This is a genomic window from Streptomyces sp. NPDC101191 (assembly GCF_044767915.1).
Classification (GTDB): Bacteria; Actinomycetota; Actinomycetes; order Streptomycetales; family Streptomycetaceae; genus Streptomyces.
Genome location: NZ_JBIWOU010000014.1, coordinates 55435 through 164163 on the forward strand (window position 1 = coordinate 55435; position 108729 = coordinate 164163).

At 71.7% G+C, this 108729-nt stretch carries 97 protein-coding genes, 2 tRNA genes and 4 pseudogenes (1 of these 103 only partly in view); 43 read left to right on the forward strand and 60 right to left on the reverse strand.

The genetic code is table 11. From position 1 onward, the window contains the following. From ACIRQF_RS35890 to ACIRQF_RS35900, 3 genes are all read right to left on the reverse strand, one after another. On the reverse strand, window positions 1-672 hold the start of the coding sequence (locus ACIRQF_RS35890; RefSeq protein ID WP_404098906.1) for a hypothetical protein. The gene continues 1395 nt to the left of window position 1, outside the view; 672 of the gene's 2067 nt are visible here — the first part of the coding sequence; its start codon is at window positions 670-672; its stop codon lies off the left edge, out of view. 108 nt (window positions 673-780) lie between these two features. Beyond that, the gene (locus ACIRQF_RS35895) at window positions 781-1689 is read right to left on the reverse strand and encodes an isopenicillin N synthase family dioxygenase (protein ID WP_404098908.1); all 909 of its coding nucleotides are present in this window, start codon (window positions 1687-1689) and stop codon (window positions 781-783) included. Beyond that, on the reverse strand, window positions 1682-2134 hold the full coding sequence (locus tag ACIRQF_RS35900) for a nucleoside deaminase (RefSeq protein ID WP_404098911.1): 453 nt from the start codon (window positions 2132-2134) through the stop codon (window positions 1682-1684). The genes ACIRQF_RS35895 and ACIRQF_RS35900 overlap by 8 nt, the downstream gene beginning before the upstream one ends. Before the next feature lie 130 nt (window positions 2135-2264). On the opposite strand from ACIRQF_RS35900, the gene ACIRQF_RS35905 reads away from it, so the two are divergent. Further along, window positions 2265-3734, forward strand: coding sequence for a hypothetical protein (locus tag ACIRQF_RS35905; protein WP_404098912.1), 1470 nt, complete (start codon window positions 2265-2267; stop codon window positions 3732-3734). A 78-nt stretch (window positions 3735-3812) separates the two neighbouring features. Here ACIRQF_RS35905 and ACIRQF_RS35910 read toward each other — a convergent pair whose 3' ends face one another. Further along, window positions 3813-4205, reverse strand: coding sequence for a PLD nuclease N-terminal domain-containing protein (locus ACIRQF_RS35910; protein ID WP_376636936.1), 393 nt, complete (start codon window positions 4203-4205; stop codon window positions 3813-3815). Window positions 4206-4295: 90 nt separating this feature from the next. Here ACIRQF_RS35910 and ACIRQF_RS35915 point away from each other — a divergent pair, with 90 nt between their 5' ends. From ACIRQF_RS35915 to ACIRQF_RS35925, 3 genes are all read left to right on the forward strand, one after another. After that, window positions 4296-5753, forward strand: a complete 1458-nt coding sequence (locus ACIRQF_RS35915) for a menaquinone biosynthesis decarboxylase (RefSeq protein ID WP_376636935.1) — start codon at window positions 4296-4298, stop codon at window positions 5751-5753. After that, window positions 5750-6652, forward strand: coding sequence for a menaquinone biosynthesis prenyltransferase MqnP (gene mqnP / locus ACIRQF_RS35920; RefSeq protein ID WP_376636934.1), 903 nt, complete (start codon window positions 5750-5752; stop codon window positions 6650-6652). The genes ACIRQF_RS35915 and mqnP overlap by 4 nt, the downstream gene beginning before the upstream one ends. A gap of 87 nt (window positions 6653-6739) precedes the next feature. Further along, window positions 6740-7417 (forward strand): UbiX family flavin prenyltransferase, encoded by a 678-nt coding sequence (locus ACIRQF_RS35925; protein ID WP_376636933.1) that lies wholly within the window; start codon window positions 6740-6742, stop codon window positions 7415-7417. Here the strand turns inward: ACIRQF_RS35925 and ACIRQF_RS35930 are convergent. Continuing rightward, a complete protein-coding gene (locus tag ACIRQF_RS35930) occupies window positions 7414-7548 on the reverse strand; it encodes a hypothetical protein (RefSeq protein ID WP_382482141.1) in 135 nt (44 codons plus the stop codon). The genes ACIRQF_RS35925 and ACIRQF_RS35930 overlap by 4 nt on opposite strands. A gap of 114 nt (window positions 7549-7662) precedes the next feature. On the opposite strand from ACIRQF_RS35930, the gene ACIRQF_RS35935 reads away from it, so the two are divergent. Together ACIRQF_RS35935 and mqnE are read left to right on the forward strand one after the other, a co-directional pair. Further along, the gene (locus tag ACIRQF_RS35935) at window positions 7663-8118 is read left to right on the forward strand and encodes an Lrp/AsnC family transcriptional regulator (protein WP_376636932.1); all 456 of its coding nucleotides are present in this window, start codon (window positions 7663-7665) and stop codon (window positions 8116-8118) included. Between the two features lie 63 nt (window positions 8119-8181). Next, complete coding sequence (gene mqnE, locus ACIRQF_RS35940) at window positions 8182-9345, forward strand: aminofutalosine synthase MqnE (RefSeq protein ID WP_376636931.1); 1164 nt, start codon at window positions 8182-8184, stop codon at window positions 9343-9345. A gap of 32 nt (window positions 9346-9377) precedes the next feature. Here mqnE and ACIRQF_RS35945 read toward each other — a convergent pair whose 3' ends face one another. Continuing rightward, window positions 9378-9911 (reverse strand): GNAT family N-acetyltransferase, encoded by a 534-nt coding sequence (locus tag ACIRQF_RS35945; RefSeq protein WP_404098919.1) that lies wholly within the window; start codon window positions 9909-9911, stop codon window positions 9378-9380. A 118-nt stretch (window positions 9912-10029) separates the two neighbouring features. Between ACIRQF_RS35945 and ACIRQF_RS35950 the strand changes: the two genes are divergently transcribed. After that, complete coding sequence (locus ACIRQF_RS35950) at window positions 10030-10296, forward strand: DUF4229 domain-containing protein (protein WP_382482143.1); 267 nt, start codon at window positions 10030-10032, stop codon at window positions 10294-10296. A 379-nt stretch (window positions 10297-10675) separates the two neighbouring features. After that, window positions 10676-12010, forward strand: a complete 1335-nt coding sequence (locus ACIRQF_RS35955) for a dicarboxylate/amino acid:cation symporter (RefSeq protein WP_389756111.1) — start codon at window positions 10676-10678, stop codon at window positions 12008-12010. Between the two features lie 108 nt (window positions 12011-12118). On the opposite strand, the gene ACIRQF_RS35960 is transcribed toward ACIRQF_RS35955, so the two are convergent. Further along, the gene (locus ACIRQF_RS35960) at window positions 12119-12691 is read right to left on the reverse strand and encodes a dihydrofolate reductase family protein (protein ID WP_382482149.1); all 573 of its coding nucleotides are present in this window, start codon (window positions 12689-12691) and stop codon (window positions 12119-12121) included. A 168-nt stretch (window positions 12692-12859) separates the two neighbouring features. Here ACIRQF_RS35960 and ACIRQF_RS35965 point away from each other — a divergent pair, with 168 nt between their 5' ends. Then, entirely contained in the window at window positions 12860-13438 is a 579-nt protein-coding gene (locus tag ACIRQF_RS35965) for a TetR/AcrR family transcriptional regulator (RefSeq protein WP_376636991.1), read from the forward strand. 53 nt (window positions 13439-13491) lie between these two features. After that, the gene (locus ACIRQF_RS35970) at window positions 13492-15354 is read left to right on the forward strand and encodes an AMP-dependent synthetase/ligase (RefSeq protein ID WP_404098923.1); all 1863 of its coding nucleotides are present in this window, start codon (window positions 13492-13494) and stop codon (window positions 15352-15354) included. An 88-nt stretch (window positions 15355-15442) separates the two neighbouring features. Here ACIRQF_RS35970 and ACIRQF_RS35975 read toward each other — a convergent pair whose 3' ends face one another. The 4 genes from ACIRQF_RS35975 to ACIRQF_RS35990 all read right to left on the reverse strand — a co-directional run bounded on the left by ACIRQF_RS35975 (window position 15443) and on the right by ACIRQF_RS35990 (window position 22355). Further along, window positions 15443-16108: a pyridoxal 5'-phosphate synthase gene (locus ACIRQF_RS35975; protein ID WP_382482154.1), complete on the reverse strand. Its 666-nt coding sequence runs from the start codon at window positions 16106-16108 to the stop codon at window positions 15443-15445. A gap of 62 nt (window positions 16109-16170) precedes the next feature. After that, on the reverse strand, window positions 16171-19536 hold the full coding sequence (locus ACIRQF_RS35980; RefSeq protein ID WP_404098926.1) for a FlgD immunoglobulin-like domain containing protein: 3366 nt from the start codon (window positions 19534-19536) through the stop codon (window positions 16171-16173). Window positions 19537-19682: 146 nt separating this feature from the next. After that, complete coding sequence (locus ACIRQF_RS35985; protein ID WP_404098931.1) at window positions 19683-20936, reverse strand: FAD-dependent monooxygenase; 1254 nt, start codon at window positions 20934-20936, stop codon at window positions 19683-19685. 255 nt (window positions 20937-21191) lie between these two features. Next, entirely contained in the window at window positions 21192-22355 is a 1164-nt protein-coding gene (locus ACIRQF_RS35990; protein ID WP_404098934.1) for a thiolase C-terminal domain-containing protein, read from the reverse strand. Window positions 22356-22461: 106 nt separating this feature from the next. On the opposite strand from ACIRQF_RS35990, the gene ACIRQF_RS35995 reads away from it, so the two are divergent. Both ACIRQF_RS35995 and ACIRQF_RS36000 read left to right on the forward strand, forming a co-directional pair. After that, window positions 22462-23697 carry an acyl-CoA dehydrogenase family protein gene (locus tag ACIRQF_RS35995; protein WP_404098936.1) on the forward strand — a complete coding sequence of 412 codons (1236 nt, stop codon included), beginning with the start codon at window positions 22462-22464 and terminating at the stop codon, window positions 23695-23697. After that, window positions 23698-24162 (forward strand): annotated as a pseudogene (locus ACIRQF_RS36000) (nitroreductase family deazaflavin-dependent oxidoreductase); the annotation flags it as partial. A gap of 287 nt (window positions 24163-24449) precedes the next feature. Here ACIRQF_RS36000 and ACIRQF_RS36005 read toward each other — a convergent pair. Further along, on the reverse strand, window positions 24450-25097 hold the full coding sequence (locus tag ACIRQF_RS36005) for a TetR family transcriptional regulator (RefSeq protein ID WP_376636920.1): 648 nt from the start codon (window positions 25095-25097) through the stop codon (window positions 24450-24452). A gap of 242 nt (window positions 25098-25339) precedes the next feature. Here ACIRQF_RS36005 and ACIRQF_RS36010 point away from each other — a divergent pair, with 242 nt between their 5' ends. Both ACIRQF_RS36010 and ACIRQF_RS36015 read left to right on the forward strand, forming a co-directional pair. After that, window positions 25340-26167 carry a VOC family protein gene (locus ACIRQF_RS36010; protein ID WP_404098938.1) on the forward strand — a complete coding sequence of 276 codons (828 nt, stop codon included), beginning with the start codon at window positions 25340-25342 and terminating at the stop codon, window positions 26165-26167. 110 nt (window positions 26168-26277) lie between these two features. Continuing rightward, window positions 26278-28704 carry a PQQ-binding-like beta-propeller repeat protein gene (locus ACIRQF_RS36015; RefSeq protein WP_382482170.1) on the forward strand — a complete coding sequence of 809 codons (2427 nt, stop codon included), beginning with the start codon at window positions 26278-26280 and terminating at the stop codon, window positions 28702-28704. 52 nt (window positions 28705-28756) lie between these two features. Here the strand turns inward: ACIRQF_RS36015 and ACIRQF_RS36020 are convergent, their stop codons facing one another. Then, on the reverse strand, window positions 28757-29317 hold the full coding sequence (locus tag ACIRQF_RS36020; RefSeq protein ID WP_376636917.1) for a hypothetical protein: 561 nt from the start codon (window positions 29315-29317) through the stop codon (window positions 28757-28759). Window positions 29318-29466: 149 nt separating this feature from the next. On the opposite strand from ACIRQF_RS36020, the gene ACIRQF_RS36025 reads away from it, so the two are divergent. Both ACIRQF_RS36025 and ACIRQF_RS36030 read left to right on the forward strand, forming a co-directional pair. Continuing rightward, on the forward strand, window positions 29467-30039 hold the full coding sequence (locus tag ACIRQF_RS36025) for a hypothetical protein (RefSeq protein WP_404098941.1): 573 nt from the start codon (window positions 29467-29469) through the stop codon (window positions 30037-30039). A gap of 76 nt (window positions 30040-30115) precedes the next feature. Beyond that, on the forward strand, window positions 30116-30622 hold the full coding sequence (locus ACIRQF_RS36030; protein ID WP_376636915.1) for a hypothetical protein: 507 nt from the start codon (window positions 30116-30118) through the stop codon (window positions 30620-30622). Window positions 30623-30643: 21 nt separating this feature from the next. On the opposite strand, the gene ACIRQF_RS36035 is transcribed toward ACIRQF_RS36030, so the two are convergent. From ACIRQF_RS36035 to ACIRQF_RS36045, 3 genes are read right to left on the reverse strand one after another with little or no spacing between them, the layout of a single operon-like run. Continuing rightward, on the reverse strand, window positions 30644-31426 hold the full coding sequence (locus tag ACIRQF_RS36035; protein ID WP_404098944.1) for an enoyl-CoA hydratase/isomerase family protein: 783 nt from the start codon (window positions 31424-31426) through the stop codon (window positions 30644-30646). Next, window positions 31423-31860 (reverse strand): Zn-ribbon domain-containing OB-fold protein, encoded by a 438-nt coding sequence (locus ACIRQF_RS36040; protein ID WP_389756133.1) that lies wholly within the window; start codon window positions 31858-31860, stop codon window positions 31423-31425. The genes ACIRQF_RS36035 and ACIRQF_RS36040 overlap by 4 nt, the downstream gene beginning before the upstream one ends. A gap of 13 nt (window positions 31861-31873) precedes the next feature. Continuing rightward, window positions 31874-33016, reverse strand: a complete 1143-nt coding sequence (locus tag ACIRQF_RS36045) for a lipid-transfer protein (protein WP_404098948.1) — start codon at window positions 33014-33016, stop codon at window positions 31874-31876. Between the two features lie 101 nt (window positions 33017-33117). Here ACIRQF_RS36045 and ACIRQF_RS36050 point away from each other — a divergent pair, with 101 nt between their 5' ends. Continuing rightward, on the forward strand, window positions 33118-34656 hold the full coding sequence (locus ACIRQF_RS36050; protein ID WP_404098950.1) for a FadD3 family acyl-CoA ligase: 1539 nt from the start codon (window positions 33118-33120) through the stop codon (window positions 34654-34656). Between the two features lie 421 nt (window positions 34657-35077). On the opposite strand, the gene ACIRQF_RS36055 is transcribed toward ACIRQF_RS36050, so the two are convergent. Both ACIRQF_RS36055 and ACIRQF_RS36060 read right to left on the reverse strand, forming a co-directional pair. Continuing rightward, window positions 35078-35281: a hypothetical protein gene (locus ACIRQF_RS36055; protein ID WP_376636910.1), complete on the reverse strand. Its 204-nt coding sequence runs from the start codon at window positions 35279-35281 to the stop codon at window positions 35078-35080. A gap of 223 nt (window positions 35282-35504) precedes the next feature. Further along, window positions 35505-38570 carry a BTAD domain-containing putative transcriptional regulator gene (locus ACIRQF_RS36060; protein ID WP_404098953.1) on the reverse strand — a complete coding sequence of 1022 codons (3066 nt, stop codon included), beginning with the start codon at window positions 38568-38570 and terminating at the stop codon, window positions 35505-35507. Between the two features lie 166 nt (window positions 38571-38736). Here ACIRQF_RS36060 and ACIRQF_RS36065 point away from each other — a divergent pair, with 166 nt between their 5' ends. From ACIRQF_RS36065 to ACIRQF_RS36095, 7 genes are all read left to right on the forward strand, one after another. Continuing rightward, window positions 38737-39954 carry an amidohydrolase family protein gene (locus tag ACIRQF_RS36065; protein WP_404099058.1) on the forward strand — a complete coding sequence of 406 codons (1218 nt, stop codon included), beginning with the start codon at window positions 38737-38739 and terminating at the stop codon, window positions 39952-39954. 215 nt (window positions 39955-40169) lie between these two features. After that, window positions 40170-41087 carry an LLM class F420-dependent oxidoreductase gene (locus ACIRQF_RS36070; RefSeq protein WP_404098956.1) on the forward strand — a complete coding sequence of 306 codons (918 nt, stop codon included), beginning with the start codon at window positions 40170-40172 and terminating at the stop codon, window positions 41085-41087. Window positions 41088-41145: 58 nt separating this feature from the next. Then, the gene (locus ACIRQF_RS36075; RefSeq protein WP_404098958.1) at window positions 41146-41907 is read left to right on the forward strand and encodes an SDR family NAD(P)-dependent oxidoreductase; all 762 of its coding nucleotides are present in this window, start codon (window positions 41146-41148) and stop codon (window positions 41905-41907) included. 101 nt (window positions 41908-42008) lie between these two features. After that, a complete protein-coding gene (locus tag ACIRQF_RS36080) occupies window positions 42009-43133 on the forward strand; it encodes an LLM class flavin-dependent oxidoreductase (RefSeq protein ID WP_376636906.1) in 1125 nt (374 codons plus the stop codon). 197 nt (window positions 43134-43330) lie between these two features. After that, window positions 43331-45070 (forward strand): amidohydrolase family protein, encoded by a 1740-nt coding sequence (locus ACIRQF_RS36085; protein ID WP_404098962.1) that lies wholly within the window; start codon window positions 43331-43333, stop codon window positions 45068-45070. Next, window positions 45067-46551, forward strand: coding sequence for an aldehyde dehydrogenase family protein (locus ACIRQF_RS36090; RefSeq protein WP_404098965.1), 1485 nt, complete (start codon window positions 45067-45069; stop codon window positions 46549-46551). Before ACIRQF_RS36085 ends, ACIRQF_RS36090 begins: the two co-directional genes overlap by 4 nt. A 238-nt stretch (window positions 46552-46789) precedes the next feature. Then, a complete protein-coding gene (locus ACIRQF_RS36095; RefSeq protein ID WP_382482199.1) occupies window positions 46790-48355 on the forward strand; it encodes an APC family permease in 1566 nt (521 codons plus the stop codon). Between the two features lie 69 nt (window positions 48356-48424). On the opposite strand, the gene ACIRQF_RS36100 is transcribed toward ACIRQF_RS36095, so the two are convergent. Continuing rightward, window positions 48425-48646 carry a hypothetical protein gene (locus ACIRQF_RS36100; protein WP_376636902.1) on the reverse strand — a complete coding sequence of 74 codons (222 nt, stop codon included), beginning with the start codon at window positions 48644-48646 and terminating at the stop codon, window positions 48425-48427. Between the two features lie 77 nt (window positions 48647-48723). Between ACIRQF_RS36100 and ACIRQF_RS36105 the strand changes: the two genes are divergently transcribed. Both ACIRQF_RS36105 and ACIRQF_RS36110 read left to right on the forward strand, forming a co-directional pair. Next, window positions 48724-49227 (forward strand): GNAT family N-acetyltransferase, encoded by a 504-nt coding sequence (locus ACIRQF_RS36105; RefSeq protein ID WP_404098969.1) that lies wholly within the window; start codon window positions 48724-48726, stop codon window positions 49225-49227. Then, window positions 49209-49322, forward strand: a pseudogene (locus ACIRQF_RS36110) (DNA-binding protein); the annotation flags it as partial. The gene ACIRQF_RS36105 and the pseudogene ACIRQF_RS36110, both read left to right, overlap by 19 nt. Before the next feature lies 1 nt (window position 49323). Here the strand turns inward: ACIRQF_RS36110 and ACIRQF_RS36115 are convergent. After that, complete coding sequence (locus tag ACIRQF_RS36115) at window positions 49324-50082, reverse strand: GNAT family N-acetyltransferase (protein ID WP_404098972.1); 759 nt, start codon at window positions 50080-50082, stop codon at window positions 49324-49326. 37 nt (window positions 50083-50119) lie between these two features. Here ACIRQF_RS36115 and ACIRQF_RS36120 point away from each other — a divergent pair, with 37 nt between their 5' ends. The 4 genes from ACIRQF_RS36120 to ACIRQF_RS36135 all read left to right on the forward strand — a co-directional run bounded on the left by ACIRQF_RS36120 (window position 50120) and on the right by ACIRQF_RS36135 (window position 55935). Beyond that, complete coding sequence (locus ACIRQF_RS36120) at window positions 50120-50740, forward strand: hypothetical protein (RefSeq protein ID WP_382482207.1); 621 nt, start codon at window positions 50120-50122, stop codon at window positions 50738-50740. A gap of 260 nt (window positions 50741-51000) precedes the next feature. After that, on the forward strand, window positions 51001-51831 hold the full coding sequence (locus ACIRQF_RS36125; protein WP_376636898.1) for an LLM class F420-dependent oxidoreductase: 831 nt from the start codon (window positions 51001-51003) through the stop codon (window positions 51829-51831). Window positions 51832-51851: 20 nt separating this feature from the next. Beyond that, entirely contained in the window at window positions 51852-54443 is a 2592-nt protein-coding gene (locus tag ACIRQF_RS36130; RefSeq protein ID WP_404098976.1) for a bifunctional FO biosynthesis protein CofGH, read from the forward strand. Between the two features lie 373 nt (window positions 54444-54816). Then, a complete protein-coding gene (locus ACIRQF_RS36135; RefSeq protein ID WP_376636895.1) occupies window positions 54817-55935 on the forward strand; it encodes an ADP-ribosylglycohydrolase family protein in 1119 nt (372 codons plus the stop codon). Here ACIRQF_RS36135 and ACIRQF_RS36140 read toward each other — a convergent pair. Together ACIRQF_RS36140 and ACIRQF_RS36145 are read right to left on the reverse strand one after the other, a co-directional pair. Beyond that, window positions 55920-57458: a sodium:solute symporter family protein gene (locus ACIRQF_RS36140; protein WP_404098978.1), complete on the reverse strand. Its 1539-nt coding sequence runs from the start codon at window positions 57456-57458 to the stop codon at window positions 55920-55922. The genes ACIRQF_RS36135 and ACIRQF_RS36140 overlap by 16 nt on opposite strands. Window positions 57459-57706: 248 nt before the next feature. After that, the gene (locus ACIRQF_RS36145; RefSeq protein ID WP_376636893.1) at window positions 57707-58501 is read right to left on the reverse strand and encodes an SDR family oxidoreductase; all 795 of its coding nucleotides are present in this window, start codon (window positions 58499-58501) and stop codon (window positions 57707-57709) included. A gap of 88 nt (window positions 58502-58589) precedes the next feature. Here ACIRQF_RS36145 and ACIRQF_RS36150 point away from each other — a divergent pair, with 88 nt between their 5' ends. Further along, window positions 58590-59438 carry a hypothetical protein gene (locus ACIRQF_RS36150; protein ID WP_404098981.1) on the forward strand — a complete coding sequence of 283 codons (849 nt, stop codon included), beginning with the start codon at window positions 58590-58592 and terminating at the stop codon, window positions 59436-59438. Window positions 59439-59526: 88 nt separating this feature from the next. Here the strand turns inward: ACIRQF_RS36150 and ACIRQF_RS36155 are convergent, their stop codons facing one another. From ACIRQF_RS36155 to ACIRQF_RS36165, 3 genes are all read right to left on the reverse strand, one after another. Then, entirely contained in the window at window positions 59527-59727 is a 201-nt protein-coding gene (locus ACIRQF_RS36155) for a DUF397 domain-containing protein (protein WP_376636891.1), read from the reverse strand. Window positions 59728-59955: 228 nt separating this feature from the next. Then, entirely contained in the window at window positions 59956-60825 is an 870-nt protein-coding gene (locus ACIRQF_RS36160; RefSeq protein ID WP_376636890.1) for a helix-turn-helix domain-containing protein, read from the reverse strand. A 209-nt stretch (window positions 60826-61034) separates the two neighbouring features. Next, window positions 61035-61739: a GPP34 family phosphoprotein gene (locus tag ACIRQF_RS36165; RefSeq protein ID WP_376636889.1), complete on the reverse strand. Its 705-nt coding sequence runs from the start codon at window positions 61737-61739 to the stop codon at window positions 61035-61037. A gap of 161 nt (window positions 61740-61900) precedes the next feature. On the opposite strand from ACIRQF_RS36165, the gene ACIRQF_RS36170 reads away from it, so the two are divergent. The 3 genes from ACIRQF_RS36170 to ACIRQF_RS36180 all read left to right on the forward strand — a co-directional run bounded on the left by ACIRQF_RS36170 (window position 61901) and on the right by ACIRQF_RS36180 (window position 67219). Continuing rightward, complete coding sequence (locus ACIRQF_RS36170) at window positions 61901-64501, forward strand: D-alanyl-D-alanine carboxypeptidase (protein WP_404098985.1); 2601 nt, start codon at window positions 61901-61903, stop codon at window positions 64499-64501. A gap of 98 nt (window positions 64502-64599) precedes the next feature. Beyond that, window positions 64600-66447, forward strand: coding sequence for an MFS transporter (locus ACIRQF_RS36175; RefSeq protein WP_382482222.1), 1848 nt, complete (start codon window positions 64600-64602; stop codon window positions 66445-66447). A 316-nt stretch (window positions 66448-66763) separates the two neighbouring features. Next, window positions 66764-67219 (forward strand): hypothetical protein, encoded by a 456-nt coding sequence (locus ACIRQF_RS36180; protein WP_404098988.1) that lies wholly within the window; start codon window positions 66764-66766, stop codon window positions 67217-67219. A gap of 89 nt (window positions 67220-67308) precedes the next feature. Here ACIRQF_RS36180 and ACIRQF_RS36185 read toward each other — a convergent pair. Beyond that, window positions 67309-67408: transfer RNA gene (locus tag ACIRQF_RS36185), tRNA-OTHER, on the reverse strand. Window positions 67409-67523: 115 nt separating this feature from the next. On the opposite strand from ACIRQF_RS36185, the gene ACIRQF_RS36190 reads away from it, so the two are divergent. The 7 genes and pseudogenes from ACIRQF_RS36190 to ACIRQF_RS36220 all read left to right on the forward strand — a co-directional run bounded on the left by ACIRQF_RS36190 (window position 67524) and on the right by ACIRQF_RS36220 (window position 71597). Next, a complete protein-coding gene (locus tag ACIRQF_RS36190; RefSeq protein WP_404098991.1) occupies window positions 67524-68057 on the forward strand; it encodes an SMI1/KNR4 family protein in 534 nt (177 codons plus the stop codon). Between the two features lie 223 nt (window positions 68058-68280). Further along, a complete protein-coding gene (locus tag ACIRQF_RS36195; protein WP_404098994.1) occupies window positions 68281-68661 on the forward strand; it encodes a hypothetical protein in 381 nt (126 codons plus the stop codon). Window positions 68662-68705: 44 nt separating this feature from the next. Further along, window positions 68706-69026 (forward strand): annotated as a pseudogene (locus ACIRQF_RS36200) (winged helix-turn-helix domain-containing protein); the annotation flags it as partial. After that, window positions 69023-69604, forward strand: a complete 582-nt coding sequence (locus ACIRQF_RS36205; protein ID WP_404098997.1) for a transposase — start codon at window positions 69023-69025, stop codon at window positions 69602-69604. The pseudogene ACIRQF_RS36200 and the gene ACIRQF_RS36205, both read left to right, overlap by 4 nt. A 278-nt stretch (window positions 69605-69882) precedes the next feature. Continuing rightward, window positions 69883-70074, forward strand: coding sequence for a hypothetical protein (locus tag ACIRQF_RS36210; protein WP_376636880.1), 192 nt, complete (start codon window positions 69883-69885; stop codon window positions 70072-70074). Between the two features lie 139 nt (window positions 70075-70213). Further along, window positions 70214-70886: pseudogene (locus ACIRQF_RS36215) on the forward strand (tyrosine-type recombinase/integrase); the annotation flags it as partial. 162 nt (window positions 70887-71048) lie between these two features. After that, window positions 71049-71597, forward strand: coding sequence for an SMI1/KNR4 family protein (locus ACIRQF_RS36220; protein ID WP_404099000.1), 549 nt, complete (start codon window positions 71049-71051; stop codon window positions 71595-71597). 716 nt (window positions 71598-72313) lie between these two features. Here ACIRQF_RS36220 and ACIRQF_RS36225 read toward each other — a convergent pair. From ACIRQF_RS36225 to ACIRQF_RS36270, 10 genes are all read right to left on the reverse strand, one after another. Continuing rightward, window positions 72314-72386 (reverse strand) — tRNA-Arg (locus ACIRQF_RS36225). Between the two features lie 106 nt (window positions 72387-72492). Beyond that, window positions 72493-73893 carry an adenosylhomocysteinase gene (ahcY, locus tag ACIRQF_RS36230; RefSeq protein ID WP_404099003.1) on the reverse strand — a complete coding sequence of 467 codons (1401 nt, stop codon included), beginning with the start codon at window positions 73891-73893 and terminating at the stop codon, window positions 72493-72495. Further along, window positions 73880-74797: a methylenetetrahydrofolate reductase [NAD(P)H] gene (gene metF / locus ACIRQF_RS36235; protein WP_382482239.1), complete on the reverse strand. Its 918-nt coding sequence runs from the start codon at window positions 74795-74797 to the stop codon at window positions 73880-73882. Before metF ends, ahcY begins: the two co-directional genes overlap by 14 nt. Then, complete coding sequence (gene metH, locus ACIRQF_RS36240; RefSeq protein WP_404099007.1) at window positions 74794-78267, reverse strand: methionine synthase; 3474 nt, start codon at window positions 78265-78267, stop codon at window positions 74794-74796. The genes metF and metH overlap by 4 nt, the downstream gene beginning before the upstream one ends. After that, complete coding sequence (locus ACIRQF_RS36245) at window positions 78264-79301, reverse strand: carbohydrate kinase family protein (RefSeq protein ID WP_404099010.1); 1038 nt, start codon at window positions 79299-79301, stop codon at window positions 78264-78266. Before ACIRQF_RS36245 ends, metH begins: the two co-directional genes overlap by 4 nt. Window positions 79302-79390: 89 nt before the next feature. Then, on the reverse strand, window positions 79391-80599 hold the full coding sequence (gene metK, locus ACIRQF_RS36250; protein ID WP_376638434.1) for a methionine adenosyltransferase: 1209 nt from the start codon (window positions 80597-80599) through the stop codon (window positions 79391-79393). A 67-nt stretch (window positions 80600-80666) separates the two neighbouring features. Beyond that, on the reverse strand, window positions 80667-80909 hold the full coding sequence (locus ACIRQF_RS36255) for a hypothetical protein (protein ID WP_376638433.1): 243 nt from the start codon (window positions 80907-80909) through the stop codon (window positions 80667-80669). A gap of 58 nt (window positions 80910-80967) precedes the next feature. Next, window positions 80968-81900: an alpha/beta hydrolase gene (locus ACIRQF_RS36260; protein ID WP_404099013.1), complete on the reverse strand. Its 933-nt coding sequence runs from the start codon at window positions 81898-81900 to the stop codon at window positions 80968-80970. 408 nt (window positions 81901-82308) lie between these two features. Then, window positions 82309-82605: an acyl-CoA carboxylase epsilon subunit gene (locus ACIRQF_RS36265; protein WP_376638431.1), complete on the reverse strand. Its 297-nt coding sequence runs from the start codon at window positions 82603-82605 to the stop codon at window positions 82309-82311. A 212-nt stretch (window positions 82606-82817) separates the two neighbouring features. After that, window positions 82818-83915 (reverse strand): NAD(P)/FAD-dependent oxidoreductase, encoded by a 1098-nt coding sequence (locus ACIRQF_RS36270; RefSeq protein ID WP_376638430.1) that lies wholly within the window; start codon window positions 83913-83915, stop codon window positions 82818-82820. 193 nt (window positions 83916-84108) lie between these two features. Between ACIRQF_RS36270 and ACIRQF_RS36275 the strand changes: the two genes are divergently transcribed. Next, the gene (locus ACIRQF_RS36275; RefSeq protein WP_376638437.1) at window positions 84109-84564 is read left to right on the forward strand and encodes a MarR family winged helix-turn-helix transcriptional regulator; all 456 of its coding nucleotides are present in this window, start codon (window positions 84109-84111) and stop codon (window positions 84562-84564) included. Window positions 84565-84638: 74 nt separating this feature from the next. Here ACIRQF_RS36275 and ACIRQF_RS36280 read toward each other — a convergent pair whose 3' ends face one another. The 23 genes from ACIRQF_RS36280 to ACIRQF_RS36390 all read right to left on the reverse strand — a co-directional run bounded on the left by ACIRQF_RS36280 (window position 84639) and on the right by ACIRQF_RS36390 (window position 107311). Beyond that, window positions 84639-85772, reverse strand: a complete 1134-nt coding sequence (locus ACIRQF_RS36280; RefSeq protein WP_404099017.1) for an acyl-CoA dehydrogenase family protein — start codon at window positions 85770-85772, stop codon at window positions 84639-84641. After that, entirely contained in the window at window positions 85769-86401 is a 633-nt protein-coding gene (locus ACIRQF_RS36285; protein ID WP_404099019.1) for an antibiotic biosynthesis monooxygenase, read from the reverse strand. The genes ACIRQF_RS36280 and ACIRQF_RS36285 overlap by 4 nt, the downstream gene beginning before the upstream one ends. A 14-nt stretch (window positions 86402-86415) precedes the next feature. Further along, window positions 86416-86997 (reverse strand): NAD(P)H-dependent oxidoreductase, encoded by a 582-nt coding sequence (locus tag ACIRQF_RS36290; protein ID WP_365350543.1) that lies wholly within the window; start codon window positions 86995-86997, stop codon window positions 86416-86418. 100 nt (window positions 86998-87097) lie between these two features. Continuing rightward, complete coding sequence (locus tag ACIRQF_RS36295; RefSeq protein WP_404099023.1) at window positions 87098-87886, reverse strand: SDR family oxidoreductase; 789 nt, start codon at window positions 87884-87886, stop codon at window positions 87098-87100. A 1-nt stretch (window position 87887) separates the two neighbouring features. Beyond that, window positions 87888-88568: an antibiotic biosynthesis monooxygenase gene (locus ACIRQF_RS36300; RefSeq protein ID WP_382486535.1), complete on the reverse strand. Its 681-nt coding sequence runs from the start codon at window positions 88566-88568 to the stop codon at window positions 87888-87890. A gap of 12 nt (window positions 88569-88580) precedes the next feature. After that, window positions 88581-89351: an SDR family NAD(P)-dependent oxidoreductase gene (locus ACIRQF_RS36305; RefSeq protein WP_376638424.1), complete on the reverse strand. Its 771-nt coding sequence runs from the start codon at window positions 89349-89351 to the stop codon at window positions 88581-88583. A 60-nt stretch (window positions 89352-89411) separates the two neighbouring features. Then, window positions 89412-90353 (reverse strand): LLM class flavin-dependent oxidoreductase, encoded by a 942-nt coding sequence (locus tag ACIRQF_RS36310; RefSeq protein ID WP_376638423.1) that lies wholly within the window; start codon window positions 90351-90353, stop codon window positions 89412-89414. 42 nt (window positions 90354-90395) lie between these two features. Further along, window positions 90396-91070, reverse strand: coding sequence for a hypothetical protein (locus ACIRQF_RS36315; RefSeq protein ID WP_376638422.1), 675 nt, complete (start codon window positions 91068-91070; stop codon window positions 90396-90398). A 31-nt stretch (window positions 91071-91101) separates the two neighbouring features. Further along, window positions 91102-92127, reverse strand: a complete 1026-nt coding sequence (locus ACIRQF_RS36320; RefSeq protein ID WP_404099028.1) for a methyltransferase — start codon at window positions 92125-92127, stop codon at window positions 91102-91104. 66 nt (window positions 92128-92193) lie between these two features. Then, on the reverse strand, window positions 92194-93405 hold the full coding sequence (locus ACIRQF_RS36325; protein ID WP_404099031.1) for an MFS transporter: 1212 nt from the start codon (window positions 93403-93405) through the stop codon (window positions 92194-92196). Further along, the gene (locus ACIRQF_RS36330; RefSeq protein ID WP_376638419.1) at window positions 93402-94169 is read right to left on the reverse strand and encodes an SDR family oxidoreductase; all 768 of its coding nucleotides are present in this window, start codon (window positions 94167-94169) and stop codon (window positions 93402-93404) included. The genes ACIRQF_RS36325 and ACIRQF_RS36330 overlap by 4 nt, the downstream gene beginning before the upstream one ends. Before the next feature lie 48 nt (window positions 94170-94217). After that, on the reverse strand, window positions 94218-96203 hold the full coding sequence (locus tag ACIRQF_RS36335) for an SDR family oxidoreductase (protein WP_404099036.1): 1986 nt from the start codon (window positions 96201-96203) through the stop codon (window positions 94218-94220). After that, window positions 96200-97678, reverse strand: a complete 1479-nt coding sequence (locus tag ACIRQF_RS36340; RefSeq protein ID WP_404099038.1) for an FAD-dependent monooxygenase — start codon at window positions 97676-97678, stop codon at window positions 96200-96202. The genes ACIRQF_RS36335 and ACIRQF_RS36340 overlap by 4 nt, the downstream gene beginning before the upstream one ends. After that, on the reverse strand, window positions 97633-98514 hold the full coding sequence (locus ACIRQF_RS36345; protein WP_376638416.1) for a 4'-phosphopantetheinyl transferase family protein: 882 nt from the start codon (window positions 98512-98514) through the stop codon (window positions 97633-97635). Before ACIRQF_RS36345 ends, ACIRQF_RS36340 begins: the two co-directional genes overlap by 46 nt. Then, the gene (locus tag ACIRQF_RS36350) at window positions 98495-99436 is read right to left on the reverse strand and encodes an aromatase/cyclase (RefSeq protein ID WP_376638415.1); all 942 of its coding nucleotides are present in this window, start codon (window positions 99434-99436) and stop codon (window positions 98495-98497) included. The genes ACIRQF_RS36345 and ACIRQF_RS36350 overlap by 20 nt, the downstream gene beginning before the upstream one ends. 20 nt (window positions 99437-99456) lie before the next feature. Continuing rightward, window positions 99457-100242, reverse strand: a complete 786-nt coding sequence (gene fabG, locus ACIRQF_RS36355) for a 3-oxoacyl-ACP reductase FabG (protein WP_376638414.1) — start codon at window positions 100240-100242, stop codon at window positions 99457-99459. 115 nt (window positions 100243-100357) lie between these two features. After that, window positions 100358-100621, reverse strand: coding sequence for an acyl carrier protein (locus tag ACIRQF_RS36360; RefSeq protein WP_345487417.1), 264 nt, complete (start codon window positions 100619-100621; stop codon window positions 100358-100360). A 50-nt stretch (window positions 100622-100671) separates the two neighbouring features. Further along, window positions 100672-101886 (reverse strand): ketosynthase chain-length factor, encoded by a 1215-nt coding sequence (locus ACIRQF_RS36365; RefSeq protein WP_382486546.1) that lies wholly within the window; start codon window positions 101884-101886, stop codon window positions 100672-100674. After that, window positions 101883-103154, reverse strand: coding sequence for a beta-ketoacyl-[acyl-carrier-protein] synthase family protein (locus tag ACIRQF_RS36370; protein WP_376638412.1), 1272 nt, complete (start codon window positions 103152-103154; stop codon window positions 101883-101885). The genes ACIRQF_RS36365 and ACIRQF_RS36370 overlap by 4 nt, the downstream gene beginning before the upstream one ends. After that, window positions 103151-103480 carry a TcmI family type II polyketide cyclase gene (locus tag ACIRQF_RS36375; protein ID WP_376638411.1) on the reverse strand — a complete coding sequence of 110 codons (330 nt, stop codon included), beginning with the start codon at window positions 103478-103480 and terminating at the stop codon, window positions 103151-103153. The genes ACIRQF_RS36370 and ACIRQF_RS36375 overlap by 4 nt, the downstream gene beginning before the upstream one ends. Window positions 103481-103743: 263 nt before the next feature. After that, on the reverse strand, window positions 103744-105318 hold the full coding sequence (locus ACIRQF_RS36380) for an acyl-CoA carboxylase subunit beta (protein ID WP_376638410.1): 1575 nt from the start codon (window positions 105316-105318) through the stop codon (window positions 103744-103746). Between the two features lie 72 nt (window positions 105319-105390). Further along, entirely contained in the window at window positions 105391-106050 is a 660-nt protein-coding gene (locus ACIRQF_RS36385; protein ID WP_382486548.1) for a TetR/AcrR family transcriptional regulator, read from the reverse strand. Next, a complete protein-coding gene (locus tag ACIRQF_RS36390) occupies window positions 105953-107311 on the reverse strand; it encodes an MFS transporter (RefSeq protein ID WP_404099046.1) in 1359 nt (452 codons plus the stop codon). The genes ACIRQF_RS36385 and ACIRQF_RS36390 overlap by 98 nt, the downstream gene beginning before the upstream one ends. Window positions 107312-107622: 311 nt before the next feature. Here ACIRQF_RS36390 and ACIRQF_RS36395 point away from each other — a divergent pair, with 311 nt between their 5' ends. Further along, window positions 107623-108537, forward strand: a complete 915-nt coding sequence (locus ACIRQF_RS36395) for a hypothetical protein (protein WP_382486552.1) — start codon at window positions 107623-107625, stop codon at window positions 108535-108537. Window positions 108538-108612: 75 nt separating this feature from the next. On the opposite strand, the gene ACIRQF_RS36400 is transcribed toward ACIRQF_RS36395, so the two are convergent. Then, the coding region (locus ACIRQF_RS36400) for a biotin/lipoyl-containing protein (RefSeq protein ID WP_404099062.1) at window positions 108613-108729 on the reverse strand (117 nt) is incomplete at its 5' end.

Genomic DNA, 108729 nt, shown 5'->3' on the forward strand with positions numbered 1-108729 from the left:
CTGCTGCAGTCCGGCCTTGCCGCGCCCGCCGGCGTTGCGGTAACTCCCGTACCAGCTCTCGGACTTCTGCTGGACCCGGCCGAAGACCTCCTCCAGGACCGTCTCGACGGTCGCCTCGGCGAGCAGACCGGCGAGCGGGGCGGCGGTCTCGGCGAAGGTGGCGGCCAGCTTGGTGAGGACCTTGGTGACCCAGTTGGTCGCCGCGCCCTTGGTGGCGTCGACGGTGGACAGCACCGGCCCGAGCCGCTGCAGGTCGCGCTGGGCCCGCTCCTCGTCCTCCTGCGTCCAGCCGAGCGAGGCGACGGCGACGAGCCCCAGGGAGAGGCGCGGGAACTGCACGGGCTTGGCCCCGGTGACCCGCGGTGACAGCTGGACGGCGAGCTCGGCGAGCGCCCCGGTCCGCTCGGTCCAGCCGGGCCCGTGGTCGGCGGGCGCCTCGATGTGCGCGCAGTCCAGGTAGGCGAGCGGAGTGGTCCCCTTGTAGCTGTTGCGCAGCTGCTTGAGCAGGGCCGTCTTGCCCATGCCGCGCCCGCCGGTGAAGACGACCACGGGCGGGTCCTCGCCGTGCTCGTACGGGACGCGGGCGAGCGACCCGCCGTCGAGCCCGATGAGGCGCGCGGCGAGCCCCGTGCGATGGAGCACCGCCTCGCGGCCGTAAAGGACCCTGTCCACCCGCCACCCCCGCATCCCCACCAGACGTGCCCCGTCACATCCTCAAGCCCGAATTATCGACGTGGAGTTGAGCTTCGGCCAGGCTTTTCGGCGGGTGGTGCCGAGTCGTCACCCGGCGGTGATCGCGTCGAGCTGCGCGCGGAGGTAGGTGTGGGACTCGATGCCGTGGATCGTGGTGCCGGGATCGCACTCGTAGAAGTACACGAGCGACATCAGCTCCTCGGCGGGCGCGTCCGCCGGCGGCGGCAGCACGCGGTGGCGTCCCGAGCGCCAGCGTCCGCCGGTCCATCCGGCCATCAGGTCGCCGATGTTCACGGTGAAGGCCTCCGGGTCGTGCGGGGCGTCCTGCCAGCCGCCGGAGTCGGTGTACAGCTGCAGCCCGCCCTTGCCGGCCTGCCGGTCGAGGACGGTGACCGTGCCGAAGTCCGTGTGCGGACCGATCCGGAACTGCCCCGGCTCCGGCTCGCCGGTCCGCTCCCGCCCCGGATACCAGTTGATGTTGAAGCCGAAGGTGGGGTGCCCGGTGTGCCGGGTGAAGAAGTCCGCCTCCTCGCCGAGCGCGAGCCCGAGCAGGTCGAGGACGTGGTCCGACAGCCCCCGCATCAGCCGCAGGTAGTCCTCGACCAGCGGCCTCAGCTCCGGCGCCTCGGCGGGCCAGGTGTTCGGCAGGAACCACTCGGCGTCCACGGCCGCGTTCCCCGTCGGCTCCTCGGCGGCGAAGGACAGCGACTCCTTCAGGTCGGGCGGGGTCGTGGTGCCCTCCGCGTACCCGTTGGCCTCCGCGCCGGGCCCCAGCCAGCCGCGCCCGCCGACCTTCACCGCGTACCGCTCCTTCACGGCCTCGGGCAGCCGGAAGAAGCCCCGGGCGCTCTCCCGGATCGCCGCGCGCAGCCCGGGATCGACGCCGTGCCCGCGGACGAGCAGGAAACCGGCCGTGCGCAGGGCGCGGTCCACGGCGGGCAGCTGCCCGGCCGGGTCGCGGCGGAGGTCGATCGTCGGAAGGGCCGCCTCAGTCATCGCCGATGTCCTCGTTCCACAGGGCGGGGTGCGCCTCGGTGAACTCCCGCATCAGGGAGCCGCATTCGCGATCGTCGAGCACCAGCACCTCGACGCCGTGCTCGGCGAGCCAGTCGTGGCCGCCGTGGTAGGTCCGCGCCTCCCCGACCACCACCCGGGAGATCCCGAACTGCCGCACGAGCCCGGAGCAGTACCAGCACGGCGACAGGGTCGTCACCATGGTCGTCCCCCGGTACGAGCGCTGCCGCCCCGCGGCCCGGAACGCGTCCGTCTCCGCGTGCGCCGACGGGTCCCCGTCCTGCACCCGCCGGTTGTGCCCGCGCCCGAGCAGTGCGCCGTCGGCCCCGTACAGCGCCGCCCCGATCGGGATCCCGCCCTCGGCGAGTCCGGCCCGCGCCTCGGCGAGGGCCGTCGCGAGCCAGTGCCGCGCCTGGTCCTGGTCCATGAGGGGGACTCTTCCCGCCAGGCAGGACGGGAACGCGCGGGGAGGGACGCGTTGCCGCATTGGTTTCCGGAATCAGTCGAACGCAGCACTTCAGCGCGCACGAGAGGGTCGCGGACCCGAGCCTGATGCCATGGGCATCCATCCATGGGTGATCGTGGAGCCGCCCGACCGGCGCGGCCTTCGCAGGATCACCGTCAACGGCAGGAACATGGGCAGCGCCTGGTCCCTTCGTGAGCTGCGCAAGGAGCTCCGCCGCCTCGGCTACCCGGACGACATGGACCTGGAGGACGGGTCCAGGATCCACTGGCGCGGCGGCGACAGCGGCACATGGCCCGACAGGAGGGGCAGGCGGCACGCCGTCATCGTCTTCATGATCCTGGGGCTCCTCGGCTCGCTGGTGCTGCACGCCGTCATCGGCTGGGCGGACGCCCTGGGGGCGTTGACCTTCGCCCAACGACTCGTCGGTGTCCTGTTCCTGCTGGCGGGAGCGGTGCAGGCGGTGGCGATCCCTGCCGTGACCGACTACTGGGGCCGGCGGAACGTCAAGGTGTCCGGGGCGCTGGTCCTCCTCGGCGCGCTCATCGCTCTGGCCACGTCGAGCCTCCTGCTCTTCCTGTGGCTTCAGGAGCGGGAACCCATTCCCGCGGCGGCGGGCTTTCTCGCGCTGTGGCTCTGGTCCCTGTGGGCCCTCCGCATCCTCGTCCGCGCGAAGGTGTGGAGGGGGATCCCGCACCCCAGGAAGTTCGCCGCGGGGGTCGCCGCGACGGCGCTCCTGACGGCGGTCAGCCTGGGGTACTCGCTTCTCTACCAGCCGATCGCGGCTCCCATGCACTTCATCCTGAAGGCGGAGTTCGGAAAGGCGCAGACGGAATCCGGTCTTCCCTATGTCCATGTTCCGCTGACGCTGTACGCGAAGAACGACGGGGGGATCCCGGTCTACATCGTCGTGGACGATTACACGGTCTACGGGAACTCGGCGAAGTTCTCCAAGTCGGGGGAGGGGCTGAAGCAATGGAAGCAGGCTGACGCGTTCGCCTCGGCGGCGGAACTCTACGCGACCGGATTCTCTGGCGAGGTCGTCGAATCAGGGCAGTTCCAAGGGCCGGGGACAACCCTCGCCGTAGGGGAGGAGTTCAAGATGGAGACCGTGATCACGCTCCCCAAGGACACGGCCTACGAGACCTTGGACGCCGTTCTTAAGTTCGCCTTCCTGCGGCAGGATCGCGGGAAGATCGACGACGAATTCACCACGCCCAGGCTTTCGTGGGTGAAGGATGAGGGCAGGTACTACTGCCCGGCCGACAAATGCGGGGGTGAACACGTCATTTACCACGGCAAGGTCCGCTACAACGACAACCTGGTCAATGTCACGCGCAAGCAGCGGTACGTGGCGGCCTTCTGGTCGCCGAACGAGGAGCCGGATGTCTTCGTCTCCTCGTTCAACTTCAAGAAAAAGAAGAAGAGTGAGTCGATCTACGACATCTACGAGGGCCTGGATCAGGCAGAAGTGGCCCGGGAGAACGCGCGGTACGGAGTCGCCTGGGTATCCGTCAACTCGCAGGTGTCCGTTCACCAACTGCTGAAAAAGTCCAGGTCCTGATCGCCCCGTCGGCGGCGGCCCGGGTGGAGGAGAGGGCCGTGGCGACCTTCTCAAAGGTGACGAGGAGCCGCAGCTCCGTCAGCCGTCCTTCTCCCCGCCGCGCTCCTGCTCGCGGCGCTTCAGCTCCTCCTCGCGGCGGCGCAGGTCGGCCTCCCAGTCCTTGAGGAGGGACTCGTCCTTCTTGTTCTCCTCGCGCAGCGACTTCAGGAACTCGGGGTTGTCGTCGGGGGCGACCCATTCCTGCCGGTGGTTGCGGTGCCACTCGCTGGGCGTCCGGCCGCCGGCCGGGGCGTGCCGCATCTTGCCCGCCGCGAACCAGACGATCGGTCCGACGATCCAGAAGAGCAGGATGATGATGACCCAGACCACCTTGGGCAGGTGCTTGGCCTCGTCCTCGGGGGTGTTCAGGCAGTCGATGAACGCGTAGATCGTCAGTGCCAGCGGCAGGATGTACATCAGTGCCCTGAGCATGTGGGACAGCCCCCTGGAAGCGTTGGCGGGAGCGCGTTTCGGCGGCCCCGGTGACGGGCCCAGCCTAGCCGGTGACCGATACTGGCCCCTATGGCTTACGACGATCTCCGCTCGCTGCTCAGGGCCCTCGAGCGCGAAGGCGACCTCAAGCGCATCAAGGCCGAAGTCGACCCGTACCTGGAGGTCGGGGAGATCGTCGACCGCGTGAACAAGGCGGGAGGCCCGGCGCTGCTCTTCGAGAACGTCAAGGGCTCCGCCATGCCGCTCGCGATGAACGTCTTCGGGACGGACCGGCGGCTCCTCAAGGCACTGGGCCTGAAGTCGTACGAGGAGATCAGCGAGAAGATCGGCGGGCTGCTCAGGCCGGAGCTGCCGCACGGCTTCGTCGGGGTCCGGGAGGCCTTCGGCAAGCTGGGCTCGATGGTCCACGTGCCGCCGAAGAAGGTGAAGTCCGGCGACGCACCGGTCCAGGAGGTCGTGCTCACCGGCGACGACGTCGACCTGGACCGGCTGCCCGCGCTCTTCACCTGGCCGAAGGACGGCGGCTCCTTCTTCAACCTGGGCCTGACCCACACCAAGCACCCGGAGACCGGGGTCCGCAACCTCGGCCTCTACCGCCTCCAGCGCCACGACAGGCGCACCATCGGCATGCACTGGCAGATCCACAAGGACAGCCGCAACCACTACGCGGTGGCCGCGGAGCGGGGCGAGCGGCTGCCGGTCGCGATCGCCTTCGGCTGCCCGCCGGCCGTCACGTACGCCTCGACGGCGCCGCTGCCGGGCGACATCGACGAGTACCTGTTCGCCGGCTTCGTGCAGGGCAAGCGGATCGAGATGGTGGACTGCAAGACGGTCCCGCTCCAGGTCCCGGCCCAGGCGGAGGTCGTGATCGAGGGATGGCTGGAGCCGGGCGAGATGCTGCCCGAGGGCCCCTTCGGCGACCACACCGGCTTCTACACGCCGCAGGAGCCGTTCCCCGCGCTGAAGATCGACTGCATCACCATGCGGCGCCGCCCGCTGCTGCAGTCCATCGTGGTCGGCCGCCCGCCGACCGAGGACGGCCCGCTGGGCCGCGCCACGGAGCGCTTCTTCCTGCCGCTCCTCAAGATCATCGTGCCGGACATCGTGGACTACCACCTGCCGGAGTCGGGCGGCTTCCACAACTGCGCGATCGTCTCGATCGACAAGAAGTACCCCAAGCACGCGCAGAAGGTCATGCACGCCATCTGGGGCGCGCACATGATGTCGCTGACCAAGCTGATCATCGTGGTGGACAAGGACTGCGACGTCCACGACCTCCACGAGGTGTCCTGGCGGGCCCTCGGCAACACCGACTACGCCCGCGACCTCACGGTCGTCGAGGGCCCGGTGGACCACCTGGACCACGCCTCGTACCAGCAGTTCTGGGGCGGCAAGGCGGGCATCGACGCGACGAAGAAGCTGCCCGAGGAGGGCTACACGCGCGACGGCGGCTGGCCCGACATGGTCGAGTCGGACCCGGCGACGGCGGCCCTGGTGGACCGCCGCTGGAAGGAGTACGGCCTGTGACCACGGCAGCGGTGCCCGGCGCGCAGCCGGGCCGGACGAAAGCCTTCCTCCGCCTCGTGATGATCGAGCACTCGGTCTTCGCGCTGCCCTTCGCGTACATCGCCTCGCTCACCGCGATGTACCAGCTGGACCGGAGGATCCACTGGTGGACGCTGTTCCTGGTGACCGTGTGCATGGTGGGTCTGCGGACCTTCGCCATGGCCTGCAACCGGATCATCGACCGCGAGATCGACGCCCGTAACCCGCGCACCGCGAACCGGGAGCTGGTCACGGGGGCGGTGTCGGTGCGCTCGGCCTGGACCGGCGCCGGCGTCGCCGTCGTCGTCTTCCTCGGCGCCGCGGCCCTGCTCAACCCGCTCTGCCTGGCGCTCGCGCCGCTCGCCGTCATCCCGATGGTGGTCTACCCCTACGGCAAGCGGTTCACGAACTTCCCGCACGCGATCCTCGGCCTCGCCCAGTCCATCGGCCCGATCGGGGCCTGGCTCGCGGTGTCGGGCGAGTGGTCCTGGGACGCGGTGGTCCTGGGCCTGGCGGTCGGCATCTGGATCGGCGGCTTCGACCTGATCTTCGCCTGCCAGGACGTCCAGGCGGACCGCGCCCACGGGGTCATGTCGGTCCCGGCCCGTTTCGGCGTCCCGGCCGCCCTGTGGGGCGCCCGCGGGTCCGCCGTCGTCACCACCGGGCTGCTGGTCTGGTACGCGCTGGCCACCGACGCGGGCGTCTTCTTCTGGGCCGGCCTGGTGATCGTGGCGGCCGCCTTCTGCTATGAGCACTCGATCGTGAAGCCGCACGACCTGTCCCGCCTCAACCGGGCGTTCTTCACGGTCAACGGCTTCATCGGGATCGCCCTGTTCGTGTGCGCGCTGCTGGACCTGCTGGTGCGGGGTCTGTCCGTCTGACCCGACCGTGTGGGCGGCCCCGGTGCCTCCCCGCCGACGGAACGCCTGACGCGGCCGCCCCCGACCCCGCCGGATAGGCTCGTCGGCGTGGAGCCGGAGAACAAGCAGCAGCGTCGTCCCTGGGTGGTCGGGGTGTCAGGGGCGTCGGGGACGCCGTATGCCGCCGCCGTGCTGCGAGGGCTGCTCGCCGCGGGAGAGAGTGTCGACCTGGTCGTGTCGCGGGCCTCGCGGCTGACGTTGCTCGACGAGACGGGCATCGCCTTCCGGGACGCGCACTGGCGGGACGACCTGACGGCCTGGCTGGCGCGGGGCGCCGACGGGAAGCCCGACACCTTCGACGTGGACGTCGCCGACGTGCGCTACTGGGCGGCCGGGGACCTGGCCGCGGGGCCGTCCTCCGGCTCGTACGCCGTCAAGGGGATGCTGATCGTGCCGGCGTCGACGGCCGCCGTGGCCGGGGTCGCGCTCGGGCTCTCGAAGGACTTGCTGCAGCGGGTCGCGAGCGTGACGCTCAAGGAGCGGCGGCCGCTGGTCGTCTGCGTACGGGAGACCCCGCTGAACGGGCAGACGCTCAGGCACATGGTGGCGCTGGACGAGGCGGGCGCCGTGGTGCTGCCCGCCTCTCCGGCGTTCTACGCGGGGGCGACGCACATCCAGGATCTCGTGGACTTCGTCGCCGGGCGAGTGCTCGACGCGGCAGGGGTGCCGCACGAGCTGTACCGCCGTTGGGAGGGAGAGCTCGGTGGAGCCCTCCCCTCTGATTAGCGCTTCGCGGCGCGCTTCTTCGGGGCGCGCTTCGAGGCGGTCGGCTGGTGGGCACGCGAGCGGTTGGCCAGGTCCTGCAGCTCGCGCATACGGGCATAGGCCATCTCGATCGTGTACACGGTGAACACCACTCCTGAAGATCGTCTTTGATCTGAATGAAAGATTCACAGGGTGTCGGACCCTGTGTACCTTAGATTCTATACCTAAACTCGCGGTATCGCTGGACAATGGAAGGCTTCATACCTATGGACGCCGTGGACAGGCAGCTCATCCAGGCTCTGCGCGAGAACGGCAGGGCCTCGTACGCCGAGCTCGGCCGGCTCGTCGGGCTCTCCGGCCCCTCCGTCACCGACCGCATCAACCGGCTGGAGGCGGCGGGAGTCATCACCGGCTACCGCGCCACCGTCGACGCCGCCTCGCTCGGCCTCGGCGTGACCGCCCTCATCGGCATCTCGCTCTCCGACGCCGCCGACCACGAGGACGTGGCCCGCCGGCTGAAGGACCTCGCCGAGATCGAGGACTGCTGGTTCATCGCCGGCGACGACTCCTTCATGCTCAAGGTCCGCTCCGACGACGTGGACGGCCTGGAGAAGACGATCCGCCGGCTCAGCGGCACGAAGGGCGTCTCGCGCACCCGCACCACGATCGTGCTCTCCACCAAGTGGGAGAACCGGGTCGGAGATCTGCCGGAAGAGGCCTGAGAGTACGGTGGGGGAAGCCTTTTCGGCACCTGAACGCAGCAGATGAGAGTGGGAGGCGACCGTATGGACGCGGGGCTCAAGCGGGAGCTGGAGCAGAAGGTCCTCGCCGGCGAGCGGCTGAGCCGTGAGGACGGCATCGCCCTGTACGCGTCGGACGACCTCGCCTGGCTCGGCGGTCTGGCCCACGAGGTCCGGACCCGCAAGAACGGCGACGTGGTGCACTTCAATGTCAACCGGCATCTGAACATGACCAACGTCTGCACCGCCTCCTGCGCCTACTGCTCCTTCCAGCGCAAGCCGGGCGAGAAGGACGCGTACACCATGCGCATCGAGGAGGCCGTGCGCCTCGCGAAGGCGATGGAGAACGAGAACCTCACCGAACTCCACATCGTCAACGGGCTCCACCCCAACCTGCCGTGGCGCTACTACCCGCGCTCGCTCTCCGAGCTGAAGAAGGCGCTGCCCGGCGTCTCCCTGAAGGCCTTCACCGCCACCGAGATCCACCACTTCGAGACCATCTCGGGCCTCTCGGCCTCCGAGATCCTCGACGAGCTGATCGAGGCCGGCCTGGAGTCGCTGACCGGCGGCGGCGCCGAGATCTTCGACTGGGAGGTCCGGCAGCACATCGTGGACCACCGGACGCACTGGGAGGACTGGTCCCGGATCCACCGGCTCGCCCACGAGAAGGGTCTGAAGACCCCGAGCACGATGCTCTACGGCCACATCGAGGAGCCGCGCCACCGCGTGGACCACGTGCTGCGGCTGCGCGAGCTCCAGGACGAGACCGGCGGCTTCCAGGTCTTCATCCCGCTGCGCTACCAGCATGACTTCGTCGACCTGAAGGACGGCAAGGTCCGCAACACCCTGCAGGCGCGGACCCAGATGGCCACGGGCGCGGAGGCACTGAAGACCTTCGCGGTCTCCCGGCTGCTCTTCGACAACGTCCCGCACGTCAAGGTGTTCTGGGTGATGCACGGCGTCCAGACCGCGCAGCTGGCGCTCCAGCACGGCGCGGACGACATGGACGGCTCGGTCGTCGAGTACAAGATCACCCACGACGCCGACAACTACGGCACCCCGAACAAGCTGACCCGCGACGACCTCCTGGAGCTCATCCGGGACGCCGGCTTCCGCCCGGTCGAGCGCAACACGCGCTACGAGGTCATCCGCGAGTACCCGGGCCCCGACGCCGGTCTGCGCGAGTCGCCGCAGCCGATGCGGGTCTGACCCCGCGAGTGCCCGTCGCCCGGACCCGGGCGTCAGGTCAGCCGGAGCAGCATGACGATGTCGTCGCGGTCGTCGCCCGGGGCCACCCGGATGGCGGCCGGGACGCGTCCGACCTCCTTGTAGCCGGCGCGCGCGTAGAAGGCGTCGACGCCGGTGCCGCCGCGGCAGGTCAGCCGGACGGCCTCGATGTGCTCGAAGCCCTCGGCGGTGCGGGCCGCCTCCTCGGCCGCCGCCATCAGGTCGCGTCCGTACCCCTTGCCCTGGTGCCGGGGGTGCACCATCACCGTGTACAGCCACACCCAGTGCGTCATCAGGGGGTGGCTGTTGTGCGTGAAGAAGGCGGTGGCGGCGACCTCGCCGCGCTCGTCGCGGCCGACCAGCAGCCGGGTGCCGCCCTCCGCCATTCCCACGAGGTGCCGGAGCAGCGCGGGCCGGATCTCCTCCGGGGTCACGGGCGGGACGAAGCCGACGGCGCCGCCCGCGTTGGAGACGTCCGCCCAGAGCGCGAGGACACCGTCGCGCAGGGCGGCGTCGACCGGCGGGTCCAGTTGGAAGGTAAGAGGCATAGGGCGAGAGTAACCATTACAGGATGGTCGCTCAAGCCGTTTCCGGCCCCCACCCCCGGGGCTCGCGCCGCTCCGTGCTTCACTGGAGGGACGCTCGTCCGGTTTGGGAGGGACAGACATGCTCCGCTACACCTTGATGCGCCTCGGCATCTTCGCCGGCAGCTTCCTCGCGCTGTGGGGCCTGGTCTACGTCGGCGTGCTGCCGCGCGGTCTCGGCGACTCCAACCTGCTCTGGGTCCTCCTGCTCTCCGTGCTCGTCTCCGCCCCGCTCAGCTTCGTGCTGCTGCGCAAGGAGCGGGACGCGATGAGCGTCGACATCGTGGCGAAGGTCGACCGGGCGAAGGGTCGCCTGGAGGCGAACCGCTCCGCCGAGGACACCGTCTGAACGACATAAAGGGACCGTAAGGTTCCTCACACCTCACACGCAGAACACCCCAGCCGGGAGCTTCCAAGGCTCCTGCCTGGGGTGTTCTGCGTTTTGAAGGCCACGGCGGCCTCGCGCGCGCGATTCTGTCTCAAAGAAGGGCTTTGAGGTTCTCAAAGTTCAAGTGTTAACGTGTTGCTCATGAAGACAGCAGTGCGCCTCCCCGATGCCGCGAGCACCCCGCTCGTGGCGCGCCTGCACGTCGATCTGTGCCGCTGTATGTCCGCGGTCTGTTGCCGTTCGCTCTGACCCGGCATCATGCAGCGGCCCGCGCCCGGAGCGCGTGTGTGCCGCACCCCCGTCCCCGTATTCCCCCGATACGCACCAGTGGAGTGTGTCCGTGTCCGCGTCCTCGTCCGCGTCCGTGACGAAGTCCCGCATACCCAAGGTCCCGTTCTGGGCCCAGATCGTCGCCGGCCTCGCCCTCGGCGTCCTGCTCGGCTGGCTCGCCCGCAGCCAGGACATCGGCTGGCTCCAGGAGACCCTCTCCCAGGTCGGTGGCATCTTCGTCCAGCTGCTCAAGCTGGCCGTCGCCCCGCTCGTCTTCTTCGCCATCCTCGTCTCGATCACCAACCTCCGTAAGGTCAACAACGCGGCCCGCCTCGCCGCGCAGACCCTCGTCTGGTTCATGATCACCTCGCTGATCGCGGTCGCCATCGGCCTCGCCATCGGCCTGATCACGAACCCGGGTGCCGGTACCGGCCTCACGCCGAAGGACGGCAAGCTCCCCGAGCACCAGGGCAGCTGGATCGACTTCCTCACCGGCATCGTGCCGACCGACGTCATCACGCCGTTCACCGAACTGAACGTCCTGCAGATCGTCTTCATGGCCGCCGTCGCCGGCATCGCCGCCCTCAAGCTCGGCGAGAAGGCGCAGCCGATCCTCACGCTCTCCGAGTCCGTCCTGGAGCTGCTGCAGAAGGCCCTGTGGTGGGTCATCCGGCTGGCCCCGATCGGCACCGCCGGCCTCATCGGCCGCGCCATCGTCAACTACGGCTGGGACCTGATCGGCAAGTACGCCACCTTCACCGCCGACGTCTACATCGGCTGCGCCCTGGTCCTCTTCGGCGTCTACCCGCTGCTCCTCGCGACCGTCGCCAAGCTGAACCCGCTGCAGTTCTACAAGGGCGCCTGGCCGGCCATCCAGCTCGCCTTCGTGTCCCGCTCCTCGGTCGGCACCATGCCGGTCACCCAGCGCGTCACCGAGCGCCTCGGTGTCCCTAAGGAGTACGCCTCCTTCTCCGTGCCGTTCGGCGCCACCACGAAGATGGACGGCTGCGCCGCGATCTACCCGGCGCTCGCGGCGATCTTCATCGCGCAGATCTTCGACGTGCAGCTGGGCGTCAAGGAGTACCTGCTCATCGCCTTCGTCTCGGTCATCGGCTCGGCGGCCACCGCCGGCCTCACCGGCGCGACGGTCATGCTCACCCTGACCCTCTCCACCCTGGGCCTGCCCCTGGAGGGCGTCGGCCTGCTCATGGCGATCGACCCGATCCTGGACATGATGCGCACGGCCACGAACGTCGCCGGCCAGGCCCTGGTCCCGGTCATCGTCTCCGCCCGCGAGAAGATCCTCGACGTCGCCGCGTACGAGTCCGCCTCGGCCTCCCCGGTCGACGACCTGGTGGACGCGCGGGACGCCGAGCCGAAGGTGCCGGTCCAGGCCGCCGCCTGACCCGTGCCGGCCGCCCGGAGCGCGTACGCCCGAGGCCCCTGCCCCGCGAGGGGGAGGGGCCTCGGGCGTTGCCGGTCCGGTGCCCGGGGCCTTCCGGCGGGTGCCGGCTCAGCGCACGACGTCGAAGACCTGCTTCTGCAGGCCGTTCGGGTAGGCCTCGTGCTCGACGAGGCGCAGCTTCTGGACGTCCTTGTCCGCGGTGCTGAACAGGCGCTTGCCGGCGCCGAGCAGGAGCGGGAAGACGAGCAGGTGATAGCGGTCGATCAGACCGGCGTCGGACAGGGCCTGGTTGAGCGAGGCGCTGCCGTGGACGATGATCGGGCCGCCCTCGGTCTCCTTCAGCGCGGCGACCTCGTCGAGCGAGCGCAGGATGGTGGTGTCGCCCCAGTCGGTCACCAGGTCGTCCTCGGTGAGCGTGGTGGAGACGACGTACTTCGGCATGACCTTGTAGTCGGCGAACTCCTCCATGGCGGGCCACACGGGGCTGAAGGCCTCGTAGCTGACCCGGCCCATCAGCATGGCGGCGGCCTCCTTCTGCTCACGGCCCTTGATCTCGAAGGCCTCGGGGAGGAAGTCCGTGTGCTTGAAGGTCCAGCCGGAGTTGCGGTAGCCCGGCTCGCCGCCGGGGGCCTCCACGACACCGTCGAGCGAGATGAAGGCGGTGCTGATCAGGGTGCGCATGGTGGTTCCTCGGTCTCTCGGTGCCGGTGGCGGTGTCCCGGTGGTGCCGTGTTCCTGCCTTACGTGACTATGACCGATGATCATGGCCCGACTCATCGGTCGCAGGCCCTAGTGTGAGGTGTCGTGGCGGGGACGAGGAGGCTGCCGCGCGAGGTGCGCGAGCGGCAGATGATGGACGCGGCCGTGCGGACCTTCGGGCGGCTCGGGTACCAGGCGGCGTCGATGGACGAGATCGCCGAACTGGCGGGGGTCTCCAAGCCGTTGGTCTATCTCTATCTGCATTCCAAGGAGGACCTGTTCACCTCCTGCATCCGGCGTGAGGCCCGGGCGCTGCTCGCCGTGGTGGCCGCCGCCGTGGAGGGCGAGGGGGCGGCGGAGGAGCGACTGGCGGCGGGGCTACTGGCGTTCTTCACGTACACCGCGGAGCATCCGGACGCGTGGGCGGTGCTGAGCCGGCAGGCGCGGGCCCAGGGGGAGCCGTTCGCCACGGAGGCGGAGCGGATGCGGGACGAGATCGCGGGGTACGTGGGGGAGCTGATCGGGGTCGCGGCGCAGGGGCCGTGTGATGCGGAGGGTCTGGCGCAGGCGCTGGTCGGGGCGGCGGAGGCGATGGCCAACTGGGCGAACGGGCCGGGTGGTACGGCGCCGCGGCAGGCGGCCGCGACGCTGATGCGTCTCGTCTGGACGGGGCTGGGCAGTCTGACGGCCCCTGGCGGGGATCTGTCCAAACGGCCCGCGGCACCCTAGATTTACTCGGAAGTAAGGTTACTGTCCGGTTCTCGACGCCCGAGGAGCCGCACGTGCCCGTCTCCGAGTCCTCGCCCGAGCTGGTCCGTGTCGACGGGACCGTCCGCGAGGCGTCCGTGCCCGCGCTCGTGGCGCCCGTACGGCGCGGTTCGCTCGCCGACCTGCCGTACGACACCGCCCGCGAGGAGCCGGCGGCGCTGCTGTTCTCCCGCAAGCAGCCGGACGGCGGCTGGGCCGACGTGACCGCCTCGGCCTTCGCCGCGGAGGTGCACTCCGTCGCCAAGGGGCTCATCGCCCAGGGGCTGCGGCCCGGCGACCGGCTCGCACTGATGGCCCGCACCCGCTACGAGTGGACGCTGCTGGACTTCGCGGCCTGGGCCGCCGGGCTGATCACCGTCCCGCTCTACCCCACCTCCTCGGCCTACCAGACCCGCTGGATCCTCCAGGACTCCGGCGCCGCCGCCTGCGTCGTCGAGGACGCCGCCCAGGCCCGGCTGGTCTCCACCGAGCGGCGCCAGCTGCCCTCGCTCGGGCAGCTGTGGGTGCTCGACACCGGGGCCGTCGAGCACCTGCGGAAGGCCGGTGCGCGGGTGGCCGACGAGGCCGTCACCGCGCGGCGCGGGCTGCTCACCCCGGAGACCCTCGCCACCCTCATCTACACCTCGGGCACCACCGGCCGCCCCAAGGGCTGCGCCCTCACCCACGCCAACTTCTTCGCCGAGGTCGACAACGCCGTCGAGCTCCTGCACCCCGTCTTCCGGTCGCTGAGCAGGGAACCCGCGTCGACCCTCCTCTTCCTGCCGCTCTCCCACGTCTTCGGGCGCATGGTCGCCATCGGCTGCGTCCGCGCCCGGGTGCGGGTCGGGCACGCGCCCTCCGTGGAGAGCGACGAACTCCTCAGCGACCTCGCGAGCTTCCGGCCCACCTTCCTGCTCGCCATCCCGTACGTCCTGGAGAAGGTCTTCAACACCGCCCGGGCCACCGCCGAACGCGCCGGCCGTGCCGCCTCGTTCGACCGGGCCGCCCGGGTCGCCGAGCGCTACGGCCACGCGCAGGCGGGGGACTCCGGCGGCCCGTCCCTCGGCCTGCGCGCCGCCCGCGCCCTCTACGACCCGCTCGTCTACAAGCGCATCCGGGCGGCGCTCGGCGGCCGGGTCCGGCACGTCATCTGCGGCGGCTCACCCCTCGGGGCCCGGCTCGCCGAGTTCTTCACGGGCGCCGGTATCGAGGTGTACGAGGGCTACGGGCTGACGGAGACCACCGCCGCCGCCACGGTCACCCCGCTCACCGGCCCGCGTCCGGGCACCGTCGGGCGGCCGCTGCCCGGCACCGCCGTACGCATCGCCAGGGACGGGGAGGTCTGGCTCAAGGGCGGTCATGTCTTCGCCGGCTACTGGGACGCCCAGCGCGGGCTCGCGCTGCCGTACACCGACGAGGGCTGGTTCCCCACCGGTGACCTCGGTGCCCTCGACGACGAGGGGCACCTGCGGATCACCGGCCGCAAGAAGGACATGATCGTCACCTCCGCCGGGAAGAACGTCGCCCCGGCGCCCCTGGAGGACTGGCTGCGCGCCCACCCCCTGGTCGCCCAGTGCATGGTCCTCGGCGACAACCGCCCCTACGTCACCGCCCTGGTCACCCTCGACCACGAGGGCCTGCTCCACTGGCGCCGGATGAGGAACAAGGACCATCTCGCGGTGTGGGAGCTCATCCGTGACGAGGAGCTCCTCGCGGTGGTCCAGCGGGCCGTCGACGACGCCAACCGGCTCGTCTCCCGCGCCGAGTCGATCCGCGGCTTCCGCGTCCTGACCACGGAGTGGAGCGAGTCGAGCGGCCACCTCACCCCTTCCCTGAAGCTCAAGAGGCGGGCGGTGCTACGGGACTTCGCGCGGGAGATCGACGAGATGTACGGGTGATCGGACGGTCCTGAAACGGACGCGGACCGTCAGGCCGCCCTCCGCAGGCGGCGGGGCCGCTCCCTCCGCCGCCGCTCCCCGCGTGGGCCTACGGCCAGAGGAGTTCCCGGGCCCAGGAGCCGTCGGCGGTCCTGCGGTAGCGCAGCCGTACGTGCCGGCGCTGCTCGTCGCCCTGGAAGAACTCGACCTCGGCCGGCTCGACGACGTACACCGTCCAGCTGTCGGCGTGCGCCTCGGGCTCGCGCCGGGCCCGGTCCCAGGCGGCGGCGCCGGCCCGCGCGAGCGTGTCGAGGTCGTCCAGGGGCTCGCTCTGACGGCCCACGAGCGCGGAGGCGAGGGCGCCGGTGCTGCGGGCGTGGAGGTCGGCGTACGCCTCCTCCCGGGTCCCGGTGAGGACCGGCCCCCGCACCCGTACCTGCCGTCCCCGCACCGGCCAGTAGAAGCCGAGCGCCGCCTCGGGGCGGGCGGCCAGCTGGCGGCCCTTGGCGCTGCCCGCGTGCGAGGCGAAGTGCCAGCCGCGCGCGTCCGCGCCGTGCAGCATCACCGTCCGCACGTCGGGCCGCCCGTCCGCGTCCACCGTGGCGAGCGACATGGTGTGGGGCTCCACCGCCCCGGCCGCCACCGCGTCGGTGAACCAGGCGTGGAAGAGCGCCACCGGCTCCTCCGGCGCGTCGGCCGGTGCGAACCCGGGGAGTTCGGTGTCCCAGACCCGCAAGGACCGCAGGGCCTCCTGAAAACGCCGTTCGTCATCCATGGCGTCCATCATGAGGCCCTGCGGGGGAGGTGCGGCATCCGCACCGGGCGGCTACCGCTGGATCAGCCGGTGTAGTAACCGGCGACGTCGACGATGAGGTCGACGGTGCCGGAGTGGTTGTAGAGGGTGATCCGGCCGTCCTTGACCGGGACGACCACCAGGTTGGGAACGGTCTGGCCCGCGGTGAAGTTGAGACTGGACACCGCCGGGCGCCGGTCCCCGGACGGGTACACCGAGACGTAGCCGGCGGCCGTCGGGTTGGTGACGGTGACGTTCACGGCCACGGCGGTGACGTCGCCCGGGATCACTCCCTGGCCGCCGACCCACACCTCCCGGGTCTGGCCCGCGCCGACCTTGGCGGGCGGCACCGGCTCGTAGAAGCGCGTGTCGAGGGCCCGGTAGGGCTGCATGGCGGTGAAGGTGCCGCCGGGGCCGTCGGTGAAGTACCCGGCGACGTCCGCGAGCAGGTCCACCGTCCCCGCGTGGTTGTAGAACGTGACCTTGCCCTCCACCACCGGGACGACCACGTGGTTCGCGACGGTGCGGCCGGCGGTGAAGTTCAGGTTCGAGACCGAGGCGCGCGGGGCGCCGTACGGCTGGACCGAGACGTAGCCGCCCTTGGTCGCGTTGGTCGCGGTCACGTTGAGGACCACGGCCTTCGCGGAGGCGTCCGGCACGGCCAGCGTGACGGTGCCGTGCTCGCCGACCTTCGCCTTCGGCACGCCGAGGCCGCTGCGGGTGTCCATCAGCCGGCTGGGGGTGACGGGCCGGTAGACGGCCCCGCCCTTGCCCTCCTCGTAGTAGCCGGCGACGTCGGCGAGGAGGTCGGTCGAGCCGCTCTGGTTGTAGAAGTTCACCTTGCCGTCGACCACCGGGACGACGGCCGAGTTGGAGACGGTCCGGCCGGTGGTGAAGTTGAGGTGCGAACCGGCGGTCCGGTTCGTGCCGGAGGCGTAGGCGGTGACGAAGCCCGGCGCGGTCGGCGCGACCGCGGTGACGTTGAGGACGACCGCGGTGACGCCGGTCGCCGGAACGCCGCCGGCGCCCGTGACCTTGAGCGTGACCGTCTTGCCCGGGCCCACCTTGGCCTTCGGCACACCGAGACCGGTACGGGTGTCCATCAGGCGGGTGGGGGTCAGGGGGCGGAAGGTGCCCGGCAGGCTGGTGACGCGGTTGTCCCACACGTCGAGCGTGTCGGTGGTCCGCACGGCCGGGCCGACACCGTCGGCGGGTTGCGCGGTCAGGACGAAGGTGTAGCGGCCGCCCTCGACGCCGCGGCCCGTGTCGTCCCTGCCGTCCCAGGTGAAACGCACGCCCGCGGCCGTGCCGTGGGCGCCCCGGAAGGTGCGCACGGTGCGACCGGCCGCGTTCTTGATCTCCGCGGTCCAGGCGCCCACGGCGCGCGACGTGCGCACGCTGACCTCTCGCTGACCGTTGTAGAGCGGGTCGCCCTCGACCAGTGCGAGCGGCTGGGGGGTGATCGGGACGCGCTTGACGTGGACGTTCTCGGCGCTGTCGAAGTAGGCGACGTTCTGACCGAACTTGTCCACGGTCCAGCGCGTGCCGCGGTCCGAGGCGGACGAGGCGGGGAGGTCCGCGAGGTCGGAGGTCTGCCCGGTGGCGGCGTTCGTGAGCTTCAGCTTGTCGCCCTCGTGCCGGACGACGAAGCCGTCGCCGAGCAGCGCCTCGCCGGCCGGGACCGGCACGCTCTTCTTCAGCGTGTGGTCGTAGACGCCCGCCTTCGCCGTCCCGCAGGCCCAGTACAGCCAACGCCCCACGGCCCGCAGATCGGTGGGCCGGCAGTCCGACCTGAGGTCGATGGCCGGAGAGGTCGCCTTCGTCTTCAGGTCGTAGGAGTTGACCAGGTCGGACGCCGGGGCGGTGCCGGCCGGCTTCCACGCCTTGCTGCCCCACACGGCGACGGGGGTGTTCGGGAGGGTGAGCAGGACGGACGGCTGGTCTGCGGTGTAGTTCTCGAGGTCGCCGACGTAGGTGGTGTCGCCGCCCTTGGCCACGACGTAGCGGCCCGCCGCGTCCACGAGGGTGTCGGCGGAGGGAAGGCCGAAGCCCTTGTACGAGTTGGTTTCGAGGGGGGCGGCGAGCCTCGGGCCCCACAGGACCGCCGAGTCGCCGTCGCCGAGCGAGGCGAGACCGTTGACCGGGTCGACGACGAAGGAGAAGCGCCGCTTCGGCGCGCCCGCCTGGGGGGTGCCGGTCAGATCGGTGTCGACGTCGGTGAGGTCCGTCCAGTCGTCGCGCCGGCTGATGTGGCTCAGCCGGCCGGCGCCGAGGGCGATGCGGGAGATCGTCCGGGGGACGGGGGGGATCGCGCGCAGACGCGTCAGCCGGGGTGTGCCGTCGTCCCCCACGGTGATCCGGTGAAGGGCCCAGTCGAGGGCGTCCGTGCCCCCGGCGACGAGGACGCTGCCGTCGGGCGCGACGGCGTAGGCGCCCTGTTGGGCGGACTTCAGGAGTTCGGTGGCCGTCCCGCCGCCGACCGGGATCGCGCGCAGGGCGTGGCCGGCGAGGTAGCCGTTCTCGGGATAGAGCAGGTTCCGCTGGTAGACGACGGTGTCACCGGTGACGGTGAAGGACAGGCCCGGTCCCTCCTTGCCGACGGGGGCCGGGAGGACGGTCTCCACGGGCGTGGCCGTCGGGTTGTCGCGGGGGACCGAGAGCAGCGGCTTGCCGTTGCCGGGGTAGTGCACGATGTGCCGCTCGCCGAGGGCGAACCAGCCGGTGGGCGCGATGGCGGCCGGGAGCGGCTGCACCGTGGCGGTCGCGTAGTCGAGCAGGTAGGTGGCTACCGGGCCGTCGGCGAGGGGCCGCATCCTGAGGAGCGCGCCCTTCAGGTCCTGCTTGATGGCGGTGATCGGGCCCATGGCCCTCGGGATCTCGGCGACGGTCCGGGCCGTGGTCGTGCCGTCCTCGGCCGCCCGGTACAGGGTGAGCGAGGTCAGCCCGGTCGTGTCCTGGGTGTAGGCGAGGGTGGTGTCGGCGTTGTAGGTCTTGGACCACACCTGGCTGCCGGGGATCGTGATGCTCTTCCTGGCGTCCGAGCCCACTTCGGCGATGGTGACCGTGCGCGGCTGGTCGAAGGGTTCGGTGCTGATGGTCGCGTGGAGACCGGAGTGGCCCGCGGCCTGGGCATCGCTGATCGGGGTGTCGGTGCCCGTCGCGTAGTCCGTCCAGACCGCTCCGGTCGTGCCTTCGACCACGTGAGCGTAGCCGGTCGTGCCGGCCTGCCTGGGGGAGTCGACGCGCGGCATCTCGCGCCCCGGGTTCGGGATCACCACCTCGTCGGCGGCGGCCGTCCCGGCGGTGGGGGTGGTGGCGGTCGCGGGTGCCGCGATCGTGGCGGTCAGTCCGGCCGTGATGCCGAGTGCGGTGGCCGCGGCCAGCGACGCTCTGCGGGCGTGGTTGTTCAAGGAAGTCCCCTCCGAGGGCCTGTGATGCAGGCAGAGGACGGGTGGCCTTCGTTCGCGCGTCCCGCGCGGCCCCCTCCGGCGCTTCCCGTCCCTCGGCGTGATCGTAACAGGGCTCCGCACGCACCGGCAGAAGGTTTCGAACATGTTCAGGCGGGGGTTCCGAGCGTCTCGTACGCGCCGTACTCCTTGACCGGGACCGCGTTCGCCGCGCGCTGGATCTCCTCGCGGATCTTCTTCGCGATCAGGTTCTTGAAGGGGGTCCGGGGCAGAACGCGCACCATGAACATACGCATGGCGATCTTGCGCCGCGAGGAGACGGTCATCTCCTTGGCGAACTTCTCCGCGAAGCCCCGGTTCAGTTCGACGCCCGGCCGCATGACCTCCTCGTAGGCGGCGAAGCCCGCGACGTGGTCGCCGCCCGCCGCGGCGAGTTCGCCGGCCAGGACGTAGGCGCCGGTGAGGGCGAGACCGGTGCCCTGGCCCGAGGCGGGGGAGGTGCAGTGCGCGGCGTCGCCGAGGAGGACGACCCGGCCCTTGGACCAGCGGTCCATGTGGATCGTGGCGATCGAGTCGAAGAAGAAGTCGTCCGCGTCCGCCGCGTCGGCGATCATCCGCGGGATCTCCCAGTCGTCGCCCGCGAACGCGTCCGCCAGCAGACGCTTCTGGGCCGCGATGTCCCGGTGGTCGTAGGCGAGTTCGGCGGGGGAGGCGAAGACGAAGCAGTTCTTGGCGGTGGCCGCGCTCTCACCGGCCGTGCTGTAGACGGAGATCAGCTTGTGCGGACGGGCGTGGTAGGTCTCCCAGCGGGTCAGGCCCAGGCGGTCGGGGCCGGTGAAGATGGAGATGTACGCGCCGAGGTGGCGCTTGTACCGCCGCTCGTCGCCGAAGACCAGGCGCCGCGTGTGCGAGTGCATGCCGTCCGCGCCGACCACGAGGTCGAAGCGGCGCCGGGTGCCGCTCTCGAAGACCACGTCCACGCCCTCGCCGTCGTCGTGCAGGGAGGCGATGGAGTCGCCGAAGAGGTACTCGACGTTCTCGCGGGTGCGCTCGTACAGGATGCGGGCGAGGTCGCCGCGCATGACCTCGTCGTCCTGCTCGTCTCGGCCACCGAAGATCTCGGCCGGCAGCTCGCCGACGGTGCGCCCCTCGGAGTCGACGTAGGAGCCGCCGTCCATGTCGGTGGAGTGGGCGCGGACCTCGTCGAGGATGCCCGTCCTCGCGCAGATCTCGATGGCGCCGCCGCGCAGATCGACCTTGTAACCGCCGGTGCGCACGGCCGGGGCCTTCTCGACGACGGTGGGGGCGAAGCCGTAGCGGTGCAGCCACAGGGCGAGCGCGGGACCGGCGATGGAGGCGCCGGAGATCAGGACGGTCCTGGCGGGGCGGGCGGTGGTGTTCACGGCGGGACTCCTCGGTCGGTTCGGTGCGAGGCCGGTCCGGCCCCGCACCGATGACTATACGGATGTCCTACACGCTTGTCTATGACGACTGTATAGATTCTCGGCGCCCGCCCGGGCCCACCCCTCCTCGACGCCCGGCCCTCCTCTCTGCCGGCCTCTCCTCGACCTCCTCGACGCCGGACCCTTCCCCGGAGCCGGCCCGGCACCGCCCGAACGGCCCGGATCAGGCCTCGCCCGTCCCGTCCTGGGCGCCCGTCAGTCCCTGCCCAGCACCACCGTCCCCGAGGAGCAGAACCAGCCGCCCGTCCCTGACGCCACCGCCAGCTCCGGCAGCGAGCCGTCCGGGCGGCGGACCTGGAGGCCCGAGGCCTCGCCGCGCAGCTGGCGGACCGCCTCGACCAGGAGGAACAGGCCCCGCATGCCCGGATGGCAGGCCGAGAGGCCGCCGCCGTCCGTGTTCACCGGCAGGCGGTCCTTCTCCGCGAAGAACGCCCCGCCCTCGCCCTTGGCGCAGAAGCCCAGGTCCTCCAGCGTCACGAGGGTCATGTAGGTGAACGCGTCGTAGATCTCCGCCACTTCGACGTCGGCGGGGCGCACCCCCGCCCGCTCGAAGGCGAGCCGGCCGCTCACCGCCGCCGGGGAGACGGTGAAGTCCTCCCACTCCGACATCGTGGTGTGCGAGACGTGCTCGCCCGCGCCGAGGATCCAGACCGGCGCCTTCGCCGTGTCCGGTACGTACTCCTCGGCCGCGATCAGCACCGCGCAGCCGCCGTCGCTGCGGATGCAGCAGTGCAGCTTGGTGAAGGGATCGGCGATCATCGGGCCGCCGAGCACGTCGTCGACCGTGATCGGGTCCCGGAACATCGCCTCCGGGTTGAGCGCCGCGTGGGCCCGCGCCTGGACGGCGACCTCGGCGAGCTGCTCCAGCGTCGTGCCGTACTCGTGCATGTGGCGGCGGGCGGCCATCGCGTACTTGGCGATCAGGCTGTGGCCGTACGGCACCTCGAACTGCAGCGGACCGCGCGAGCCGAAGGAGAGGTTGCCGGTGCGCCGCCGGGCCTTGATGTCGGCGCGGGCGGTGGAGCCGTAGACGAGCAGGACGGCGTTGGCGTGACCGGCGGCGACGGCGTCGGCGGCGTGCGCCGCCATGACCTCCCAGGTCGCGCCGCCGACGGTGGTGGAGTCGATCCAGCGGGGGCGGAGTCCCAGGTACTCGGCGACCTCGACCGGCGCGAGGGTGCCGAGGCCCGCCGAGGCCAGGCCGTCGATCACCGAGCGGTCGAGGCCGCTGTCCGCGAGGGCGCGGCGGGCGGCCTGGGCGTGCAGGGCGTAGGGGGTGGCCTCGTCGACGCGGCCGCAGTCGGAGTGGGATATGCCGACGACGGCGACGCGACGGCGGTCCCGTGGAGTGGTGGGCATGAATCTGACGGTACATCAGATTTCTTGTGCCGGAGGGGTCATCGGGCTGTGCATCTGCTCCGGGCGGTCCTAGCATGACGCACCGTCAGATACGGAGGGGAGACCCATGCGTACCGCCGCCGTCACCGAAGAACAGCAGGAGATCCGCCGCACCCTGCGCGAACTCCTCGCCAAGCGCGCCGGACCGGCCGAGACCCGCTCGGCAGTCACCACCCCCGAGGGGTACGACACCGCGCTCTGGGCCGCTCTCGCCGGCGCCCTCGGCCTGCCGGGGCTCGCGCTGCCCGAGCGGTACGGAGGGGTCGGCTGCGGCCCCGCCGAACTCGCCCTCGCCTGCGAGGAGACCGGCCGCGTCCTCGCCCCCTCCCCGCTGCTCGCCACCAGCGTCCTCGCCGCCCCGCTGATCGCGGCCCTCGGCACCGGGCGGCAGCGCGCCGAGCTGCTGCCCCGGATCGCCGACGGCACCCTGACCTGCGCCCTCGCCCTCCCCGGCGGATCGCTCCCGCTCGCCCTCGGGCTCACCGGCGACAACGCCGCCGAACCCTGGGCCGGCGACGGACGCTCCGGCGGCGTCCAGGCCGTGCGGCCCGACGGCGCCGCCTGGGTGCTGTACGGCGAGGCCGGACACGTCCTCGACGGGCACAGCGCCGGGCTGCTCGTGGTCGCCGCGCACACCGGCGGCTTCCCGCGCAGCCGCACCCTGCTCTTCCTCGTACGCGCCGACGCGACCGGTCTCGTACGCCGCCGCCTGCCCACCCTGGACGTCACCCGCTCCCAGGCCCTCGTCGAGCTGCGCGACGTCGAGGCCGAGCTGCTGGGCGAGGAACCGGCCGACACGCTCGGCGCGCTCGCCGCGACCGGGCGCACCGCGGCCGTCATGCTCGCCGCCGAGGCGGTCGGCGCGGCGCGTGGCGCCCTCGACCGGACCGTCGAACACGCCACCACCCGGCAGCAGTTCGGGCGTCCCATCGGCTCCTTCCAGGCGATCAGGCACCGCCTGGCCGACCTCCTCGTCCAGATCGAGTCGGCCCGCTCCCTCACGGTCTGCGCGGCCCAGGAGGAGCAGGGGGCCTCGGGGGCGCTCGCCCTCGCCCAGGCACTGGAGGCGCAGCGCGCCGCGGCCGCCGAGACCGTCCAGCTGCACGGCGGGCTCGGCATCACCTGGGAGCACGACGCCCAGCTCTACTTCAAGCGCTCCGCCGCCGACGAGCTCCTCTTCGGCCCGGCCCACCGGCTGCGCGCCCGCGCCGCCGAGTGCGAGGGCCTGTTCGGCGACGGCGCCGGAGCGGGCAGGGGATCCGCGGCCGGGGTCGCCCCCGGCGCTTCCGGGGAGGTGGCCTAGATGCCGGTCGGACTGCGCCTGATGCAGAAGGTCTCGTCGACCCGTGCGTTCGCGAGGGTCGCCCCGCACTTCATCCCCGCCATGGACCGGGCCGTGCACCGGCTCACCCGCGGGAAGGTGATGCTCAGCGCGCAGATGCTGCCGGGCGTCATCCTCACGGCCACGGGCGCCAGGTCCGGTCAGCCGCGAGTCACCCCGCTCGCCTGCATGCCGGAGCCGGAGGGCACCTGGCTGCTGGTCGGCTCCAACTTCGGGCGCCCGGGCCACCCGGCCTGGACCGCCAACCTCCTCGCCCACCCGGACGCCCGGGTCAGCTGGCGCGGCGAGAGCTTCCCCGTACGGGCGCGGCTGCTGGCGGGGGAGGAGCGCGCCGCGGCCTGGCGTGCCGTGCTCGCCTTCTGGCCGCCGTACGCGACGTACCAGGCACGCATCGACCGCGAGATCCGGCTCTTCCGGCTCACGCGCGGGGCGGGTGGTGCCGGTGGCGAGGGCGGTCCGGGTGCTCCCGGCGGCACTGGTGCTCTCGATGGCCCGGGGGGTCCCGGCGGCACGGGGGGTCTCGAGGGCCCGGGGGAACCCGGCGGCGCGGGGGGTCCCGGCAAGAAGTGATGGACAGCGAAGGCGCGCGAGGGGGAGGAACGAAACCGGCGGCGGTCACGCGTCCGTGCCACGGGTACTCGGTACCCCGGTACGGACGGGACCGCCGCCGGCGCGACAGGACGGATGAAGGTGAGCCGGATGCTCTCGGGGGACTACTTCGTCGGCTTCTTGCCCGTGATCCCCAGGTGCACCAACAGGGCGAGGTTCGGCTTGAGTTCGGCCTGCTTCACGCCCCAGGTCTGGAAGCCCTTCTGGTGGCCGGCGACCGCCGCCAGCATCGCCACCAGCGAGCCCGCCATCGCCGCGGGGCTGACGTCCTTGTCGACCTTGCCCTTCGACTGGAGCTCCTTCACCGCGTCCGTCAGGGAGTTGGTGACCGAGTTCAGGATCTTCATGCGGATCTTGTAGAACCGCTTGTCGCCCTCCGCGGCCCCGAGGTCCACCACCCGCAGGATCGCGTCGTGCTTGCGCCAGAAGTCCAGGAATCCCTCGACCAGGTCCTCGGAGGACTGCCAGCCGGCCTTTCCGACCCAGGAGCGGCCGGAGACGAGCTCCGTCAACCCCGCGCCCTCCTTGGCCATTTCCTCCGCGATCTCGAGGACGGCGCCCTCGACGTCAGGGAAGTACTGGTAGAACGTCGCGGGTGAAGTACCCGCCTTCCGGGCCACGTCGATGACCTTGACGTCCCGGTAGGGCGAGGAGCTGAGCATCTCGCCGAGGCAGTCCAGCAGCTTCTGCCGCGTCGCCTGGCCGCGTCGTCCGGCCACGCGGCCGTCGACGGTGCGTACTTGTCCTGTCATGCCGTCAGCTTACCGAGGGGTGATCGGCGCGCGATTCGGCCGACTGCAAATGGGGTGCACCCCCCTCACCGGCGCTTCTCCGACCCCCGCGCGCCCCCCGTTGAGCTTATTAACAGCCTGTGGACAACTTCGGTGGACAACCCGGGCGTGGCAAGGGTTCCGCCGGGCAGATAGGGACAAATGTTCGTTTTCGTGTGCCGCATGTGGGTGCGGGACCCGGGACTCACGCTCATCCTGGTGCCATGGGCGTATTCGCACAGGGCACCCCGTGCTGGGTGGACGCGCAGCTTCCCGACCTGGAGGCGGGCAAGCGCTTCTACGGTGAGCTCTTCGGCTGGAGCTTCGATCCCGACCGCGACGAAGCGCTGCTCCGGGGTCGCCGGGTCGCCGGCCTGCTGCCCAAGCGGGACGGGCGCATGCCCACCACCTGGACCGTGTACCTCGCCGCCGGCGACGCCGGGACCGTCGCCGAGCGCGTCAAGGCGGCGGGCGGGCAGATGGTCATGGAGCCGTACCCCGTCGGCCCCTTCGGCGTCGTCGCCCTCGCGGCCGACCCCGGCGGCGCCGTCTTCGGACTGCGCCAGCCCGGTGACGACGACGGCTTCGAGGTCACCAACCGGCCCGGGACCTTCTGCTGGATGGAGGTCTACACCCGGCGTCCCGAAGCGGTCGACACCTTCTACGCCACCGTCTTCGGCTGGCTCGGCCGCCAGGTCGACCCGGCCGAGGAGGGCCGCGAGGGCGGCTTCGACTACCGGATCTGGTCCCCGCCGGGCTCCCGGCCGGGTGACGACACCGCCTTCGGCGGCCGCGCCGTGATCACCGACGCCTTCCCCGCCGAGATGCCCGGTCACGTCCTCGTCTACTTCGCCGTCCGCGACTGCGACGAGACCTGCGCCACCGCCGTCCGCCTCGGCGGCCGTGTCACCACCGGCCCCTTCGACACCCCCCACGGCCGCATCGCCGTCCTCCACGACAACCAGGGCGCCCGTTTCGCCGTCCTCCACGACAACCAGGGCGCCCGTTTCGCCGTCCTCGCGGAGCCCCCGGAAGCCGCCGGCGAGGGCTGAAGCGCCCCGATCCGAGCTGGTCGATATGACCTGTGACACCCCGATCCGCCCCCGGGTTCGCAACCACCGCCCCGGACAGGAAGAATCAGGGTCCACGGGGCCGTAATCTCATGGCCCTACGGGGAGGTGGCAGGCAAGTGGAGCAGCTGACGCAGCACGACCCGAGAAGGATCGGGCCCTTCGAGGTGCTGGGCCGGCTCGGTGCGGGCGGCATGGGCCTCGTCTATCTCGCGCGCTCGGCGTCCGGGCGGCGCGTGGCGATCAAGACCGTGCGGACGGAGCTCGCCGAGGACCAGCTGTTCCGCGTCCGCTTCACCCGTGAGGTGGAGGCCGCACGGGCGGTCTCCGGCTTCTACACCGCGGCCGTCGTCGACGCCGATCCGCGGGCCGCGGTGCCGTGGCTCGCGACCGCGTACGTGCCCGCGCCCTCCCTCGAAGAGATAGTGAACGAGTGCGGGCCGCTCCCGGCCCAGGCGGTGCGCTGGCTCGCGGCCGGCGTCGCCGAGGCCCTGCAGTCCATCCACGGCGCCGGCCTCGTCCACCGCGACCTCAAGCCCTCCAACGTCCTCGTCGTCGAGGACGGCCCCCGGGTGATCGACTTCGGCATCGCGTCCGGCGTGTCCAACACGCGCCTGACCATGACCAACGTCGCCGTCGGCACCCCGGCCTACATGTCGCCCGAGCAGGCCCGCGACTCGCGCAGCGTCACCGGCGCCAGCGACGTCTTCTCGCTGGGGTCGATGCTGGTGTTCGCCGCGACCGGGCACGCGCCCTACCACGGGGCCAACCCGGTGGAGACGGTCTTCATGCTGCTGCGGGAGGGGCCGGACCTGGAGGGGCTGCCGGACGAGCTGCGGCCGCTGATCGACGCCTGTATGCAGATGGACGTCACGCAGCGCCCCACCCCGGCGGACCTGCAGGCCATGCTCGCCCCGCACCTCTTCGGCTCCGGCGAGGACGACAGCGGGACGGCCGCGGCCTGGCTGCCGCAGAGCGCCGTCGCCATGATCGAGACCCGGCGCGGCGGCCGGCCCAGCCCGCCGCCCCCGGCCGCCCCGCCGATGCCGCCGCGCCCGCCGCGCGAGCCCGCGGAACGGGGCGCCGACCCGCGGGGCGGCGGACGCCACGCCGGCCCCTCGGAGGCGGACTCCGCCGGCCCCGTACGCCTGGCCGGCGCCACGGTGCCCATCGGTCCGGGCCCCCGGGTCGCCGACACCCGTGCGGCCATCGGGGTCGGCGCGGGCGCCGCGGCCGGCGGCGCGACCGGTTGGGTGCGCCCGCCCGGCGGCGCCACGTTCGGCACCGAGCCCGGCCCGCCGCCCGGCTCCCGCCCGCTGCCCGGGCCCGCCCGGGCCCCCGAGGCGCAGCACGCCTCGCAGGCCCAGGACCGGGCCCCCGAGGTGCCGGGGCACTGGCGCCCCTGGCGGTTCCGCATGTCCAACGACGTGTGGGGCACCCCGGTCGTCGACGGCGACCTGCTCTACGTGACCTCCTTCGAGGTGCACGCCCTGGACACGGCGAGCGGCCGGCGCCAGTTCAAGACGCGGGACGTGGCCTGGTCGATGGCGGTGGCCGCCGGCCGTATCCACGCCTCGGACGGGCCCACCCTCTACGCGCTCGACGCCCACGACGGCGGCGAGCGCTGGCGCCTGCACACGGACGCCTGGGTGTACTCCCTCCAGGTGGACCGGGGCACCGTCGTCACCGGCACCCGCGGCGGCGGCGTGCAGGCCTGGGAGGCCTCCAACGGCGCCAAGCTGTGGGAGATCACCGGCGCGCAGACCGACTTCGAGACGCCCGAGGGCGGGCCGTCCGTGCACGGGGACACCGTGTACGTGTGGCGCGACGCCCGGCTGCAGGCGCTGGACGCGCGGACGGGCGTGGAGCGCTGGTCGTACCCGATCGGCGACGCCGCCTCCTGCGCCCATGTGCCGGTGCGGGTCGCGCCCGCCGAGGACGGCTGTGCGTACGTGGCGGCCGGTACCCGGGTGCTGTCCGTGGACGTGGCGAGCGGGCACGTGCGCTGGCACTTCGAGGCGCCGGCGGTGTTCGTCTCGCCCCCCGCGTACGCGCCGGGCCCCGCCGTCACGGGCGGCGGGATCTATCTCGCCGACCACCTGGGCACCGTGTACGCGCTGGACGCGACCACCGGCAAGGACCGCTGGCGGATCGCGACCGAGCCGCGCCAGTCCACCGAGCCGGTGCTGGTCACGGCGGGCAACGTGCACGTCGGCAGCGGCAGCGCGCTCTACACCCTGGACGCGGTCACCGGCACGCCGAAGTGGCGGTTCGCGGCGGGCGGGGAGCTGATCGGATCCCCGGTGGTGGCCGACGGGCGGGTGCACTTCGGTTCGGCCGACCACGTCCTCTACACCCTGGACGCGAGCGGCGGGCAGCTCCGCTGGAAGCTCGCGACCGGCGGCGAGATCACCGGCTCGCCGGTGGTCAGGAACGGGGTCGTGTACGCGTGCAGCAAGGACCGCTGCGTGTACGCGCTCGACGCGGTGAAGGGCACGGCGACCAACCGGGGCGCGTAGCGTCCGGGCCGGACGCGCCGCTGGCGCTCACCAACGTCCCCGGACAGCACACCTAGGCCCGGTGCTCCGGGGGCGGTGGCGTCTCGTCGCGCCCGGGGTCCCAGGGCACGTCCGAGGTCGGGGGCGGCGCGGTCTCGGGTGGCGGAGCCTGCTCGGGGGGAGGGCCGTGCACGGGGCCGCGGTCCACCCGGATGGTGTGGTGACCCCGGCCGGACATGACGACCGCGCCGACGATCAGCAGCAGACCGCCGCCGAGGGCCAGGGCGACGCCGTCGTCGAGGCCGCCACCGGAGGAGTCGATGCTCAGGCCGTCCTCGACCTGCCCGACCCGCACCATCCACAGGATGGTGAAGCCGAGCACGACGACCCCGGCCAGGGCGACGAGCAGGCGGGAGCGCAGCACGACCCCGACGAGGGTGAGGACGGCGGCGAAGGCGAAGGGCAGCAGGATCGAGGCGATCACCTCGGCCCTGGCGTCGGTGATGCCGGTGAAGAGGTCCTCGATGCCGTAGGAACTCCCGTGACGGCCGTCGTACCAGGCACGGAAGGGGCTCCATACGGCGGCCGTCGCTCCGGCGAGCGCCAGGACCGAGCCGACGATGTTGCGGATCACCGTGCGGCCTCCTTACGGTCCGGCTCCCGGTCACGACGCTACGCCGGGTGCGGGGGCCCCGCCATGCGACGACAGGGCCTAGGGTGACGTGCGCACGGCACGCAGGCGTTCGCGATCGGGACGCATGACGGATGGACGGGGGAACGGCGATGGTCCGCACCAGGCTGAAGCTCGCGGCGACACTCACGGTGGTGGTGCTGGCGCTGACCGGTTTCCAGACGAGCAGCGGTGGCGGTCACGGAAGCGGCAAGAGCAGCAGCCGGTCGGGCAAGAGCAAGAGCGGCAGCGGCGGTGGCGGCTGCTCCAGCTCGAAGAAGAAGAACGACGACTACGACGACTACGACGACTCCTCCGGTTCGGGCGGTTCGGGCTCGGAGGACTCCGCGTACACGCCGGTTCCGACCGTCTCCCCGTCCCCGGCCCCGGACGTCGAGGCCTTCGTCGTGGACTGTGTCCGGGCGGCGCAGAAGAAGCGCAAGGGCAAGCCGGCCCGGAAGGCCGACACCACCACCACGGTGAGGGTCGTCTCGCGGACCTCGTACGCGCGCACGTTCAAGGTGGTCGTGGAGTTCGAAGCGGCGGGCGGCAGGGAGGTGGACCGGGCCGAGGCCGTGGTGTCCGTCGACGGCGACGCGTCCAAGGTCGTCGAGATCCCCATGCGGGCGCCGGGCAGGGTCGGTCAGGTCGAGCGGTGTGAGATCGAGGCGGTCAGCGTCCAGTAGGGTGTCGTGCGCCTGTCAATCCGTTCGATGGACGGGCTTCTCTATGCACTCGCACACACTCAACGGGGGTTGAAGCGTGAAGCTTCGTCATGTCCGTGCCATCGCCGTCTTCGGTCTCGCCGTCGTCGCCCTCACCGGCGCCCGCGGCTCCCACGGCGCGAGCTGCGGCGGCAGCAGCCACGGATCCGGTTCCAGCAACAACTCCAGCCACTCCAGCAGCGGCTCCGACGGCAGCTCCAGCAGCTCCTCGGGCAGCGTCAGCGGCGTCGGCGGCTCGTCGAAGGACCGCGCCTCGCGCGACGTCAAGATCGACGAGTGCGCGCTCAGCGCGGACGGCAAGAAGCTGGTCGCCAAGGTGACCGTCTCCAACAGCGACTCCTCGGCGTACCTCTACGACGTCACCATGCAGTTCAAGGGCGATGCCGGCAAGACCGTCGACCTCGCGCTGGCGCAGGTCGAGGACCTGCGGGTGGAGGGCGGCGCCTCGAAGTCCGCCGAGGCGAGCACCCCGTACACCGGCTCCGGCAACGGCTCCGAGTACACCCGCTGCGAGGTCACCTTCGCCTCCCGCACCAGCGCCTGACGCGGGCCGGCCGGCCTCGTCTCAGCGCAGCCGGAAGGCGCCGGCCCCGCGCCGCCCGGTGAACAGCTCGGCCTGCCGCTCGGGCGGCAGGTTGCCGAGCGTCACCAGGTGCGGCGCGTGGGCGAGGGCCTGGGCGCGGGCGGCCTCCCTGGCCGACCACAGGGCCCGTACGGTCCCCTGGACGGCCTCCGTCGGATAGCCGGCGATCACCGCGGCGGCATGGCGTGCGGCCGCCAGCGCCTCACCCGTGGGAGTGAGTTCGCTGACGAGCCCGGTCTCGTACGCCCGCCGCGCGGAGATCCGCTCGGCGGTGCCCATGAGCGCCATCCGGGCGACCTCGCCGAAGGGCATCCGCTGCGCCATGTGGATGGTCTCGAAGGCGCTGACCATGCCGTAGGCGGTGTGCGGGTCGAAGAACGCGGCGCCCTCGCCGGCGACGAGGAATTCGGCCTCGCCGAGCAGGTAGAAGGCGCCGCCGCAGGCCATGCCCTCGACGGCCGCGACCACCGGCTTCCACAGGTCGTTGGCCTTGGGCCCGATGGCGACGAGCGGGTCGTCGATCGTGTACGGGGAGGAGGGCTGCGGCACGTGGGCGGCGGCGTCGCGGTCGATGCCGGTGCAGAACGCCCGCCCGCCCGCGCCGGTGACGACGATCGCCCGCACCTCGTCCTCGTAGCGGAAGCCCCGCCAGACCTCGCCGAGCCGGCGGGCCATGTCCAGGGTGATCGCGTTGTGCCTGTCGGCCCGGTCGAGGGTGACGACGGCGATCCCGTGCTCCTTGTCCCGTTCGACGCGGATGCTCACGCGCGCTCCAGGAGCCAGCGGGGCACAGTGACGCCGTCGATCTCGGTGAAGGCGACCCTCACGGCCGCGCCGATGCGCAGCCGGGCCGGGTCGACGGAGTTGAGGGGGGCGTCGGGGGTGGCGACGACGTTGCCGGCGAGGCGGATGCGGGGGGCGTCGGCGAGTTCGACGAGGACCGCGTTGTACGGGGCCTGGGCGGCGTAGTCGGGCAGCAGCGGCGGGTGCGGGAGCACGAAGGACCAGATCCGGCCGCGCCCGGACATCAGGCGCCAGGTGCTGTCGAAGGACCGGCAGTGCGGGCAGCAGGGGCGGGGCGGGAAGCGGAGCTCGCCGCACTCGGGGGCCGCGCAGGCCTGGACGCGCAGTTCGCCCTGGGCGGCGTACTCCCAGAAGGGGGCGCCGTCCTCGTCGATGACGGGTGTGAGCAGGCCCATGGGGCCCTCCTTCTCAGGCTCGGAGCAGGATCGCGGACGTGGGGACGCCCTCGCCGGCGGTGACGAGGCAGGTGGCGGCGTTCGGGACCTGGGCGGTGGAGACGCCGCGGAGCTGCTTCACGCCCTCGTTGATGAGGTTGAAGCCGTGGACGTAGGCCTCGGAGAGTCCGCCGCCCCCCGTGTTGACGGGCAGCCGGCCGCCGATCTCCAGGGCGCCGCCCTCGGTGAACGCGCCGCCCTCGCCGCGGCCGCAGAACCCGTAGCCCTCCAGGGAGAGCGGGACGAGCGGGGTGAAGGCGTCGTAGATCTGGGCGACGTCGATGTCCTCGGGGCCGAGGTCGGCGGTCTTCCACAGGTGGCGGGCGGCGGTCCAGGCCGGGCCGGACAGCGGGTCGTCGTTCCAGTAGTTGACCATGCCGTGGTGCTGGGCGGGCAGGCCCTGGGCGGCGGCGTGGACGTAGACGGGCTTCTGCCGGCAGTCGCGCGCCCGCTCGGCCGAGACGATGACGCAGGCCAGCGCGCCGTCGGTCTCCAGGCAGTTGTCGAAGAGGCAGAGGGGCTCGCTGATCCAGCGGGAGGTCATGTACATCTCGCGGGTCAGCGGGCGTTCGTACATGATCGCGGCCGGGTTCTGGTTGGCCCGGTTGCGGCAGGCCAGGGCGACGTTGAAGAGGTGGTCGCGGGTGGCGCCGTACTCGTGCATGTAGCGGCGGGCGAGCATGCCGATCTCGTCGGCGGGACGGACGAGTCCGAAGGGTCGGGTCCACTGCCCGGGCGTCGGCAGCTGGACGGCGGTGTTCTTCCAGGGCCTCGGTCCCGAGCCGCGCTTCCGGGACCGCCAGGCCACCCCCACGCTCGCCTGCCCGGTGGCGACGGCGGCGGCGAGGTGCCCGACGGTGGCGCAGGAACCGCCGCCGCCGTAGCCGACCTTGGAGAAGAAGGTGACGTCGCCCGCGCCGATGGCCTTGGCCACCTCCACCTCGTCGGTCTCCTCCATCGTGTAGGAGGCGAAGGCGTCGACCTCGGACGGATCGATCCCGGCGTCGTCGAGAGCGGCGAGGATCGCCCGGCAAGCGAGCGTCTTCTCGGACTCCGGGAGGTGTTTCGCAAAGGGCGTCTGGCCTATGCCGACGATGGCTGTGCGGTCCTTGAGCACGTCGTCCCCCTCCGGGTGCCTCATTGCTGACAGCGCGTCAGGCTACAGCTAATCTGACGGATAGTCAGCTACGAGGATTCCGGCGGCGGGAGGGACGGGCGATGGAGTACGGCTCGATACCGGAGTTGGTGCGCGCGGCGGCCGAGCGGTACGGGCCGGGGGAGGCCGTCGTCGAAGGCCGCACCCGCGTCTCGTACGCGGAACTCGGCGCCCGCGTCGAACGGGCGGCGGCCGCGTGCCTCGCCACGGGCGTACGGGCGGGCGACCGGGTCGCGATCTGGGCGCCCAACACCCTGGACTGGATCGTCTCGGCGCTCGGCGCGGTGACGGCGGGCGCGGTGCTGGTCCCGCTCAACACCCGCTTCAAGGGCACGGAGGCGGCGGACGTCCTGGCCCGCTCACGGGCCCGGCTGCTCTTCGTGACCGGCACGTTCCTCGGTACCTCCTACGTGGCCTCGCTGCGGCGCGCGGGCGTGGAACTGCCCGAGCTGGAACGGGTGGTGGTGTTCGGCGACACGGCACCGGACGAGCCGGGGTACGTGACCTGGAAGTCCTTCCTGGCGGAGGGGGACGCGGTACGGGCGGAGGACGTCCGCGAACGCTCGTCGCACATCGCCCCCGGAGACCCCTCGGACGTCATCTACACCTCGGGGACGACGGGCCGGCCCAAGGGCGCGGTGATCACGCACGAGCAGACCCTGCGCTGCTACGAGGTCTGGAGCGACCTGGCCGGCCTGCGCGAGGGCGACCGCTACCTGATCGTGAACCCCTTCTTCCACACCTTCGGCTACAAGGCCGGCATCATCGCCTGCCTGCTGCGCGGCGCGGTGATGGTCCCGCAGCCGGTCTTCAACGTGGACACGGTCCTCGCGAACATCGCCGCCGAGCGCATCTCGGTCCTCCCCGGCCCGCCGACCCTCCACCAGTCCCTGCTCGACCACCCCGCCCGCTCCGGCCACGACCTGTCCACCCTCCGGCTGGTCGTCACGGGCGCGGCGGTGGTGCCGCTGCAACTGGTCGAACGGCTGCGGGGGGAACTGGGGGTGGCCACGGTCCTCACGGCGTACGGCCTGTCGGAGGCGAGCGGCATCGTGACGATGTGCCGCCGCGGGGACGCGCCGGACGTCGTGGCGCGGACGTCGGGCCGTGCGATCCCCGGCACGGAGGTCCGCCTCTCCGACGAGGGCGAGGTCCTGGTCAGGGGCTTCCACGTGATGAGCGGCTACTTCGAGGACGCGGAGGCGACGGCGGCCGCGATCGACGCGGACGGGTGGCTGCACACGGGCGACGTGGGCGTCCTCGACGGAACGGGCAACCTCCGGATCACCGACCGGATCAAGGACATGTTCATCGTCGGCGGCTTCAACGCCTACCCGGCGGAGATCGAACAGCTCCTGGGCCTCCACCCCGACATCGCCGACGTCGCCGTCATCGGGATCCCCGACCCGCGCCTCGGCGAGGTCGGGAAGGCCTTCGCCGTCCGCCGGCCGGGCGCGCGCGTGACGGCGGACGACCTGATCGCGTGGTCGCGGCGGGAGATGGCGAACTACAAGGTGCCGAGGGAGGTCGAGTTCGTGGCGGAGCTCCCGCGGAACGCGAGCGGCAAGGTCGTGAAGGGAGCGCTGCGCACCCGGGCCTGACCGCGCCTCCGGCCGCCCCCGCACGGCAAAGGGCCCGGACCGGATTCCTCCGGCCCGGGCCCTCCCCCCTGCGCGCGCATGGCGTGCCTCGCCCGGGTGCGACGGGCGGTCCCCACCACCTGCCGTACCGGACGCGATCGATCATGACTCAGGTCGAACGCGAGTGCGAGGTGCTGCGGGCTACTTCGTCAGGTCGGTGCATCGCCGTATCCGGCGGCCGAATCCCCTGGTCGAGGACGTGAAGGAGGGGCCGGGCTGGTGCCCGGCCCCTCCTTGTCGGGTCGTGCGAAGCGTGCGGGCTCTCGCCCGAGGATTCCCCCCGGTCCTCTCGGGCGCCCCCGAACCCCGCGCTCCGTCCGCCCCGCTCGGTCCCGGCGACTCCCCCGATGGCGTCTCCGGAACCGTCCCCGTGGCGTGTGGCTTAGTTGAGCGGCTCGGACGTGGCGTGCATGTCCATCGTCGTGATCTCGCCCGGGCCGGTGCCCTTGACCTTCTTGGTGATGGCGTCGATCGCCGGCTCGGACGTGGCGTGCATGTCCTTGGTGGTGATCTCGCCTTCGGTGCCGCCCGTGGCGTGCATGTCCTGGGGCTTCACGACCGCGTCCTTCTCGATCGGGTTGCTCATCTCGTCAACTCCTGCATGTCATGAGTGGGATCCGGCGCGATCCGTCCGGCCGCTCCCCCGTGACCAGCCGGGCGGACCGCGCTTGGCCGCTCACCCTAGTTGCCCGGAGTGACGGCGGTGTCGATGACCCGTCTGCCCCCCGACGCGACGGATCGACAAGAAGAAGCCTGCCGGTCGGCGATAAACGAACGATGAACGTGCAGGCCGCGGGGGAGGGGCCGGGTCACGCGGCCGCGATGGGGGCCAGCAGCCGGCGGACCTCGGTCGCCTCCGGGGACCCCAGCGACTCGAAGATGTCGAGGGCCTCCTGCCAGCAGACCTGTGCACGCCCCGACTGGCCGATGCCGTCGAGGGCGCGCCCGAGTACGGTCAGCACGTTCCCGCGCCGCCACTCGCCGCCGATGCCACGCAGGACGGTGAGCGCCATCTCGGCGTTGGAGGCCGCCTGGGCGTGCCGCCGTGCCGCGATGTCCACCTCTGACAGACGGAACAGGGTCATGCCCTCCCACAGCCGCTGTCGGCTGTCCCGGAAGACCTCCAGGGCCTCGCGCAGCCGGTCGACGGCGTCGCCGAGCTGCTTGGCCTCGGTCAGCGCGAGGCCCAGCGCGTACCGCCCGTTGGCGCTGCGCAGCGAGTTGCCCATCGAGTCGTAGATCCGCGTGCCCTCCTCGGCGAGTTCGATCGCCTGAGCCGTGCGGCCCATCGCCAGGTGGATACGGGACAGGTTGCACAGGGCGCTCGCTTCGCCGGGGCGGTCGCCGATACCGCGGAACCGCTCGATCGCGTGGGCGAGGTGCACCTCGCCCTCCTCGAAGCGGTTCTGGTACAGCGCGATGATGCCCCGGGCGTTCGCGGACCAGCAGGCCGGCAGCGGGTCCTCGGCCGCGTCCGCGTGCGGCAGGGCCAGCTCGGCGTCCCGGTCGGCCTCGCTGAAGCGGCCCGCGGTGTGGTGGACGCCCGCCAGCGCCATCAGCGCCCGGCCCTGGGCGCGCGGGTCGCCGTGGTCCCGCGCCGCGTCACGGACGAAGCAGCCGACGGCCTCGAACTCCTTGGCGTTGGCGCCCGACTCGCCCAGGTCCAGCGCCGCCCACAGCAGGTCCACCGCTCGCCGCAGCGTCCCCGGGGTCGTCGCCGACTGACGGACGCAGGCGAGGAGGCAGTTGGCCTCGGCGTAGAGCCAGTCCTGGGCGGTGTGGCGGTCGGTGAAGGTGAGGCCCTCGTAGTGGGTGGGCTCCAGGTGGTCGACGAGCCGGTCGCCGGGGCGCTCGATGGCGTAGACCCGGGAGGCCGTCGACAGGTAGAAGTCGAGCAGCCGGGAGAGGGCCAGGTCGCGTTCCACCGGCGGCTGCTCGTCCCGCTCCGCGCACGCACGCGCGTAGAGCCGGACCAGGTCGTGGTAGCGGTAGCGGCCGGGGGCCGCGGACTCCAGGAGCGAGGTGTCGACGAGGGCCTCCAGGAGGTCCTCGGTCTCCCACTCCGGAAGGTCCAGGACCGCCGCGGCGGCCGCCAGCGAGATGTCCGGGCCGTCGGCGAGGCCGAGCAGGCGGAAGGCGCGGGCCTGGGCAGGTTCCAGCTGGCCGTAGCCGAGTTCGAAGGTGGCCTTGACCGCGAGGTCCCCGGCCTGGAGCTCGTCCAGGCGGCGCCGCTCGTCGGCGAGCTTGGCGGCCAGCACCGAGACCGTCCACGTACGGCGCGCGGCCAGGCGCGACGCGGCGATGCGGATCGCCAGCGGCAGGAAGCCGCAGGCCGCGACCACGTCCAGGGCGGCCTCCCGCTCGGCCCGCACCCGCTCCTCGCCCACGATCCGGGTGAAGAGCTGGAGCGCCTCCTCCGGGGACATCACGTCCAGGTCCACCAGGTGCGCCCCCGCCAGGTCGAGCATGCGGATCCGGCTGGTCACCAGGGCCGCGCAGCCGGCCGTTCCGGGCAGCAGCGGGCGGATCTGGGCGGCGTCGCGGGCGTTGTCGAGCAGGACCAGGACCCGGCGCCCGTCGAGCGTGGAGCGGTAGAGCGCCGCCCGCTCGTCGAGGGAGTCCGGGATCGCGGAGTCGGGGGTGCCGAGAGCCCGGAGGAACGCGCCGAGGACCGTCTCCGGGGCCGCCGCGCGCGAGCCCGCGCCCTGGAGGTCGACGTACAGCTGCCCGTCGGGGAAGTGCGGCCTGGCCTCGTGGGCGACGTGGACGGCGAGCGTGGTCTTGCCCACGCCGCCGATTCCGGCGAGCGCCGAGACCGCCATGACGGAGCCCTCGGCGGTGGCGAGCCGGTCGCCGAGTTCGCGCACGAAGGCGGAACGGCCCGTGAAGTCCGGGACGGTCGCCGGGAGCTGGGCGGGGCGGGCGACCGGCGCGGCGGCCGGTGCCTGCTCCTCGACCGGGCGGGCGAGTTCGGCGTCGGCCTGGAGGATGCGCTGCTGGAGCCGGGACAGCTCGGGCGTGGGGTCGACGCCCAGTTCGTCGGCGAGGAGACGGCGGGTGTCGGCGTAGACGGCGAGCGCCTCCGCCTGCCGGCCGGAGCGGTAGAGGGCGAGCATCAGCAGTTCGCGCAGGCGCTCGCGCAGCGGGTGCGCGGCGGTGAGCGCGGTCAGCTCCGAGACGGCCTCGGCGTGCGCGCCGACCTCCAGGTCGAGGTCGAGACGGTTCTCCAGGAGCTGGAGGCGCCATTCCTCCAGGCGGGTGCGCTGGTTCTCGGCGTACGGCCCGGGTACGGAGGCGAGCGCCTCGCCGTCCCACAGGGCCAGCGCCTCGTTCAGGCGCTCGCGCGCGGCGCCGCGCTGTCCGGCGCTGCGCAGCTTCTCCGCCTCGGCGGCGAGTTCGTGGGCCTCGGCGAGGTCGAGGGCGGCACCGGTGCGGCCGGCGCCGGCGCGGATGGCGTAGCCGCCGGACTCGCTGACGAGGACGCCGGGGTCGAGGATCTTGCGCAGCCGGGAGGCGTAGGTGCGGACGGCGGCCAGGGCCTGGGAGGGCGGCTCCTCGCCCCAGATGGCGTCGATGAGTTCGGCGGCGGTGGCGGTGCGGCCGTCGCGCAGGAGGAGGGCGGCGAGGAGGGCGCGCTGCTGCGGCGACCCGGTGGGCAGGGCTTGTCCGCCCCGGGAGGCCCGCACGGGCCCGAGCACCCCGAAGCGGAGGCCGTCGCCGGATCCGGCGACGTCTCCGGGCGTAGCGGGGGCCGGCTCGGCGCCCGTCGCGAACGTGCTCGAGCGTGGTGCGGCGGCCGGCTCGGTGCCGGTCCCGCCGGGGCCCGTCGCCGGAGTCCGCTGCTCCGGAACGCGCGGCCCGTTCTCACGGTCCATTAGCTCCCCCTGCCCGTACCGCTGGTTTCGCCCAAGACAGTCTGCCTTGTCCGGAGGGCGCGCGTCAGCATCGGGTCGGCGTTCCCGCCCCGTCCCCGCACGGTTCCGGGGCGGTCCACCCGCACGATAGCTGACGGATCGTCAGATGAGCGCTACCGTGAAGCGCATGGAGAGCTTCCCCAAGATCATCTCGGTGGACGACCACACCGTGGAGCCCCCGCACGTCTGGCAGGACCGGCTCCCGTCCCGCTACCGCGACACCGGCCCCCGGATCGTCCGCGCGCCACTGAAGGAAATGACCTTTCTGGGCGGAAAGTTCGCCCCTGTGATGGGCGCCAAGGGGGACGAAGGCCCCATAGGTGACTGGTGGGTCTACGAGGACCTGCACCGCCCCCTCACCCGGCTCGACACCGCCGTCGGCTACGACCGCGACGAGATCCGCCTGGAGGTCATCACCTACGAGCAGATGCGCCCCGGTTCGTACTCCGTGCCGGAGCGGCTCGCCGACATGGACGTGAACCACGTCCAGTCGGCCCTCTGCTTCCCCACCTTCCCCCGATTCTGTGGGCAGACCTTCACAGAAGCCGCCGATCGTGAACTCGGTCTCCTCGGCGTGCGCGCCTACAACGACTGGATGGTCGAGGAGTGGTGCGGCCCCGAGGCCCATGGCCGGCTGATCCCGCTGACCCTGATCCCGCTGTGGGACCCCGAGCTCGCCGCCGCCGAGGTGCGGCGCAACGCGGCCCGCGGGGTCCGGGCGGTCGCCTTCTCCGAGATCCCGCCGCACCTCGGGCTCCCGTCGGTGCACACCGACCACTGGGACCCCTTCCTGCGCGCCTGCGACGAGACCGGCACGGTCATCGCCATGCACATCGGCTCGTCCAGCAGGATGCCGTCCACCTCGGCCGACGCCCCGCCGGCCGTCGGCTCCACCATCACCTTCGCCAACTGCTGCTTCTCGATGGTCGACTGGCTGATGAGCGGCAAGTTCGAGCGCTTCCCGAACCTCAGGATCATGTACGCCGAGGGCCAGATCGGCTGGATCCCGTACATTCTGGAGCGCGCCGACGTCGTGTGGGAGGAGAACCGCGGCTGGGGCGGCGTGGCCGAAAAGGTGCTGCGCCCGCCGTCGGAGCTGTTCGCCGAGCACGTCTACGGCTGCTTCTTCGACGACGCCTTCGGGCTGAGGAACCTGGACGCCATCGGGGTCGGGAACGTGCTCTACGAGACCGACTACCCGCACTCGGACTCCACCTGGCCCAAGTCCCGCGAGGTCGGCGAGGCCCAGATGGGCCACCTCGCGCCGGACGCCGTCGAGCGGATCGTGCGCGGCAACGCGATCGACCTGCTGGGGCTGACGGAGGACGGCCTCTGGCGCCCCTGACCGGATCCCCGGCGAGGCTCTGGTGATGTACGTGAAGTTGTACCTCTTCCACATCGATCGGCCACCTGGCGCGCCCGACCCCCTGGGTGTGCCGACGCGCCCCCGGGTCGCTCGCCCGGCGGATCCCACCCCGCCCCTTGCCTGATGAACCGTCAGGTACGAGCATGGGCCCGCTCGTGCTATATGACGGTACGTCAGATACAGGGAGGTCCCCCATGGTGGTCTACGGGATGCAGCTGCCCGTCCAGTCCCAGAGCGCTCTCTACGCCGAGAGCTGGGAGGCCGCCGCCGGGCCCGCCGACCTGCTCGCCGTGGCCCGTGCCGCCGAGGCGCACGGCTTCGACTACGTCGCGAGCTGCGACCACGTGGCCATCCCCCGCCGCCTGGCCGGGGCGATGAGCACCGTCTGGTACGACCCGGTGGCCACCCTGTCGTACCTCGCCGCGGCCACCGAGCGGGTCCGGCTGCTGTCGCACGTCGCCGTCGTGGGGCTGCGGCATCCGCTCGTGACGGCCAAGGCGTACGCCACCCTCGACCACCTCTCCGGTGGCCGGCTGGTCCTCGGGGTCGGGGCCGGGCACGTGCGGGAGGAGTTCGAGGCGGTCGGTGCGGACTTCTCCGGGCGCGGCGGGGTGCTCGACGAGACGATCGACGCGCTGCGGGCGGCGCTCGGGCCGGAGGAGTTCCCGGAGCACAGCGGCGAGCGCTTCTCCTTCCGGGACCTCGGCCAGCGGCCGCGGCCCGCGCAGCAGCGGGTGCCCGTCTGGGTCGGCGGCTCCTCGCCCGCCGCCGTGCGCCGGGCCGCGCTCAAGGGGGACGGCTGGCTGCCGCAGGGTGACCCGCGCGACCGGCTCGCGGAGCAGATCGCCAGGCTGCGGCGGCTGCGCGAGGAGGCCGGGATCGAGGCGCCGATCACCGTCGGGGCGATCACCGAGGCGCTGTACGTCGGCGAGCCGGGCTGGGACACCGGCCGGCGCACGCTGAGCGGCAAGCCGCAGGCCCTCGCGGAGTCCCTGCGGGCCTACGGCGAGATGGGCGTGCACCAGATCCAGGTGCGCTTCCGCTCCCGGAGCCGCACCGAACTCACCGACCAGATGGGCGCCTTCGCGGCCGAGGTGGCCCCGCACCTCTAGGCCGTGTCCGGGCGCGCCAGACCTCCGCACCACACCTCCGGACACGAGGAGCAGGCACATGGGCAAGCTGGACGGGCGCGTCGTCGTCATCACGGGCGCGGCGCGCGGGCAGGGCGAGCAGGAGGCGCGGCTGTTCGCCGCCGAGGGGGCGCGGGTGGTCCTGGCCGACGTGCTCGACGGCCCGGGCGAGGCGCTCGCGAAGGAGCTGGGGGAGGAGCGGGCGCTCTACGTCCACCTCGACGTGACCAGCGAGGCGGACTGGACGGCCGCCGTGGCCGCCGCCAAGGAGCGCTTCGGGCGCATCGACGGCCTCGTCAACAACGCGGGCATCCTGCGCTTCAACGAGCTGGTGTCGACGCCGCTGGACGAGTTCCAGGCGATCGTGCAGGTCAACCAGGTGGGCTGCTTCCTGGGGATCAAGTCCGTGACGCCCGAGATCGAGGCGGCCGGCGGCGGCACCATCGTCAACACCGCCTCGTACACGGGCGTCACCGGCATGGCCGGGGTCGGTGCCTACGCGGCGAGCAAGCACGCCGTCCTGGGCCTCACCCGGGTCGCGGCCGTGGAGCTGGCCGGGAAGGGCATCCGGGTCAACGCGGTCTGTCCGGGCGCCATCGACACACCGATGAGCAATCCGGAGGGCGTGGATCCCGCGGCGACGGCGGAGCTGTACCGCAACCTGGTGCCGCTCGGGCGGATCGGGCGGCCCGAGGAGGTCGCGGCGCTCGCGCTCTTCCTGACGGCGGAGGACTCCTCGTACGTCACCGGGCAGCCGTTCGTGATCGACGGCGGCTGGCTGGCGGGCGTCAAGCTTTTCTGACGCACCATCAGGTATTGACCGCACCGGCGCGTGGTGCGACAGTCGGGCACATCAACGAATCTGACGGTACGTCAGAAATGAACAAGGGGCGGTGAACTTCCTTGGAATTCGGGATCTTCGTGCAGGGATACGTCGGCAAGCGCGCCGAGACCGATCCCGAAGCCGAGCACAAGGCGCTCATGGAGGAGACCGAGTACGTCATCCAGGCGGACCGGTCGAACTTCAAGTACGCCTGGGCCTCCGAGCACCACTTCCTGGAGGAGTACTCCCACCTCTCCGCCAACGACGTCTACCTGGGCTACCTCGCCCACGCCACCGAGCGCATCCACCTCGGCTCCGGAATCTTCAACCCGCTCGCGCCCGTCAACCACCCGGTGAAGGTCGCCGAGAAGGTCGCCATGCTCGACCACCTCTCCGGCGGACGCTTCGAGTTCGGCTCCGGCCGGGGCGCCGGCTCCCACGAGATCCTCGGGTTCATGCCGGGCATCACCGACATGAACCACACCAAGGAGATCTGGGAGGAGACGATCGCCGAGTTCCCCAAGATGTGGCTCCAGGAGGAGTACGAGGGCTTCCAGGGCAAGCACTGGTCGCTGCCGCCCCGCAAGATCCTCCCCAAGCCGTACGGCAAGTCGCACCCGGCCATGTGGTACGCCGCCGGCTCCCCGGCCTCGTACGCGATGGCCGGCAGGAAGGGCCTCGGCGTCCTCGGCTTCAGCGTGCAGAAGGTCTCCGACATGGAGTGGGTCGTCGAGTCGTACAAGGCGGCCATCAAGGAGGCCAAGGCGGTCGGCGACTTCGTCAACGACAACGTCATGGTGACCTCCACCGCGATCTGCGCCGAGACCCACGACAAGGCGGTCGAGATCGCCGTCGGCGGCGGCCTCAACTACCTCCAGTCGCTGCTCTTCCGCTACCACGACACCTTCCCGCGGCCCGAGGGCATCCCCGAGTGGCCCGAACTCCTGCCGGAGTACTCGGCCGAGATCATCGAACTCCTCATCGCCGAGGAACTGATGATCTGCGGCGACCCGTCGGAGGTCCTGGCCCAGTGCAAGCGCTGGGAGCAGGCGGGTGCCGACCAGCTGTCCTTCGGCCTGCCGATCGGCATCTCCTACGAGGACACGATGAACACGATCAAGCTGATCGGCGAGCACGTGATCCCGGAGATCGACACGGACCCGGTCCACCGCACCACCCGCTTCCGTCAGTCCGCGGGGAGCTGATCCCGGGGGCCCCCGGGCCCCGCACCGGAGCACGGGGCGGTGTCTTCCCGGACCGCCGCCCCGTACCGGCCCCGGCCGGAGACCGTTTCCGCGGCGGCCTTCGGTCCGGGGTCCTCAGGGCCCGTCCGGCGGACCAGGGCCGGCCCGGCCCCGGTCCGCCGGACGGGCCCTGCCGCACTCCCGCAGAAAGGGACCCCATGCTCGACCACCTCATCAAGGGCGCGACCGTCGTGGACGGCACCGGCGCCCCCGCCTTCACCGCCGACGTCGGCCTGCGTGACGGGCGGATCGCCGTCATCGGCGCGCCCGGCACCGTCACCGAGGAGGCCCGCGGCAGCGAGGACGCCACCGGCCTGGTGCTCGCCCCCGGCTTCGTCGACCCGCACACCCACTACGACGCCCAGCTGTTCTGGGACCCGTACGCCACCCCGTCGATGAACCACGGGGTCACCACCGTCGCCGGCGGCAACTGCGGCTTCACCCTCGCCCCCCTCCACCCGGACCGGCCCGAGGACGCCGACTACACGCGCCGCATGATGTCCAAGGTCGAGGGCATGGCGCTGGCCGCCCTGGAGGAGGGCGTCGACTGGTCCTGGTCCTCCTTCGGCGAGTACCTCGACGCCCTCGAAGGGCGGATCGCCGTCAACGCCGGCTTCATGGTGGGGCACTGCGCCCTGCGGCGGTACGTGATGGGGGCCGACGCCGTCGGCGGACAGCCCACCCCCGAGCAGCTGGACCGGATGGTCGCGCTCCTCAAGGACGCCATGGACGCCGGGGCCTGGGGGCTCTCCACCACCCAGTCGGCCACCCACTCCGACGGCGACGGCGCTCCCGTGGCCTCCCGGCACGCCGCCCCCGCCGAGCTGATCGCACTGTCCCGGGCCGTCGGCGAGCACGAGGGCACCCAGATCGAGGCCATCCTCGCGGGCTGCCTCGACCAGTTCTCCGACGCCGAGATCGACCTCTTCGTCGAGATGAGCGCCGCCGCCGGCCGCCCCCTCAACTGGAACGTCCTCACCATCGACGCCACCGTCCCCGAACGCGTCCCGCGCCAGCTCCTCGCCTCCGAGCGGGCCCGCAAGTCCGGCGGCCGGATCGTCGCGCTCACCATGCCGATCCTCACCCCCATGAACATGTCCCTCGGCACCTTCTGCGCCCTCAACCTCATCCCGGGCTGGGGCGAGATCCTCGGCCTGCCCGTGCCGGAGCGGATCGCGAAGCTCCGAGACCCGGACGTGCGCGCCGGGATGCTGCGCCGCGCCGACTCCAAGGAGGCCGGCGTCTTCCGGCGGCTCGCGAGGTTCGGCCGCTACGTCATCGGGGACACGTACTCCAAGGAGAACGAGGGCCTCACCGGCCGGGTCGTGGACGACGTCGCCGCCGAGCGCGGCCAGGACGCCTTCCAGTGCCTCGTCGAGATCTGCGCCAACGACGACCTGCGCACCGTCCTGTGGCCCATGCCCACCGACAACGACCCGGCCTCCTGGGCGCTGCGCCGCGAGACCTGGCAGCACGAGGACGTGCTGCTCGGCGGCTCCGACGCGGGCGCGCACCTGGACCGGATGTGCGGCGCGCCGTACACCACCCGCTTCCTCGGCGACTGTCTGCGCGGCCGCGGGCTGGTCCCGCTGGAGCAGGCCGTGAAGATGCTCAGCGACGACCCGGCCCGGCTCTTCGGGCTGCGCGAGCGCGGTCGGATCGCCGAGGGCTTCCACGCCGACCTGGTGCTCTTCGACCCCGAGCGGATCGACGCCGGACCGGCGACCCTCGTGCACGACCTGCCGGGCGACAGCCCGCGGCTCGACTCGCGCGCGACCGGCATCGTCTCGGTGCGGGTCAACGGCGTGGAGACGGTGCGGGACGACGAGGTGACGGGCGCGGTCCCCGGCCGGGTGCTGCGCTCGGGCCGTGACACGAGGACGGTGAGCACACGATGACGCGGACGGCGGCCGGCGAGATCACGGAGCGCCTGTACATAGGAGGGGAGTGGGTGGAGCCCGACGGCGGGCACTACCCCGTCCTCGACCCGGCCACCGAGGAGGTCGTCGGGCACGCCCCCGAGGCCTCCCGTGCCCAGGTGTACGCGGCGGCCGAGGCGGCCCGCGAGGCCTTCGCGAGCTGGTCGCGGACGAAGCCGGAGGAGCGGGCGGCGATCCTGGACCGGGCCGCGGACGTCATGGCCCGGGACGCCGAGCGGAACACCCTGCTCGCCCGTGCCGAGACGGGCGCCACCACCGCCACCGCCCGCGGCATGCAGGTCGCCGTCGGCTCCTCCCGCTTCCGGCGCTACGCGCGCGGCGCCCTGGAGCCGGTCGAGCAGGCACTGCCGCCGCAGATCAACGAGGCCGGCCCGATGGGCCGGGCCGGGGTCTTCGGCGCGGTGGCGGTGCGGCGCCCGGTGGGTGTGGTCACCTGCATCACCTCGTACAACAACCCCTGGGCCAACCCGGCGGGCAAGATCGCCCCGGCGCTCGCCATGGGCAACACGGTCGTGGTGAAGCCCGCCCCGCAGGACCCGCTGTCCGTGTTCGCGATGACCCGGGCCCTGGAGGAGGCGGGCGTCCCGGCCGGGGTGGTGAACGTGGTCACCGGCTCCGCGCCCGCGGTGGGCGAGGCGGCCGTGGACGCTCCCGAGGTCGACATGGTCTCCTTCACCGGCTCCACGGCGGTCGGGCAGGCCATCGGCGAGGTGTGCGGGCGGCAGCTGAAGCGGCAGCTCATGGAGCTGGGCGGCAAGGGTGCGGCGCTCGTCTTCGACGACGCGGACCTGGACGCGGCCATGATGGGGATCGGGACGACCTTCTCCTTCTACAGCGGGCAGATCTGCACGGCGCCGACCCGGGTGCTGGCGCAGCGCGGGATCTACGAGCAGCTGGTCGAGAAGCTGACCGCTTACGTCGGCTTCCTGAAGGTCGGTGACCCGGCGGCGCAGGGCACGGTGGTCGGCCCGGTGATCTCGGCGGCACACCGCGACCGGGTGGAGTCGTACGTCGAGCTGGGGCGCAAGGAGGGGGCGCGGGTCGTCGTGGGCGGCGAGCGGCCGGCCGGTCCGGGCCTCCACCGGGGCTTCTACGTGGCGCCGACGCTGCTGGCGGACTGCACCAACGAGATGCGGGTGGTCCGGGAGGAGATCTTCGGCCCGGTGGTCGTGGTCGTCCCCTTCGACGACGAGGAGGAGGGCGTCGCGCTCGCGAACGACAGCGACTACGGGCTGATCGACTACGTGTGGTCCGGGGACGTGGCCCGCGCATTCCGCATCGCGGGGCGGCTGCGGGCCGGCGGGGTCGGGATCAACACGATCGGCCGGAACATGGAGGCGCCGTTCGGCGGCTTCAAGAAGAGCGGGGTGGGGCGGGACGTCGGCTCGTACGCGCTGCACGCCTACAGCGAGCTGCAGGCGGTCGTCTGGCCGGGGTGAGCTGTCTCTCGAAAATTCTTCGGGAAAGTTTGGAAACGGACATTAGGGACAGTGCTGCGGTTCCCGCATATCGGACACTCGTCGGTGCGACACCCCATCGTGCAACCATGGGTAATGGTCGATCTTTCAATCATTGGCGAGTGTCCGGTTTTTGCCTCGCATTGCAAGGCGTTGATCGTTCAAATGAGCGGAGTTCGATCCTCCGGATGTGGAAACCGCAGCATTTAACGTCCTGTTCATGACTCAGGTGGATGTACGGCCCCCGGCCGGAGACACGGTAAGGGGCGTCCCGCCGCAGGGCGGCACCCAAGGTGTGCGCACCAAGGGCCTCGGCGGCAACTCCGTGGGTCTGCTCGGCAGCGCCGTCATCGGCATCTCCACCGTCGCCCCGGTCTACTGCCTGACCTCCACGCTCGGCTCCACCGCCGGCGAGGTCGGCCTCCAGATGCCCGCCGTCTTCCTCGCGGGCTTCCTGCCGATGCTCCTCGTCGCGTTCGCGTACCGCGAGCTCAACAAGGTCATGCCGGACTGCGGCACCTCCTTCACCTGGACCGTGAAGGCCTTCGGGCCCAAGGTCGGCTGGATGTGCGGCTGGGGCCTGGTGATCGCCACGATCATCGTGCTCTCCAACCTGGCCGGCGTCGCCACCTCGTACTTCTGGCTGCTCGCCGGAGAGGTCAGCGGCAGTCCGTCGATCGCGGCCCTGGACGACGACAAGGCCGTCCACATCGTCACCTGCCTGGTGCTGATCGCCGCCGCGACCGCCATCAGCTACCGCGGCATGACCGCCACCAAGGGCGTGCAGTACGCCCTCGTCGGCCTGCAGTTGCTCGTCCTCGCCGTCTTCGTGGGGATGGCGCTGTCGAAGGCCGGATCCTTCGAGACCTCCGTCGACTTCTCCTGGTCCTGGATGAACCCCTTCGCGGTGCAGTCCTTCGCCGCGTTCACCGCAGGACTCTCCCTGTCGATCTTCATGTACTGGGGCTGGGACGCCTGCCTGACCGCGAACGAGGAGACGACCGGCTCGGCCAAGACGCCCGGCCGCGCCGCCCTCATCGCGATGCTCGTCCTCGTCGGCTCGTACCTCGCCACCGGCATCGCCGCCCAGATGGTCGTGGGATCCGGCGACAAGGGCCTCGGCCTCGGCAACCCGGAGACCTCCGACAACGTCTTCGCCGCCCTCGCCGGCCCCGTCATGGGCCCCGCGCTCGGCATCCTGCTCTTCGTCGCGGTCCTGGCCTCGGCGACCGCCAGCCTCCAGACCACCTTCATCCCGGTGGCCCGCACGGTCCTGGCGATGTCCTCCTACGAGGCCCTGCCCGCCTCGTACGCCGCGGTCCACCCGCGCTTCAAGACCCCCGGCAAGGCCACGATCGTGGCCGGAGTCGCGACCGGCGTCTTCTACACCGTGATGACCCTGCTCAGCGAGCACGTCCTGGTCGACACGATCTACGCGCTCGGCCTGATGATCTGCTTCTACTACGCGCTGACCGCGTTCGCCTGCGTCTGGTACTTCCGCCGCGAGCTGACCTCGTCCTTCCGCGACCTGGTCTTCAAGGGCCTGTTCCCGCTGGTCGGCGGCCTGCTCCTGTCGGCGGTCTTCGCCAAGACCCTGTACGACATGTGGGACCCGGCCTACGGCTCCGGCTCCGCGGTGTTCGGCGTCGGCTCGGTCTTCGTCATCGGCGTCGGGCTGCTGCTGCTCGGCGTGGTGATCATGCTGGTGATGCAGCGCAGGAGCCCCGCGTTCTTCCGCGGCGAGGTGCTCACCAAGGAGACCCCGTCACTGGTCGTCGACGACTGACCCGTGATGGACAGCGGCGAGGTGGCGGGCCCGTGGGGGGTCCCGCCACCTCGTCTTTCGCGTGCCCGGTCAGGCCCGGTGCTGTCCGGGCAGCAGGCCCTCCACCAGCTGGTTGGCGGCGGGCATCTCCGCGGCGGAGGCCGGCTTCGCCTTCGGGGCGAGGACGCCGCTCAGCGGCACGACGGAGGGCAGGTTCGCGCCCCCGGTGTCGGCGGCGGCGGTCCCGGCGGCGGCGAGCCCGCCGGCCAGGGCGAGACCGGTCAGGGCGGCGGTGGTGAGCATCTTCTTCATGCCGCACCAACGCGGACCCGCGGGGTCCGGTTACGCCCGGGGCCGGTCGCGGGCCGGACGCTCCCTAGGATGCGCCCATGGACGCGGAAACGACGTGGTCGCTGCGGCCGGCGACGGCGGAGGACGTGGAGGCCGTCGCCGAGCTGAAGGCCGTCGTCATGAGGGACGACCTGGTGCGGCTCGGCCGCTACGACACCCACCGGGTCCGGCAGCGGCTGCGGGACGAGTTCCGGCCCGAGCACACCTCGGTCGTCGAGGTCGCGGGCGCCTTCGCGGGCTGCGTGGCCTTCGCCCCGGACAAGGGCGGCGAAGGCCTCTGTCTCGCGCACTTCTACCTCGCCCCCGAGGTGCAGGGGCGCGGGCTCGGGACGGCGGTGCTGCGCGAGCTGCTCGCCCGGGCCGACGCCGCGTCGGTCCCGGTGCGGCTGGTCGTCCTCCAGGGCAGCGCGGCCCGCCGCCTCTACGAGCGCGAGGGGTTCACGGTCGAGTCCGAGGACCCGGTCGACGTGCTGATGGTCCGGGAGCCGGTGCTCACCAGCCCGCGCTCGACGACTACGAGCGCACCGCCGTCGCGACGGTAGCCCTCAGGCAGCAGCGGCCGGTGGTCCTCGTGACCTCCGACATCGACGACATGACGACGCTGTGCGGAGGACGGGTCCGGCTCGTCGCCGTGTGAGCTACGCGGGCTCCTCCGCCGGTTCCGCGATCAGGGCCGTGCCGATCGTGCGGAAGCCCAGGCGCGCGTAGAGGCGGGCCACCGTGGCGTCCGTGGCGGTGAGGAAGACCGTCTCGGCGCCGTGCGCGCGGGCGTCCTCGACGAGGGCGGCGGTGACCGCGAGGCCCAGGCCGCGGCGGCGGGCCTCCGGACGGGTGCCGACGCCGACGACCTCGCTGACCGGGCCGACCGGCTGGTGCTGGCCCGCCGCGAGCGCGGTGCCGGAGGGGTCGAAGGCGGCCGCGAGGCGGGTCAGTCCCGCGTCGAGGCGGGCCGCGACCTGGGCGGCGGCGCCGGGGGGCGGAGCCGCGCCGAAGGCGGCGTACGGGGCGGCCACGGCGCTCTCCAGCGCGGGGTCGGCGGAACCCACCATGCGGACGGTGACGTCCTCCGGCGGGGACGGGAGCGCGTCCGCGTCCGCGCTCAGGACCATCAGGGGGTGTTCGTGCACAATGAGTCCGCTCGCCTCGACCGCCGCCCGCAGCCCCGGCGTCGTCTCCGCGACCCACTCGAAGGCCTCGGGCACGCCCAGCTCCCGCTGCCGCGCCCGCACCTTGTCGACCGACCCGGCGTCGACCGCGCCGGTGTGCCCGAGCGCGGGGCGGGCGTAGTACGGCCAGCCCACGCCGTCCCGTACGAAGAGGGTGAGCGGCCCGAAGTCCTCGGCGCGGGCGGCGGACCGGGGCACGGAGTCGTAATAGGTCTCAAGACGATTCAGCATGCGGGTTACCGTACGCAGACCGACCACGGGGGGACACATGAATACGACGGCACACAACTGCCCGGGCTGCGGGCGGGACGATCTGGTGCAGGCGGTGCCCGCCGCGTACCTCGCGGGGCGGGACTCCGTCACGCGTCGTGAGCGCAACAGCGACGGGGACATGCGGACGGTGACCCGGCGGGTGACCACCGCGCTGGCGGAGGCGCTCGCGCCCGTTCCGAAGGAGCCCACCTACGGACTCGGCGGCCTCGGCCTCTTCGCCGGGTTCGTGTCCGTCGCCACCTTCCTGTTCTGGGTCTTCGCGGGGAAGGCCTTCGAGGAGGTGCCCGACGGTGCCTACTTCGGGGAGCCCCCGTCGGGCCCCGACCCCGACCTCTCCTTCCTCGGCTGGGTGTCGGCGCTCGCCCTGTGCGTCAGCCTCCTCGTGGTCGCCGTCCTGGTGCGCCGCCGGGGCGAGTTCGCCCGGCTGACCCGGGGGCGCCACCAGGCCGAGGAGCTGTGGTCGCACGGGTGGTACTGCCACCGGTGCGGCACCGTGCATCTGCGGGACGTGCCCCACGAGGACGTCCGGCCGCTCTCGCTGCAGGAGTTCCGCGAGCAGGTGTGGCAGCGGGGCGGCTACGGGGATCTCGCCGCCCGGCAGCGGGTCTCGGGCTGACGTGCGCCGGGGAACACCGGGTGGGTGACCGCGGACGGCGCGCCCGGGAGCGCTGGTGAGCGTGAAGTCCACGGATGCGGCGACGCAGCGCGTCCGGCGCGTAGCCCGGCCAGGATCGCCCCCCGGCCGGGTTCGTCGGCGAGCGACGGTACCCGGCCTGCCGAGCAGGTCGGGTACCGGGGCGTGAACGACGGGAGGACGTGCGCCGTATCTCGGCCGCACCCCTCGGAAATCCACGCCGCACCCCCTACCGTGCCCCCATGCGGATCTCGACCACGATCTTTCTGACCGACGAGACCATCGGCCCCGTGCGGCTGGCCCGCGAGCTCGAACAGCGCGGCTTCGCCGGGCTCTACCTGCCCGAGCACACCCACATCCCCGTCTCCCGCGACACCGCCTGGCCCGCGGGCGGCGAGCTGCCCCGCGAGTACGGCCGCACCCTCGACCCCTTCGTGGCCCTCGGCCAGGCCGCCGCCGTCACCGAGCGGCTCGGCCTGGGCACCGGGGTCACGCTGATCGCCCAGCACGACCCGATCGTCCTCGCCAAGCAGATCGCGACCCTCGACCACCTCTCCGGCGCCCGCCTCACCCTCGGCGTCGGCTACGGCTGGAACCGTGAGGAGGCCGCCGACCACGGCGTCACCTGGTCCACCCGCCGCGAGCTCGGCGCCGACCGCCTCGACCTCATGCGCGCCCTGTGGGCCCCCGAACCCACCGCCCACGAGGGTGCTTTCGGCCATTCCGTGCGTCCCTCGGAAGCCTGGCCGAAACCCCGCGGCGGCGCCCCGCGCATCCTCCTGGGCGGCGCGGCGGGCCCCAAGCTCTTCGCCCAGATCGCCGCCCGCGCCGACGGTTGGATGCCGATCGGTGGCCGCGGTCTGACGGAGACGTTGCCGGTTCTGCGCGAGGCCTGGGAGCGCGCCGGCCGCGATCCCAAGGCCCTCCAGCTCGTCCCGTACGCGGTCCTCCCGAGCCCCGGAAAGCTCGCCCACTACGAGGAGCTGGGCTGCGAGGAGGTCGTCCTCCAGCTGCCCCCGGCGGGTGAGCGGGAGGTGCTGTCGGTCCTGGACGACTTCGCGAGGTACCTGTGACCCGCTCGTATGCTCGGTCCATGACGGATCAGCAGGCACCACGCAGCTCAGGCCCCACCGAGAACGCCATGCGCCGGGCCCTCAAGCGGGCCAGGGACGGGGTCGCGCTCGACGTGGCCGAGGCCGCCGTGCTGCTGCAGGCACGGGGGGCGGATCTGGCGGACCTGGTCGGCACGGCCGGGCGGGTGCGTGACGCGGGGCTCGCGGCGGCCGGGCGGCCCGGGGTCATCACGTACTCGAAGAGCGTCTTCATACCGCTCACCCGGCTGTGCCGCGACAAGTGCCACTACTGCACGTTCGCGACCGTGCCCGGCAAGCTGCGCCGCGCCGGGCACGGGATGTTCATGTCGCCGGACGAGGTGCTCGACATCGCCCGCCGGGGCGCCGAACTCGGCTGCAAGGAAGCCCTGATCACGCTGGGCGACAAGCCGGAGGACCGCTGGCCCGAGGCCCGCGAGTGGCTCGACGCGCACGGCTACGACGACACCATCGCGTACGTCCGGGCCATGGCGATCCGCATCCTGGAGGAGACCGGGCTCCTGCCGCACCTCAACCCGGGCGTGATGTCGTGGACGGACTTCCAGCGGCTCAAGCCCGTCGCCCCGTCGATGGGGATGATGCTGGAGACCACCGCCACCCGGCTGTGGAGCGAGCCCGGCGGCCCCCATCACGGCTCCCCCGACAAGGAGCCCGCCGTGCGGCTCCGCGTCCTGGAGGACGCCGGCCGTTCCTCCGTGCCCTTCACCAGCGGCCTGCTGCTCGGCATCGGCGAGACCTACGAGGAGCGCGCGGAGTCGCTGTTCGCACTGCGCAGGGTCGCCCGTGCCTACCACGGCATCCAGGAGCTGATCATCCAGAACTTCCGCGCCAAGCCGGACACGGCGATGCGCGGCATGCCCGACGCGGAGCTCGACGACCTGGTGGCCGCCGTCGCCGTCGCCCGGCTGATCATGGGACCGAGCGCCTGCCTCCAGGCACCGCCGAACCTCGTCGACGCCGAGTACGAGCGCCTGATCGCGGCCGGCATCGACGACTGGGGCGGGGTCTCCCCGCTCACCATCGACCACGTCAACCCGGAACGGCCCTGGCCGCAGATCGACGAGCTCGCCGAGCGCTCCCGCGCCGCCGGCTTCGATCTGCGCGAACGCCTCTGCGTCTACCCCGAGTTCGTCCAGCGCGGCGAGCCCTGGCTCGACCCGCGGCTGCTCCCGCACGTGCGGGCGCTCGCCGACCCGGCCACCGGACTCGCCGACCCGGACGCGCCCGTGCGCGGACTGCCCTGGCAGGAGCCCGACGAGGCCTTCACCGGCGCGGGCCGCACCGATCTGCACCGCACCATCGACACCACGGGCCGCACCGGTGACCGCCGCGAGGACTTCGACGAGGTGTACGGCGACTGGGAGGCGCTGCGCGAGGCCGCCGCGCCCGGCATGGTCCCCGAGCGCATCGACACCGACGTGCGCGAGGCCCTCGCGGTCGCCGCCGACGACCCGACCCGGCTCACCGACCCGCAGGCCCTGGCCCTGTTGCACGCCGACGGGCCGGCCCTCGACGCCCTGTGCGCGCTCGCCGACGACGTCCGCCGCGACACGGTCGGCGACGACGTGACGTACATCGTCACGCGGAACATCAACTTCACCAACGTCTGCTACACCGGCTGCCGCTTCTGCGCCTTCGCCCAGCGGCGCACCGACGCCGACGCGTACACCCTCTCCCTCGACCAGGTCGCCGACCGGGCCGCGCAGGCCTGGGACGTCGGCGCGGTCGAGGTCTGCATGCAGGGCGGCATCCACCCGGACCTGCCCGGCACCGCCTACTTCGACATCGCGCGGGCGGTGAAGCAGCGCGTGCCCGGCATGCACGTGCACGCCTTCTCACCGATGGAGGTCGTCAACGGCGCCACCCGCAACGGCCTGTCGATCCGGGAGTGGCTCACCGCCGCCAAGGAGGCCGGGCTCGACTCGATCCCCGGCACCGCCGCCGAGATCCTCGACGACGAGGTCCGCTGGGTGCTCACCAAGGGCAAGCTGCCCACGGCCACCTGGATCGAGGTCGTCACCACCGCGCACGAACTGGGCATCCGCTCCTCGTCGACGATGATGTACGGGCACGTGGACCAGCCTCGGCACTGGCTCGGCCACTTCCGCACCCTGGACCGCATCCAGCGCGAGACCGGTGGCTTCACGGAGTTCGTGACCCTGCCGTTCATCCACACCAACGCGCCGGTCTACCTCGCGGGCATCGCCCGCCCCGGCCCGACCGTCCGCGACAACCGGGCCGTCACGGCGATGGCCCGGCTGCTGCTGCACCCGCGCATCCCCAACATCCAGACCAGCTGGGTGAAGCTGGGCACGGAGGGCGCCGCCGAGATGCTGCGCTCGGGCGCCAACGACCTCGGCGGCACCCTGATGGAGGAGACCATCTCCCGGATGGCGGGCTCGAGTTACGGCTCGTACCGCTCGATCCGCGACCTGGAGGCCATCGCCGAGGCGGCCGGGCGCCCGTCCCGCCCCCGTACGACGCTGTACGGGGAGGTCCCGGAGGAGCGGCAGCGCGCGGCGCGCGCCTCGGACGGACACCTGCCGGAGCTGCTGCCGCTCGTCACGGAGTAGGGACCCGGCCCACCAGGAGCTCGCGGTCGAACCCTTGAGCTCCTGGTGGCCGAGGCCGCGGGCCTTCCCGGGGCGGGCACGGAAGGAGCCGTACCCGGTGTCCCTCTCGTCGGAGGACGTTCCAGGCACCCGGGGCGGACGTCGAGCGGCGCGGACGTCCGCCTGCGGGGCCGGGAGACGGGAGAGGGCCGCCTCGTCGGGCCAAGCGGGGATTTCCGGTGAACTGCGGTCGAAACACCACCTAAAACGGACTGAAGGGCGTCGGATCACATAACGCTTCGGCCCCTGAACGAGCGCATCCGGTCTATTACAGTGCTGAGCAGACCGGTGTGTACGGGGAACTCGTACGGCTCGTACGGGGGGAGGGCACGTCGTGACCACCACAGCCGCGGCCGTGTGGGGCCGCACCGAACAGCAGGACTTCCGCGCGAGGGTCCGCGGCTGCCTGCTCGGCGGAGCCGTCGGCGACGCGCTCGGCGCCGGAGCCGCCGGGCATCCGCTCGCCGAACTGCGCCGGCTCCACGGGCCCGCCGGCCTGACCGAGCTCGCCGTCGCCTACGGACGCCGGGGCGCCGTCACCGCCGCCACGCAGCTGTCCCTGTTCACCGTCGACGGCCTCATCCGGGCGCAGGTCCGCCGTGACACCGGCGCCTGGCACCCGCCCAGCGACGTCCACCGGGCGCACCTGCGCTGGGCGGCCACCCAGCGGGACTGGGGCCCCGACGAGCGCCGCCGCGACCTCGGCTGGCTGGCCCGTGAGGAGTGGCTGTACGCGCGCCGGGACCCGGCCCGCGCCTGCCTCACCGGCCTCGGTGACGAGATCCTCGGCACCCTGGAGAGGCCCAAGAACCCGGATGCCGCGGACAGCGGGGCGCTGGTCCGCTCGGCGCCCTTCGGGCTGCTCGTCGGCTGGGAGCCGCAGCTGGTCTGCCAGCTGGCGGTGGAGTGCGCGGCGCAGACGCACGGCGACCCCGCCGCGTACCTGTCGGCCGGCGCCCTCGCGGTCGTCGTGCACGGTGTGGCCCGCGGCGACGGCGTGGAGGGGGCCGTCCGCACGGCGATCGGGCAGCTGGCCCCGCGCACGGGCCACGCCCCGGTCACCGAGGCCCTGGAGGCCGCGCTCGGCGCCGTACGGCAGGGGACGCCGGACGCGGAGCGGGTGACCGCCCTCGGGGCGGGCGAGGACCGGGCCGAGGGGCAGCTGGCGGCGGCCGTGTACTGCGCCCTGGTCGGTGAGGACGTCCGGCACGGGCTGCGTCTCGCGGTCAACCACGACGGCCCCTCGGCGGCGACCGGTGCCCTCACCGGGGCGCTGCTCGGCGCCCTGCACGGCGAGACGGCCCTCCCGCCGGCCTGGGTGGCCGAACTGGAGGGCCGTGCCACGGTCCTGGAGCTCGCGGACGACTTCGCGATGGAGATGACGCAGGGGGCCGCCCTGCACGGGCCGGGGGAGACGACGTCCGGCTGGCTGACCCGCTACCCGAGGGGCTGACCGGTCCGGTCGCCGCCCTGAGCGGGGACGGCGGCCGCGCCGTCCCCGTCGCTGTGGATCCGGTCGAGGAGCGCGTCGCGGTCCGGGGTGGCCTCGGGCTTCACGAAGCCGATCAGGACGTACAGGACCAGCGAGGTGGCCAGCGGCGCGACGATCTGGATCTGCAGTTCGACGCCGTCCAGGCCGTAGTTGGTGAGCCAGAAGGCGAAGAGCCCGGCCGCCCACGAGACCAGCGCGGCCGTCGGGCCCGACCGGCGGAAGGTGCGCAGCAGCCCGAGCATGAACGGGATGGCGATCGGCCCCATGAGCCCGGCCACCCACTTGATCACGACGGTGATGATGTCCTTGAAGGTGGGGGAGTCGACCTGGGTGGCCACCGCCATCGACAGGCCGAGGAAGGCGATCGTCGACAGGCGCGCGGCGAGCAGACCGGCCCGCCGGCTCCAGGAGCGGGCGGCCCGGCTGAGGACGGGGGCGATGTCCCGGGTGAACACGGCCGCGATCGCGTTGGCGTCGGAGGAGCACATGGCCATGGTGTGCGAGAAGAAGCCGACGACGACGAGTCCGAGCAGGCCGTGCGGCAGCAGCTGCTCGGTCATGAGCGCGTACGCGTCCGAGGCGTCCGGCTTCTTCGGCTGCACCAGCAGCGGCGCGCACCACATGGGGAAGAACAGGACGAGCGGCCAGACGAACCACAGGACGGCGGAGAGCCGGCCGGAGCGGGTGGCCTCGCGGGCGGTCGGCGTGGCCATGTAGCGCTGGGCCTGGTTCCACATGCCGCCGCTGTACTCGAAGGTCTTGATGAAGAGGTACGCGAGCAGGAAGGTCAGCGTGTACGGGCCGGCCGTCGGTGCGGTGTGCCCCTGGAGCTCGGGCCGGTCCCAGACGGTCCACAGCGCCTCGACGCCGCCGAGCTTGCCGAGGACGGCCACGAGCATGGCGACGCCGGCGAGCAGCTGGATGACGAACTGGCCCAGTTCGGTGAGCGCGTCGGCCCAGAGGCCGCCGACCGTGCAGTAGATGCCCGTGATGACGCCGGTGATCAGGATGCCCTGGTCGAGGGAGATCCCGGTGAACACGGAGAGCAGGGTGGCGATGGCGGCCCACTTCGCGCCGACGTCCACGATCTTGAGCAGCACCCCGGACCAGGCGAGGGCCTGCTGGGTGGGCAGGTTGTACCGGCTCTTCAGGTACTCCAGGGGCGAGGCGACGAGGAGCCGGGAGCGGAGCCGGTTGAGGCGGGGCGCGAAGAGGTGGGCGCCGACGGCGATGCCGATGGCGATCGGGAAGGACCAGGTGACGTAGGAGGTGACGCCGTAGGTGTAGGCGATGCCGGCGTAACCGGTGAACATGACGGCGCTGTAGCCGGACATGTGGTGGGAGATGCCGGAGAGCCACCAGGGCATGCGGCCGCCGGCGGTGAAGAAGTCCGAGACGTCGTCCACGCGCTTGTGGGACCAGACGCCGATCGCGACCATGACGCCGAAGTAGCCGATGAGCACCGCCCAGTCGAGACTGTTCATTGCGTCCCCTCCATGGGGTCCGGTCCGCCTTGTGAACGCGGTTCATGGTGTGGGGACGTGCAAGGCGGGGACAATGCAATGGAGGGTCAAGGGGCAGTAAAATCGTTCTGTTTACTGACCCTTGTTCATGTCTATGAACCTGTCCCGGTGGTCGGCGCGGCCGGGTGGCGCCGGTGGCGAAGGATGCGCGTGCTGGCGGGCATGCCGGCGCCGGTGGCGAAGGGCGCCGGTGCCCGAGGAGCACCCGGCTAGCGCATCAGCTCCCCCGCGTTGACGAGCAGCGACTGCCCGGTGATCGCTCGCGCCCGGTCCGAGGCGAGGAAGGCCGCCGCGTCCGCCACGTCCCCGTCCGTCGCCAGCTCCGGCAGCGCCATCCGCTCGGTGAGGCGACCGAGCACCTCGGCCTCCGGCAGCCGCTCGGTGTGCGCCGTGAACTGCACGTACGCCTGGACCGGCGGCCCCCACATCCAGCCCGGCAGCACGGTGTTGACCCGGATCCGGTGCGGCCCGAGCTCGCGCGCCAGCGAGTACATGGCCGAGGTCAGCGCCCCCTTCGACGCCGCGTAGGCGGCCTGTCGTACCTGCGAGGGCGCGGCCACCGCCGACTGGGTGCCGATGAGGACGACCGAGCCGCCCCGCTCCTTCAGGGCCGGCAGGCAGGCCCGGGTCATCCGCAGCGTGCCGAGCAGGTTGACGTCCAGGACGCCCTGCCAGGTGTCGAAGTCGGCGTCCTCCAGGCCGCCGAAGTACGAGTCCCAGGCGGCCACGTGGACCACCGCGTCGATCCCGCCGAAGCGCTCGGCCGCGAGCGCGGCGAGAGCCTCGCACTGGGCCTCGTCGGTGATGTCGGTGGCCCGGTACGCGGTCCGCGTGCCGTCAGGGTCGATCTCGGCGGCCGACTTGGCGAGGTTGGCCTCGGTGCGCGCGCCGAGCACCGCGCGGCCCCCGTCCCGTACGACCGTCTCCGCCACCCGGTGGCCCAGCCCGGCGCCCACACCCGACACGATCACGGTCTTTCCCTGGAGCAGTCCTTGGAACGCCATCCGGTGCCTCCCTGGGCCTGTTCATCGATCTGACGGCCCGTCAGAGTAGGTGCGAGTCGCCCACAAGGGAAGGGAAAGGGGAACGAGGATGAGCGAGGAGAAGCCGGTCGACACACGGAGCGGGACGTACGCGGAGCTGGCCGCGGTCGGCCCGTACGGGACGCACCCCGGACACGCCCTGATCACCATGGTGGAACCGCACCCGGGGCACGAGTACGCCTACAACCGCTGGTACGAGGACGACCACTACTACGCCGGAGCCATGGCCATGCCCTGGATGTTCGCCGGCCGCCGCTGGGTCGCCACCCGCGCGCTCCAGGAACTCCGCGGCCCCGAGAAGTCCGCGATCGCCCAGCCGGTCACCGCCGGCTGCTACCTCTCCACGTACTGGATCACCGACGGCCGCTACGACGACCACATGAAGTGGACCGTCGCCATCAACCGGCGCCTCAACCGGGACGCCCGGGTCTACCACGACCGCACCCACGTGTTCACGTCGTTCCAGGACCACGAGGTCACCGTCTACCGCGACGGAGCGGCCGGTCCGCGCGACCTGCACGCCCTCGACCACCCGTACGCGGGCCTCGTCCTCCAGGTGATCGACACCGACGGCCCCGAGCGGCGGGCGGCGCTCCTTGAGCGTCTGCGCGCCCGCGAGCTCCCGCGGCTGCTCGCGGGCTCGCCCGCGGCCATGGTGACCGTCTTCCGCCCCACGCCGCTGCCCGGCGACAGGATGACCTACGTGAAGCAGGTCGAGGGCGTCGACACCCGGCTGACCCTGCTGTGGTTCCTGGAGCGCGACCCGCGCGACTGCTGGACCGACTCCTTCGCCGGCCTGGAGGCGCTCACGGGGGAGTGGGGCGGCCGGACGGAACTCGTCGCGCCCTTCATCCCGACGGTCCCGGGCACGGACCGCTACGTGGACGAACTGCGGTAGTCCCGGGGCAAAGGCCGAGCCCCCTCGACCAGGACGGCGGACCGGGCGAGAGGGCTCATTCCATGGGACGGGGAGGTCGGGCGCCGGGTCACAGGGCCCCGGCGCTCACCTCGCCCACGAACGCGTTCCACGATCCCGGTCCGAAAGAGAGGGAAGGTCCCTCGGGGGCCTTCGAGTCGCGCACGGCGATCGCCTGCACGACGGGGGACTTCACTTCGACGCAGGCCCCGTTGCCTCCGGAATACGAGGACTTCGTCCAGTTGTCCGTCGCGCCCTGGATAATGGCCATGTTTCTCAACTCCGGTTCTGCGAGTGCTGCCAGTAGGTGTCGCGCCAACGTTCTTGCTTTGGCGTGATCGACGCTACTGCCCAGGCCCCGTCCCATGGGACCGTCGTTCACCCGACCGGATGGCATATTCCAACTGAGCTTCCGCCGGGGCGAGTCGGGGGTGTACCGTACCTGCTCCTTCCCCTCCCGCCCCGGCCGAATGGCGGCATTCGGCCCCCGACGCCCCCGTTACGCCCCTTTTCCGTCGGCGTACTCCTTGGCGATGCGCGACACGAACTCGCGGGTGTCCTCCGCATTCAGCGCCTGGGCCCGCAGGTGTTCGTACATCACGCTGTACTTGGCGACGTCCTGCGCCTTCTCCAGATACAGGTCGCTCGTCACGCCCTCGATGTAGACCACCGAGGAGTCGGACGTGTCGGGGAATTCCAGAATCGCGTAGTGCCCGCTGATGCCCGGATGCGCGCCCATGTGGAAGGGCAGCACCTGCACGGTCACGTGCGGGAGGTGCGACTGCTCGATGAGGTGCTCCAGCTGCTGGACCATCAGCTGCCGGTTGCCGACCGTCCGGCGCAGCGCGCCCTCGTCGATGACCGCCCACAGGCGCAGCGGACGCTCGTCGTCCTTGATGCGGTCCTGGCGGCGGGTGCGGACGGTGACCCGCTTGTCGATGTCGGCCGGCGCGGACTCCGGCAGCGCCCCGGTGATCACGGCCTCCGCGTACCCGTGCGTCTGCAGCAGCCCGGGGATGATCTGCGGCTCGTAGACCCGCAGGCTCTCCGCGTCCGTCTCCAGGCCGATGTAGACGCTGTACGGGATGTCGCCGAAGGCGTGCCACCAGCCCTGCTGGCGCGAGTCCTTGGCCATCTGCATCAGCGAGTCGACGACCCGCTCGTCCTCGACCTCGTACACCCCGCACAGATCGCGGACGTCACGCTGGCTGATCGAGCGGCGGCCGTTCTCGAGGCGGCTGATCTTGGACTGCGACACGAGCAGGCGCTCGGCGACCTGTTCCGCCGTCATGTTCTTCGCCTCGCGGAGCCGGCGCAGCTCCTGGCCCAATCGGCGTCGCCTGACGGTGGGGTTGACACTGGACGCCACGGAAACTGCACCTCCGGCTGCTGTCTGCGATGCGTAGCTGTGAGTACCTACTGCTTGGCAGACTGCCACCAAAGGTGCGGTGTGCGCTGGGAAATGCCGACAACGCAACGGTGCGGGACGGCCGTCAGGACGGCCGTCCCGCACACGTACGCGGCTCCCGGTGTGGTTCGGGTGGATCCGGTGGAGCGGGCCGTGCGCGTGCGTGCGTCTCACATGGCGGCGCGCGCCATGGTTCCGCGGCGCGGCTGGGACGGCACGCCGCCCGCCGCCGCGCTCCGGCGGGGCTGCGCGCCCACGCCGTTCTGGACGTCCATCACGGCGTGCGCGACGAGACCGCCCATCGGGTCGTGCCGGATGAGGTCGCGCAGCCGGGACCGCGACGACCGTCCTTCGTTGCCGGGGTACAGGTGCTTGCCGAGACCGACCGCGTGGGCCAGCGCGGCGAGCGCCGCGGTCCGCGGGTCCGGCGGTACGCCGGTGCGGATCGCACTGTCCAGCCGGGAACGGATCTCCCGACTGATAGCCGTGTCCGTCGCCTGGTAGCGAGTCGTCGGCAACACCCCGCACATCTGGGTCTCCACGGCATGCACCATGCCGCATCGCTCCAGATGCGAGAGATACGTCTGACGGAGCCCCAGTCGGGGTCCGCCGATCCAGTGGACGGCCCGAACCGGACTGCCGCGTCTGCGCAGCAGTTCCAGTGCGGAGTCCAGAGTCGGATCTCCGGTCGGCCGTGGCATCACCACGGCGATACGATCCCCGTCAGGGGCTATCCGTCCTGCCAGAGCCAGCTCCACTAGCTGTGCTCCGGCGAGGCCCAGGTCGAGCGACTGCGGCTGCGCTGTGGTACCCGTGGCCGGGTCCAGAGCGAGCAGCAGAAGCTCCTCCGGAATAGTTCTGCGGCTCCTGCCCATCCATGCCTCCCCGCGTGGATGAATGACAGGGTGACCCCTCTCACATTCATCTGTCGAGAGCGCCTGGGTGCTTCGTACGGGAACCGGCAGGTATGTCGTTCTCGTCTAGCACGGGGCCAAGGGGTTCACACAGGACACTGGTAGATGGTTCGGACGTACGCATGAGCGATGGAGGAGGCACGGTGGCGGGCGAGTCCCCCGACAAGGCGGAGCAGCGGGAGCGGGAGAGTGCGGTCGGCGACGACGGCAGGGACCCGCGACTGTCCGTCCTCCGGGATCGTGTGGACCAGCCGACGGCCGTCTTCAGGGCCCTGGCCCCGCGAACGGCGCCGGAGGACCGTCCTTCCGTGACGGAGGACGCGACGGAGGACGCGGCGGTTGCGGAGGAGTCCGGGACGGCCGTGAAGGACTCCGGTACCGCGCGGGACTCCGTGGTCGCCGAGGACGGGGACACGGGGGCCGTGGAGGCGGGTGCGGAGGACGCGTCCTCGGCGGGCGCGGAGGCCGAGGAGGCGGACGCCGGGAACGCGGGCGCCGGGGACGCGGATGTCGAGGCGGGTGCGGCAGAGGCCGCGGCCGAGGGCGACGAGGCCGGGACGGTCGGGGGCGAGGACGAGGCCGGGACGGCCGGGGGCGACGACGAGGCTGAGGTCGAGGCCGCCGAGGCTGCGGTCGAGGCCGCCGGTGCGGGCTCGGACGGGACCGTCGTCCTGAAGATCGTGACCAAGGACGTGCCGGAGGCCTCCGCGGCCTCCAAGGGCGCGCCCGAGGCTGCCGAGGACGCGCCCGGGGCCTCCGAGGACGGGAGCGCCTCCGAGGACGCGCCTGAGGCCCTCGGCGGGGCCGCTGACGGGTCCGGCGTGAAGCCCGGGGTTCCGGCGGACGCGGCGGACGCGGACGAGGCCTCTGAGGCTCCTGCGGCACCTGCGGCTTCTGAGGCCGACGAGGCCGACGGGGTGGCCGAGGCCGACCGCGACGCCGACGGGAAGTCGTGGTTCGCCGCACGCAAGGCGGCCACGCCGCAGGCGCGGCCCGCGGCGGAGGAGACGCCGAAGGCCGAGCCCGAGGCGGCGGACGAGCCGGACGCCGGGGCGGAGTCGGGCGCCGAGGCCGAAGCGAGGGCCGAGTCGAAGCCCGGAGCGAAGGCCGAGTCGAAGCCCGAAGCGGCGGAGTCGAAGCCCGGGTCGAAGCCCGCGGCGCCGCCCGTCGACCAGCCGACCGCCGTCTTCAAGGCCGTCAAGCCGCCGGTCGCGCCCCCCGTCGACCAGCCGACGACCGCGCTCAAGCTGCCGCCGTCCACCTTCCGCCCGCTCCAGGGGGACATCACCCAGGAGCACCCGAAGTCCACGCCGCAGCCGAAGCCGGCCGCGGAGCCCAAGGCGGACGCCGCGGCCGGGAGCCAGGCCGCGCCGGCCCCCGCGCCCGTACCGTCGTCCCTGACGGAGCCGGAGCGGACCCGGCAGCAGCCGCTGCCGCCGCGCCCGCCGCTGGAGATCCTGGCGGAGCTGACGAACACCCCGCCCCCGCCGGAGACGGCGCTGCGCACCACCGCGCGACGGGTGAAGATCTGGACCCCGCTCCTTCTGCTGCTCGTGGTCGTCTTTGCGGTCGTACAGTTCGTGCGCCCGCTGCCGGACCCCAAGCTCGTGCTCTCCGCCGCCCCCACGTACACCTTCGAGGGCGGCACGCTGCAGATGCCGTGGCCGACCGAGGGGCAGGGCGCCGCCGAGGTCGAGGGCGTCGGTTCGCTCGGCACGTACGGTGCGCAGAAGCCCGCGCCGATCGCGAGCGTCGCCAAGACGATGACGGCCTACGTGATCCTCCGTGACCACCCCATCAAGGGGACGCAGAAGGGTCCGGAGATCGAGGTCGACAGGACCGCCGGTGAGCAGGCGAAGGCGAAGAACGAGTCGACGGCCCCCATCAAGGAGGGCCAGACCTACTCGGAGAAGGAGCTCCTCCAGCTCCTGATGATCCCGTCCGGCAACAACGTGGCGCGGCTCCTCGCCCGCTGGGACGCCGGTTCGGAGGCCGCTTTCGTCGAGAAGATGAACGCCGCGGCCAAGGAACTGGGCATGACGGGGTCGACCTACACGGACCCGTCCGGTCTGCAGTCGACCACCATGTCGACGCCGCTGGACCAGCTGAAGCTGGGCAAGGCGGTCATGCAGTTCGACGTGTTCCGCGAGATCGTGGACATGCCGTACGTGGAGGTCGACGGCATCCCGGGCCGGATCGAGAACAACAACAAGATCCTGCTGGAGCCGGGCGTGACCGGCATCAAGACCGGCTCGTCCACCCCGGCCGGCGGCAACCTGCTGTGGGCGGCGAACACGGTCGTCGACGGCCAGAAGCGCCGCATCCTCGGCATCGTCATGGGGGCGAAGGACGCCCCCCAGCTCTACCAGAAGCTGGACCTGGCGATCGCGAACAGCCTGAAGGTCATCCAGAAGGCGCAGTCGGACGTCACGTCGGCCGCCGTGGTCAAGAAGGGCCAGGTCGTCGGCTATGTGGACGACGGTCTGGGCGGCCGGACGCCGGTCGTGTCGACCAAGGATCTGAAGGCGGTCGGCTGGCCGGGCCTCAAGGTGGACCTGGCGCTCGGCGCCGGCGGCACGGCCCTGCCGCACCACGGCAAGGCCGGGGACGTGGTCGGCCAGGTGTCGATCGGCACCGGCACCGGCCAGGTCAGCGCTCCGGTGGCGCTGCAGAAGGACCTGGTGGAGCCTGGCTTCGGCGAGAAGCTGACGCGACTGGGCTGACCCCCACGGGCGCCCGGGCCTCGCCCGGGCGCCCGTGCTGTTAGCGTTCTTCGGGGACGAGAGAAGGGCAGTAGAGGCAGCACGGGAAAGGGCCGCAGTTGACCACCGCCGAGCCGACACGCGCTGCCGAGGCTGCACCCATGAACTCCTCATCGCCTTCTTCTTCGCCTTCGCGAATAGAACTCCCGGCCCCACGGCCGCCGGCGGAGCCGCCCGCCGCGCCCCGCCCCTGGCGGAGCCGCAGGCGCTATCCGGTGCTGGTGGCGACGGCCGCGGCGGCGTTCACGCACATCCTCTGGTTCTTCTTCTTCGCCAACAGCGGCGGCGATCTCGCGGCCCAGGACGCGTGGGCGGAGTTCGTGGGCCGGCACCCGGACTCGGCGTACAACCTGGCCTGGTACGGCGGGATGCACCCGGTCTCGTACAGCGTGGTGTCCCCGTACCTGATGTCCCTGCTCGGGGTCCGTACGACGATGATGGTCGCCGGGACCCTGTCGGCGGCCCTGACGGCGCTGATCCTGGTCCGGGTGCGGGCGGTGCGCAATCCGATGGCGTGCGCGCTCGCGGGCGTCTTCGCCTTCCTCTGCAACGCGCTGTCGGGCCGGGTCACCTTCGGCCTCGGCATGATGTTCGCGCTCGGCTCGGTCGCGGCGGTCTTCTGCTGGCCGCACCGCTGGCGCTTCAAACGCTGGGCCAAGGCCGGGGTCGCCGCGCCGCTGGCCGGCCTCGCGACGGCGTGCAGTCCCGTGGCGGGACTCTTCCTGGGCGTGGTCGCGGCGGCGCTCTTCCTCAACAAGCGCCGCCCCGGCGCGTACGCCGTGGGCCTGGCGCCGGTGGCGGTGGTGGCGCTGTCGGCGTGGCTGTTCCCCTTCTCCGGGACGCAGCCGATGAGCCTGATGTCGACGAGCCTGCCGTTCCTGTTCGGCGTCCTCGTCCTCGTGCTGGTCCCGAAGGACTGGGCCACGGTGCGCACGGCGGCGGCCGTCTACTCGGCGGGCACGCTGCTCACCTGGCTGGTCGACTCGCAGATCGGCTCGAACGTCAGCCGCCTCGTGATGCTCTTCGCCGGCGTGGTCCTCCTCGCCGCCCTGCCGTACGCGCGCCCGCGGACCCGCCGCTGGTACGCCATCGTCCTGGCCTTCGCGTCCCTGAACCTCTGGATCGGCTTCAAGGGCGTCGACGACGTCATCCGTACGGCCCCGGACGCGTCCTGGGCGCGCGAGGTCGCCCCGCTGATCAACCAGCTCCAGGTGCGCGGCGCGGAGAAGGCGCGGGTCGAGGTCGTGCCGGCCTCCAGCCACCGCGAGTCCTCGGCCCTCGCCCCGTACATCAACCTGGCCCGCGGCTGGAACCGCCAGGCCGACATCGAGCGCAACCCGCTCTTCTACGACGACACGCTCAACGCCACGAACTACCAGGACTGGCTCGACCGCTGGGCCGTCCACTACGTCGTCCTCCCGACCGGCGCCCCCGACTCGGGCGCCCAGCGCGAGGCGGAGCTGGTCGACGACGGCCTGCACTACCTGAAGCAGGTCTGGTCGGACGCGAACTGGCGCCTGTACGAGGTCACCGATCCGACCCCGCTCGCCGACGCGCCGGCCGAGGTGCAGCGCGCGGAGGCCAACGAGGTCGTCCTGCGCCTCGACCGCCCGGCCCGCATCAAGATCCGTGTTCCTTACTCTCCGTGGCTCGCCCTGCTGGACGAGAACGGCGGCAAGATCGAGCCCCCGCAGGAGACGGAGGCCTCGAAGAAGGCCCGCGAGGCCTCGGAGACCGAGCTGCCGAAGGTCTTCGCGAACAAGGAGGGCTGCCTCCTGAAGGTGGAGCCGGACGCGGAGGGCGACGAATGGACCGAACTCCTCGCCCCCAAGGCCGGCACCTACCGCCTTGCGGCCCCGTACAAGCTCTTCCCCCGGGGAACCGCCTGCCCGGACGAACTGCGCTGACATTCCGGTCGCCCGAATTCGTTGTCCCGTCCACCGTGCACCACCTTCATCGTTGAAATCGATGCGCGGAACGGAGCGCACGGCAGGACGTCCTGACTTGCGATCAGGATCCAGGAGTGCTGGTCTGGAGTAGGTGGGGGTTAAACGGCACTCACCCGCCTGAATACGTGGCGCTAGCAGGGCGAGGGGGCCGACGAGTCTCGGGCCGGACGGCACAGCGAGGCATTCGTCGAAATCACCCGGGGATTACTTCCGATGCCGTCAGACGCGACCCGATTCCGTGCCGGCACCTGCCACCTGCCACCGGAGGTTCGCGATGTCCTACGCCTCTTCTGTCGGCCGCCCCCTACGCCAGATCATGGCGCTGCTCGTGACGGCCGCCCTGACGCTCTCCCTCTCGGCCGTAATCACGGTCACCTCGGCGAAAGAAGCAGCCGCCTCGTGCTCCGCCGACCGGTTCAACGGAAAGTGGCGCTCGTCCGACTCAAGGCTGAAGCGCATCGACATTTGGCAGGGAGAAGACTGCCACCTTTACGCAAAGGCCTGGTCCGTATGCAAGCACGACAAGTCGCGCATCTGCAGCTGGGGAGCCAGAAGAATGGGAGACAGCCCCGATCGGAACTTCCAGTTCTTCTACTACAACTGGAGCAATGCCAATGAGGTGCTGCACCTGAGAATGCTGGACAGCTCGCACATCTCGGTGTGGGACCGCACCGACTTCAACGACGGCACGAAGCAGACCATCTCGGTGACGATGTACAAGAGCGGCTGAGCATGCGGTGAGCTCTGCTCTCCCTTGCTTTCCGGGCCGCTACTGGACGGGGCCCCTCCGCCACGACGGCGGAGGGGCCCGTTCCCTTGTGCCCCCCGCAGGATTCGAACCTGCGACACCGGCTTTCAGGAGTTCGGTCGGGCGGCCATTGCCGGGGGCAGCCCGCTGCTTGTGGCCGCTGAGAGGGGCCGCGTACTACCGCTGTTGTTCACCATCGTTGATGTCAGCGATGGATGTCAGATGCCGCGGGCAGTCGTGTGTCGAGCGGTGCTGCCGGGACTGGAGTGATCGCTACTCTGTGCGCATGATCCCGCAGGAAGATCGCCAGTTCCCCGCCGCTCTCGCCGCTGCCATGGCGGTCCGGCTCGCATGTATCGGCGAGGATGGTGTGGACTTCGAACCCTATGTGTCCTTCCTAAGCGCCGACGAGACGACGGACTGGTTCCGTGCGTGGACAGGTAACGGCGACCTGGACGGCGATGCCTTCCGAGTCTTCGGCCAGGACGGCACCGGTGGGTACGCGGCGTTCTGGCTGGTCCGCCCGGGACGGGAGTTGGTGGAGCAGCCCATCGTCTTTCTGGGCTCCGAAGGAGAGACTGGAGTCGTTGCCGGCGACCTCGGTGCGTTCCTGTGGCTGCTGGCCGACGGCCTCGGCCCCTGGGAGGCCGCCACATCGTACGAGCCCGAGCCCGATTGGGCTCCTCAGGTCAACGAAGACCTGGCGGCCATCGCGCAGCAGTACGCCCCGGGCTGCCAAGCCTCGGCACCGGCGATCATCGCGGACGCCGCACGGGAGTTCCCCGACTTTGACGACACCATGATGGGGCTGTGCCGCTAAGGCTGGGCACGTGATCCGGTAGAGCATGGGAGACCGCTCCGCCCAGCGTGCAGGCCGTCCCTGCAATTTAGGACCTGTCCGGGCGATCACGGGTGCCGTTCGGGCGGGTTCCAGGCTCGGAGATTGCCGGGAACCGGCATGATCGCAGTCCACTACCCCTGCTTAACATCTGTGGGTGCACTGAGAGCGAGTGCGGAAGCTGGATTCCACACCCTAGGGGGCCATGTTGATTCCCGATTTGTCCACCACGGGATGGTGGGCATTTGCCATCGTCTCTGCCCTCGCCCTGTGGATTGCCGTGGCCTCCATGACTACCACACGGCGACACAAGCTGGCTTCAGTGGCCGTCCCCACCGTCCTTCTGGTGGGCGGATATGCCCAATCGGCTGCCCGGGGCTATGAAAGCAAGGAAGCCGCTTTCGTGATCACTCTGATTGCGCTGACTCTGGTGATCATGCGGATCATATTTGCAGGGTGGCTGACTCGGCAGAAGAAGCGGCAAGAAGCCGAAGAGCCGGTGGACGACCATGTAGGGAGGCAGACGGCCGTCTTCGTCGGCACGTTCGTGGTGGTTCTGGTCGGAGTCGGATTCCTCATCGGATGATTACGGCTTGTCCGCGTCTCCCGGACTCGGACGTCACGGTTCCAATCGCGCAAGCACAGATCGCGAGGCTGGAACGGGAACTGGAGCGTGGGCCGCTGGTCCACGGCTGGGCCGACCAGCGGTGGACCCTGGCCCGGATCAAGACGCTGATCGGCCGGCTGTTCCACGTGAGCTACACCGTGGAGGGCACGTGGCTGCTGCTGAAGCGGCACGGCCGGTCCTGGCAGAAGCCAGCTCGGCGGGCGATCGAGCGTGACGATGCGGCGGTCGAGGTCTGTAAGAAGGAGACCTGGCCGCAGGTAAGAGCACCGCGGCGGCATGTGACGGCTGGATCCTCTTCGAGGACGAAGCCGGGCAGTCGATGACGCCGCCGCGAGCGAGAAGCTGGGGACGCAAGGGCTCAACGCCAGTGGTCCGGGTCCGTGGCCGGGGCTCGGGCCGGGTGTCCATAGCCGGGTTGGCCTGCTACAAGCCGGGGGAGCGGTCCCGGACGTTCTACTCGGTCCGCGAGTACCGGGGCCGCAAGGGCGAGCCGAAGGGCATCGGCTGGCGCGACCTGTGCGACCTGCTGGTCAGAGCGCACATCCAGCTCGGCGGCCCGATCGTGCTGGTCTGGGACAACCTGCGCATGCACCTGGTCGAGGCGATGCGCCGATTCATCGCCGACCACGCGGACTGGCTCACCGTCTTCCAACTTCCGCGTTACGCACCGGACTTGAACCCGCAAGAGGGCCTCTGGTCACTGGTCAAACGCGACATCGGCAACCTCGCCGCAGCCGACCTCGGCCAGATCACTCGCGCCGTCAAGCGCAGGCTCAAGCAGATCCAGTACCGTCCGGACCTGGTCGACGGCTGTCTGACCAGCACCGGCCTGATCACGGACGACTGGCCGACATCACGCATTCAAGCTGAGGCAGTAGCTTCGAGCGTTTCTAGACAGTGACTAAAATTCGCTCTTGAATGACAGTGTGACGGTCAGTAAATTCAGCTGTCCGCCAGACTGCTGTCCGGCGCCGTAGGTCGATATGCAGGGAGACAGGGATGCGCAGCAGGTTTCGAACCTGCCGCTGACTCGTGAAACGCGGGCCAGCGGGGTTCTTCATTAGCTTGGTTGCCTTGACAAGGCACCGTCCGAGGGAGACGTATGCCCTCAGTCGGACACCAGGTGACCCCGCTCGCGTATCCGAGGAGTGCACCTTGCTGGACCGTTTGATCGACCTCTTGTCTCAGACCCGGACCCTCCGCGCCCTGCTGGACTTCTGCACCACCGTGGTCCGTTTGCTGCCCGCGTTGGTCGTGATCGTGGCGCTCATCCCCTCGTTCGTCGTCTTCGCGTTCATCTCCGCCGGGGCACGCAGGTCGGTTCTCGACATCGTGGACCGCCTCACGAACTGGACCCTCGCCCGCTACTGAACTCGATTGAGTGATGTCGGTGCCGTTCGCCTGACAGCTGGCCGGCGGCACCGACCTGACCCATACGACCAGCTGATCGAGGGGGCTGGTCTGGGGCATGTCACGCGAGCCGAGCGGGATGTTCTGACTCGCTGGCAGAAAACTGGTCACGCGCAACGTGGCCTCCCTCGTCGAGCCGCCCCGGACGAAGGCGCGGGAGCTGAGTCCGTGGTCCCTGGACGAGACGCTCACCTTCTTCGGCGTCGCCCGGCGGGATCTGCTGTACGCGGCCTTCGTCCTCGCCATCGCCATGGGGCTGCGGCGGGGAGAGCTGGTCGGGCTGCTGGGCGGACGTCGACCTCGACAAACGGGTTATCTACGTCCGCCAGCAGACCCAGCGCCGACGCGGCGTCCTGTACGACGACGACCCCAAGGGGCGCCGCCGGCGGGGTCGTACCGTTGCCCGCCTTGTGCGTTGCGCCCCTCCGGTGGCACCGGATGAAGCGGAACGATCAGCGGGCCAAGGCGGGGGAGAAGGGGCAGGAGGGCGGCTGCGTCTTCACCACGGGTACCGGCCGCCCCGTCGAGCCGCGCACCGTGTCGCCGCATCCGCAGGCCTCCGCATGATCCGGCTCCACGACGCCCGGCACGGTACGGCAACGCTACTCACCGTCGCCGGGGCTGCACCCCGGGTAGTGATGGAGGTCCTCGGGCACAGCCAGATCAGCATCACGATGGACGTGTCACCGCACGTGGTCCAGGACACGCAGCGCGAGGCGATCAGCCATATGGACCGGCTTCTTAAGCGGAATCGGCCCGATCGCCACCGTTGACGTGGCGCTTCATGCCAAGCCCCTCAACCACCCTCGGTTGGGGGTCTTCGCGTCACCCCTGGCGCCTTTTCCCTGATCAGGGCGTTGTGCGGCTGGCGGCACCTGCAAGGGGACCCGACAGGACGGCGCTTTCTGTCGTAGGTGCCTGACAGGATCCCGAACGTGAAAGCCATCGAAGATCTCGTTCCCCGCGTAGCGGCGAAGGCCAAGGCCACTTCTACGGCCTTGCCTCCCGTTGCCACTGCCGAGGAGGTTGCCGAGACGGAGGCAATTCTCGGCTTCGCCCTCCCGCCCCTGCTGGCGAGCCTGTATCGGGAGGTGGCCAACGGTGGCTACGGCCCCGATTACCAGCTTCTTCCGCTGATTGGGCCAGGACGTACGGCACTGAGCGAGTACCAATCCGAACGATCCGCCTCGGCCGAGGGAGAAACACCGTACTGGCCAGCTGGAGTGCTGCCGATCCTCGACTGGGGCTGCGCCATGTACGCCGCGGTGGACTGCCTCAGCGAGACCGGCATGGTCCTCCTCTTCGACCCGAACGCCATGGCGGACGAAGGAGCCGCCGCCTGGTTCGTCGACGCCGGGAGTCTGGCCGAGTGGCTCGAAATCTGGCTCGCTGGAACAGGGTGGTACCGGGAAGACGCCGATGATGACGAAGACGTGGTGGAGCCGAGGCCGTGGGAAACAGCCGCCTCGCGGATCGCGGAGTGAACCGACCGCAAGATGACCGCTGAGCAGTTCCGCAAGCGACAGCGGCCTGGGGGCCGTCCCGACTGCGGCTGCGTGCGCTGGATGCTGTCCGGCCCGCCCCCATCTTCAGCGCGGGGTCGAGTCAGTGGAATCAGACGACGAGACGCACGTTCTCCGAGCCGTGGACTTCGCTGAGGATGCGCATGACGCTCCAGACGCGGCCCCAGTCGGAGTCGGTCCCTGCGGCAGACGACTTCGTGTGCCGGAGGCGTTCGTCTCCTGCCAGTCCGTGGCGGACAGCTCGGCCCAGGTCACCCATGTCGTCCCGTACACGGAGTCGGGGCCGCCGTAGCCGACGAACTCACGACGCAACCCTTCCGACGCGTCATCCGGGAAGCCACGGTCCTCAGCAAGCGGACGGAAGCCGAAGGAGTTGCGGATGCCGAAGAGACACGCGAGGCCGTCGTAAGCGTTGCCTCTGTTCAGCACGAAGAGGTCGATGCCCGCTTCCCAGACTGTGTCCTCATCTTGCGGCCCCACAGCCGGGGCCCCGGTCTGCACTCGATCATTCCGCTGACATCGGTCGACATGGCGTGATCCTGCCTGCCAGGCCCGGCAGCCGGCACCTGCATTTCGTTCCGCGCGCTCGCGGCTGTCCTCGGCCGACCGCTGCCGTTGATGTCAGCTGGGGATGTCAAAGGGCACCTACCAAGATCGGTAGGTGCCCTTTTGGCTTGTGCCCCCGGCAGGATTCGAACCTGCGACACCCGCTTTAGGAGAGCGGTGCTCTATCCCCTGAGCTACGAAGGCAAGGCGTGCGGTCAGTGTAGCGGGTGGGCCGGGGCCGGGGTGGGGAGCAGGCTCCCGGAACGCCGAAAGCGCCCCACCCGGGCGGGTGGGGCGCTGGCGTGCCGCGTCAGTAGCGGTAGTGGTCGGGCTTGTAGGGGCCGTCGACGGGGACGCCGATGTATTCGGCCTGCTCCGGGCGGAGGGTCGTCAGCTTGACGCCGAGGGCGTCGAGGTGGAGGCGGGCGACCTTCTCGTCGAGGTGCTTGGGCAGCACGTAGACGTCGGTCGGGTACTGCTCCGGCTTGGTGAAGAGCTCGATCTGGGCCAGGGTCTGGTCGGCGAAGGAGTTCGACATCACGAAGGACGGGTGACCGGTGGCGTTGCCCAGGTTCAGCAGACGGCCCTCGGACAGGACGATGAGGACCTTGCCGTCCGGGAAGGTCCAGGTGTGGACCTGCGGCTTGACCTCGTCCTTGACGATGCCCGGGATCTTGGCCAGGCCGGCCATGTCGATCTCGTTGTCGAAGTGGCCGATGTTGCCCACGATCGCCTGGTGCTTCATCTTGGCCATGTCGGCGGCCATGATGATGTCCTTGTTGCCGGTCGTGGTGATGAAGATGTCGGCGGTCTCCACGACGTCGTCGAGGGTGGCGACCTGGTAGCCGTCCATGGCTGCCTGGAGGGCGCAGATGGGGTCGATCTCGGTGACGATGACGCGGGCGCCCTGGCCGCGGAGGGACTCGGCGCAGCCCTTGCCGACGTCGCCGTAGCCGAAGACGACGGCGGTCTTGCCACCGATGAGGACGTCGGTGGCGCGGTTGATGCCGTCGATCAGGGAGTGGCGGCAGCCGTACTTGTTGTCGAACTTCGACTTCGTCACGGCGTCGTTCACGTTGATCGCCGGGAAGAGGAGCTCGCCTTCGCGGTGCATCTCGTAGAGGCGGTGGACGCCGGTGGTGGTTTCCTCGGTGACGCCGCGGATGGTGCCGGCGATGGTGGTCCAGTCGAGGGGACTGCTTTCCAGCAGGGTGCGGACGACGGCGAGTTCTTCGTTGGTGGCTTCGGGCAGGGCGCCGGTCTTGCGGTAGGCGACGCCCTTGTGGACGAGGAGGGTGGCGTCGCCGCCGTCGTCGAGGATCATGTTGGGGCCGTCGGCGTCGGGCCAGGTGAGGGCCTGTTCGGTGCACCACCAGTACTCTTCGAGGGTTTCGCCCTTCCAGGCGAAGACGGGGATGCCGGCGGCGGCAATGGCGGCGGCGGCGTGGTCCTGGGTGGAGTAGATGTTGCAGGACACCCAGCGGACCTGGGCGCCGAGGGCGACGAGGGTTTCGATGAGGACGGCGGTCTGCACGGTCATGTGGAGGGAGCCGGTGATACGGGCGCCGGCCAGGGGCTGCGCCTCGGCGTATTCGCGGCGGATGGCCATGAGGCCGGGCATCTCGTGCTCGGCGAGGGTGATCTCCTTGCGGCCGAACTCCGCGAGGGTGATGTCGGCGACCTTGAAATCGGTGAACTCAGACACGTGCAAAGCTCCTAGTGCTGGGGGTGCCGGGCGCGGCGTGGGTGGACGCGATGTTCTGGTGGATCTCAAGCGTCGCGAGGGACTTGTTGAGCGTGATGTAGTGCAGGCCGGGCGCACCCTCGGCGAGGAGTCGCTCGGCCATGCGCGTGGCGTGGTCGACGCCGATGCGGTGGCCTTCGGCCGGGTTGTCGCGGGCCGCCTCCAGGCGGTGGGCGAGGTCCTCGGGGAAGCTCGCACCACTGAGTTCGGCGAAGCGGCTGATCTGGCGCACGTCCGTGGCGGGCATGATCTCCGGGATGATCGGGGTGTCGCAGCCGGCCACGTCCACCCGGTCGCGCAGTCGCAGGTAGTCCTCCGGGTCGAAGAACATCTGGGTGATCGCGTAGTCCGCGCCCGCCTTGCACTTCGCGACGAAGTGCCGGACGTCGGTCTCCCAGTCGCGCGAGCGCGGGTGCTGCTCCGGAAATGCCGCGACACCGATGCCGAAGTCGCCCAGCTCCCTGACCAGGGAGACCAGTTCATGGGCGTGCGTGAAACCCTCCGGGTGGGCGATCCAGGGCGCGTTCGGGTCGCCCGGCGGGTCGCCCCGCAGGGCGAGGACGTCCCGCACGCCCGCGTCCGCGTACTGGCCGATGATGTGGCGCAGTTCGGCGACCGAGTGCCCGACGGCGGTGAGGTGGGCGACGGGCCGCAGGGTCGTCTCCGTCGCGATGCGCTTGGTCACCTCCACCGTGCGGTCCCGCGAGGAGCCGCCCGCTCCGTAGGTCACGGAGACGAAGGTCGGCGACAGCTGCTCGATCCGGCGGATCGCGTTCCACAGGGTGTGGGTGCCCGCCTCGGTCTTCGGGGGGAAGAACTCGAAGGAGAAGGAACGGGTTCCGCTCGCGAGAACCTCGCGCACTGTGGTCATCGGCGTCCTCCGGCGTTGAAGTAGGTCGCTTCCGGGTGGTGGACGACGAAGGCGTCCGTGGACTGTTCGGGGTGGAGCTGGTACTCCTCGGAGAGGTGGACGCCGATGCGTCCGGGTTCGAGGAGTGCGGCGATCTTGGCGCGGTCCTCCAGGTCGGGGCAGGCGGGGTAGCCGAGGGAGTAGCGGCAGCCCTGGTACTCGGTGCGGAGCATGCCCTCGATCCCGGCCGGTTCCGAGGCGCCGGCGATGCCCCACTCCGCCCGTACGCGTGCGTGCCAGTACTCGGCGAGCGCTTCGGCCAACTGCACGGAGAGACCGTGCAGTTCGAGGTAGTCGCGGTAGGCGTCGGCGGCGAACAGCTTCGCCGTCTCCTCACCGATCCTCGAACCGACCGTGACCATCTGAAGAGCCAGGACATCCGTCTCCCCGGACTCCTCGGAGCGGAAGTAGTCGGCCAGGCAGAGGCGGCGGCCCCGCTGCTGGCGCGGGAAGGAGAAGCGGGTCCGCTCGGCCCCGTGCTCGTCCAGGACGATCAGGTCGTCGCCCTTGGAGACACAGGGGAAGTAGCCGTGGACGACGGCTGCTTCGAGGAGCTGGTCGGTCTGCAGCCGGTCGAGCCAGGCGCGCAGCCGCGGCCGGCCCTCGGTCTCGATCGTCCCGCTGTCCTTCAGCCCCCACTGGCCCTTGAACAGCGCCGTCTCGTCGAGCCAGCTCGCGTACTCCTTGAGCGCGATGCCCTTGACGACCCGGGTGCCGAGGAAGGGCGCCTCGGGCACACGATTGTCGGTGGCGACGTCGGAGCGCCCGGCCGGTTCCGGCTCGCGTACGTCCAGGAGCGGGGTGTCCCGCTTCGGGACCCGGCGCTGCTTGAGCTCGGGCAGGGTCGCGCCGGGGACGCCTCGCTTCACGGCCATCAGCGCGTCCATCAGACGCAGGCCCTCGAACGCGTCGCGGGCGTAGCGGACCTCACCGTCGTAGATCTCGTGCAGGTCCTGCTCGACATACGCCCGGGTCAGAGCCGCGCCACCGAGGATCACCGGGAACCTGCCGGCCAGCCCCCGGCCGTTCAGCTCCTCCAGGTTCTCCTTCATGATCACGGTCGACTTCACCAGCAGACCGGACATGCCGATCACGTCGGCCGCGTGCTCCTCGGCGGCCTCCAGGATCGCGGAGACGGGCTGCTTGATGCCCAGGTTGACCACGTTGTAGCCGTTGTTGGAGAGGATGATGTCGACGAGGTTCTTGCCGATGTCGTGGACGTCACCGCGGACCGTGGCCAGGACGATGGTGCCCTTGCCCTCGGCGTCCGACTTCTCCATGTGGGGCTCCAGATGGGCCACCGCGGTCTTCATGACCTCGGCGGACTGGAGCACGAACGGCAGCTGCATCTGACCGGAGCCGAACAGCTCACCGACCGTCTTCATGCCGTCCAGCAGCGTGTTGTTGACGATGTCGAGAGCCGGGGTCGTGGTCAGGGCCTCGTCGAGGTCCGCCTCCAGACCGTTCTTCTCACCGTCGATGATCCGCCGCTTCAGACGCTCCTCCAGCGGCAGCGCCGCGAGCTCCTGCGCCTTGCCGGCCTTCAGCGACTTCGCCGTCGCACCCTCGAACAGCGCCATCAGCTTCTGCAGCGGGTCATAAGCCGGCTCGTCCCCCTGCTGAGGGCGTCGCCGGTCGTAGATGAGGTCGAGCGCCGTCTGCACCTGCTCCTCGTCGAAGCGCGCGATCGGCAGGATCTTCGACGCGTGCACGATCGCCGAGTCCAGCCCCGCCTTCACGCACTCGTCCAGGAACACCGAGTTCAGCAGGATCCGGGCGGCCGGATTGAGACCGAAGGAGATGTTCGACAGGCCCAGCGTCGTCTGCACCAGCGGATGCCGCCGCTTCAGCTCACGGATCGCCTCGATCGTCGCGATCCCGTCCCTGCGCGACTCCTCCTGCCCCGTGCAGATCGTGAACGTGAGGGTGTCGATGAGGATGTCGGACTCGAGGATGCCCCAGTTGCCGGTCAGGTCGGCGATCAGACGCTCGGCGATGGCGACCTTGTTCTCGACCGTGCGGGCCTGGCCCTCCTCGTCGATCGTCAGCGCGATCAGCGCCGCACCGTGCTCCTGTGCCAGACGGGTGACCTTCGCGAACCGCGACTCCGGGCCGTCGCCGTCCTCGTAGTTGACCGAGTTGATGACCGCCCGGCCACCCAGCTTCTCCAGACCGGCCCGGATGACCTCCACCTCGGTGGAGTCCAGCACGATCGGCAGCGTCGACGCGGTCGCGAAACGACCCGCCAGCTCCTCCATGTCCGCGACACCGTCACGGCCCACGTAGTCCACGCACAGGTCCAGCATGTGCGCGCCCTCACGGATCTGGTCGCGCGCCATCTCCACACAGTCGTCCCACCGGGCCTCCAGCATCGCCTCGCGGAACTTCTTCGACCCGTTCGCGTTCGTCCGCTCACCGATCGCCAGGTACGACGCGTCCTGACGGAACGGCACATGGCTGTACAGGGACGCCGCGCCCGGCTCCGGTCGCGGCTCGCGCGGTGGGGGGACGATGCCGCGGACGCGTTCCACGATCCGGCCCAGGTGCTCCGGTGTCGTGCCGCAGCAGCCGCCCACCAGGCTCAGGCCGTACTCGGCCACGAACGTCTCGTGCGCGTCCGCCAACTCCGCGGCCGACAACGGGTAGTGGGCGCCGTCCGACGTCAGGACCGGCAGGCCGGCGTTCGGCATGCAGGACAGCGGGATGCGCGAGTGGCGGGCGAGGTAGCGCAGGTGCTCGCTCATCTCGGCCGGCCCGGTGGCGCAGTTGAGGCCGATCATGTCGATGCCCAGCGGCTCCAGCGCCGTCAGCGCGGCGCCGATCTCCGAGCCCAGCAGCATGGTGCCCGTCGTCTCGACGGTGACGGAACAGATCAGCGGGACGTCGACGCCGAGGGTGTCGAGGGCGCGGCGGGCGCCGATGATCGACGCCTTGGTCTGCAGCAGGTCCTGGGTGGTCTCGACGAGCAGGGCGTCGGCGCCGCCGGCGAGCAGGCCCTCGGCGTTCTGCTGGTAGGCGTCACGCAGCGCCGTGTACGGGGCGTGGCCGAGGGTCGGCAGCTTCGTGCCGGGACCCATCGAGCCGAGGACCCAGCGCTGCTGCCCGGTGCTCGCCGTGAACTCGTCGGCGACCTCGCGGGCGATCCGCGCACCGGCCTCGGACAGCTCGTGGACCCGCTCGGGGATGTCGTACTCGCCGAGCGCGGCCAGGTTGGCACCGAAGGTGTTCGTCTCCACGCAGTCCACGCCGACCGCGAAGTAGGCCTGGTGGACGGAGCGGACGATGTCGGGCCGGGTGACGTTCAGGATCTCGTTGCAGCCCTCCAGCTGCTGGAAGTCGTCCAGGGAGGGGTCCTGCGCCTGCAGCATCGTGCCCATGGCGCCGTCGGCGACGACGACTCGGGTGGCGAGTGCTTCACGGAGGTCTGTCATGAGGTGCCGTCCAAGCCGTTCGGGGCGTCAAGGGTGTGCGTCGCGTCCGGGGCGAGAAGGGCGTCCAGCGCGGGGCCGAGCTCCGCGGCCGCGGCCGGGCCGTAGGCGCGCTCCGCCGTCGCCGCGAGCTGCTGCCGGTCGAGGCGGTACGCCTGCGAGCCGACCGTCGCCAGGGCCGCCGAGGCCACCACGCAGCCCAGGCGGGCGGCGGCGGACAGGGGTAGCCGGTGGCTGAGGGCCGCGAGGAAGCCGGCCCGGAAGGCGTCTCCCACCCCGGTGGGGTCGGTGACCGGTGCGTCGGGGACGGCGCCGACGACGAGCGGGTCGTGGCCCGCGCGGTCGATGCGGACGCCGTCGCCGCCCAGGGTGGTGACCCAGGCGCCGACCCCGGCGAGGACGTCGTCGCGGTCGCGGCCGGTGCGTTCGAGGAGCAGCGCGGCCTCGTACTCGTTGGTGAAGAGCCAGCGTGCGCCGTCCACCAGCTCGCACACCTGTGGGCCGTCGAGGCGGGCGAGCTGCTGGGAGGGGTCGGCGGCGAAGGCCAGACCGAGGTCCCGGCAGTCGCGGGTGTGCCGGAGCATCGCCTCGGGGTCGTTCGGGCCGACGAGGACCAGGTCGGGGCGCGGGCGTCCGTAGAGGGAGTGCGCCAGGTCGATGTCCCGGGCCTCCTGCATCGCGCCGGCGTAGAAGGCGGCGATCTGGTTGGCGTCCTCGTCGGTGATGCACATGAAGCGGGCGGTGCCGCGCTCGGCGGAGACGTGGACGGCGCCGGTGTCGACGCCGTGCTCCTTGAGCCACACCTCGTACTCGGCGAAGTCGGCGCCCACGGCCCCGACGAGGAGGGGGTCGAGGCCGAGGCGGCCGAGGCCGAAGGCGATGTTGGCGGCGACGCCGCCCCGGCGCACTTCGAGGGCGTCGACCAGGAAGGAGAGGGAGACGTGGGCGAGTTGGTCGGGGATGAGCTGGTCCGAGAACCGCCCGGGGAAGACCATCAGATGGTCCGTGGCAATGGATCCTGTCACCGCGATACGCACGTGAACTCCTGCACTCCTGTCGGTGGCCGGCGCCGGCCGGGCGGCCGGCCGGTCGCCCGGCCGCCCTGGGGATCGGATTCCTGGGGTCGTCAGTGGGCCGCGGCGGCCTTGAGCGCCTCGGCGCGGTCGGTGCGCTCCCAGGTGAAGTCCGGCAGCTCGCGGCCGAAGTGGCCGTACGCCGCGGTCTGGGAGTAGATGGGCCGCTTCAGGTCCAGGTCGCGGATGATCGCCGCCGGGCGCAGGTCGAAGACCTGGGCGATGGCCTGCTCGATGCGCTCCTGGGAGACGGTCCCGGTGCCGAAGGTCTCGACGAAGAGGCCGACGGGCTCGGCCTTGCCGATGGCGTACGCGACCTGGACCTCGCAGCGGCGGGCGAGGCCGGCGGCGACGACGTTCTTGGCGACCCAGCGCATGGCGTAGGCGGCGGAGCGGTCGACCTTGGACGGGTCCTTGCCGGAGAAGGCGCCGCCGCCGTGGCGGGCGTAGCCGCCGTACGTGTCGATGATGATCTTGCGGCCGGTGAGGCCGGCGTCGCCCATGGGGCCGCCGATCTCGAAGCGGCCGGTGGGGTTCACGAGCAGGCGGTAGCCCTCGGTCTCCAGCTTGATGCCGTCCTCGGCGAGCTGGGCCAGGACGTGCTCGACGACGTGCCGGCGCACGTCCGGGATGAGCAGGCCGTCCAGGTCGATGCCGGAGGCGTGCTGGGAGGAGACCACGACCGTGTCCAGGCGGACCGGGTGGCTGCCCAGGTACTCGATGGTGACCTGGGTCTTGCCGTCGGGGCGCAGGTAGGGGACGGTGCCGTCCTTGCGGACCTCGGTGAGGCGGCGCGAGAGGCGGTGGGCCAGCTCGATCGGCAGCGGCATCAGGTTCGGGGTCTCGTCCGACGCGTAGCCGAACATGATCCCCTGGTCGCCCGCGCCCTGGGCGGCGAGCTCGTCGGCCTCGCCCTCGACACGGGACTCGTAGGCCGTGTCGACGCCCTGCGCGATGTCCGGCGACTGGGCGCCGATGGACACCGACACGCCGCAGGAGGCGCCGTCGAAGCCCTTCGCCGAGGAGTCGTAGCCGATCTCGAGGATCTTGTTGCGGACGAGCGTGGCGATGTCCGCGTAGGCGGCCGTCGTCACCTCACCGGCGATGTGGACCTGGCCGGTGGTGATCAGGGTCTCCACGGCGACGCGCGAGGCCGGGTCCTGGGCGAGCAGGGCGTCCAGGACGGTGTCGCTGATCTGGTCGGCGATCTTGTCGGGGTGGCCCTCGGTCACGGATTCCGAGGTGAACAGACGGCGGGACATGTCTCTCCAGAAGGTGGGTGGTGACGGCGGATCGATGGGTGGGTGCGCGCGGCGCTGCGCGCGGTGGTCAGTCGGTGCCGCGGAAGATCCACGGGTCCGGGGCCTCGTGCTCCTCCCCGGCGAGCAGCGCGGGCCGCACGACGGCCGGGGGAGCGGGCTCGTCCGCGGCCGGCGCGGGGTGGCCGCAGGCCGGGACGGCGGGGTGGGCGCACGACGCGGTTTCGTGGTGCTCGCGCGTCGGTACGACGACGGGGCCGCGGTCCAGGACGTGCTCGGCGTTCTCACGAGTGTCCAGCGTGTCGATGCTCATCTCTGCCTGTCTCTCGGTGGCTTCGGCGGCTTCGGTGGCTCGTGTCTCCGATCGGGGGTCACGGCACGGGGACCGGCAGGCTCACGGGCGGCCGGGCGGCGGGCCGGGCCGGCGCCGCGTCCTTGGCGAGCAGGCAGTCCTCAAGGAAGCCGAGTGCCTTGAGGTGGTAGGTGCGCGCCGCCCAGCCGAGGCTCAGGTTGTGCCCGGCGTCCGGCTGGTGGGCGATCACGGTGGTGGGGGCGCCCAGGGGACGCCGCAGGGCGGCCAGGGCCTCGTCGTCGAACAGCCACCACTGTTCCTGCTCGGCGAACGTGAAGCGGACCGGGATCCGCACCCGCCGGGCGATCGTCGGGTACACGTCCGGCCACAACGGCCCCTCCCGCGCCTCCATTTCGGGCACTGGGGACACCAGGTGCCGGCCCTGCCGGAAGGCGTCCGGCGGGTAGAGCCGCAGCGAGCCCCAGTGGCGGCGCCAGTCACCGTGCCCGTTCTGCCCGGGGAGCTGGTCGGTGCCGACGGCGAGTCGGCTGCCGAGTCCGGAGATGTCCAGGCCGAGCAGGTCGTCGCCGCGTTCCTCGGCGGCCGCGGCCAGGGCGAGCTTGCCGCCGTTGGAGTGGGCCACGAGGAAGACGCCGGCGCCGGTGTCATGGGTGGCGGCGAAGTCGGCGAGGCCGTCGTGCAGCGTCGCCGCCTGCTGTGCCAGGGACTGGCCTCGGGGCAGCCAGGCGGCCGAGGCGCCGTAGCCGGGGCGGTCCACGGCGAGGACCGTGTAGCCGAGGTCGGCGCCGAGGGCGAGCAGCGAGAGTCCGGGGCGGGCCCGGCTGTCGAAGTAGCCCGCGCGCATGCCGCCGCCGTGCACCGCGACCACGACGGCCCTCGGGCGCCCGTGGCGCGGCTCGGCGAGCAGCCCCGACAGGGGGATGCCGGCGGCGTCGAGGGTGATCTCGCGGGTCCCGGAGGGAGCGGCATCGGTGTTCAGCGGGTCTGGCATGGGGTCAACTCCGGGCGGTAGGTGTTCTCCGGGCGCTCCCGGTGCCCCGGGCGCCCGGCGCGTCCCGGGTGTTCCGGGCGCCCCGGTCGTCCCGGTCTCTCCGGGTGTCCCGGGTTCTCCGGTCGTCTCGGCCCGGGTTCTCCGGGTGTCCCGGGTTCTCCGGTCGTTCCGGGGCTTCCGGTCGGCCCGGGGTCTCCGGGTCTCCCCGGGTGCCGCCCTCGATGCGCGTGCCGCCTCATTTCCTGACCGTGGCCAGGCACCGGGTGAGGCGGCGGCGTACCAGGCGGCGTACCAGGTGGTGGACGGGGACGCCGGGCTCACCGGGGTACGGCGACGCCGTGCGCGCCGCCGCACCCCCGGGCGTCCTCACGGCGCCGACCGCGGGTGCGCCGGCGGCGTACGTCCGCATCAGCGGCGCGTGTCGTCGCGCCAGCTGCGCGGCGTGCCGGTGCGGGTGCGGCGCTCGAGCCGCCGCCAGCGGGCGGTGCGGCGGGAGCGCGGGTCCGCGCCCTCGCCGGGCTCGGCGTCGGCCTCGGCGCCCGACCCGGAGAGGGCGGCCGTCCGGGCGAGCAGCACGGCGGTGAGCGCGGCGAGTTCGGTGGCGTCCGGGCTGCCCTTCTCGATGCGCAGGAAGGTGTCGGCGGGACCGGCCGCGGGTGTGCCGGCCGCGGGTGCGCCGGGCGTGGTGTCGGCGGATGCCGTCATGGGCGTCGTCTCCGTGGTCGTAGGAACGGATCGGGAAACGCGAACGCCGCGCGTGCTCGCCGGTCCGTGGCGGGGGATCCAGGTGGACCGGCGAGCTCGCGCGGCGAGCTCGGGTGGTGCGGTGGTGCTATGGGGTTGTGGTGTGGAGCGTCGGCCGGGGTCGGCCGGCCGTGGGTCCGACCGGGGTCGGCCGGCCGTGGGTCCGGCCGGGGTCAGCCGGCCGTGGGGCCCAGGGTGCCGACGAAGCGGCCGGTGAAGAGGTCCTGGCCCTTGTACTGGGAGACCATCTCGGCCGGGGCGACGAACGGGCCCTCGGGCGAGGGCAGCTGGCCGACGCCGCCCTGGGTGCCGAGCGGCAGGAGGATCATCGGGAAGCCGAGCGGCTGGTAGGTCTCGGTCGGCTCCTCGCCCTTGAGCTGCGCGAGGATGTTCTTGGCGACGACCTCGGCGTGCTGCATCGCGTAGCCGGCCATCTTGGCCTCGGCGACGTCGGTGATGTCGCCGACCGCGTAGACGTGGTCGTGACCCTTGACGTTCAGCTTCTCGGTCACCTCGACCTGGCCCTGCGCGGTGAGGGCGGTGAGCTTGCCGTCGGCGAGGTAGTCGTTGTTGATCGTGGTGCCGAAGGCGCGGTACCAGACGTCGGCGGAGATCTCGTCGCCGGCGGTGGTGGTGACCGTGAAGGCGCCGGCCTGGCCGGACTGGGTGCCGGGCTCGGCGGTCAGGCCGGTGCCGAGGCGGACCTCGACGCCCAGCTCGGCGAGCTGCTTGTGCAGCTCCTCGACGACCTCGGGCTTGAAGCCGGGGAGCAGCTCGGTGGCCGGGTCGACGATGGTGACGTGCTTGTCCGGCCAGACCTCCTTGATCTCACCGGCGAGCTCGAGGCCGACCGGGCCGGCGCCGAGGATCAGCACCTTGCCGGCCTGGAGGAGCTCCTTGTGCGAGGTGCGGAAGTCCTCGAGCGCCTCAGTGGTGTTGGGGGCGGCCGGGTTGGCCGGGTAGGCGTAGTTCGAGCCGGTGGCCAGGACCACGTAGTCGGCGTCGACGCGCTTGCCGGAGGCCAGGGTGACGCCGGCCGGGTCGACCGAGACGGCGCGGTCCTGGATGACCGTGCCCTTCGTCACCAGGGTCTTGAACGGGAAGAACATGTTGGGCGCCCACTCGGGCTGGGCCAGCGCGCGCAGCGAGCCCGCCACGTTGGCGAAGGCGTCACGCGGGTCGATCAGGACGACCTCGGCCTCGGTCTCGAGGGCCTTGGCCACCGCGGCGCCCCCGTAGCCTCCACCCACAACGGCGACAGTACGACTCATGATTCACACTCCACAAACCTATGAAATTGCGTCGGGTTCTGATGAAAGACGCTAGTGGTTCGCACTGCGAACCACAACACATAAGAACTTCAAGAACTACAGATCTTTGTTAAGAACTGGAAGTTCCTGCCACGAACTTTCGATATTCGCGTGCTACGCTGTGCGCGTGGCCAAGCATGAAGAGGACGGCAGGATGGGGCTCGCGGCCGCACTGGTGCGGTCCTCGTTCCTCGTGAACGCCGTGTACGCCCAGGCGGGCCGTGAGCACGGCCTCACGCCGCAGCAGGGCCAATTGCTGTGCGTATTGATGGCGCAGCCGTACGGCATGGGCGCACTGTGCTCGATGCTCGGGCTCGCCAAATCGAGTCTCACCGGACTCGTGGACCGCACCGAGAACAACGGTCTCGTGCGGCGCGAGCCGGACCCGCACGACAGCCGTGCGGTCCGGGTGGCGCTCACCCCGCGGGGCGCCCGCCTCGCCGACCGCTTCTACACCGACGCCTGCCGGCGCATCGAGGAGCTCCCGGCCGGCCTCGACCCGGCGGAACGCGACGCGCTCACCGGTCTGCTCGCCCGGGTCGTCCTGGACAACGACGGCCCCGTGGTCTTCGTGGAACCGGACCACGGGGCTGCCGCCGCCCGCGGCTGAAGGGCCCGCACGCCCTCACCGCCGCACGCCCCCGGGGCCCGCACGCCCCGGGGACCGTCTCCCGGCGGCCGCGATCAGGCCGCGACGAGCCGCTGCGTGAACGCCAGTGCGGCCGGCTCGAACTGGAGGGCCGCGTGCGAGCCCGCCGCGTGGACGTCGCGCCAGATCCGCTGCATCGGGGAGGTCGTCGCCTGCCCGCGGGTGCCGCTCACCTTGAACAGCCGGTCCACCGCGCCGACCAGGATCTCCACGGCGAGCGTGGCGTCCCGGTGGCTGCGGAAGGCCGCGCCGTCCTCGGCGAGCCCGCCCAGGTCGGCGGTCTCCGCGACCCGCGCGAGCAGCAGCGCCGCCGCGTCGATCTCGCCCGCCGCGCGGGTGTACGCGATCCGGGCCGAGTCCCGCGCCGCCGCCCGGGCGCCGCTCGGCGGCGTGGCCAGCTGGTCCTCGACCAGGCGCAGGGCGGCACGGGCGGCACCGAGGATGGGCGCCGCGAAGGTGAGCCCGTTCACCGCGAACAGCGGCGCGCCGTGCACGGAGGAACCGGTCCCCGAGGGCAGGACGCCCTGCCGCATGTCGTCCCAGACGAACGAGCGGTACTCCGGCACGAACGCCCGCTCCACGAGCAGGGTGTGGCTGCCGGTGGCGCGCATGCCGAGCGTCGACCAGGACACCTCGTGCGTGAACGCGTCCTTCGGCACGGCGAACACCCGGATCGAGCGGTCGCCCTCGCGCGGCGGCGCCGAGCTGAGCAGCGCCCAGTCGGCGAACTCGACCCCGCTGACGTAGAGCCACTTGCCGGACAACTCCCAGCCGCCGTCCACCTGCTCCGCCCGGACGCCGGCCGCGACCATCGAGCTGACGACGCGGGTGTCGGGGCCCTTCGCCCAGACCTCCTGGCGTCCCTCGTCCGGCAGGAAGGCGGTGAAGCGCCCGTTGTACGCCCACAGGGAGGCGAGCCAGGCGGCGGACGTGCAGCCCTCGCCGATCGCGGCGACGGCCTGCGTCACCGCGCCGAAGGTGGCAGTCGTGGCGGCCGTGCCGTCCGGCCGGACCGGCGCGAACGCGCTGGTGAAGCCGGCCGCGGCCAGCGCCTCCACGGTCCCGTCGGCGAGCCGCCCGGCCGTGTCGGCGCCGTGGGCGCAGTGGCCCGCGGTGCCGGCCGCCGTCTCCAGCGCCTCGGCGTCCTGCCATGTCCCGTCGCGGCTCACACGCGCTCCCTGATGTACTCGATCTCGCTGAAGTAGAGCTCGACGGTGACGCCGTCGAGCTCGTCGAGCCCGGACGGCTCCTTCGGCCGGCCGAGGAAGGCGCGGAAGCTCTCCTCGTCCTCCCACTGCGCGTACTTGACGACGTACTCCCCGGACAGACCGCGGTGCACGGCGTGGGACACGTAGCCCGGCGTGGTCGCGAGCTCCGGCGGGTCGTAGGTCATCTCCTTGAGCACCTCGGCCTGGTCCTCCGGCTTCGCCTTGACCACGATCACCACGGTGAAGCGGGGCTCGGCGAGGGAGATCCGGGGCTCGTCGTGCCAGGTGTGGACGACCTCGCACGGGATGTTGTCCAGGCGGGAGACGTTCAGGGCGCTGCCGAGCCGGCCCTTCGTGGCGCGCTCGCTCATGAAGGCGTCGTACGCCTCCTGGCTCTCCCACTGCGCGTAGTTCACGACGGAGCGGCCGTCGAGGCCCCGGTGGAAGTTGCCCGAGATCAGGCCGGGCTGCACGTTCGCCGGCGGCAGGCTGCGCCACTGGTCGAACAGCACCTGCTGCCCGGCCGGGTCCTCGGTGTGAAAGATGTTGAACAGCGTGAAGTAGCCGTCCTCCACCCTGATGGAACTCATGACACTCCCTGGTTTCAGGCGGCGTACGGGCGGGCGGTGCGGGCGTCCTTGAGGGCGGACGCCCACCACTGGAGCTTTTCGAGCATGACCTTCGCCGGCACCGCGGCGTCCGGCGCGCGCAGCACGCCGTCCTCGCCGATGTGCTGCCACACGCCGTGGAAGCTGACCGTGTCCCGGATGGTGGCGGCGTGCAGCTCGGCGAAGACCAGGCGCAGCTGCTCGACGGCCCGCAGTCCGCCGGACAGTCCGCCGTAGGAGACGAAGCCGATCGGCTTGGCCGACCACTCGGCGCGGTGCCAGTCGATCAGGTTCTTCATCGGGGCGGTGAAGCTGTGGTTGTACTCGGGGGTGATGACGACGAACGCGTCCGCCGAGTCGAGCCGTTCGGCGACGGAGGCGAGCAGCACGGCCGACTCGGCCCCGGGCTCCTGCGTCAGCGACAGCGGCAGTTCCACGTCGGCCAGATCGAGGACGTCGACGTCGAACATCGCGCAGGACTCGGCCTCTTCGACGAACCAGCGCGCGACGGCCGGACCGGTGCGGCCCACGCGGGACGAACCGATGATCACGGCAAGGCGCAGTGTTTCCTCGGACATGTTTTTCCTTCCTGTGAGCCAGTACCGGGCACGGCGAGGGGGACGGGGGACGGGTGCGGGGCGCGCGGGGGGCGGCGCCCCGCACCCGGGGGACGGTCCGTCAGGGACGGGCGCCGTGACGGATCGCCTGCATCTGGCCCACCCACACGTCGGCGTCGGCGGCCCGCTGCCGGAAGGACTCGGCCGAGCCCTGGTGCGTGAACACGTGGATCCGGTTCTCCTCGATGGCCTCGACGGCGGCCTTGGCCACCTGCTCGGGCTCCAGGACCTCGGAGACCTCCTTCAGCTTCGCCAGCTGCTCGTTGCTGCTGACGCTGGCGGCCAGCATCGGGGTGTTGACCGCCTGGGGCATCAGGCACGAGACGCCGAGCCCGCGGTGCCCGTACTCGACGGCGAGGTACTCGGCGAACGCGACCGCGCCCATCTTGGCGACGGAGTACGGCGCCGCGCCGAACGCGGTGAGCACGCCGCAGGCCGCGATCGTCTGCACCAGGTGCCCCCGGCCGGCCTCCAGCATGGCCGGCACCACGGCGCGGGCCGCCCACACGTGGGACATCATGTTGACGTCCAGCGCGCGCTTCCACTCCTCGTCCGAGGCCTCGTAGCTGCCCGTCACGGTGAGGCCCGCGTTGGACACGAAGATGTCGACGGAGCCGAACCGTTCCCGGGCCCGGTCCACGAGGTCGCGGATCGACGTCTCGTCGGCGACGTCCGCCTGCACCGCGAGCGCCTTGGCCCCGATGCCGGCCGCCACCTGCTCGGCGCCGGCGGCGTCGATGTCGGAGACGACGACGCCCCGGGCGCCGGCGCCTATCAGGGCTTCCGCGATGGCCTTGCCGATGCCGCTGGCGGCACCGGTGACCACGGCGACACTGCCTTCGACCTTCATGTCACAGGCTCCCGAACGGGTTGGTGATCACGTAACGCCACTCGCCACGGGCGTTCTTCTTGAGGACGTCGAGACCGCGTCCGGTGCCGGTCATCTCGGGCATCGAGGGGACCTCGATGCTCCAGTCGATGACGAGCGCGGCGGTGTCGCCGACGATGTAGCGCTCGGCGACCTTCGCCGACAGCTGGGGCTCCAGCTTCAGGAACTCGACGACGGCGGCGCGGTGCTCGGCGCCGCTGACGGCCTTGCCGGGCTCCCACACGGCCGCGGCGCCCGGCGCGTAGACGTCCATGATCGCGTCGATGTCGCGGGCGGCGTAGGCGTCCAGGTACCGCTGGTTCATCTCGGCCGGGTCGGCCGGCTCCGACACGGCGCCGGGGACGGAGCCGGTCAGCGTCAGCTGGCGCACCTCCAGCTCCTTCGCCAGGTAGGCCTCGCGGCCCGCCAGGAACTCCTGCATGTACGTCTGCGCGAGGTGCCGGTCCAGGTCCTCGCGGGTCGCCCAGATCTCGTAGAACACGAAGAGGTTCGGGTCCTGCGCGTCCTGGTTGATCCAACTGCCGATGCAGCCGGGCTCGTTGCGGGATCGCTCGGCGAAGGAGACGAGCAGCGCGCCCAGTTCCTCCGCCTTCTCCGGCTTGGCGTGGGCGAAGCCCACCGCCGACTGGATCTCGTTCTGCATGGTGGGGGCTCCTCAGCCGAGAAGGGTGCCGCCGGTGGCGTCGACGAACGAACCGGTCATCCAGCGGGCCTCGTCGGAGGAGACGAAGGCGACGATGTCGGCGACCTCGTCGACCGTGCCGACCCGGTTGAAGGCCGACAGCGCGGACATCTGCTTCAGCGCCTCGGGGTCCTGGAACACCGGGTCGCCGTTGTCGGTGACGCCCGGGGCGACCGTGTTGATGGTGATGTTGCGCGGGGCCAGGACCGGGGCCATGTGCAGGGTGATCTGCTCCAGGGCGCCCTTGCTCATCGCGTACGCGATCTGGATCGGGAACGCGGAGTGGGTCACGCCGGAGGAGACGTTGACGATGTGGCCGCCGTCCGGGATCAGCTCCAGCGCCTTCTGGATGAGCAGGAACGGCGCCTTGGCGTTGATGTTGTAGCAGTTGTCGAGGATCTCCTCGGTGACCGAGGCCGGGCCCGCGCCGGCGAAGCCGGTGGCGGCGGCGTTGTTCACCAGGATGTCGAGCCGCTCCGAGCCGGTGAGCTCGACCAGGCCGGCCTTGGTGCCGTCGAGCAACTGCTCGATCGCGCCGGGCTGCCCCAGGCTCGCCTGCACGGTGAAGGCGCGGCCGCCGGCCTCCTCGATGAGGGCCACGGTCTCCTTGGCGGCGGTCTCGTTGCCCGAGTAGTTCACGGCGACGACGGCACCGTCCTGCGCGAGGCGCAGGGCGATGGCGCGACCGATGCCCCGGCTGGCGCCGGTGACGAGCGCCGTCTTGTTCTCAAGCCTGTTGCTCATGGAAGAACCCTTCGAATGGGAAAGTCTGCGGAATGCGGTGGGGGCGGAGGACGGGCCGGGTCAGCCGGCGTGCTTCGCGACGGCCTCGCGCACGGCCGGCGCGATCTGACCGGCCCAGCGGCCGAGGGACGCCAGGTCGGGGGTCCCGCCCCGGGGGGAGAAGAGCATGAAGCCGGACGCGCCGTGCTCGACGACGGCGCCGGTCAGTTCCTCGACCCACTGGTCGACGTCGCCACCGAGCCAGCGCCCGTCCCGGTCGCGGGTCGCGGCCAGCGGGCGGTCGGTGATCTGACCGGGGAAGTTGAAGATGGTGCGCACCTCGCGCGGGTCGCGGCCCACGGAGCGCGCGGCCTCGTCGACGACCGGTCGGGACGCGCGGTAGCGGGGGCTGAGCCAGTCCGCCGCGTGCCCCGGGATCCAGCCGTCGGCCACGCGGCCGGTGGCGGCCAGGGACTTGGGGCCGACCGAGCCGGTCCACACCGGCGCGGCGGGGACCGGCGCCGGGTCGATCTGGCTGACCCGGTAGTGGCGGCCCTGGAAGGTGACCGGCGGACCGCCGCCGGACAGCTTCTTCGTGAGGACGATCGCCTCCTCGAAGGCCTCCACGGCCTCCGCCGGGGAGAGCGGCTCGACGCCCATGTCCGCGATCCGCTCCCACAGCCCGCCGGCGCCCATGCCGAGCACGACGCGGCCGCCGGAGAGCGCGGACAGCGTCGTCACGGTGCGCGCCAGCATGGCGGGCGGCCGCGTCGGCAGGTTGCTGACGTTGGCGAATCCCGCGAGGTGCTGCGTGCGGCCGATGACGAAGCCGACGGTGGCGTACGCGTCCAGGCGCTGCCCCACGTAGGGGTGGTCCGACAGGGAGAAGAGGTCGAGCTTCTCCCGGTCCGCCAGTTGGGCCATCTCGAGCAGCGTCGGGGTGTCGCCGATGACGCTGTGGGCGCCGAAGCCGAAGACGACCTCGCGCGAGGTGGGTGCGGACCAGGTTGACGGTGTTGCCAAGGGGAATCGCCCTTCACTTCTGTACGGGCCAGGCCGTACGGGTCACTTGGTGCGGGTGGTGTGGAACTCGTAGCGACGGCCTGCCCCGGCCTCGGCCTGCCCCATGTACTCCAGGAGCGGCTCGATCTCGGCCTTGATGTGGACGAGGGCCTCCGCCTCGGACGCCCACTCGGACAGCAGGAAGATCCCGTCGTCGGCCGTGGAGACGTGGAAGTTGGCGGCGATCGCCCCGGGGTAGGAACGGTCCTCGCCGACGGTCTCCTCCTCCTGCCCGAGGAGGCCGTCGACCCAGGCGCGCGCGGTCTCGCCGGGACGCATGGCGAAGAACGCGGCCGGGTAGCAGCCGACCTCGGGGAGCGGGTCGGGCAGCACGGTGGGCTGCACCCGGCGGTACAGCGCGAAGGTGGCGGGCTCGCCCGGCTCGTAGCCGAGGGCGCGCCAGTCCGGACGCAGGGCGTCGTAGGCCTTGGTCAGGACCTCCTCGTCCCCGGCGTCCGCCGTCCACTGGGCGTAGGTCAGCAGCGACGTGCCGTCGGTGCCGTAGAACAGGGACACGGTCTCGAGGCCCTGGGGCCACTCGGTGGACTCCCACCGCGCGACGACCGCGGCGCCCGCCTCCCGCAGGCGCTCGGGGTCGCCGGCGGTGACCTCTTCGACCAGGGCGATGGTGATGTCCGGGCGGCCTATCTCCGGCCGGACGTCCGACGTGCTCGGCATCGTCGACTCCTCACGTTTCCTCGGGCCGGGGTCAGCCGCGCTTGCGGCCGATGACCAGGACGTCCTCGTGAAGCCCCTCGACCTCGACGGTCTCGGGCCAGAAGCCGGCCTCGCGCAGCCAGCCGTGCAGCTCGTCGGCGGAGTACTCGTGGCCGCCGCGCGACCAGACGAGCATGGTGAGACCGGCGAGGGCGCCGTGCATCGACGGCTGCTCGCCGCCCGCCATCGGGTCGTAGACGAAGACGGCGCCGCCCGGCTCCAGCGCGTCGTAGGCGCGCTTCAGGAGGGCGATGCGGTCCTCGACCCCCCAGTTGTGCAGGACGTGGCCGAAGACGAGGACGTCGGCCTTGGGCAGGTCGTCCTTGAAGAAGTCGCCGCCGTGGAAGGTGAGCTCGGAGTCGCCGAGCCGGGCCATGTGCCGGTCGAAGGCGGACTGCAGCGGCGGCAGGTCGAAGACCGCGCCCTTCAGGTGCGGGTTGTGCTGGACGACCTCGTGGGCGAAGTTGCCGCGGGCGCCGCCGATGTCGACGAAGGAGGTGTAGCCGCTCCAGTCGACACGGCTCAGGGCCTGCGCGATCGGCGCGCTGAGCAGGTCCATGCTGTCGAGGAAGCCGTCGGTGGCGTCGGCGTCCGCGTACAGGCTGTCGTACGGGTTGCCGGCGACCGCGGCCTGGTTCTGCGGCTTGCCGGTGCGCAGCGAGTCGGCGAGGCCGTTCCACGCGGGGTTGAGCTCCTGCTCGCAGAAGTGCAGGTAGCCGCCGAGGTAGGCGGGGCGGCCCTTGACCAGGAACGCGTCGCTGACCTGGGCGTTGGTGAACTGTCCGTCGGCCGTCTCCAGCAGGCCGAGGTGGACGAGACCGGCGAGCAGGTCGTTGGTGCCGCGCTCGACCAGGCCGAGCCGCTCAGCGAGCTCGGCGGTGGTCGCCGGGCCCTTGGACAGTTCGGTGAAGAGGTCGTACTCGACGGCCGCGAGCAGGATCCGCGACTGCCAGGAGCCGAGGATCAGGCCCATGATCGGGCCGGGGTTCACGGAGCTGTCGGGAGTGTCGACTGCCATGGCGGAGAGCCTCCTTGAAGTGGTGACGCGAGGGGTGGAGCGGGTGGGTGCAGCGGGTTCTTCGGATCAGGGAGCGGTACGGGCCGGCCGGCGCGCGAGCGCGGCGACGAGGCCGAGCGCGCCGACCGCGGTGACCAGCGCCGCCGCCGGGCGGGGGCCGCTGCCGTAGGTGAGCAGCAGGGCGACCGGCGGCAGCAGCACCGCGGCGCCGAGCTGGACGGCCGCCTGGTACAGCGACACGGCCGGACCCCGGTCGGCCGGGTCGAGTCCGGCCGTCGCCTGGGCGTTCAGGGCGACGAAGGCGCAGCAGAAGCCGGCCTCGACGAGCAGCAGGACCGGCAGCGTCCCGAGGGCGTAGGAGCCGCTGCCGGGGCGGGCCAGGTAGAGCACGTACCCGAGGAACGGGAAGAGCGCGCCGAGCGTGACCAGCCGGCGGGCCCCGTGGCGGGCGATGAGGCGGCCCGCGAAGGGCACGCTCAGCGCCAGCGGCACACAGGCGGGCAGCAGGGCGAGCGCCGACCGCCAGGGCGACCAGCCGTAGCCCTCCGACAGCTGGAAGACGACCAGGACGAGCAGCGCCTGGTAGGTGCCGTTGAGACAGGCGGCGCCGAGCGCGGACCGGGGCAGGGCGCCCCGCTTCAGCAGGCCGGGTCGGGGCAGCCGGGCCGGGCCGCCGCCCTGTCCGCGCGGCAGCACGTAGGCGCCCGCGATCAGCAGCACCAGGGCGACCGGCGCCGGGAAGACGAAGACCCAGCGCCAGTCGGCCTCCAGCAGGCCGCCCGCGAGGAGCAGCCCGGCGGTGAAGCCGGCCGCGCCGAACAGCGAGTACACCGACAGCGCCCGGCGCCGCTCGGGGCCCTCCGGGAACAGGTCGTTGATGATGGCCAGGCCGGTCGGCGCGGTCAGCGCCGCGCAGCAGCCCTTGACGACGCGGACCGCGATCAGCAGCGCCGGCCCGTCGGCGAGGCCGCCCGCGAGGGAGGCCAGGCCGAACAGCAGCATCGCGCCCAGGTAGGCCCGCCGGCGTCCGATGCGGGCGCACAGCACGGGGCCGAGCAGCAGCAGCGCGGCGAAGCCGATCGCGAAGCCGCTCATCAGCCACTGCGCGCCCCACGGCGTCAGGTCGAACCGCGCGGACAGCGTGGGCAGGGCGATGAGGATGACGGACACCTCGATCGCGTCCAGCAGCATGTTGCCGGAGAGCACGAGGAGCCGGGACCACTGGCGGGCGTCCCAGCTCACCCTCGCCTCCGGCACGGGGACGGCGGTCGCGGTCACCAGTCCAGCACCTGGCCCTCGGGCGTGCCGTCCTCGCCGAGGAACAGGGCGGTGGGCCCGTCGTCGGGGAGGGTGGCGAGCAGTACCGGCACGTGCGCGCCCTGCTCGGTGGTGAGCCGGCCGTGGTGCCCGTTGATGTCGGTGGCCACGAAGCCGGGGGAGGCCGCGTTGACGAGGATGCCGGTGCCGCGCAGCTCGTTCGCGTACGCGAGGGTGACCGCGTTCAGGGCGGTCTTGGACGACGCGTACGAGAGCAGCATGACCGGGAACTCGCCCGGCGGGTGCTCCCCGGTCTGGTCGTTGTTCTCGGCGGCCGACTTCAGCGAGCCGATGGCGCTGCTGACGTTGACGATCCGGGCCGAGGAGGCCTTGCGCAGCAGCGGGAGCAGGGCGTTGGTGACGGTGACGACGCCGAAGACGTTCGTCTCGTAGACCGTGCGGATCTGCTCCGCCGGCGTCTCGCTGGGGAGCTGCATGGGGCCGCCGACGCCGGCGTTGTTGACCAGGACGTGCAGGGCGCCCGCCTCCTCCGCAAGGCGCGTCGCGGCGGCCGCGACGGAGGTCTCGTCCGTGACGTCGAGCTGCAGGAAACGCACGTCGAGGCCGTCGGCGGACAGGGCGGCGGCGGCCTCGCGGCCGCGCCGCTCGTCCCGGGCCCCCAGGTAGACGGTGTGGCCGCGCTCGGCGAGCTGCCGGACGATCTCGCGGCCGATCCCCTTGTTGGCTCCGGTGACGACGGCGACGCGCGCGGGGTGGGCGGACATGGCTTGCCTCTCACATGGGTGGACGGTGGTGGGCGAGGGCGGTCCTGCTCAGCCGAGGAGGGTGCCGCCGGTCGCGTCGATGAAGGCGCCGGTGATCCAGCGGGCCTCGTCGGTGGTGAGGAAGGTGATGACGTCGGCGACGTCGCCGGCCTCGCCGACCCGGTTGAAGGCCGAGAACTTCGACATCGCCTCGACCGCCTGCGCGTTGTCGAAGATCGCCCCGCCGTTGTTGGTGATGCCGGGGGCGACGCTGTTGATGGTGATGCCGCGCGGCGCGAGGATCCGGGCCAGCTGGAAGGTCAGCTGCTCGATCGCGCCCTTGGTCATCGCGTAGGCGACCTGGTCGGGCACGGAGGTGCGGGTGACGCCGGTGGTGAGGTTGATGATCCGGCCGCCGCTGGGCATCTGGCCGATGGCCCGCTGCACGAGGAAGTACGGGGCCTTCGCGTTGACGGCGAAGTAGCGGTCGAACTCCTCGGGCGTGAGGTCCTCGGGCGCCGAACCCGTCGACGTCACGGCCGCGTTGTTGACCAGGATGTCGAGGCGGGTGTCGCCGGTGCGCTCCTTCAGGCCGCGCTCCAGTCCGAGGAACAGCTCGTGCACGTCGCCGGGCACGCCGAGCTCGGCGCGCACGGTGAAGGCGCTGCCGCCCTCCTTCTCGATGAGCTCGACGGTGTCGTTCGCCGCCTGCTCGTTGGAGGCGTAGTGCACGGCGACGAGCGCGCCCTCGCGGGCGAGCCGGAGCGCGGTCGCCCTTCCGATGCCGCGACTCGAACCGGTCACGAGGGCCGTCTTGTCGGTGAGCCTGTCCACGGTTGACCTTCCGGGTTGGTGGGTGTGCGAGCGGTGCGGCGCGGTTCGCGCCGGCCGCGCGGCCCGGGCGGGGGCCTCGGGGCGGGGCCGTTCCGTCACGTCGAGGGCGCTGATCATGCGGGCCACATGGCGCCGGGCGGGAGCCAGTTCGAGCAGTTCGCCGAAGACGTCGCGCAGCGCGAGGACCTCGTCCGTGCCGAACAGCAGGCGGGCCTGCGCCTCGATGTTGGCCAGGGTGCGCGCCCCGGCCGGGTGCCGCTCGGCGTGGTAGGTGTCGAGCAGCTCCGGCCGGTCCGCGCCGGTGACGACCCGGGCCAGCTTCCAGCCCAGGTTCGCCGCGTCCTGCAGACCGAGGTTGACGGCCTGGCCGCCGACCGGCATCTGGCTGTGCGCGGCGTCGCCGGCCAGCAGCAGCCGGCCCCGGACGTACGCGGTGGCCTGCCGGGAGACGGTGCCGAAGCGGTTGAGCCAGCGCGGTTCGCCGTGCCCGATGTCCTCGCCGGTCACGGCGGCCCAGGCGGACACCACCTGCGCGAAGGTCACCTCGCCGGCGGGCTGTTCGCCGAACCGGTGGACCATGAGCCGGGTGGTGCCGTCGGGCCGGCGGTAGGCGGTGGCGATCCCGCCGGCGAAGCGCTGCAGCCGCCGGTTGTCGATCTCGATGCCGGCCACGTCGGCGCGGAGCATCACCTTGTCGGCGTCGTGCCCGGCGAACGTGAAGCCGCCGAGCTCCCGCACGGTGCTGTGCTCGCCGTCGCAGCCGACCACATAGCCGGCCTCGACGGTGTACGGACCGCCGTCGGGCCCGCGCGCCTCGACGCGGACCCCGGCGCCGGTCTCCGACAGCCCGGTCACGGTGTGACCGCGCCGGATCTCGGCGCCCAGGTCGAGCGCGTACGCCTGGAGCTCGGTCTCCAGGTGGTACTGGAGGCACTCCCACTGTCCGGCGTACGGGTGGTCCGGGTCGGCCTCGGCGAGGTCGAGGCGCAGACCGCCGAAGTGTCCCGGGCCGACCGGCGGAAGCTCGCCGAGCCGGGGCAGGAAGCCCCGGTCGGCGAAGATCTCCATGGTCCGGGCGTGCAGGATCGAGGCCCGGGACTCGCCGGTGGGCTCCGTCAGGCGCTCCAGCACCAGCACCTCGGCGCCGCCCGCCCGCAGCTCGGCCGCGAGGAACAGACCGACCGGCCCGGCGCCGACCACGAGCACGTCGGTGCGGGTCATCGGCGCCCGAGCCCCGGTCCGAACCAGCGGGCCAGCGAGCCGGCCAGGTCGCGGTGGCTGCCGGGCGCGGCCCAGGCGACGTAGCCGTCGGGGCGCAGCAGCACCGCGGAGACGCCCGCGAGCGGGCTCTCGGCGGGCACGGCGTCGGCGGTCGCCGTGACGATGTCGACGCGGTCCCGCCACGGCTGGGCGCGGCGGCGCAGCACGGCGTTGTCGTCGAGGTCGAGGAGCACCCCGCGGCCCGCGCGCAGCAGTTCGGTGCTGCTGGTGCGCCGGCCGTCCGCCGTCACCGTCAGGTGCGGAAGCCGCCGGCCGAGCAGCGGGCTGGACCCGCCGCCGACCTTGTAACGGATGTCGAGACCGCTGACCTTGGCGGCCAGGTGCCGGCCGACCCCGGGGATCCGGACCAGCTCGGCCAGGACGTCCCGGAGCGGTACCGACTCCTCGCCGCCGAGGATCAGCAGGCTCTGCGCGCGGGTGTTGGCGAGCAGTCCGCGGCCCACCTCGTGACGTTCGGAGTGGTACGTGTCGAGCAGCTCCTCGGGAGCGTCGCCGCGCAGCACGGCCGCCAGCTTCCAGCCCAGGTTGTGGGAGTCCTGGACGCTGGTGTTCATGCCCTGGCCGCCCGCGGGCAGGTGCACGTGGGCGGAGTCGCCGGCCAGCAGCACGCGGCCCCGCCGGTACTCGCTGACCTGCCGGGAGGCGTTGCCGAAGGCACTCACCCACACCGGCTCGGCGTGCGAGACGTCGATGCCCGTGAGCCGCTTCCACACGTCGGCGACCTCGGCGAACTCCGGCGGACCGGTCCGCTTGCGCGGCGGCACGCCGTGCTCGCCGACGATGATCCGGTGGATCCCGCCGGGGAGCTTCGCGACCATCACGAAGCCGCCGTCGATGTGCTCGCCGGTCATCCGCGGCTCCAGGTCGACCCCGCGCAGGTCGGCCAGCAGCATCTCGGTCGTGGCGGCCGTGCCGGGGAAGTCGAACCCGGCCGCCTTGCGGACCGCGCTGCGCCCGCCGTCGCAGCCGACGAGGTAGCGGGCCCGGAGCGTGTCCTCGCCGTCCGCGTGGCGCGCGGTGACGGTGACGCCCTCGCCCTTCTCCTCGTACGAGACGAACTCGTGCCCGCGGCGGATGTCCGCGCCGAGCTCGCCGGCCCACGCCTCCAGGGCCTCCTCGGTCACCGACTGGGGCACCGTCTTGGCCGCCTCGTGGAAGGCCCCGAGGACGCTCATGTCCAGCGGGATGCCACCGAAGTGGCCCATGCCGCTGGTCTCGAAGTCCCCGAGCCGGCGCAGCAGTCCGCGCTGGTCGAAGACCTCCATCGTGCCGATGGTCAGACCGATTCCCCGGGACTCGCCGGTACGCCCGCGGTGCCGTTCCAGCACCGTGACGTCGATCCCGGCCAGTCGCAGTTCCCCGGCGAGCATCAGCCCGGCGGGTCCCGCTCCAACAACGACCACCGAAGCGTCCATGAACCTCTCCTTCTCAAAGCCAGTAGCGGAGCCGCGGACAGCGGCAGGCCCGCCGTGCCGTCGAACAGGCAGGCCGCGGGCAGCGAGCGCAGCGTGACGATCGGCTCCGCGGGGACGGCCAGCGCGGCGGCGGCGGCGTGGTGCGGCCCGGCCGGCAGGTTCCGCACGATCCAGCCGGGCGGACCGGGTGGGGCGTCGGCGTCGGTTCCGACGCCCAGGTAGTCGAGGGCGGGGCTGCGGCCGAGCCCCGTGCCCAGACCCTTGAGAAACGCCTCTTTACGGGTCCACAACTGGGCGAACGCGTCCGGGCGGCCGGCCTCGGGAAGGGCGAGCAGCTCCCGCCACTCCGCCGGGTGCAGCGCGGGTCCGCAGACCTCCACCGCCCCGGGCGTCGGCGTGCGCTGCACGTCCACGCCCACGACCGTCGCGGCCGTGCCGATGAGCACCAGGCCGTGGCTGTGCGAGAGCGAGAAGTGCACCGGCAGCGGCGGGTGGAGCAGCACCGGCCGGGTCGTGCGGTGCGGCCGGGCCGGGCCGGGCTCCCGGCCCAGGCGCAGCCGTTCGGGCGGACAGCCCGTGGCGTCGCTGAGGATCCGGCGCAGCGCGATGTGCGCCGACAGGTACTGCACCCGGTCGGTGGGCCGGACGAACAGCTCCGCCCGCCGCAGCTCCGCGGCCTCCAGCTCGCGCACCGCGAGCCGCGCCGCCGCCGGACTGTCCGCCGGCGGCGGGCGCAGCAGCCACAGCGAGAGCCGCGGTCGTTCGCCCGGGACCGGGATCAGCGGCTGCCCGGACTCACGGGGTGGACCGCCGGGTTCAGCGCCGGGCCTCGGCATAGGCCTTGGCGTGGCCCAGCGTGGCCTTGCTGTTGGTGCTCAGCGCGGTGTGCACGTACGCGCGGGCGTCGGCGAGGGTGGCGTCCGCGCCGAGGATGCGGGCGATGTTCTCGGTGTTGATGGTCACCGTGTGCTGCGAGGACGCCGTGACACCGGAGTCGGTCTCGGCGAACGTCCAGTAGCCGGTGTGCAGCGTCATCAGCGCCGGCAGGGTGACCTGCTTGTAGGCGATCTTCCCGTGCGGGAAGGTCACCCGGTACGACTTCGTGGTGTGCACGGAGCCGTCCTTGGCGCGGGTGTCCATCTCCAGGGTCTGCAGACCCGGGGCGTCCTCGTCGAGGCGGACGGTCGCCACGTGCGGCAGCCGCTCGGACCACAGGTTCGCCTCGTTGATGAAGTCGTAGACGTCCTTGGCGTGGCCGGCGATCTCGACCGAGTCCTCGAAGGAGAACGTCAGGTCGGCCTCGGTCTCGGCGTGGACGCGCTCGACGTTGGTGCGCAGCGCCGCCAGCTCGGAGCGCGAGTTGCGGTCGACGGCCTCGTCGATCCACTTCAGGCTCTCCGGGTCGTCGTCGATGGCCCGGTAGTCGTGCAGCAGGCGGATCCGCGACTCGGTCGCGGAGACCGGCTCGATGATCCAGGTGCCGCCCATGGACGCGACCGGCGGCGTGGACACCTCCTGGCGGAAGGTGATGCGCAGGTTCTCCGGGTCCAGGGTGCGGTGCGACGTCCAGTTCTTGGGCTCGCCGTTGGCGGTGGCCCAGATCTGGATGCGCTCCTCGCGCTCGCCGCGCTCGACGTGCTCGACGTGGATGGTGGGCGGGAAGATCCGCGGCCAGTTCTCCACTTCGGCGATCAGCCGGAACACCGTCTCGGCCGGTGCGGCCGCGGTGATCTCGTGCTCGACCTCACGGATGGTCATGGTCAGCTCTCCTTGGGGCCTTAGAAGTTGCCGAGTCCGCCGCAGACGTTGAGCGCCTGCGCGGTGATGGACGCCGCCGTGTCGGACGCGAGGTAGCCGACCAGACCCGCGACCTCCTCCGGCGTCGAGTAGCGGCCGAGCGGGATCTTGGCCTGGAACTTCTCGAGGATGGCGTCCTCGGAGGTGTCGTACGCGGCCGCGTAGCCCTGGCGCACGCGCTGGGCCATCGGGGTCTCGACGTAGCCCGGGCAGACCGCGTTGACGGTGATGCCGGTGGGGGCGAGCTCGTTGCCGAGGGCCTTGGTGAAGCCGACGACGCCGTGCTTGGAGGCCGAGTACGGGGCGCCGAGGACGACGCCCTGCTTGCCGGCGGTGGAGGCGATGTTGATGATGCGGCCGCGGTCCTTGTGGCGCATGCCGCCGGTGTTGAGCACCTCGCGGGTCAGCCGGAAGACGCTGTTGAGGTTGGTGTCGATGACGTCGTCCCACAGCTCGTCGGCGATGTCGGCGGTGACGCCGCCCCCGCTGCGGCCGGCGTTGTTGACCAGGACGTCGACGGTCCCGAAGGCGTCGACGGCGGCCTGGACGAAGTCCCGCACGTCGTCCGTGGAACGCACGTCGAGGGTGGTGCCGTCCACCTCCAGGCCCTCGGCCTGGAGCTCCTTCACGGTCGCGGCGACGTTGTCGGCGTTGCGCGCGCCGATGAACACCCGGTGGCCCTGCTGGGCCAGGAGCCGGGCGGCCGCCAGGCCGATGCCGCTGGTCGCTCCGGTGACCAGGGCGACCCGCTTCTGCTGATCTGACATGAGTGGCTTCTCCATAGGGGAGGGAAAAGGAGCCCGCCGGGCGGTGCGCGAGGCACCACCCGGCGGGGGTGGGGAAGTGGGGATGTGGGGGGTGGTGGGGCGCGAGGGGGGCGGGTCAGACCAGCGCGGCGAGGCCGCTGTTGACGGCGTCGATCAGCATGCGCGGGGTGTTCGCGATGCTCAGGATGTCCTCGTCGAGCGATATGCCGTACTCGCGCTCGATGCGGCCACCGGTCTCCAGGAGGGCCAGGGACTCGTAGCCCAGCTCCTCGAAGTCGGTGTCGAGGATGTCACCGTCGAGGTTGTAGGAGTCGTCGGCGCCCGCCGCCTCGATCAGGATGCGGCGGAGGTCGTCGAAGGTGAAAGCCTGCTCGGCCATGGGTGGTTCCTTTCCGGTTCTGCCGGGTCGGTGGGATGGCGGTGCGGGTGTCAGTCGGCGGAGCGGACCACGAGCGCGGAGTTGAAGCCGCCCAGGCCGCGGGCGAGCACCAGCGCGGTGCGCACCTCGTGCGTCCGCGGGTGGCCGACGACGAGGTCCAGGCCGTAGCGCTCGGCCGGGTCGGTGTTCATGGTGGGCGGGATCAGCCCCTCCTCCATGGCGAGGAAGACCGTCGCGAGGTCCAGCGCGCCCGCGGCCGAGTACAGGGCGCCGGTCGTCGTCTTGGGGACGGTGACGGGCACCTGCTCGCGGCCGAAGACCGCGTTCAGCGCCTCGGCCTCGATGCGGTCGAGCTCGGGGACGGCCGCGCCGTCGGCGAAGACCACGTCGACGTCGCGGGCGCTCACGCCGGCGTCGGCCAGGGCGGTCTCGATCGCCTGGCGCAGGGCCGGCGGGCGGCCGCTGCCCGGCTTCGGGTCGAAGGTCGCGCCGTACCCCGCGATCTCGCCGTACACCTTGGCGCCGCGGGCGCGGGCGACGTCCTCGCGCTCCATGATGAGGATGGCGCCGCCCTCGCCCGGGACGTGCCCCGAGGCGCGCTCGTCGAAGGGCAGGAAGGCGGTGGCCGGGTCGGCCTGGGTGGTGACCCGGCCGCTGGTCAGCTGCGCGACCCAGCCCCAGGGGCACAGGGAGGCGTCGACCGAGCCGGAGACGACCAGCGGGGTGCCCTTGCGGACCTGCCGGCGGGCCTGCGCGACGGAGTCGAGACCGCCGGCCTGCTCGCTGACGACGACGCCGCTGGGGCCCTTCATGCCGTGCCGGATGGAGATCTGGCCGCTGTTGACGGCGTAGAACCAGGCGAAGGACTGGTAGGCGCTCACGTACTCGCTGCCCTGGCTCCACAGCCGCTCCAGCTCGCGCTGGCCGAACTCGAAGCCGCCGGAGGCGCTGGAGGTGACCACGCCCATGTCGAAGGCGGGCAGCTCCTTGGGGTCGACCCCGGCGTCCTCCAGGGCCCAATCCGCGGCGACGAGCGCGAGGCGCGTCATGCGGTCGGTCTGCGGCAGCAGCTTGCTCGGCAGGTGGTCCGCGGCCTCGAAGCCGTGGATCTCGCCGGCGAGCTGGGCCGGGTACTGGGTCGGGTCGAAGCGGGTGATGCGCCCGATGCCGCTCTTGCCGACGCGGGCGGCCTGCCAGTACTCCTGGGCGCCGAACCCGTTGGGCGCGACGACTCCGAGACCGGTCACCACTACAGAGGCGTTCATGCGGCGGTCCTTTCCGGACGGGCGAGGACCATGGCGCTCTGGAAGCCTCCGAAGCCACTGCCGACGGTCAGCACGGCGTCCGTCCGGTGCTCCCGCGCGGTGACGGGCACATAGTCGAGATCGCATTCGGGGTCGGGGGTGGTCAGGTTCGCCGTGGGCGGCACCACGTTGTGCGTCATGGCGAGGGTCGACGCGGCGATCTCGATGGCGCCGATGGCGCCGAGGGAGTGCCCGACCATGGACTTGATGGAGCTGACCGGCGTCGCGTACGCGTGGTCGCCGAGGCTCTTCTTGAACGCGGCGGTCTCGTGGCGGTCGTTCTGCTTGGTGCCGGAGCCGTGCGCGTTGATGTAGTCGATCTGGTCGCCGTTCATCTGCGCCTCGTCGAGCGCGACGCGGATGGCCTCGGCCATCTCGGCGCCGTCGGGGCGCAGACCCGTCATGTGGTACGCGTTCGAGCGGGTCGCGTAGCCGGCGATCTCGGCGTAGATGCGGGCGCCGCGGCGGCGGGCGCTCTCCAGCTCCTCCAGGACGAAGAAGGCGGTGCCCTCGCCGAGGACGAAGCCGTTGCGGGTGCCGTCGAACGGGCGCGAGGCGCGCTCCGGCTCGTCGTGCCGCGGTGTGGTGGCGCGGATCGCGTCGAAGCACGCCATCGTGATCGGCGAGATCGGGGCGTCGGTGGCGCCGGCGACCAGCACGTCGAGGGAGCCCTCGCGGATCAGCTCGACGGCGTAGCCGATGGAGTCGATGCCGGACGTGCAGCCCGTGGAGACCACGGCGTTGGCGCCCTCGGCGCCGACCGCCCAGGCCACCTCGGCGGCGAAGGAGCTCGGCACCAGGTGGTTGTAGAGGTGCGGGACGGCGTACTTGTGGTCCACCAGGTTGAGCCGGCCGCCGTCGCTGACGACCCGGTACTCCTGGTCGAGGCCCATCGTCGCGCCGACCGCCGTGCCGACGGTGACGCCGACGCGGTGCGGGGCGTGCTCGGCGAGGTCGATGCCGCTGTCCGCGACGGCGCCGCGGGCGGCGACCACGGCGAACTGCCCGGCCCGGTCCATGCGCCGGATCTCCTGCGGGGAGAGGCCGTGGGCCTCGGCGTCGAAGTCGATCTCGGCGGCGACCCGGGAGCGGAACGGCGACGGGTCGAAGAAGGTGATGCCGCGGGTGGCCGTGCGGCCCTCGCTCAGCAGCGACCAGAAGGCGTCGCGGCCCACGCCGCCGGGGGCGAGGACCTCGAGGCCCGTGATGACTACGCGTCGGGGGCTCACTGGGAGGCCTCCCAGTGGTAGAAGCGGGTCGCCATGGCGTCCGCCGGGGACCGCCAGGTCGCCGGGTCGTAGGCCTCGATGAACGGCTTCAGGTCTTCGCTGATCTGCACGAAGCGCGGGTCGGTCTTCGCCTCCTCGATCTGCCGGCCACCGTTGTCGGTGTCGAAGTCCTGGAGGTGGAAGTAGAGACCGCGGTAGTGGAAGAGCTCACGCCGACGCGTGCCCATCCGGTGCGGCATCTCGGTGGCGTCGAACGCGCGGAAGAGGTCGGCGACGTTGCCGCTCATTCCGGGCTCCATCCGGGCCACGATCAGATTGCTGTGCATGCGTTTTGTCTCCAAGCGGAAAGCCGTACGGCGGACTGGAGTTTCACGTCACGTCGACGGTTCGACAGCAAGAGGGCCGGAACCGGACGGAGTTACAGGGTGATCGAGAGGAAAGAGTGCGCTTCTCGGGCCATCGGATTCGGTGACCGGATTCGGTGACCGGGTGCGGTGACAAAGCGCCGGACTCTGACATCTATGTTCTTCGGTGACTCCCGCTCTTTCAAGGGGAGTTAGTACAGATCCCGGTAGGGAAAGTACAAGATCTACTGCGGGGCGTTGCCGTGCTTCCGCGACGGCAGGTCCGCGTGCTTGGCGCGCAGCATCGCGAGGGAGCGGATCAGCACCGACCGGGTCTCCCGCGGGTCGATGACGTCGTCGATCAGTCCGCGCTCGGCCGCGTAGTACGGGTGCATGAGCTCGTTCTTGTACTCCTCGATGCGCTGCTGCCGCACGGCCTCCGGGTCCTCGGCGGCGTTGATCTCCCGCCGGAAGATGACGTTGGCCGCGCCCTCGGCGCCCATCACCGCGATCTCGTTGGTCGGCCAGGCCAGCGCCAGGTCGGCGCCGATCGAGCGCGAGTCCATGACGATGTACGCCCCGCCGTAGGCCTTGCGCAGCACCAGCGAGATGCGCGGCACGGTGGCGTTGCAGTAGGCGTAGAGCAGCTTGGCGCCGCGCCGGATGATGCCGTTGTGCTCCTGGTCCACGCCGGGCAGGAAGCCGGGCACGTCGACCAGGGTGATCAGCGGGATGTTGAACGCGTCGCAGAACTGGACGAAGCGCGCACCCTTCTCCGAGGCGTTGATGTCCAGCACGCCGGCCATGGAGGCCGGCTGGTTCGCGACGATGCCGACGACGTGCCCGTCGAGGCGGGCGAAGGCGCAGACGATGTTCGTCGCCCAGGCCGGGTGCACCTCGAAGTAGTCGCCGTCGTCGACGACCTCCTCGATCACCTTGCGGATGTCGTACGCCTGCCCGGCACCGGACGGCACCAGGTCGAGCAGCGCGTCGTTGATCCGGTCGGCGGGGTCGCCGGAGTGCTCCACGGGGGACAGCTCGCGGTTGTTCGCGGGCAGCAGCGAGAGCAGGTAGCGCACGTCCTCGATGCACTCCTCCTCGGTGTCGTACGCGAAGTGCGAGACGCCCGAGGTGGCCGAGTGCACGTCGGCGCCGCCCAGCCCGTTCTGCGAGATCTCCTCGCCGGTGACCGCCTTGACGACGTCCGGGCCGGTGATGAACATCTGCGAGGTCTCGCGGACCATGAACACGAAGTCCGTGAGCGCGGGGGAGTAGGCGGCGCCGCCCGCGCACGGGCCGAGCATCACGGAGATCTGCGGGATCACGCCCGAGGAGCGGGTGTTGCGCTGGAAGATGCCGCCGTAGCCGGCGAGCGCGGTGACACCCTCCTGGATGCGGGCGCCGGCGCCGTCGTTGAGCGAGACCAGCGGGGCGCCCGCGGCCTCGGCCAGGTCCATGATCTTGTGGATCTTCTGGGCGTGGGCCTCGCCCAGCGCGCCGCCGAAGATCCGGAAGTCGTGCGCGTAGACGAAGACGGTGCGGCCGTGGACGGTGCCCCAGCCGGTCACCACGCCGTCGCTGTACGGCTTCTTGTTCTCGAGCCCGAAGCCGCTGGCCCGGTGCCGCCGCAGCGGCTCCACCTCGTTGAAGGAGCCCTTGTCCAGGAGCAGCGAGATGCGCTCCTGGGCGGTCAGCTTGCCCTTGTCGTGCTGGCGCTCGGTGGCCGCCGGGTCGGGGCCCTGCCGCGCGGACTCCTTGATCTCGGCCAGCTCGTCGATCCGGGCCTGTATCGAGTCGTGCGGTGTGGCTGGTGTGGCCATGGTGTTCCCCACCTCCATGGGTCGCGGGTCGTGGGTGGACGTGCGTGGGTGGTACGGCGCGGGGCCGTCGGATCAGCGGTCGGCCCCGGGCCGGTACAGGCGGACGAAGTCCGTGACGCCGGCGCGGATGACCGCGTCCCGCTCGAAGTCCGACAGCGGCAGGGCGCCGTGGAAGGAACGCTGGACGACGCCGCCCGCCACCAGCTGGATGAAGCGCTCGGCGGCGTGCTCGGGGTCCTCGAAGGACAGCAGCCCCTGGTCCGCGATGCGGGCGAGCCGGCGGGCCAGCTCGCGGTTGGCCTGCCGGGGGCCCGCGGTGCGCCACATCTCGACCACACCGGCCGGCCACGTGGCGATCTCGGCGCCGAGGTGCCGGACGATCGCGAAGTGCTCCGGGAAGGCGGCCAGCGGCGTCAGCCAGGCCCGGCCCAGCTCGGTGAGGTCCTTCTCCAGGTCGGTGATCTCGGAGAGGTGCTCCTCCGCGATGACGGTCAGCGAGGCGGCCACGGAGGCCGCGCCCTCCAGCAGGACGGCGAGCAGCAGGCGCTCCTTGTCCTTGAAGTAGTGGGTGACCGTGGCCTCGTCGAGACCGCACTCCACGGCGATGTCCGTGACGTTCGTGTGGGTCCAGCCCTCACGGGCGAAGACGACGCGGGCCGCCTGGACGATGTCCCTGCGCTCCTCCGCCGAGCCGGCCTGGACGGGAGCGATCGTTGCCTGCTGGATGGTCATCGGGTGTTCCTCCGTGTGAGGTGCGGATCTTGTCGGGCGTACGGGACCGGGGGCGCTCGGTGCAGAGCTGGACGAGGAGCACGGCGACGGCGGCGAGGAGCGTGGCCGCGCCGCCCGCCACGAGCCCGGAGCGTGCGCCGTAGCGTTCGCTGAGGGCGCCGATCAGGAGGGCGCCGACGGGGGTGGTCCCCTGGAAGACGAGCGTGTAGAGGGCCATGACCCGGCCCCGGTAGGCGGGGTCGGTGCCCAGCTGGATGCGGTGGTTGGTGGCCTGGGCGAAGTACAGGGAGCCGAATCCGGTGCACAGCAGCAGCACCGCGGCCCAGGTGTAGGTGGGGGCGAGACCGGCCGCGCACTGCAGCGCCCCGGCCGCGAGGGCCGAGCCGATGACGAGCCGGGCCCGGGGCCGCCCGCGGCGGCGGGTGGTGACGAACGCCGCGAGCAGCGAGCCGACCGCGAAGGCCGTGGTGAGCAGGCCGAACGCGGAGGCGTCGGCGTGGAACTCGGTCTTGGCGAGCAGCGGCAGGGTGAGCTGGAAGTTGAAGCCCAGCATGCCGACGACGGCCACCAGGATCATCGGCAGCAGCAGGTCGCGCCGGCTCACCATGTGCCGGACGCCGTCCATGACGGGCGCCCGTGCGGGCCGGTTCCCGGCGCGGTGCAGCTCTCCGGGGCGCATCGCGCGCAGGGCGGCGACGGTCGCCAGGTAGCTGACCGCGTTGAGCAGCATCACCGTTCCCGTGCCGAGCCAGTCGATCAGCAGGCCCGCGAGGGCCGGGCCGGCCACGCGCGCCACGTTGAAGTACGCGGCGCTGAGCGCGGAGGCGTTGGGCAGCAGGTCGCCGCCGACGAGCTCGCTGACGAAGGACATCCGGGTGGGCACCTCGACGGCGTTGACGATGCCGAGCCCGAGGGCGAAGACGCAGACGTGCCACAGTCCGGCCGTGCCGGTGAACACGAGGATGCCGAGGAGCAGCGCCAGGACGCCCGACACGAGGTTGGCGGCCATGAGCAGCCGGCGCTTGTCGTACCGGTCGGCCAGGCCGCCCGCGTAGAGGGTGAGCAGCAGCAGGGGCGCGAACTGCAGGGCGGTGACGACGCCCAGGGCGGTCCCGGAGTCACCGGTCAGGGAGAGCACGAGCCAGTCCTGGGCGACGACCATCATCCAGGTGCCGGCGACGGAGACGAGTTGCCCCGCCACGAACAGCCGGAAGTTGCGCACGGACAGGGACTGGAAGGTGCCGGCGAGTGGTGATCTCATCTCATCCTTGGGCGAGGAGAATGCGGGCGCACGGCAGGGGAATCTGCCCTATAGCTTCTTCGCCCCGGCCCGGCCGGTCAAGAATTCCCATGTCAGATCCAGGTCAAGGCTTGTCAGGAATGGCCGGTTCCGTAGCGGGGCGTGAATTCGTGTCAGGGCAAGGAAAACACAGCTTCGGAATTCTTCGAATTACGTCACGTACTACAGGGCTCATTCCATCGGTCTTGCGGCTCCGATAATCACGGAAATACCGTTCCCTGAACGGTGGGCGACTCCGACCGGAGGTCGCCGAGACTCAGGGGGTAGACCGCATGTCCGTGGTGACGACAGTCTGTGCCGGAACGAGCTGTGTACGGCGCGAGGGCGCCGGCCGGGCCAGGCGCCCGGCCGCACCCGCGAGCCGCCTGTGCCTGGACTGCCACGAGCGCCTGGTACGGGATCTGAACCGACTGCCGGAGCTGTACGAGGAGTGTGCGCGCCACCTCGACGGCAGCGGCGGCGACCGCGCCGTGGAGCGCACGTCCGGCGGACCGCTGCCCGGCATGCCCTTCAACCTGCGCGCGGCGGACGTGCGGACCCAGATCCTGGCGGTGCTCAGCGCCTGGGCGAGCCTTGTCCTGGAGGAGCGCGACCTGGCAGGCCCGCGCCGGGCGGTCGTTCCCCTGGTCAACTTCCTGACCCGGAACGGCACATGGCTCGCCTCGCACGACGCGGCCGGCGAGGTCTCCGCCGAGATCGCGCAGCTGGTCCGCCGCGCGCTCGGGGTCATCGACCCGACGACGAACCGCCGCATCCCCGTGGGCGAGTGCGTCGAGCCCGGCTGCTCCGGCGCGCTGACCGCGGTCGTCCAGACCCGCCGGCCGCAGCTGCCGGCCACGATCACCTGCGGCGCGGACGCCTCCCACCACTGGGTCGGTCACGAGTGGCTCCAGCTCAGCCGGCGTCTCGGCGCGGGCGCGGGGGCCGCGACGCCCCCGGCCGGCCAGGGGCGCCCCGTGGCCGCGGTGCCCGTGGTGCCCGCGCAGGCCGGCCCCCTGACGGACCCGGAGGCGGAGGTGCGCTGGATGACGGCGGCCGACATCGCCCGTCTGTGGGACATGCCGCCCGGCAGCGTCTACCGTCACGCCAGCCTGCAGAAGTGGCGCCGCCGCAGCCGCTCGGGGCGGACGTACTACCACGCCGGGGACGTCTACGAGACGCTCCACGGACGGGACGCGGCCGCGTAGCGACACCGCGGCGCACCACGCGTGAGGGCTCCTGGCGATCCGCCAGGAGCCCTCACGCGTGGGACGGTCGAAGGATCAGTCCTTGATCTCGCAGATGGCGGCGCCGGAGGTGAGGGAGGCGCCGACCTCGGCGTTGAGGCCCTTGACGGTGCCCGAGCGGTGGGCGTTGAGGGGCTGCTCCATCTTCATGGC

What these genes read in the sequence shown, in the direction of transcription:
- ACIRQF_RS36075 (WP_404098958.1), top strand. Translation starts at nt 41,146, where the DNA reads ATGGGCAAGCTGGACGGGCGCGTCGTCGTCATCACGGGCGCGGCGCGC.
- ACIRQF_RS36350 (WP_376638415.1), bottom strand. Translation starts at nt 99,436, where the DNA reads ATGACCATCCGTGAGGTCGAGCACGAGATCACCGCGGCCGCACCGGCC.
- ACIRQF_RS35910 (WP_376636936.1), bottom strand. Translation starts at nt 4,205, where the DNA reads ATGCTCAGGGCACTGATGTACATCCTGCCGCTGGCACTGACGATCTAC.
- ACIRQF_RS36125 (WP_376636898.1), top strand. Translation starts at nt 51,001, where the DNA reads ATGCGGATCTCGACCACGATCTTTCTGACCGACGAGACCATCGGCCCC.
- ACIRQF_RS36290 (WP_365350543.1), bottom strand. Translation starts at nt 86,997, where the DNA reads ATGTCCGAGGAAACACTGCGCCTTGCCGTGATCATCGGTTCGTCCCGC.
- ACIRQF_RS36065 (WP_404099058.1), top strand. Translation starts at nt 38,737, where the DNA reads ATGGAGAGCTTCCCCAAGATCATCTCGGTGGACGACCACACCGTGGAG.
- ACIRQF_RS36345 (WP_376638416.1), bottom strand. Translation starts at nt 98,514, where the DNA reads ATGCCGAGGCCCGGCGCTGAACCCGGCGGTCCACCCCGTGAGTCCGGG.
- ACIRQF_RS35990 (WP_404098934.1), bottom strand. Translation starts at nt 22,355, where the DNA reads ATGCCCACCACTCCACGGGACCGCCGTCGCGTCGCCGTCGTCGGCATA.
- ACIRQF_RS36010 (WP_404098938.1), top strand. Translation starts at nt 25,340, where the DNA reads ATGGGCGTATTCGCACAGGGCACCCCGTGCTGGGTGGACGCGCAGCTT.
- ACIRQF_RS36265 (WP_376638431.1), bottom strand. Translation starts at nt 82,605, where the DNA reads ATGACGGCATCCGCCGACACCACGCCCGGCGCACCCGCGGCCGGCACA.
- ACIRQF_RS35935 (WP_376636932.1), top strand. Translation starts at nt 7,663, where the DNA reads ATGGACGCCGTGGACAGGCAGCTCATCCAGGCTCTGCGCGAGAACGGC.
- metK (WP_376638434.1), bottom strand. Translation starts at nt 80,599, where the DNA reads ATGTCCCGCCGTCTGTTCACCTCGGAATCCGTGACCGAGGGCCACCCC.
- ACIRQF_RS36395 (WP_382486552.1), top strand. Translation starts at nt 107,623, where the DNA reads ATGTCCGTGGTGACGACAGTCTGTGCCGGAACGAGCTGTGTACGGCGC.
- ACIRQF_RS36380 (WP_376638410.1), bottom strand. Translation starts at nt 105,318, where the DNA reads ATGGCCACACCAGCCACACCGCACGACTCGATACAGGCCCGGATCGAC.
- ACIRQF_RS36130 (WP_404098976.1), top strand. Translation starts at nt 51,852, where the DNA reads ATGACGGATCAGCAGGCACCACGCAGCTCAGGCCCCACCGAGAACGCC.
- ACIRQF_RS36015 (WP_382482170.1), top strand. Translation starts at nt 26,278, where the DNA reads ATGGCCCTACGGGGAGGTGGCAGGCAAGTGGAGCAGCTGACGCAGCAC.
- ACIRQF_RS36275 (WP_376638437.1), top strand. Translation starts at nt 84,109, where the DNA reads ATGGGGCTCGCGGCCGCACTGGTGCGGTCCTCGTTCCTCGTGAACGCC.
- ACIRQF_RS36055 (WP_376636910.1), bottom strand. Translation starts at nt 35,281, where the DNA reads ATGAGCAACCCGATCGAGAAGGACGCGGTCGTGAAGCCCCAGGACATG.
- ACIRQF_RS36145 (WP_376636893.1), bottom strand. Translation starts at nt 58,501, where the DNA reads ATGGCGTTCCAAGGACTGCTCCAGGGAAAGACCGTGATCGTGTCGGGT.
- metF (WP_382482239.1), bottom strand. Translation starts at nt 74,797, where the DNA reads ATGACCACAGTGCGCGAGGTTCTCGCGAGCGGAACCCGTTCCTTCTCC.
- ACIRQF_RS35965 (WP_376636991.1), top strand. Translation starts at nt 12,860, where the DNA reads ATGATGGACGCGGCCGTGCGGACCTTCGGGCGGCTCGGGTACCAGGCG.
- ACIRQF_RS36005 (WP_376636920.1), bottom strand. Translation starts at nt 25,097, where the DNA reads ATGACAGGACAAGTACGCACCGTCGACGGCCGCGTGGCCGGACGACGC.
- ACIRQF_RS36155 (WP_376636891.1), bottom strand. Translation starts at nt 59,727, where the DNA reads ATGGCCATTATCCAGGGCGCGACGGACAACTGGACGAAGTCCTCGTAT.
- ACIRQF_RS36040 (WP_389756133.1), bottom strand. Translation starts at nt 31,860, where the DNA reads ATGGGCCTGCTCACACCCGTCATCGACGAGGACGGCGCCCCCTTCTGG.
- ACIRQF_RS36270 (WP_376638430.1), bottom strand. Translation starts at nt 83,915, where the DNA reads ATGAGTCGTACTGTCGCCGTTGTGGGTGGAGGCTACGGGGGCGCCGCG.
- ACIRQF_RS36330 (WP_376638419.1), bottom strand. Translation starts at nt 94,169, where the DNA reads ATGTCCGCCCACCCCGCGCGCGTCGCCGTCGTCACCGGAGCCAACAAG.
- ACIRQF_RS36365 (WP_382486546.1), bottom strand. Translation starts at nt 101,886, where the DNA reads ATGAACGCCTCTGTAGTGGTGACCGGTCTCGGAGTCGTCGCGCCCAAC.
- ACIRQF_RS36060 (WP_404098953.1), bottom strand. Translation starts at nt 38,570, where the DNA reads ATGGACCGTGAGAACGGGCCGCGCGTTCCGGAGCAGCGGACTCCGGCG.
- ACIRQF_RS36070 (WP_404098956.1), top strand. Translation starts at nt 40,170, where the DNA reads ATGGTGGTCTACGGGATGCAGCTGCCCGTCCAGTCCCAGAGCGCTCTC.
- ACIRQF_RS36315 (WP_376638422.1), bottom strand. Translation starts at nt 91,070, where the DNA reads ATGCCGAGCACGTCGGACGTCCGGCCGGAGATAGGCCGCCCGGACATC.
- ACIRQF_RS36150 (WP_404098981.1), top strand. Translation starts at nt 58,590, where the DNA reads ATGAGCGAGGAGAAGCCGGTCGACACACGGAGCGGGACGTACGCGGAG.
- ACIRQF_RS35960 (WP_382482149.1), bottom strand. Translation starts at nt 12,691, where the DNA reads ATGCGCACCCTGATCAGCACCGCCTTCATCTCGCTCGACGGTGTCGTG.
- ACIRQF_RS36120 (WP_382482207.1), top strand. Translation starts at nt 50,120, where the DNA reads ATGAATACGACGGCACACAACTGCCCGGGCTGCGGGCGGGACGATCTG.
- ACIRQF_RS36165 (WP_376636889.1), bottom strand. Translation starts at nt 61,739, where the DNA reads ATGGGCAGGAGCCGCAGAACTATTCCGGAGGAGCTTCTGCTGCTCGCT.
- ACIRQF_RS36335 (WP_404099036.1), bottom strand. Translation starts at nt 96,203, where the DNA reads ATGACCCGCACCGACGTGCTCGTGGTCGGCGCCGGGCCGGTCGGTCTG.
- ACIRQF_RS36260 (WP_404099013.1), bottom strand. Translation starts at nt 81,900, where the DNA reads ATGCCAGACCCGCTGAACACCGATGCCGCTCCCTCCGGGACCCGCGAG.
- ACIRQF_RS36180 (WP_404098988.1), top strand. Translation starts at nt 66,764, where the DNA reads ATGTCCTACGCCTCTTCTGTCGGCCGCCCCCTACGCCAGATCATGGCG.
- ACIRQF_RS36320 (WP_404099028.1), bottom strand. Translation starts at nt 92,127, where the DNA reads ATGGCAGTCGACACTCCCGACAGCTCCGTGAACCCCGGCCCGATCATG.
- ACIRQF_RS36105 (WP_404098969.1), top strand. Translation starts at nt 48,724, where the DNA reads ATGGACGCGGAAACGACGTGGTCGCTGCGGCCGGCGACGGCGGAGGAC.
- metH (WP_404099007.1), bottom strand. Translation starts at nt 78,267, where the DNA reads ATGACAGACCTCCGTGAAGCACTCGCCACCCGAGTCGTCGTCGCCGAC.
- ACIRQF_RS35895 (WP_404098908.1), bottom strand. Translation starts at nt 1,689, where the DNA reads ATGACTGAGGCGGCCCTTCCGACGATCGACCTCCGCCGCGACCCGGCC.
- ACIRQF_RS35905 (WP_404098912.1), top strand. Translation starts at nt 2,265, where the DNA reads ATGGGCATCCATCCATGGGTGATCGTGGAGCCGCCCGACCGGCGCGGC.
- ACIRQF_RS36390 (WP_404099046.1), bottom strand. Translation starts at nt 107,311, where the DNA reads ATGAGATCACCACTCGCCGGCACCTTCCAGTCCCTGTCCGTGCGCAAC.
- ACIRQF_RS36115 (WP_404098972.1), bottom strand. Translation starts at nt 50,082, where the DNA reads ATGCTGAATCGTCTTGAGACCTATTACGACTCCGTGCCCCGGTCCGCC.
- mqnE (WP_376636931.1), top strand. Translation starts at nt 8,182, where the DNA reads ATGGACGCGGGGCTCAAGCGGGAGCTGGAGCAGAAGGTCCTCGCCGGC.
- ACIRQF_RS36140 (WP_404098978.1), bottom strand. Translation starts at nt 57,458, where the DNA reads ATGAACAGTCTCGACTGGGCGGTGCTCATCGGCTACTTCGGCGTCATG.
- ACIRQF_RS36095 (WP_382482199.1), top strand. Translation starts at nt 46,790, where the DNA reads ATGACTCAGGTGGATGTACGGCCCCCGGCCGGAGACACGGTAAGGGGC.
- ACIRQF_RS36305 (WP_376638424.1), bottom strand. Translation starts at nt 89,351, where the DNA reads ATGAGCAACAGGCTTGAGAACAAGACGGCGCTCGTCACCGGCGCCAGC.
- ACIRQF_RS36360 (WP_345487417.1), bottom strand. Translation starts at nt 100,621, where the DNA reads ATGGCCGAGCAGGCTTTCACCTTCGACGACCTCCGCCGCATCCTGATC.
- ACIRQF_RS35995 (WP_404098936.1), top strand. Translation starts at nt 22,462, where the DNA reads ATGCGTACCGCCGCCGTCACCGAAGAACAGCAGGAGATCCGCCGCACC.
- ACIRQF_RS36285 (WP_404099019.1), bottom strand. Translation starts at nt 86,401, where the DNA reads ATGAGTTCCATCAGGGTGGAGGACGGCTACTTCACGCTGTTCAACATC.
- ACIRQF_RS36190 (WP_404098991.1), top strand. Translation starts at nt 67,524, where the DNA reads ATGATCCCGCAGGAAGATCGCCAGTTCCCCGCCGCTCTCGCCGCTGCC.
- ACIRQF_RS35950 (WP_382482143.1), top strand. Translation starts at nt 10,030, where the DNA reads ATGCTCCGCTACACCTTGATGCGCCTCGGCATCTTCGCCGGCAGCTTC.
- ACIRQF_RS35975 (WP_382482154.1), bottom strand. Translation starts at nt 16,108, where the DNA reads ATGGATGACGAACGGCGTTTTCAGGAGGCCCTGCGGTCCTTGCGGGTC.
- ACIRQF_RS36025 (WP_404098941.1), top strand. Translation starts at nt 29,467, where the DNA reads ATGGTCCGCACCAGGCTGAAGCTCGCGGCGACACTCACGGTGGTGGTG.
- ACIRQF_RS36255 (WP_376638433.1), bottom strand. Translation starts at nt 80,909, where the DNA reads ATGAGCATCGACACGCTGGACACTCGTGAGAACGCCGAGCACGTCCTG.
- ACIRQF_RS36375 (WP_376638411.1), bottom strand. Translation starts at nt 103,480, where the DNA reads ATGCACAGCAATCTGATCGTGGCCCGGATGGAGCCCGGAATGAGCGGC.
- ACIRQF_RS36195 (WP_404098994.1), top strand. Translation starts at nt 68,281, where the DNA reads ATGTTGATTCCCGATTTGTCCACCACGGGATGGTGGGCATTTGCCATC.
- ACIRQF_RS36170 (WP_404098985.1), top strand. Translation starts at nt 61,901, where the DNA reads ATGAGCGATGGAGGAGGCACGGTGGCGGGCGAGTCCCCCGACAAGGCG.
- ACIRQF_RS35945 (WP_404098919.1), bottom strand. Translation starts at nt 9,911, where the DNA reads ATGCCTCTTACCTTCCAACTGGACCCGCCGGTCGACGCCGCCCTGCGC.
- ACIRQF_RS36385 (WP_382486548.1), bottom strand. Translation starts at nt 106,050, where the DNA reads ATGACCATCCAGCAGGCAACGATCGCTCCCGTCCAGGCCGGCTCGGCG.
- ACIRQF_RS36100 (WP_376636902.1), bottom strand. Translation starts at nt 48,646, where the DNA reads ATGAAGAAGATGCTCACCACCGCCGCCCTGACCGGTCTCGCCCTGGCC.
- ACIRQF_RS36300 (WP_382486535.1), bottom strand. Translation starts at nt 88,568, where the DNA reads ATGCAGAACGAGATCCAGTCGGCGGTGGGCTTCGCCCACGCCAAGCCG.
- ACIRQF_RS35900 (WP_404098911.1), bottom strand. Translation starts at nt 2,134, where the DNA reads ATGGACCAGGACCAGGCGCGGCACTGGCTCGCGACGGCCCTCGCCGAG.
- ACIRQF_RS36340 (WP_404099038.1), bottom strand. Translation starts at nt 97,678, where the DNA reads ATGGACGCTTCGGTGGTCGTTGTTGGAGCGGGACCCGCCGGGCTGATG.
- ACIRQF_RS36205 (WP_404098997.1), top strand. Translation starts at nt 69,023, where the DNA reads ATGACGCCGCCGCGAGCGAGAAGCTGGGGACGCAAGGGCTCAACGCCA.
- ACIRQF_RS36050 (WP_404098950.1), top strand. Translation starts at nt 33,118, where the DNA reads ATGGAGTACGGCTCGATACCGGAGTTGGTGCGCGCGGCGGCCGAGCGG.
- ACIRQF_RS36090 (WP_404098965.1), top strand. Translation starts at nt 45,067, where the DNA reads ATGACGCGGACGGCGGCCGGCGAGATCACGGAGCGCCTGTACATAGGA.
- ACIRQF_RS35915 (WP_376636935.1), top strand. Translation starts at nt 4,296, where the DNA reads ATGGCTTACGACGATCTCCGCTCGCTGCTCAGGGCCCTCGAGCGCGAA.
- ACIRQF_RS36295 (WP_404099023.1), bottom strand. Translation starts at nt 87,886, where the DNA reads ATGAAGGTCGAAGGCAGTGTCGCCGTGGTCACCGGTGCCGCCAGCGGC.
- ACIRQF_RS36085 (WP_404098962.1), top strand. Translation starts at nt 43,331, where the DNA reads ATGCTCGACCACCTCATCAAGGGCGCGACCGTCGTGGACGGCACCGGC.
- fabG (WP_376638414.1), bottom strand. Translation starts at nt 100,242, where the DNA reads ATGTCAGATCAGCAGAAGCGGGTCGCCCTGGTCACCGGAGCGACCAGC.